Here is a 114503-nt window from a genome sequence, read left to right as displayed (position 1 = left end):
GTGTGGCCGAGTTGACTTCCAGCCACCTCGGCCGCAGCGTTGCGGCCCTGTCAGGGAGGCACCACCAGAATGAACGCGACGATGCGCAGAATCGTGATCGGTACCACGGCTGTTTCCATGGCTTTCGCCGTGGCCGCCTGTGGCAAGGCCGGCGACGACGACTCCGACAGCGGCAGCGGCGGCTCGGACAAGTCGATCGGCCTGCTCCTGCCCGACAGTGTCACCACCCGCTACGCCAAGTTCGACAAGCCGTACTTCGACGCGAAGGTCAAGGAGCTCTGCGCCGACTGCAAGTTGGAGTACGCCAACGCGGCGGGCAGCGCGGCCACGCAGGCCCAGCAGGTCAGCAGCATGATCACCAAGGGCGTCAAGGTCATCGCGATCAGCGCCGTGGACTCCGCCGCCATCAAGTCCTCCATCCAGGCCGCGGTCGACAAGGGCATCAAGGTCGTCGCGTACGACCGTCTCGCCCAGGGCCCGGTCTCCGCGTACATCTCCTTCGACAACGAGAAGGTCGGCCAGCTCCAGGGCCAGTCCCTGCTCGACGCGATGGGCGACAAGGCCACCCCGAAGGCCAAGGTCGTCATGATCAACGGCCTGGCCTCGGACCCGAACGCCGCGCTGTTCAAGAAGGGCGCCCACAGCGTCCTCGACGGCAAGGTCGACATCGCCTACGAGCAGGCCGGCGACTGGGACGACAAGGTCGCCGCCCAGAAGATGTCCGCCGCCATCACCCAGCTGGGCGCCAAGAACATCGCGGGCGTCTACTCGGCCAACGACGGCATGGCCGGCGGCATCGCCACCGTCCTCAAGGGCGCGGGCATCAGCACCGTTCCGCTGACCGGTCAGGACGCCGAGCTCAGCAGCATCCAGCGGATCCTCGCCGGCACGCAGGCCAGCACGATCTACAAGGCGTACAAGCCCGAGGCCGATGGCGCCGCCGAGCTGGCCGTCGCCCTGCTGGACGGCAAGAGCATCGACTCGCTGGCCGCCACGAAGCTGACCAGCGGTTCCGGTGACGAGGTGCCCTCGAACCTGCTGACCCCGGTCACGCTGAACAAGGACAACATCGAGGACACCGTGATCAAGGACAAGCTGTACACGGTCGCCGAGATCTGCACCGGCGAGTTCGCCGCCGCCTGCAAGACCGCCGGTCTGCAGTAGGCACGCCAGTGCACAAAGGAGTCCGCCGGCACCGGGTGGGCGCTCTCACGGGCGCTCACCCGGACATGACCGCCCGGCGGTCCCGCGAGACCTGTCCGACGCCCGCCCCGGCCTTCATACCCCGCTGCCGGGACGGGCGTCGGACGGAACCGTTGCCATCGGCAGCGGGATCGCGCATGTTCACCTTGTAAACCAGTGCCTTGTGCACAACCCTCCGCGCCCTTTGACAGCGCGGCATCCCCGCCGGTCAGGCGGCGAAGGAGATGGTTCACGTGTCCGCTACGCCCGTGTTGGCGTTGCGCGGAGTCTCTAAGCGATTCGGTGCGGTGCAGGCCCTCACCGATGTCGAACTGGAGGTCCACGCCGGAGAAGTGGTCGCGCTCGTCGGCGACAACGGCGCAGGAAAGTCCACCCTGGTCAAGACGATCGCGGGTGTGCATCCCATCGATGACGGCGTCATCGAGTGGGAGGGCAGGCCGGTCAGCATCAACAGGCCGCACGACGCCCAGGGACTCGGCGTCGCGACGGTCTACCAGGACCTCGCGCTGTGCGACAACCTCGATGTGGTCGGCAACCTCTACCTCGGACGCGAGCTGCTGCGCCGCGGCGTCATCGACGAGGTCACGATGGAGAAGAACTCGCGTGAACTGCTGAGCACGCTCTCCATCCGTATCCCCAGCGTGCGCATCCCGATCGCGAGTCTCTCCGGCGGACAGCGCCAGGTCGTCGCCATCGCCCGCGCGCTGATCGGCGACCCCAAGGTCGTCATCCTCGACGAGCCCACCGCCGCCCTCGGCGTCGAGCAGACCGCACAGGTTCTCGACCTCGTCGAGCGGCTGCGCGAGCGCAACCTCGGCATCATCCTCATCAGCCACAACATGGCCGATGTCAAAGCGGTCGCCGACACGGTCGCCGTGCTGCGCCTGGGCAAGAACAACGGTTCCTTCTCCGTGAAGGACACCAGTCAGGAAGAGATCATCTCCGCCATCACCGGGGCCACGGAAAACGCCGTGACCCGTCGTGCGGGGCGTCGCAGCACGGAGGCCGCGAAGTGAGCGACACGTCGAAGTCAGTGAAGAAGGACGGCGTGGTCAAGACTCAGGCCACCGTGGCCCCCGCCGACGACCCCACGGCCGCGCCCGTGCAGGTCGTCGACCCGCGTCTGCTGGTCCGCGAAGAGGGCCTGAAGGGCTACTGGACCGAGTTCAAGCGCAAGGTGAAGGGCGGCGAGATCGGCTCCCTGCCGGTCGTCATCGGTCTGATCGTCATCTGGACCATCTTCCAGGTGAAGAACGACCGGTTCCTCAGTGCCGAGAACCTGTCCAACATCAGCTTCTACCTGTCGGCCACCGGCATGATCGCCATCGGCCTGGTGTTCGTGCTGCTGCTCGGCGAGATCGACCTGTCCGTCGCCTCCGTCAGCGGCCTGGCGTCCACGCTGTTCGCCGTGTTCGTGGTCAACCACGGGGTGAACGTCTGGCTCTCCCTGCTGCTGACCATTGCTGTCGGTGTCGGTATCGGCAGCCTGCACGGCTGGTTCTTCGCCAAACTCGGCGTACCGGCCTTCGTGGTCACCCTGGCCGGCTTCCTCGGCTGGAACGGCCTGATGCTGTGGCTGCTCGGCTCGACCGGCACCATCAACATCCCCGACACCGGCCCGGTGCACCTCCTCGGGCAGCGGTCCTTCTTCATGGACCAGGCCATCATCGGCGCCTATCTGCTGGCCGGCCTCGGGGTCGTCTCCCTGCTCGCCGGATCGATCATCGAGCAGCGCCGCCGCAAGGACGCGGGAGTGCCCTACCGGACCAACGCCGAGATCGCGCTGCGCGTCGGTGCGCTCGCGGTGGCCGCGTTCGTCTCGGCGTACGTGCTGAACTCCGCCTCCGGCGTGTCCAACGCGCTGGTGATCTTCCTCGCGTGCCTGGTGATCGTGGACTTCGTGCTGCGGCGTACGACGTTCGGCCGCAAGGTCTTCGCGGTCGGCGGCGGCATCGAGGCGGCGCGGCGTGCGGGTATCAACGTCCCGCTGATCCGGATCGCGGTCTTCGCGATCGCCGGTGGTTTCGCGGCGATCGGCGGCATGTTCTTCGCCGGTCAGACGCAGAGCGCTTCGCTGACGTCCGGTGGCGGCAACACGCTGATGCTGGCGATCGCGGCGGCGGTCATCGGTGGGACCAGCCTCTTCGGCGGGCGTGGCACGGTGTGGTCGGCGCTGCTGGGCATGCTGGTGATCCAGTCGATCCAGACGGGTCTGGATCTGCTGAACATGAACACGTCGATCCAGTACATGATCACTGGTGCGGTGCTGCTGGGTGCGGTTGTCATCGACTCGGTGTCCCGTAAGAGTCAGAAGGCGGCCGGTCGAGCTTGATGGCGCCGTAGGGGTGCGGGTGGGTTGTTTACTGCTGGCCCGCTGTGGCTGATCGCGCAGTTCCCCGCGCCCCTGAAGGGCGCTCCTGTGGCCCGGTATCGAACGTGATGCCGGGCCACAGGCGTGTCATAGAAGCGATGGTTGTTGGGTACGGCCGATCGCGTGACGTATCACGCAGAGGCCGGGCGTCGGTCGCAAAGGCGGAACACTAGACTCGACACGCCCGGCGAAAGCTCGATCAGCTCTACTGCAAGGAGGCACGGGTGCCGCTGCTGACCCGCATCAAGGGACCGCGCGATCTTGACCGGCTCAGCCTGGAGCAGCTGGACCAGCTGGCCGAGGAGATCCGGACCTTCCTCGTCGACGCGGTTTCCAAGACCGGCGGCCACCTCGGCCCCAACCTCGGTGTCGTCGAGCTCACCATCGCGCTGCATCGCGTCTTCGACTCGCCGAAGGACAAGGTGCTGTGGGACACGGGGCACCAGTCCTACGTCCACAAACTGCTCACCGGCCGCCAGGACTTCTCCAAGCTGAAGATGAAGGGCGGCCTGTCGGGCTACCCCTCGCAGGCCGAGTCCGAGCACGACGTCATCGAGAACTCGCACGCCTCGACGGTCCTGGGCTGGGCCGACGGCCTCGCGAAAGCCAACCAGGTCCACAAACGCGACGACCACCACGTGGTCGCCGTGATCGGCGACGGCGCGCTCACCGGCGGCATGGCCTGGGAGGCGCTGAACAACATCGCCGACGCCAAGGACCGCCCGCTGGTCATCGTCGTCAACGACAACGAGCGCTCGTACGCGCCCACCATCGGCGGGCTCGCCAACCACCTGGCCACCCTGCGCACGACCGACGGCTACGAGCGGTTCCTCGCCAGGGGCAAGGATCTGCTGGAGCGGACCCCGGTCGTCGGCAGGCCGCTGTACGAGACCCTGCACGGCGCCAAGAAGGGCCTCAAGGACTTCATCGCCCCGCAGGGCATGTTCGAGGACCTCGGGCTCAAGTACGTCGGCCCCATCGACGGCCACGACATCGAGGCACTGGAGTCCGCGCTGGCGCGGGCGAAGCGCTTCGGCGGGCCCGTCATCGTGCACTGCCTCACCGAGAAGGGCCGCGGCTACCAGCCCGCCCTCCAGGACGAGGCCGACCGCTTCCACGGCATCGGCCCCATCCACCCCGACACCGGCCTGCCGGTCAAGGCCTCCGGCGCCGACTGGACCTCCGTCTTCGGCGACGAGATGGTCAAGCTGGGCCACGAGCGACAGGACATCGTCGCCATCACGGCCGCGATGCTCCAGCCCGTCGGTCTGAAGAAGTTCGCGGACGCCTTCCCGGACCGTATCTACGACGTCGGCATCGCGGAGCAGCACGGCGCCGTCTCGGCGGCCGGACTCGCCACCGGGGGAGTGCACCCCGTCTTCGCGGTGTACGCCACCTTCCTGAACCGGGCCTTCGACCAGGTCCTCATGGACGTGGCGCTGCACAAGTGCGGCGTGACGTTCGTGCTCGACCGGGCCGGCGTCACCGGCACCGACGGCGCCTCCCACAACGGTATGTGGGACATGTCGATCCTCCAGGTCGTACCCGGCCTCAGACTTGCCGCTCCGCGCGACGCCGACCAGGTCCGCGCCCAGCTGCGCGAGGCCGTCCAGGTCGACGACGCGCCGACCGTCGTCCGCTTCTCGAAGGGCGCCGTCGGCCCCGCCGTACCCGCCGTGGGACGCGTCGGCGGCATGGACGTCCTGCGTGAACCCGGCACCGACACGCCGGATGTGCTCCTCGTCTCCGTGGGCGCGCTGGCCCCCATGTGCCTGGAGATCGCCGGGCTGCTCGACCAGCAGGGCATCTCCACGACCGTCGTCGACCCGCGCTGGGTCAAGCCGGTCGACGAGGCCATGGCGCCGCTCGCCGAACGGCACCGCGTCGTCGTCACCGTCGAGGACAACTCCCGGGTGGGCGGCGTCGGTTCGGCCGTCGCACAGGCACTGCGGGACGCCGGAGTCGACGTACCGCTGCGTGACTTCGGTATTCCGCCGCGCTTCCTCGACCACGCCTCCCGGGCCGAGGTCATGGCGGAGATCGGCCTGACCGCGCCGGACATCGCCCGCCAGGTCACCGGCCTGGTCTCGAAGATCGACGGCCGGTTCGAGCCGGCCGAGGTCGACTCGGTGGAGCCCGCCCGCGACTGAACCGCGGAATAGCCCCAATGGGCCGGTCTCCCCACCCTTTACGGTGGTGAGACCGGCCCATTAGCGTGAAATCCCTGGTGTCAGGGCATACGCACCACGCCCCCTCTCGATCATGTCCGGGACGACACAGCGTGGGAGGTACGTCCGTGAGCAGCACCCTCTTCAGGACGAAGAAGGTCGAGCAGTCCATCCTCGACACCGAGGAACCAGAGCACGCGCTCAAGAAATCCCTGTCGGCGCTGGACCTGACGGTCTTCGGCGTCGGCGTCATCATCGGCACCGGCATCTTCGTCCTCACCGGCACGGTCGCCAGGAACAACGCGGGCCCCTCCGTCGCCCTGGCCTTCGCGGTCGCCGGCGTCGTGTGCGCGCTCGCGGCGCTCTGCTACGCCGAGTTCGCGTCCACGGTGCCGGTGGCCGGATCCGCGTACACGTTCTCGTACGCCTCGCTCGGTGAGCTGCCCGCCTGGATCATCGGCTGGGACCTGGTGCTGGAGTTCGCGCTCGGCACGGCGGTGGTCGCCGTCGGCTGGTCCGGCTACATCGACTCGCTCCTCGACAACGCCGGCTGGCACCTGCCGGCGGCGCTCAGCGGCAGAGACGGGGCCGACGGCTTCGGCTTCGACATCCTCGCCGCCGCGCTGGTCCTGGTGCTGACCGGCATCCTCGTGCTCGGCACGAAGCTCTCGGCGCGCGTGACCTCGATCGTCGTCGCCATCAAGGTGACGGTCGTGCTGACCGTGATCATTGCGGGCGCCTTCTTCATCAAGAGCGACAACTACGACCCGTTCATCCCCAAGGCGCAGGAGGTGCCGGCCGGCGACAGCCTCCAATCGCCGCTGATCCAGCTGATGTTCGGCTGGGCACCCTCGAACTTCGGCGTGATGGGCATCTTCACGGCCGCCTCGGTCGTCTTCTTCGCCTTCATCGGCTTCGACGTCGTGGCCACGGCCGCCGAGGAGACGAGGAACCCGCAACGGGACATGCCCCGGGGCATCATCGGCTCACTCATCATCTGCACCACCCTCTACGTCCTGGTGTCGATCGTGGTGACCGGCATGCAGCACTACACCGAACTGTCCATCACCGCACCGCTCGCCGACGCCTTCAAGGCCACCGGGCATCCGTGGTTCGCGGGCTTCATCAGCTTCGGCGCCGCGGTAGGCCTGACAACGGTCTGCATGATCTTGTTGCTGGGCCAGACCCGGGTCTTCTTCGCGATGAGCCGCGACGGTCTGCTGCCCCGCTTCTTCTCCCACGTCCACCCGCGGTTCAAGACCCCGCACCGCCCGACGATCCTGCTGGGCGTGGTCATCGCGATCCTCGCCGGCTTCACCCCACTGAGCGAGCTCGCCGAACTCGTGAACATCGGCACGCTGTTCGCCTTCGTGGTCGTCGCGATCGGCGTGATCATCCTCCGTAGGTCCCGCCCCGACCTGCACCGGGCCTTCCGCACCCCGTGGGTGCCGTTCATCCCGGTCCTGTCGGTGCTCGCGTCGTTCTGGCTGATGCTGAACCTGCCCACCGAGACCTGGCTGCGGTTCGGAATCTGGATGGCGCTCGGCTTCCTCGTGTACTTCGTGTACGGCCGCTCCCACAGCCGTCTCGGCCGCGAGGAGGAGACGACGGTGGGCCAGGTGCTGAAGCCCCCGGCCAAGGGCAACTGAGCCGAGCGATCAGCCGAGTCGACCACCGGGCTGCGTGCGGTGCGCTAATTCCGTACCGTACGGGGCCCGGTGACCTCGGCGCCCAACTCCCCGACCCTGCGCCGCAGTTCCCGGTCAGCGGTGACGACGAGACACTCCCGCCCCCCGGCCTCGGCGACCAGCTCGACCATCCGGTCGTCCCCGCTGCCGGGAGCCGACTCGACCCGTACACCCGCAACCGAATCGACCCCGCGGGCCGCGCCCTCGACCACGAGGACGATCTCCAGGGGCCCCGGCCGCCCCGGCAACCCGCTCTCCGCGTACGCCGTCAGCCGGTCCCGGAGGCGTTCCGCCGCCCCGCGCCGGTCCCGCCACCAGCCGTCGGGTACCGAGCCGACGACATTCGCGGCGTCGACGATCACGAGCAGGGGGGCGTCCATGGGAATCAGGGTCGCACGCGGTGGCGGAATCACAGGTACCGGATGAGGGGCCGGGCGGCGCGGCCAAGGTAAGAGCACACTAAAGTGGTCCAGTGCCCATTGTTCCTCCTTCCGCGACCACGGCTGCGGAGCGTCCCGAGTCGGTCAACGGCGACTGGCTCATACGGGGCCGCGACGGCCGGCTGAGCACGTACGACGCCGTGGGAGACGCGATCGTCTGCCGCGCGGAGTCCTGGCCCGGCGGGCCCTGGCTCGCGCCCAGACACCTCGGCGGCGACCAGCGCGTGCACCCGATGCTCGGAGTCGGCCAAGGCGCCGACGAATACGCCCACTTGGCGGCCTGGCGGCCGACGGTCAAGGGTGAGGCCGGCCTCGTCCACACCACGCACTTCCGGCCCGCACTCGCCGCCCTCGACTGGACGCGCCTCGGCCACCCGAACCAGCAGGGCGACTGGACCGGCGTACCGGCGGTCGCTGTCGACGCCGAGGGCCGCGCGCATGTCTTCGTACGGAACGCGGTGGGCGGTGTCAGCATGCGCGGCCAGAAGGAGCGCGGCGGCTGGGGCCCCTGGCGCGACCTCAAGGGCCACGACATGGAAGAACAGTTGACGGCCGTCACGCGTACGTCCGGACGCGTCGAGCTGTACGGCAACTCGCCCCACGGCATCCTGCGCTGGACGCAGGGCGGCCCCGGCTGGATCCCGGAACTCGACGAGACCCCGCTGAAGGCGACGGCCCGTCCGGGCACTCTGCGGGCGCTGGTCACGTCCGACGAGCACGTGACGCTGTTCTACCTGGACGAGACGGACACGGTGTGCGCGTGGCGCCCGGGCAGTGAGCCGGTCGAGCTGCTCCCGGGCGCGGGTCCCGGCCCCGTCTCGGTCCTGAGGTGCACCCTGGACGAGGTCGACTGCACGCTGCTGGCCCAGCGGTCGTCGAGCGGGCGGGTGGCGTTCGCCGCGTATCCGACCGAGCAGGAGTCGGCGGGCGCGTGGTGGACCGAGTCGGGCCCCCAACTCCCCCTGAACGCAAGGGTGTCACTGGCCCAGGACGCGGACGGCGGGGTGGTCGCCGCGACGGCGATACCCGGCGGCGGAGAACTGAGGGTCACCCGCAGAAAACAGGAACCAGGCCTGGCCCTGGAGGCATGGCGGACGGTGTGACGGGGGGTTCTTTCGCCCCCGCCGCCCCTACCCGTCCCATCCTCGGGGGCTCCGCCCCCGAACCCCCGCTCCTCAAACGCCGGAGGGGCTGAAATGGGCCGGGCCGGACCGCGCCAGCTTCTTCCCCGCCCACCAGCCCCCGCCGCTTCTACTGCCCAGGCCCAGGCATCTCAGCCCGTCCGGCGTTTGAGGACAAGGCCCGTTCAGGGCCGAAGCAGGGGTCTGGGGGCGCAGCCCCCAGGGATGGGACGGGTAGGGGCGGCGGGGGCGAAACCAAATGCCCCGCACGCCACCAGGGCATGCAGGGCACTCGGCACCACCGACGAACCGTTACGCGGGGACGGAAGCCACCCCGGCCTCCAGGAACCGCTTCCCGTTCACCCGCTCGGAGACACCCTCACGGTCCAGGTAGGGCGTGATCCCACCCAGGTGGAAGGGCCACCCCGCGCCAGTGATCAGGCACAGGTCGATGTCCTGCGCCTCGGCCACGACACCCTCGTCGAGCATGAGCCCGATCTCCTGGGCGACCGCGTCGAGCACCCGGTCCCGTACCTGCTCCTCGGTCAGGGAGACATCCCCCTGCTTCAGCAGCGCGGCGACCTCGGGATCCAGCTCGGGCTTCCCACTGTCGTACACGTAGAAGCCACGCTTGCCGGCCTTGACGACGGCGGCGAGGTTCGGGGAGACCGTGAACCGGTCCGGGAACGCCCGGTTGAGGGTCTCGGACACATGCAGCCCGATCGCCGGACCGACCAGCTCCAGCAGCACCAGCGGAGACATCGGCAGCCCCAGCGGCTCCACCGCCTTCTCCGCGACCTCGACCGACGTACCCTCGTCGATCACGTTCTGGATCTCGCCCATGAAGCGCGTGAGGATCCGGTTGACGACGAACGCCGGGGCGTCCTTCACCAGCACCGCGGTCTTCTTCAGCTTCTTGGCGACACCGAACGCCGTGGCCAGCGAGGCGTCGTCCGTCTGCTCGCCGCGCACGATCTCCAGCAGCGGCAGGATCGCGACCGGGTTGAAGAAGTGGAAGCCCACGACCCGCTCGGGGTTCTTCAGCTTCGACGCCATCTCCGTCACCGACAGCGAAGACGTGTTCGTCGCGAGGATCGCGTGCGCCGGGGCGACCGCCTCGACCTCCGCGAACACCTGCTGCTTGACGCCGATCTCCTCGAAGACGGCCTCGATGATGAAGTCGGCGTCGGAGAAGCCCTCGGCCTTGTCCAGGACACCGGTGACCAGGGCCTTGAGGCGGTTGGCCTTGTCCTGGTTGACACGGCCCTTGCCGAGCAGCTTGTCGATCTCGGCGTGGACGTAGCCCACACCCTTGTCGACGCGCTCCTGGTCGATGTCGGTCAGCACGACCGGCACTTCAAGGCGGCGCAGGAAGAGCAGCGCGAGCTGCGAGGCCATCAGGCCGGCGCCCACGACACCGACCTTGGTGACCGGACGGGCCAGCGACTTGTCCGGCGCACCGGCGGGGCGCTTGCCGCGCTTCTGGACGAGGTTGAACGCGTAGATGCCGGACCGGAGTTCGCCGCCCATGATCAGGTCGGCGAGGGCTACGTCCTCGGCGTCGTATCCCTGCTGGAGGTCGCCGTTCTTGGCCGCGGCGATGATGTCCAGCGCGCGGTACGCGGCCGGAGCGGCGCCGTGCACCTTGCTGTCCGCGATGAAGCGGCCCTTCGCGACCGCCTGGTCCCAGGCGTCGCCGCGGTCGATGGCCGGACGTACGACCTCGATGTCACCCTTGAGGACGGAAGCCGTCCAGATCAGCGACTGCTCCAGGAAGTCCGCGCCCTCGAACAGCGCGTCGGCGATGCCCAGTTCGAGGACCTGCTGGCCCTTGAGCTGCTTGTTCTGGTTGAGCGAGTTCTCGATGATCACGCTCACCGCACGGTCCGCGCCGATGAGGTTCGGCAGGATCGTGCAGCCGCCCCAGCCCGGGACCAGGCCGAGGAAGACCTCGGGGAGCGAGAAGGCCGCGATGGCCTTCGAGACCGTACGGTACGCGCAGTGCAGACCGACCTCGACGCCACCGCCCATGGCGGCACCGTTGTAGTAGGCGAAGGTCGGGACGGCGATCCCGGACAGCCGCTTGAAGACCTCGTGGCCGCCCTTGCCGATGGCGAGCGCGTCGTCGTGGTTCTTCAGGAGCTCTACGCCCTTGAGGTCCGCGCCGACCGCGAAGATGAACGGCTTGCCGGTGACGCCGACACCGACGATCTCGCCGGCCGACGCCTCCTTCTCGACCTGGTCGATGGCGATGCTCAGGTTCGCCAGCGAGGCCGGACCGAAGGTGGTCGGCTTGGTGTGGTCGAAGCCGTTGTCGAGCGTGATCAGCGCGAAACGGCCGGCGCCGAACGGCAGGTCGAGGTGGCGTACGTGCGCGGACGTCACGACCTCGTCGGGGAACAGCTCGGCCGCGCCCTTCAACAGCTCAGTGGTGGTGCTCACTTGTCGCCTCCGGCGTCCTTGTGGTGCGGGTTCTCCCAGACGACCGTCGCGCCCATGCCGAAGCCGACGCACATCGTGGTCAGGCCGTAACGGACCTCCGGCTGCTCCTCGAACTGGCGGGCGAGCTGCGTCATCAGACGCACACCCGACGAGGCCAGCGGGTGACCGAAGGCGATGGCACCGCCGTACTGGTTCACGCGTGCGTCGTCGTCCGCGATGCCGTAGTGGTCGAGGAAGGCCAGGACCTGGACGGCGAAGGCCTCGTTGACCTCGAACAGACCGATGTCACCGATGCCGAGGCCCGCCTTGGCGAGCGCCTTCTCGGTCGCCGGGATCGGCCCGTAGCCCATGACCTCGGGCTCGACGCCGACGAAGGCGTACGAGACGAGGCGCATCTTGACGGGCAGGTTGTTCTCGCGCGCGAAGTCCTCGGACGCGATGATCGACGCGGTGGCGCCGTCGTTCAGACCGGCCGCGTTACCGGCGGTGACCCGCCCGTGCACCCGGAAGGGCGTCTTGAGCCCGCTCAGGTTCTCCAGGGTGGTCCCCGGCCGCATCGGCTCGTCGGCGGTCACCAGACCCCAGCCGGTCTCGCCGACCTGGTCGTTGGTGTTGCGCACCGAGATCGGCACCAGGTCCTGCTGGATCTTGCCGTTGGCGTACGCCTTGGCGGCCTTCTCCTGCGAGCGCACGGCGTACTCGTCGGCGCGCAGCTTGGTGATGTGCGGGTAACGGTCGTGCAGGTTCTCGGCGGTCATGCCCATGAACAGGGCCGACTCGTCGACGAGCTTCTCGCTCACGAACCGCGGGTTCGGGTCGACGCCCTCGCCCATGGGGTGGCGGCCCATGTGCTCCACGCCACCGGCGATGACGGCGTCGTAGGCACCGAAGGCGATCGAACCGGCGGTGGCGGTGACGGCGGTCAGCGCGCCCGCGCACATCCGGTCGATGGAGTAACCCGGGACCGACTGCGGCAGCCCGGCGAGAATGCCCGCGGTGCGCCCCAGGGTCAGACCCTGGTCGCCGATCTGCGTGGTCGCGGCGATGGCGACCTCGTCGATCTTCTTCGGGTCGAGCCCGGGGTTGCGGCGCAGCAGCTCCCGGATCGCCTTCACGACGAGGTCGTCGGCGCGGGTCTCGTGGTAGATGCCCTTCGGGCCCGCCTTGCCGAACGGGGTGCGGACGCCGTCGACGAAGACGACATCCCTGACGGTACGAGGCACGATGGCTCTCCTCCAGGGTGCGGGATGGCACTGCTGCGATGCGCTGAGCGAGGCTCCACTGAGCGCGCGCTCAGTCCCCATGCTACTTGCGGGTAACCGCGCTGCACACCCCTGAGCGGGTGAGCGGCGAAGGTCACACGGGATTCGCATGTTACCCCCGGTTACACACGTCCGCGCGGTCCGCCGGTAACAGCAGCTCTCATCCCCTGGGCGGAGCAGTAGACCCCCGGGGGGTAAGTACGGGCGTAGCCACCGGATGCGACCCGCCCCCACCCCCGGCGATCACCCCGAACAACGTCCGGGCGACGTCCGCCCCGAACCCGTGCACGTCATGGCTCATCGCCGACAGCGTGGGCCGCGTCAACCGGCACAGCTGGGAATCGTCCCAGGCCAGCAACGACACGTCCCCCGGGACATCGAGCCCCATCTCCGCGGCCACGGACAGGCTCGCCACGGCCATGATGTCGTTGTCGTACAGGATCGCCGTGGGCCGGTCCGCCGCCGAGGCGGACAGCAGCGACCGGGTGGCCCGGGCCCCCGCGTCGCCGGAGTAGTCGGTCGCCACCTGTGACGCTCCGGCCAGCTCCAGCCCCCGGGCCGCCTCGTCGAAGGCCGCCGTACGGATGGCCGTGTGCCCGAACGCCGCCGCGCCCCCCACTCGGGCGATCCGCCGGTGCCCGAGCGCCGCGAGATACCGCACCGCCTCCGTCACGGCCGTGGCGTCGTCGGTCCACACCGAGGTCAGCCCACCGGTGAGCGACGGATGCCCGACCGCGACCGCGGGCATCCCGAGCCGTTCGACGGCCGGGACCCGGGGGTCGTCGGCCCGGAGGTCCACCAGGATCGCCCCGCCGATGAGCCGCCCCTTCCACCAGGACTCCTGGAGCCCGACCTCCTCCTCCAGGGTCCGTACGAGCCTGAGCAGCAGCGAGCACGAATGCTCGGTCAGTACGCTCTCCACGCCCGAGATGAACTCCATGTAGAACGGTTCGAGCCCGAGCAGCCGGGCCGGCCGGCAGATCGCCAGCCCCACCACGTCCACCCGGGCCCCGGCCAGCATCCGGGCGGTGAGGTTCGGCTCCCAGCCCAGCTCACGGGCGGCGGTGAAGATCCGGTCCCGGGTCGCCTCGGCGAGCCCCGGTTTGTGGTTGAACGCGAGGGACACGGCCCCCTTGGACACACCGGCGCGCGCGGCGACATCCTTGATGGTGACTCGAGGGGTCGGCAATGCCGTCATCGTGCTGGCTCCACGCAGTACAGGGCCGATCGGGCGGTCTCGGCATCCGGAGTCTCCCAGCTACCCACCCCGATGGTCACCTGTTCCCCGGGCAAGAGGGTCACCAGTCCACGATCGGCCCGCGCCGCCGGGTCCAGCCGGTCCGCCTGCAACAGGAGATCCCGTACGAGGGTACGAGCCGTCACCGTGACCGCCCCTGGAGCAACACTCACGTCGAACTCTGGTGTGGGGTAGGGGATTTCACGGTCCGGCACCGGAAAATACAGGGCCCGCAGCCCCTCCGTACCGGCGTCCGAGCCCGCGTCCGCGACCAGGAACTCCTTCGCCCCCACCGGCTCCAGTTCCCGGGGTACGCGCACCTCGGCGACCGCCCGCCGCTCCGCCACGAACCCGACCCGCACCGACCCGACCGCACCCCCGTCCACCGACATCCGCCGCAGCTCCACCGTCCCCGACCACCGCTCCGCCGACTGATTGACGACGGCCAACACCAGCCCGGATCCCCGCACTTGAAGAGTGAGCAGCCGGTCCGCGTACAGCCGCCGCAGCTCGTGGTAGAGCGGCTTCTCGCGCCCGTCCCCGTCGATCGCCGCCCAGGACGTCACCGGCCAGCAGTCGTTGAGCTGCCACACGATCGTCCCGGCGCACACCGGCCAGTGCGAGCGCCAGTGCTCGATCCCGGCGGCCACGGCACGGGCCTGGTTGACCTGGGTGAGGTAGTGCCACCGGTCGAAGTCCCCCTCCGGCAAAGGGAAATGCCGGGCGAGCCCGCGCTCCAGCTTCCCGTTCCCGTCGTCGGCCTTCTGGTGGTGCAGCATGCCGGGGGAGTCGGCGGCGAGCCGCTCACCCGGCAGGGCGCGCCGCAGGGTGGCGTACGCGGGCGGTGCCTGCCATCCGAACTCGGCCACGAAGCGCGGGACTTCGAGCCGGTAGTCGGCATAGTCGTCCCGGTTCCACACCTCCCACGAGTGATGCGTACCGTGCGCCGGATCGTTCGGATGCCGCTCCCAGGACCCGGACCACGGACTGCCCGCCGAGTACGGCCGCGTCGGGTCCAACTCGGCCACCACACGCGGCAGTACGCCCAGGTAGTACCCCTCACCCCACGACTCCCCGGACAGCCGCTGCTCCCAGCCCCAGTCCTTGAAGCCCCACAGGTTCTCGTTGTTCCCGTTCCACAGCACGAGCGAGGGATGCGGCATCAGCCGTACGACGTTCTCCCGGGCCTCCGCCTCCACCTCACCCCGCAGCGGCTGCTCCTCGGGATAGGCGGCGCACGCGAACGGGAAGTCCTGCCAGACCAGCAGCCCCAACTCGTCGCAGGCGTCGTAGAAGTCCTCGCTCTCGTAGATCCCGCCGCCCCACACGCGCACGAGGTCCACACCGGCGCCGGCCGCCTGCGCGAGCCGCGCCCGGTACCGCTCCCGGGTGATCCGGGACGGGAACACGTCGTCCGGGATCCAGTTGACGCCCCGCGCGAACAGCCGCTCCCCGTTGACGACCAGGGTGAACCCGGTCCCGTGGGCGTCGGTGGACGTGTCCAGGAGAACGGTCCGGAACCCGACCCGCCGCCGCCAGCCGTCCAGCGGGACGTCACCATGACGGAGCGTCAACTCGGCGTCGTACAGCGGCTGTGCCCCGTACCCGCGCGGCCACCACAGTTCCACGTCCGGCACTTCCAGCCGTACGACACCACTGGTCCCGTCGACCGGGCCCCGCACCCGAACCTCACTGCCGTCACCGCCCCGGATCAGGGCCTCCAGCGTGAGCCCGGCCTCGACGCGGGTGCGCTCCACCTCGACTGCCAACCGGACGCGCCCCAAGCCGTGTTCGTCGACCGTCACCTCGGGCCGCACCTGCGCGATCCGGGCCGTCGACCAGTGCTCCAGACGCACCGGCCGCCAGATCCCGGCGGTGACCAGCGTGGGACCCCAGTCCCAGCCGAAGGAGCACGCCATCTTCCGGATGTACTGGTAGGGCTCGGCATAGGCGCCGGGCCGCTCGCCCAGCCGCTCGCGCACGGCCTCCGCCTCGGCGTAGGCGGACGCGAACCGCACGGACAGCCGCCCTGTCATGCCGGTCACGTCGAACCGGTACGAGCGGTGCATGTTCCGTACCCGGCCCAGGAGTTGACCGTCGAGCAGGATCTCGGCGGCTGTGTCGAGCCCGTCGAAGACCAGATCGGTCTGTTCCTGGACGGACCCGTTCGCCAGGCCGGTCAGATCAGTCTCGTACGTCCACTCCCGACGCCCCACCCACGCCACCGCGGCCTCGCTTTGGCCGATGAAGGGGTCCGGGACGACACCCGCCGCCAACAGGTCGGTGTGCACGCATCCTGGGACGGTGGCGGGAAGTTCGCTCCCCTCGTGCCGCACGGTCCAGCCCTCGGTGAGCGGTGTGGCCTCCAGCATGCGCACTCCCTAAACCGTTCCATTCCCGCGTGGGTCAAGCGCGGAAAACATGGTGGCACCCTTGGCGAAATAGGGACTTTACCGGTTCAGTAAGTGGTGTCAGAGTGCCGAATCAGCCATCCCTGTAGTGCTCGTCCGTCCCGAACGGAGCTGATGCACATGAACCGCCGTACGATTCCCGCACTCCTCACCGCCGGCCTGCTGCTCTCCGCGTGCACCGGAACCGGAGGAACCTCGAAGGGCGCTGACGCCAAGGCGGCTGACGATCCGTCAAAAGTGAGCGGAACCATCAAGGTCCTGACCGTACGGACCGACCTCGTGCAGGACGGCACGATGAAGAAGTACGCCGACGACTTCCGCAAGACGTATCCCAAGGTGAAGGTCGAGTTCGAGGCGCTCACCAACTACGAGGCCGAAGTCAAGATCCGTATGAACACGGAGAACTACGGCGATGTGCTGCTGATCCCCGCGGTGATCAAGAAGAGCGACTACCCGAAGTTCTTCGCCTCGCTCGGCACCGAGTCCGAGCGCGCCAAGAAGTACCGCTTCACCGACACCACCACGGTCGACGGCAAGGTCTACGGCCAGAGCCCGGTCGGCGTGACGCCCGGGTTCGTCTACAACAAGAAGACCTGGCAGGAGGCCGGGGTCACCGACTGGCCCACCACACCCGCCGAGTTCCTGACCGCTCTGAAGGCGATCAAGTCCAAGACGGACGCGGACCCGTACTACACCAACTTCGCCGCCCAGTGGCCGCTCACGTCATGGACGTACGTCAACGGCTCGGTCAACTGCGACACCGGGGCGACGACGAAACTGGTCGAGAGCGACCCGTGGGCGAAGGACGCCGACCTGCGCGTCGGCGACACGCTGCTTTACGACATCGTGCACGACGGGCTCGCCGAGAAGGACCCGACGACCACCAACTGGGAGGCGTCCAAGCCTCAGTTGGCCAAGGGGAAGATCGCCACCCAGTGGCTCGGCACCTGGGCGATCGTCCAGTTCCAGGACGCGGCCAAGAAGGCCGGCGTCGACCCCGCCGACATCGGGTTCATGCCGTTCCCGGCCCAGGTGGACGGCAAGTTCTGCGCGGTTGTCGGCCCCGACTACAACCAGGCCGTCAACGTCCACTCCGAGCACAAGGCGGCGGCCCGCGCCTGGATCGACTGGTTCACCGACAAGTCCGGTTACGCGGACGACAACCTGGCCATCTCCCCGCTCAAGGACGCCCCGCTGCCCGCCGTGATGCAGCCGTACGAGGACGCCGGGGTGAAGTTCATCGAGGTCGACGACGCCGACGGAGCCCGGCTCAAGCTCGTCGACACCGAGTCGGAGGTCGGCATCTACGGCCCCGACTACCGTCAGGATCTCGTCGACCTGGCCCGGGGCGCCCGCAAGGGCAGCCTCGACGACTTCCTCGGAGACCTCACCAAGCGCTGGACCGAGGCACAGCAGTCCGTGGGGTCGCAGTGACGGACACGACCGAGGCCGGTACGGCGGCGCGAACGTCGGCGCGGGCGAAGGGAGCGCCGCCCGCGCCGGCGGGCACCGAATCACTGCCACCTCGACGTCCGCGCAGGGCACGCCTGTTACGGGGCCTGACCCCCTGGCTGTTCCTGGTCGCCCCGCTCGCGCTTCTGCTGGTCTTCACCTACGCGCCGATCGTCAACATGGTCGCGTACAGCTTCACCGACTGGGACGGCGTCAGCCCCGAACTGCACTACACGGGCACCGAGAACTACACCGAACTCCTCACGCGCCCCGAGCTGTTCGAGGTGTTCTTCGTCAGCGGCTACTACCTGGCCGCCTCCGCGCTCCAGATCGCCGCCGCGCTCTACTTCGCGACGGTCCTGAGCTTCAACGTCCGCTTCCGGAACTTCTTCAAGGGCGTGCTGTTCTTCCCGTACCTGATCAACGGGGTCGCCATCGGCTTCGTGTTCCTCTACTTCTTCCAGGACGGCGGCACCCTCGACTCGGTGCTGGGCGTGTTCGGCGTCCACACGGACCACGCCTGGCTGGGCACGCCGGAGTCGGCGAACACCTCCCTCGCCGGCGTCTCCGTCTGGCGCTACACGGGCCTGAACTTCGTGCTGTTTCTGGGCGCGATCCAGTCCATCCCCGGGGAGTTGTACGAGGCCGCCGAACTCGACGGCGCGAACCGCTGGCACCAGTTCCGGTACATCATCGCGCCGGGCATCAAACCGGTGCTGAGTCTGAGCGTGATCCTGTCGATCTCGGGCTCGCTGGCTGTCTTCGAGATCCCGTACATCATGACCGGCGGGGCGACCGGCACCGAGACGTTCGTGATCCAGACGGTGAAGCTGGCGTTCCAGTTCAACAAGACGGGGCTGGCCTCGGCGGCGGCCGTCGTACTGCTGCTGATCGTGCTGGCCGTGACCTGGTTGCAGCGGCGGCTCGTTCCGGACGACAGGGTGGACCTCGTATGACGCGCCGAGCGGTTGCCCGTACGTTCGTGTACCTGTCCCTGATCCTCGCGACGGTGGTCGTCCTGCTGCCGCTGGGCGTGATCGTCCTGACCTCGCTCAAGTCCGAGCAGGAGATGGCGGACGACAGCGGGGCGCTCACACTGCCGGGCGACTTCCTGAACTTCGACAACTACGTGACGGCGTTCCAGGACGGCGAGATGCTGTCCGCGTTCGCCAACACGTCCTTCATCCTGCTGTTCGCGGTCACCGGAACCGTTCTCATCGGTTCGATGACGGCGTACGCGATCGACCGCTTCACCTTCCGCTTCCGGAAGCTGGTGATCGCCCTGTTCCTGGTCGCGACCCTGGTCCCCGGCGTCACGACCCAGGTGGCGACCTTCCAGATCGTCAACAGCTTCGGCATGTTCGACACCCTCTGGGCGCCGATCGCGCTCTACATGGGCACCGACATCGTGTCGATCTACATCTTCCTGCAGTTCGTCCGGTCGATCCCGATCTCCCTGGACGAGTCCGCACGCCTCGACGGAGCGAACGCCTTCACGATCTACCGGAAGATCATCTTCCCGCTCCTCAAACCGGCGATCGCGACCGTGGTGATCGTGAAGGGGATCACCGTCTACAACGACTTCTACATCCCCTTCCTGTACATGCCGTCCGAAGATCTTGGCGTGATTTCGACGTCCCTTTTCCGCTTCAAGGGCCCCTTCGCGGCCCACTGGGAGACGATCTCGGCAGGAGCGGTACTGGTCATCCTGCCGACACTGATCGCTTTCCTGTTCCTGCAGCGCTTCATCTACAACGGCTTCATGAAGGGCGCGACGAGGTGAGTTTTTAGGGGCGCGGGGCTGTATCAATGTGCGGCTCCGCCGCGTGGGCGCGATCAGCCACAGCGGACCCGCACCCGCCAACAGACCCCTACGCCACCTCGGCGGACAGCGCCTCCACCAGAACCGGCGTCACCTGCTCCACCTGCCAGGCCCGAGCCCCGTACCCCGCAAGGGCGGTAGCCACGGACTCCGCGTCCACCGGAACAGGCGGCTCCCAGCAGACCCTTCGCACCGTGTCCGGAGTGATCAGATTCTCCTGAGGCATGTTCAGCTGCTCGGCCAGCGCGGAAACCCCGGCCCGCGCGGCGGACAGCCGAGCCGCGGCCACCGGGTCCTTGTCGGCCCAGGCCCGCGGCGGCGGAGGCCCGATCACAGGCTGCCCCGGCTGGGGCAACTGTGCGTCGGTCAGCGTCTTCACGCGATCCACGGCAGCCTGCCACTGCTCCAGCTGACGCCGCCCCATCCGATGCCCGAAACCGGTCAGCCCGGCCAGCGCGTGCACGTTGGCCGGCACGGCGAGCGCGGCCTCGACGATGGCCGCGTCGGACAGGACCTTGCCCGGCGACACGTCCCGGCGCTGGGCGATCCCGTCCCGGGTCTCCCACAGCTCCCGTACGACGGCGAGTTGCCGGCGCCGACGCACCTTGTGCATGCCGGACGTACGGCGCCACGGGTCCTTGCGCGGCTCGGGCGGCGGGGCCGACGCGATCGCGTCGAACTCCTGCCGGGCCCAGTCCAGCTTGCCCTGCCGGTCAAGCTCCTTCTCCAGGGCGTCCCGCAGGTCGACCAGGAGTTCGACGTCAAGCGCCGCATACCGCAGCCAGGGCTCGGGCAGCGGCCGGGTCGACCAGTCGACCGCGGAGTGGCCCTTTTCGAGTACGAAGCCCAGGACGCCCTCGACCATCGCGCCCAGGCCGACGCGGGGGAACCCGGCCAGTCGTCCGGCCAGCTCGGTGTCGAACAGGTGGGCGGGGACCATACCTATTTCACGCAGACAAGGCAGGTCCTGCGTGGCGGCGTGCAGTACCCATTCCACGCCGCCGAGCGCCTCGCCGAGGCCCGACAGGTCGGGGCAGGCGACGGGGTCGATGAGTGCGGTGCCGGCGCCCTCGCGGCGCAGCTGCACCAGATAGGCGCGCTGTCCGTAGCGGTAACCGGACGCGCGTTCGGCGTCCACGGCGACAGGGCCGCTGCCCGCGGCGAACGCGGCGATCACTTCGGCGAGCGCGTTCTCGTCGGTGACGACAGGCGGAATTCCGTCACGGGGTTCGAGGAGTGGGATGGGCGCCGGAGCCTCAGAAGATCCGTTGTCGTCCGGAGGAGCGCCTCCGGTGGTTCGCAGTGAGCTGTCTGCTGCGGTCTCTTGGGCTTCGGTCACCTGTCAAGGGTATCTGTGTATGGAAGGCGCCCGCCGACGGAACGTTCCGTCGACGGGCGCCTTGGGGTCGTAAACCGGTCACGTGTCACACGTGTCAGTGAATTCGGTCGGTGATCTCGGCCAGAAGTGGTCGTCAGTGGTCAGTGGATGATCCCGGTCCGCAGGGCCACCGCCACCATCCCGGCGCGGTCGCCCGTGCCGAGCTTGCGGGCGATACGGGCGAGGTGGCTCTTGACGGTCAGTGCGGACAGGCCCATGGAGACGCCGATCGCCTTGTTCGACTGCCCCTCCGCGACCAGTCGCAGGACCTCGACCTCGCGGCCGGACAGCTCGCGGTAGCCGCCCGGGTGGCTCGGGGCACCCGGGGGGCGGCGGTGCATACGGGCGCCGGCACCGATGGGGGCGGCGCCCGGCCGGGTGGGAAGCCCGACGTTGTTGCGGGTGCCGGTGACGACGTAACCCTTCACACCGCCCGCGAGGGCGTTGCGTACGGCTCCGATGTCGTCGGCGGCGGACAGGGCCAGGCCGTTGGGCCAGCCCGCGGCGCGGGTCTCGGACAGCAGGGTGAGCCCGCTGCCGTCGGGCAGGTGGACGTCGGCGACGCAGATGTCGCGGGGGTTGCCGATGCGGGGACGAGCCTCCGCGATGGACGAGGCCTCGATCACATCGCGTACACCGAGCGCCCATAGATGGCGGGTGACGGTGGAGCGGACGCGCGGGTCGGCCACGACCACCATGGCGGTCGGCTTGTTCGGGCGGTAGGCGACCAGGCTTGCGGGCTGCTCAAGAAGAACGGACACCAGGCCTCCTGGAGTGCGGGACGGCTACCGGCTCTGGGGGTGAAGCCGGACCAACCGTGCTTTCAAGGTCACAGAGGTCTTCGGCATCAAACCTGTGCTCCTTTAGAGAAAGATCACGATCTGGTGAGTAACAATCCGTGCAATTCGGACACGCGATCGATCATCCGAAGATCGAACGGTTTCGCTCTGCGTCGATACGCGGCCGAAAGTGGCCGTATCGACAAAGAGCTACTAAAGACGGCGTGCCGATACCGGAAACGGAAACGGTGCGGTCCCCGTACGGGGACCGCACCGTGTGCGAGAGGAGGTGGCGGGAGTCAGCGGGACTGGGGTCCCCGCCGCTGCGGGAGCGTCACGATCGACGCGTCCCCGGGGCCGGCCGGCGGCAGGCCCGCGATCTGGGCGAGCAGGTCGCACCAGGAGGCGAGGTGGGACGCCGTGTCCGGGACGCCGCCGAGGCCCTCGCGGGGCGTCCAGGAGGCACGGATCTCGATCTGGGACGCGGCCGGCCGCTCCGACATCCCGCCGAAATAGTGCGAACTCGCGCGCGTGACGGTGCCGCTCGCCTCGCCGTACGACAGTCCGCGTGCCTGGAGCGCCCCGGTCAGCCAGGACCAGCACACGTCCGGCAGCAGCGGGTCGGCGGCCATCTCGGGCTCCAGCTCGGCGCGGACCAGCGTCACCAGCCGGAAGGAGCCCTGCCAGGCGTCGTGCCCGGCCGGGTCGTGCAGCAGGACGAGCCGGCCGTCGGCCAGATCCTCCTCGCCGTCGACGACCGCCGCCTCCAGGGCGTACGCGAACGGCGCCAGGCGCTGGGGCGCCCGCGTCGGCTCGATCTCGATCTGCGGCCTCAGCCGCGCGGACCGCAATGCGTCGACGGCAGCCCGGAAGGGCAACGGAGCCGCCTCCCCCGCATTCCGGTCCCCCTCCTTCGCGTCGTCCATTCCGCCAGCGCCGTCCGACAGTCGTCCCTGAGCCGCAGCCATGCCGGGAAGATTAAGGGGAACGGAGCCTTCGTGCGGGGAGGAACACCCGTGGGACGGACCACAGTCCCGGCCGCGGCCCTCAGTGGGGCTGTTCGCGGGAGTGTCAGCGGGGCGTGCGAGACTTTGGGTCGTGAGCGCGAACCAGAGCCCCGCAGGCGACCAGCAGTCAGCGACTACGCCCGACGCAGTGAAGGATTCCGCCTTCCTGAAGGCGTGCAGACGCGAGCCGGTGCCGCACACCCCCGTGTGGTTCATGCGGCAGGCCGGGCGCTCCCTGCCCGAGTACCGCAAGGTCCGCGCGGGCATCCCGATGCTCGAGTCCTGCACCCGGCCCGAGCTGGTCACCGAGATCACGCTCCAGCCGGTGCGCCGGCACAACGTGGACGCGGCGATCTACTTCAGCGACATCGTCGTCCCGCTCAAGGCCATCGGCGTCGACCTCGACATCAAGCCCGGCGTCGGCCCGGTCGTCGAGAAGCCGATCCGCACCCGCGCGGACCTCGCCCAGCTCCGCGACCTCACCCCCGAGGACGTCGGTTACGTCACCGAGGCCATCGGCCTGCTCACCCGCGAGCTCGGCTCGACCCCGCTCATCGGCTTCGCCGGCGCGCCCTTCACCCTCGCGAGCTACCTCGTCGAGGGCGGCCCGTCGCGGACGTACGAGAACGCCAAGGCGATCATGTACGGCGACCCGCAGCTCTGGGCCGACCTCCTCGACCGCCTCGCCGACATCACGGCCGCCTTCCTCAAGGTCCAGATCGAGGCGGGTGCCGCCGCCGTCCAGCTGTTCGACTCCTGGGCCGGCGCCCTCGCCCCGGCCGACTACCGCCGCTCGGTGCTCCCCGCCTCCCAGAAGGTCTTCAAGGCCGTCGAGGGGTACGGCGTGCCGCGCATCCACTTCGGCGTCGGCACCGGCGAACTGCTCGCCCCCATGAGCGAGGCCGGTGTGGACGTCATGGGCGTCGACTGGCGCGTCCCGCTCGACGAGGCCGCCCGTCGCGTCGGCCACGGCAAGGCACTCCAGGGCAACCTCGACCCGACGGTTCTGTTCGCCTCCACCGAGGCCGTCGAGGCCAAGACCCGGGAAGTCCTCGACTCGGCGAAGGGCCTGGAGGGCCACATCTTCAACCTCGGCCACGGCGTCATGCCGGACACACCCCCGGACGCCCTGACGCGGCTCGTGGAGTACGTCCACACGAACACCGCCCGCTGAGTCACGGGCCGGCGCCCGTCACCACGTATGCCGTGCCTGCCTGCCCCACAGCAGGCGGCCCGGCTCGGGCGGCGGCGGGGTGCCTGCCCTGAGCGGCCAGGCGAGCACCATGCCCGCGAGGAAGCCGACGATGTGCGCCGCGTACGCCACGGTGCCGGCCTCGGAGACGCCCTCGCCGGACGAGTACACCGCCTGCAGCACGAACCAGAAGCCCAGCACCAGCCAGGCCGGCAGCCGCAGCGGCAGGAAGACCAGGAACGGAACGAGGACCCACACCCTGGCCTTCGGGAACAGCACCAGATAGGCGCCCAGGACACCGGCGATCGCCCCCGAGGCGCCGATCAAGGGGTCGCCCGAGCCGGCGTTGAGAAGCGCGAAGCCGTACGACGCCGCGTAGCCGCAGACGACGTAGAAGAGCGCGTAGCGCACGTGACCGAGGCGGTCCTCGATGTTGTTGCCGAAGATCAGCAGGAACAGCATGTTGCCCAGCAGGTGCAGCCAGCCGCCGTGCAGGAACAACGCCGTGAACACGGACAGGGCGGGCGACTTGTCGTAGGCGGGCGGGCCGAGCACGCAGCCCGGTCCGCCGGAGCCGAGCCCGACGTCGCCTGTCGGCACCAGACGGGGCATCTGGTGGTGGATCAGTTCCTGGGGCACGGCGGCGTAGTGGTCCAGGAAGGCCTGGAGGTGGCACAGCTGTGCCAGACCGCTCTCGCCCGTCACCGAGCCCGTGGTGCCGGGCATGGAGAGGAACACGAGGACGTTGGCGGCGATCAGCGCGTACGTGACCCAAGGGGTGCGGCTTGCGGGGTTCACGTCATGGACGGGGATGACCACAAGGAAGTAGTGCCCCCGATGCGCCCCGTGAACCGGTGAACCGGTGAACGCGGCTGTGCGTGTGTCCGTATCTGTCCTCAACGTCCGTGGCACGGTGAAGGCGGGTCGCGGGGACGACGTGAGGAACAGGCGAATGAACGACCGAGTTACTCCTCCGATGCAGGCTCTGCCGAACGGAGAGGCCGAACTGGCCCTGGTGGTCCACCTGCCCTGGGAGGACGTGGCCCGGCTCGGCCAGGAGGCGGGGCGGCTGGCCACGCAGATGCAGCGGCCGGTGTCGCTCGACGAGGCGGTGAGTCATCGGTTGCGGTCGAGTGGGTTGGGTGCGCACGCGAAGCCGGCAGCGGCGCAGGCGCCGCCGTCTGTGGCGGCTTCGGCATCTGTGTCTTCGTTGCCTTCTCGGCCGCCGGGGGAGCAGGCTCGGCAGGCTATTGATCGGATCAATGGGACGGCGTAGCGCCATAGGGGGTGCGGTTGGTTGCCGGGTGCGGGCCGTGTGTGGCTTGTCGCGCAGTTCCCCGCGCCCCTGGGTGGGTGACCTGTGCGCCTCTTAGAAAGCTCCCTTGCGTACCGCCGTGGCTGCTTTTCTTGCCGCTACCAGTACTGGGTCCCAGACGGGGGAAAATGGTGGGGCATAGCCCAGGTCCAGGGCAGTCATCTGTTCCACCGTCATGCCTGCTGTGAGGGCTACTGCCGCGATGTCGACTCGTTTTGCCGCGCCCTCGCGGCCGACGATCTGGACGCCGAGGAGGCGGCCTGTGCGGTGTTCGGCGAGCATTTTGACCGTCATCAGGGCCGCGCCGGGGTAGTAGCCCGCGCGGCTCGTCGACTCGATGGTGACCGTTTCGAAGCGGAGGCCGGCGCGGTGGGCGTCCTTCTCGCGCAGGCCGGTGCGGGCGATCTCCAGGTCGCAGACCTTGCTCACGGCGGTGCCGACCACCCCGGGGAAGGTGGCGTAGTCGCCGCCGACGTTCGCGCCGATGACCTGGCCGTGCTTGTTGGCGTGCGTGCCCAGGGCGATGTGCCGTTCCCGGCCGGAGACGAGGTCCAGGACCTCGACACAGTCGCCGCCCGCCCAGATGGTCTCGTGGCCGCGCACCCGCATCGCCAGGTCGGTGAGGAGGCCGCCGTGGTCGCCCACGGGGAGCCCCGCCGTCCGTGCGAGCGTCGTCTCGGGGTGGACGCCGATGCCCAGCACGACCACGTCCGCCGGGTACTCGGCGTCCTCCGTGGCGATCGCGCGCACCCGGCCGTCGTCGCCCGTGAGGACCTTGGTGACCTCGGCGTCGTTCACCATGGTGATGCCCAGCCCCTCCATGGCCCGGTGCACCAGGCGGCCCATGTCCGGGTCGAGCGTGGACATCGGTTCCTGGCCGCGGTTGACGACCGTCACCTCGTAACCGCGGTTGATGAGCGCCTCGGCCATCTCCACACCGATGTAGCCCGCGCCGACCACCACCGCACGCCGGCCCTTGGTGCCGGCCAGGGTGTCCAGGAGCGCCTGGCCGTCGTCCAGGGTCTGCACGCCGTGCACCCCGGGAGCGTCCACACCCGGCAGCGGTGGGCGGATGGGGCGGGCACCCGTGGCGATCACCAGTTTGTCGTACGACGTCCATGACTCGGCGCCCGTCTCCAGGTCACGGGCGCGTACCCGGCCGCCTTGGACGTCGATCTCCGTGACCTCCGTACGCATCCGCAGGTCGATGTCGCGGGACCGGTGCTCCTCGGGCGTACGGGCGATGAGCTGGTCCCGTTCGGAGACGTCGCCGCCCACCCAGTAGGGGATGCCGCAAGCCGAGTACGAGGTGAAGTGCCCGCGTTCGAAGGCCACGATCTCCAGCTCGTCGGGGCCCTTGAGACGGCGCGCCTGCGACGCGGCGGACATGCCCGCCGCGTCGCCGCCGATCACGACCAGACGCTCGGTCCCACGGTTCGTGTCCCTCGTACGGCCATCGCTCATGCTCATACGAACACGCTACGGGGGCCCGGCATTTCAGTCCTGTTCCGGGCCCTTCGACTGCGCCGGGCGAACCGGCGGAAAGGAGGTCATCGGTTCCGGGCCCGTGACCGTCGCCGGGGCGTGGCCCGATCGGCGGTTGCGGGCGAGACGCAGCCAGACGAACACCAGCAGGGCCGCCAGCGCCGCGAACGGGAGTACCGCGGCGATCGCCACCAGGATCCAGTGCAGTGTCGCCACGAACGCGTTCCAGCCACCCGAGAGGGCGTCCAGGAAGCCCGGGTCGTCGTCCTCGCCGGACGCGTTCACCGGGTTCTCGGACAGGGAGAGGTTGATCGTGGCCAGGGTCGTGCGGTCCTTGAGGGAGGACTGACGGGCGAGCAGCGACTCCAGGTCGGCCTGACGGCTGCTCAACTCGCCCTCCAGGGTGACCACGTCGGAGAGTTTGGTGGCCTTGTCCATCAGCTCACGGATGCGGTTGACGCTGGCACGCTGTGTCGTGATGCGGCTCTCCACATCGACGACCTCTTCGGTGACGTCCTTCGCCTGCGCCTCCCGGTGCAGAAGCTTGCCCGTGCCCTCCAGGTCGGCGAGGACCTGTTCGTACTCGGCGACGGGCACGCGCAGGACGACGTCGGTGGTCTCGCTGCCCTCCTCCTCGCCCAGGGTCGTCGTCTCGCTGCCGACGAAACCGCCCGCGTTCTCCGTGGTGGTGCGGACCTTGGCCAGGGCCTTCCGTACGTCCTTGACCTGCACGGAGACGGAGACGGTGCGGATGATGTGTGGACCGGTGGCCGCCTGGGGCGCCTTACTCGCCTTGGCGCCCGGTTTACTCTCCGCCGCGGCCTGGTCCTCCAGGGCGCCCGGAGCGGCCTTCTCGGCAGAGCCGGCCGAGTCGCCGGCCGTGCTGGAGTCGCCGGCGCCCATGCTGCAGCCGGTGAGTGCGAGTGCCGCGGCGAGGAGCAGGCCCGACAGGGCCTGAACAGGTCGTACGGAGCGTGGTGCAGGGTGGGTACGGCGTGTGCGCAGGGTGTTCATCTGGCGGATTCCCCCCGAGGGCTGTCGCTGGGCCGTCCTCGTGGACGACTGACGCTCCTTCGACGCCCGAGGGGGCCAGGACGTTGGGCGGTTACGGTCCCGATGAGGTCACGGTCAGGACTCGCGCCGGACACCGCCCCCGTGCACAGGCGGTGCGGGGAGTGTCAGTGGGTTCTGAGAAGGTGGTGGCATGAGCGCAGTGGAGGCCCGTGCGGGGGCCGGACATGTCGTCGTCATCGGGGGCGGGATCGCGGGACTGGCCGCCGCCCACCGGTTGCTGGACCGGGGTGTGCGGGTCACGGTCCTGGAGGCCTCGGACCGCGTCGGCGGCAAGCTGCTGCCCGGCGAGATCGCGGGCGCGCGGGTCGACCTCGGCGCCGAGTCGATGCTCGCCCGCAGACCGGAAGCCGTCGCGCTCGCCCGCGAGGTGGGCCTCGACGACCGACTCCAGCCGCCCGCCACCTCGACGGCCTCGATCTGGACCCGGGGCGCGCTGCGCCCCTTTCCCAAGGGGCACGTCATGGGTGTCCCCGGCAGCGCCTCGGCGCTGGCCGGCGTCGTCTCGGACGAGGGGCTGGCCCGTATCGAGCGCGACGCCGACCTGCCGCGCACCGAGGTCGGGGACGACGTGGCGGTGGGGGAGTTCGTCGCCGCGCGCCTCGGCCGCGAGGTCGTCGACCGGCTGGTGGAGCCGCTGCTCGGCGGTGTGTACGCGGGCGACGCGTACCGCATCTCGATGCGCTCGGCCGTGCCCCAGCTCTTCGAGGTGGCCAAGAAGCACGCGTCACTGACGGAGGGCGTGCGGGGCATCCAGGCCCGGATGGCCGCCGCCCCCCAGCAGGGCGGCCCGGTCTTCATGGGCATCCGGGGTGGCGTGGGCCAACTGCCGCTCGCCGTCGCGGAGTCGGTGCGCGCGCGGGGCGGCGAGATCGTCACCGGGGCGCCCGTGACGGAGCTGCGCAGGGCGGCCGGGACATCGGCGGCGTGGCGGGTCGTCGCCGGGGAGCGGGTGCTCGACGCCGACGGGGTGGTCGTCGCCGTACCGACCCCGGTGGCCGCGGGCCTCCTCCGCGCCGAGGCACCGGCCGCCGCGGCCGAGCTCGCGGGCGTGGAGTACGCCTCGATGGCCCTGATCACCCTGGCCTACCGCCGCGCCGACGCCCGCCTGCCCGAGGGCAGCGGTTTCCTCGTCCCGCCGGTCGACGGACGCACCATCAAGGCGTCGACGTTCGCCTCCCAGAAGTGGGGCTGGATCGCCGACGAGAACCCGGACCTGCTGGTCCTGCGGACCTCCGTGGGGCGATACGCCGAGACAGAGATCCTCCAGCGCCCCGACGCGGACCTGGTCGACGTCTCGCGCCACGACCTCAAGGAGGCGACCGGACTGACGGCGGCCCCCGTCGAGACCCGCGTCACCCGCTGGGACGACGGCCTGCCCCAGTACCCCGTCGGCCATTACGCGCGCGTGGACCGCATCCGCGAGCACATCGCCAAGCTCCCGGGCCTCGCCGTGTGCGGCGCGGCGTACGACGGGGTCGGTATCCCGGCGTGCATCGCGAGCGCCTATGCCGCCGTCGACGCCCTGGAAGCCAACCCGGTGCCGAGCGCGCCCGACGGAGCGGGAGAATAGGCGCATGAGTGACGACGCCCCCACCACCGACGCGGCCCGCATCCCGAACAAGGGCAAGCTGGCCAAGGACCTCAACGAGGTCATCCGCTACACCCTGTGGTCCGTCTTCAAGCTGAAGGACGTCCTGCCCGAGGACCGCACGGGCTACGCCGACGAGGTCCAGGAGCTCTTCGACCAGCTCGCCGCGAAGGACGTCACCGTCCGCGGCACGTACGACGTGTCGGGGCTGCGCGCCGACGCCGACCTGATGGTCTGGTGGCACGCCGAGACCGCCGACCAGCTCCAGGAGGCGTACAACCTCTTCCGCCGCACGAAGCTGGGCCGCGCCCTGGAGCCGGTGTGGTCGAACATGGCGCTGCACCGCCCCGCCGAGTTCAACCGCTCGCACATCCCGGCGTTCCTGGCCGACGAGACGCCCCGGAACTACATCAGCGTCTACCCGTTCGTGCGCTCCTACGACTGGTACCTGCTGCCCGACGAGGACCGCCGCCGCATGCTCGCCGACCACGGCAAGATGGCCCGCGGTTTCCCGGACGTGCGCGCCAACACGGTCGCCTCGTTCTCCCTCGGCGACTACGAATGGCTGCTGGCCTTCGAGGCCGACGAGCTGTACCGCATCGTCGACCTCATGCGCCACCTGCGGGCCTCGGAGGCGCGCATGCACGTCCGCGAAGAGGTGCCGTTCTACACGGGGCGCCGGAAGACGGTGGCTGAGCTTGTCGAGGGTCTCGCCTGACCGGAGGCGGTGCTCTGTGGGCGGCCGGGGGTCCGGGGGTTGGCCCCCGGGAGATGCAGCACGGGGCGGCGTAGGGACATAGGTGAGCTGCTCGCCTGACGAGGGTCCCTTTCACGCGCCCTGGGCGGCCTTCTCCTTGTGTTCCTTCTGGGACCGGCCGGCCGGGGCCGTGGGCTGCGGCTCCGGATGCGGGGCGCACTCCGCGCTCCGCTCCGGCAGGCGGCCCGTCAGCAGATACGCGTCCAGGTGGCCGTTGACGCAACGGTTGGGGCCGCCGCCGATGCCGTGGGTGCCCGCGCCCCGCTCGGTCACCAGGGCGGAGCCGGGCAGTCGGCGCCGCAGTTCGAGCGCGCCGGCGTACGGCGTCGCCGCGTCCCGTTCGGCCGCCAGGATCAGCACCGGGGGAAGCTCACCGGGCCCGGTGCGTACGTCGAGGGGCGTCTGCCGGGGCGCCGGCCAGTAGGCGCACGGCAGGTTCATCCACACGTTGTCCCAGGTCTCGAAGGGCGCCGTGCGCGCGAGCCGCGTGTTGTCGCGGTCCCAGACGCGCCAACTCGTCGGCCAGGACGCGTCGTTGCATTCGACGGCCGTGTAGACCGCGTTGCCGTTCTCCGACTCGACCGCCGCCTCCGTCACCGGCGACGCCTGCTGGATCAGCGGCTGCGGATCGCCCTTGAGGTAGGCGGACAGCGCGTGCGCGCGGTGCGGCCAGTAGTCGTCGTAGTAGCCGGCCTGGAGGAACGCGCCCTGCAGCTGGCCCGGTCCCACCTCCCCGCCGGCCGGCTCGGCGGCGAGCTGTGCCGCGGCCTTGTCGTAGCTCCGTAGGACGGCCTCGGGCGTAGCACCCAGGTCGTACACGTCGTCGTGCCGTGCCACCCACGCCCGGAAGTCCGCCCAGCGGCGCTCGAACGCGGCCGACTGGTCGAGGTTGCTGCGGTACCAGATCCCGCCGGGGTCCGGGTTCACCGCCGAGTCGAACACCATCCGCCGCACATGGGAGGGGAACAGCGTCGCGTACAGCGCCCCGAAGTAGGTGCCGTACGACGCGCCCATGAAGGTCAGCCGGTCCTCGCCGAGCGCGGCGCGCAGGACGTCCAGATCACGGGCGTTGTTGAGGGAGTGGTAGTGGCGCAGGGCGCTGCCCGAGCGCTCGGCGCACCCGCGCGCGTACGCCTTCGCCTCGGCGACGCGCTCCCGCTTGTACGACTCCGAGGGGTGCGTCGGTGCCTGCGTCGGCCCCTTGAAGAACCGCTTCGGGTCCTTGCAGGACAGCGGCGCCGACCGGCCCACCCCGCGCGGGGCGTACCCGACCAGGTCGTACGCCCCCGCGATGCGCTTCCACTCCGGGAGGACGCCGATCAGCGGGAAGAACATGCCGGAGGCGCCGGGGCCGCCCGGGTTGTAGACGAGGGAGCCCTGGCGCGGCACCTTGTGCTTGGGGTTGCGCGGATCCTTGCCGGTCGCCTCCGCCCGGCTGACGGTGAGCTTGATCTGCTCGCCGTCGGGGCGCGCGTAGTCGAGCGGCACGGTGACGGTGCCGCAGCGCAGGCTGTCCGGCAGGTCCTCCTCCGCCGCGCACTCCCCGAAGCGGATTCCGGCCATCTCGGCCCGCGCGGCGGCCAGTACGGAGCCCCGGAACTCGGGCGAGCCGGGACCGCCCTGACGGTCGGGCAGGCCCGGGGCGCTGTCCGCCGGGGCGGCGGCCAGGGTGGTCAGCAGCAAGGACCCCGCAGCCGAGTAGAGGGCGGCAGCTCGCATGGCGTATCCCTTCGGTGGCAACAGAAGGGATGTTTCGGGCGGCCGCCGGCGAAGGCAAGCACCGGCCGCTCGGTGTCGCCCCGAACACTCCAGTGCGCCCCCGCGCAGGCCCCCTAGGACTCCCGGTGTGCGAAGGCCGCGCGGAGATCGGGCTCGTCCACCGCGCGGACGCCGAGTACGGCGACGGAGGTGAGGTAGGTGCGTTCGTCACCGGCGCCCCGGTGGCCGGCGGTTCTGGTGCGCCGGTTCAGGGCGGTGAGCAGCCGCTGACCGGCCGGTGACGCCCAGCGCGAGTACGGGTGGACCTCTATCCGGGCGACGGCGAGGCAGCTCAGGGTGAGGACGAGGGGCAGCGCGAACCAGAGGGCGACCAGGTCACGCGGTACGGCACCCCGCCCGGGCAGCAGCAGCGCCACCGATCCCAGCGCGAGGACGGCCAGCGCGGCGGCCTGCACCTGGCGCACCGCGAACGCGATCCCGCGCCGGGCGCCGTCGGGCACGGCCAGGCCCGCCGCGACAAGCCGGTCCGCGAGCCCGCGTACCGCCTCCGCACCCGCCGCGGCCGTCCGCACCGGAGCGATGCGTGACTGTCCTTCCGGGCCGATGGCCCCGATCACCGACCGTTCCATCTCGTCGCGCCCGCTGGGGTCCACGACGGTCGCCCAGCCGGTGTGGGCGAGCAGCAACCGCCGCTGACGGGCCATCGAGACCAGGGTGAGATCGGCGACGCGCGCCGGTCCGCCGGACAGGAACGCGGCCTCGTACAGCGTCAGAGCGCGTCCGCGCCCGCCGGGGCCCGCGTCCGGGTCGGCGGCGGCCGCGTGCACGGCGGCCAGACACAGCCGGGTGCACGCCGTACCGGCGGCGATCCAGGCCAGCAGCAGGAGGAAGGACCAGAACATGCCGTTGTTCTATGCGAAGGGTTCCCGAAACGCCATGGGCTTTCAGGATATGGACGAGGTATGGCCGGTACGCGACGTATGCGCGGTGGCCGGTTCAGGACTGTTCAGGGTGCTTCGGAAGGCTCCGGCGGCGGGCCGGTCGCGGGCGGCGGCAGCGGATAGGTCGCGACCGGCGAGGGCGTCACCGGTACGGCCGGGCCCGGGACGGCCGCCGGGCCGGGCGGGGCCGGGGAGTTGGTGAGCGGCGGGGTGCTCGCGGCGGCCATGTCCCGGGCCAGGGCGTCGAAGTCGACGTACCCCGTGGCCTCCAGGACCTGGATGTGGTCGAGCACGGTCGTGTTGGCGTCGTCGGCGAGGGCGCGGACCAGGGCGTTGCGGGTGCTCGCGCGGACCTGCGCGACGACGGAGAACACCTTGCCGTGCGCCATCCGCAGCAGGTTGGCGAACTCGCGGTCGAAGTCCTCGCCCTGGGCCGCGTCCATGGTGCTGAGCCACTCGCGCTGCTGCTCGCTGGGCTGGTTGGGCAGTTCGAGCCCGAGCCGGGAGGCGACGTCCCGGACCCGTTCGTCGAGAAACGTGTGCCCCTCGATCAGATGCCGGCCCGCGATCCGTACGGCCTCGGTGGTGCCGCGCTCCTGGGCCTGCTGGCCGGCCGGCAGCTCCCACAGCCCGGCCAGCCGGACCTTGGTGAGGAACTCGCGGTCGAGCGCCGACAACGGACCGAACCGGGTCGACACGGTCTGCGCGTTGAGCACGTCCACACCGGTCCCGGAACGGTCCTCGTACGACCAGACCGGGAAGATCAGCGCGACGAGGGTCGCCGCCAGTCCCGCGATGACGAGCCCGGTGCCGCCCAGACCGGAACGTTGGATGGATCGCATGGTGCCTTTGCCTCCTGTTGCGGCACCGCACGCTAATGCGCTTCGGGCACGGAGTCGACATCCTACTGCGGGTGCTACGTCAACTTCCGTACGAGGGGAGACGGCGACGGGGGAGGAGACGGACGCCGGATGCCGGAGCGCGCGTCCTGTGCATACCGCGCGAAATGCCAACAAGTCCGGCTCTTGGGCGGAATGGGCGGCCGGCGTTGTTAACCGCCGCACAGTTCGCGGCAGTTGAGGGCCGGAGCGCGCGTCAGCGGCGCAGAAGTACGCGGCGGGTGGCGCGGGCCAGCCTGGCCGTGGGGCGCTGGGAGCGCGGGGCCGGGCCCGACCGGTCCAGCCACCACTCGCGCAGGCGCCGCCGGGTCTCCGTATCCTCGGGCTGACCGCCGAGCAGCAGGTGAGCGGCGAAGTCCAGCGCGTCGTGCCGGTAGCCGTCGGACATGGGGTGCCCGTGCGCGTACGCGAGGAAGGCCGGCCGGTATCCGGTCCCCAGGATCTCGGGCAGCTCCGGCGCGACCTTCGCCACGACATCGGCCCGCTTCGCTCCGAGCGCCCGCGACTGCACCCCGAGCCGCACCCGGTCGAACCCCTCCGGCACCGGCGTCCCCGCGACGAGCGCGGAGAGCAGCGCGGCCTGCGCGAGGGCGAGGCGCTGGCGGGCGGGGGCGGGGGCGGAATCGGGGCCGGGGCTGTCGGGTGCCTCGTCGGCCGGCGTCCGGGGCGTGTCCGCCTCCGAAGCCTGTGCCTGCGGGGTCCCGGCCCGCTTCAGCGCCCCCCGGATCGCTTCGAGTTCCCCTGCCAGCTCGCCCGCCTCGGGGAAGTTGTCGTCCCGCTCCAGCAGTACCCCGGGCGGAGTGACCCGGGAGGCGAGGTCCGTGAGGATGTCGAGGACCGGGCGCGGGACCGGGTGGGCGTGGCTGTCGTGCCAGACGCCGTCCCGTTCGAAGCCGCCCGCGACATGGACGTACGCGATGGCCTCGACGGGCAGTTCGGCCAGGGCCTTCGCCGGGTCCTCGCCCCGGTTGACGTGGTTCGTGTGCAGGTTGGCGACGTCGATGAGGAGGCGTACGCCGGTGCGGTCGGCCAGTTCGTACAGGAACTGGCCCTCCGTCAGCTCCTCGCCCGGCCAGGCGATGAGCGCGGCGATGTTCTCCACCGCGAGCGGCACCGGCAGTGCCGCCTGCGCGATGCGGACGTTCTCGCACAGCACGTCGAGCGCGTCCCGGGTGCGCGGCACGGGCAGCAGGTGACCGGCCTCAAGCAGCGGGGACGCGGTCAGCGGGCCGCCCGCCCGGACGAACGCGATGTGCTCGGTGACCAGCGGCGACCCCAGCGTCTGGGCCCGCTCGGCGAGCGCGGTGAGCCGGTCCTCGGCCGGCCGGTCCGCCCCGCCCAGGCCCAGGGAGACGCCGTGCGGGACCACCGTCACACCGCGCTCGCGCAGCCGCAGCAGCGACTCGGGAAGATGTCCCGGGCAGAGGTTCTCGGCCACGGCCTCGACCCATTCGATGCCCGGCATGGCCTCCACGGCGTCCGCGATCTCCGGCCGCCACCCGATTCCCGTACCCAGTCGCTTCATCGTGTGTCTCCTTCTCGACCCTCCAGGCAGTGATGGCCCGTGTCCCAGGGGTCGAACCCCTCCAGGGGGACCTTCAGAGCAACATTTGAGCTTCGGCCCGCCTACTGGGTCCCCAGGATGTCGTTGGGATCCTTCGCCTCCGGCCGGTTGGTGTTGACCACGCCGGGTACCGTCGGTGACGGTATCGAGCGCACGTCGGGGTCGGTGCTGGGTTCCGCCGCCGGTGCGGCGGGAGGCACCACTCCGGGGGCCGGCGGCGGCGGACCGCTCGGACTGGCGCTGGGCCCGGCCGCGGCCTCGGCGATGGCTTCGAAGTCGACCTGGCCGGTCTTCTCCAGCACCGTGATGTGGTCGAGCACGGTCTGGTTGGCGTCCGAGGCCAGCTGGCGCACCAGCGAGTTGCGGGTGTTGTTCCGCACCGCCGCGATGACGGGGAAGATCTTGCCGTGCGCGGAGCGCAGAAGGTTCGCCCAGACCTTGTCGTACTCCGTGCCCTGGGCTGCCGTCATCTCGTCCAGCCAGCCCTGCTGCTGTGCGGTCGGCTGGTTGGGCAGCGGGACGTTGAGCTGCACCGACATGGTCCTCACCCGCCTGTCGAGGTCGTTGTGGCCCACGATCAGGTGGTTCGCGGCCTCCTTGACGGCGGCGCTGGGGGAGCGTTCCATGGCCTGCTGTCCCGCGGGGAGTTCCCACAGGCCGGCCAGCCGCACCTTCACGATCAGGTCGCGGTCGAGGGCGGTCAACGGACCCCACTGGGTGTTCACCGTCTCTCCGGTGGCGGCACTCGCCGTCGCCGCGTCATTACGGTGCGGGTACGAATAGAACACGGGGTACGCGATGGAGCCGATCGTGCCGGCGATTGCCAGGCCGACGAGGATCGAGCCGTTGATGCGCCGCAAAGGAGCCTCCCGGAGGAAACCAACTGGCCGCTGGGGACTGTCACTTGGCCAGTGGAAGAGAAACGTGAACAGGGGTCGGGACGTTCAGGCACGAGTCACACGGTGCCGTTGGCGATCCCGTCGAAGTCGACCTGACCGGTCTTCTCCAGGTACGTGATGTGGTCGAGCACGGTCTGGTTGGTGTCCGTGGCCAGCTGACGCACCAGCGTGTTGCGGGTGGCGTTCCGCACCGCCCCGATGACGGGGAAGATCTTGCCGTGCGCGGACCGCAGAAGGTTCGCCCAGGTCCGGTCGTAGGCCTCGCCCTGGGACGCGTCCATCTGCGCCAGCCAGCCCTGTTGCTGCGCGGTCGGCTGGTTGGGCAGTTCGACGCCGAGCTGGGCCGCGACGCTCCGCGCCCGCTTGTCCAGGTCGGCGTGGCCCACGATCAGGTGGTCCGCCGCCTCCTTGACCGCGGGGCTGGTGGAGCGCTTCATCGCCTGCTCCGCCGCGGGCAGTTCCCAGAGGCCGGCCAGTCGCACGCGCACGATCAGGTCGCGGTCGGTGGCGGTCAGCGGACCCCACTGGGTGTTCACCGTGCCTGCGGCCACGTTCGCTGCTCCGGTGCCGGAGCGGTCGGCATAGGACCACACAGGGAACGCGAGCGCGGCCATGGTGGTCGTCAGGGCAGCGATGACGAGGGCCGAGTGGTTGATGCGCGGCAATGGAGCCTCCCGGGGAAACCAACTGGTCGTTGGGCAGATGTTGCTTGGCCAGCGTCAGGAGGTACGTGGAGGAGGCCCGCGGTGTTCAACGAAGATGTTTGAATCCTGTGCGACCCAGGGGACGATGGTCCGCGACCACGGTCGCCGAACCCGGCGCGATCTCCGTGAACCCGGCATCCCGGACCAGCGGGAGTCCGCTCGCGGTGAGTTCACGCCAGCGGTCCGGGTCCGCGCTGCGGACGGCGAGCGGGTGACCGGCGTCCCGCCAGGCTGCGCGCGCCTCGTCCGACAGCTCCCACCACGCCAGCTGAGCACCGTGTCCCGCTTGGGCCATCGCCTTGCCGGCCGACATCTCCAGACCGGGATTCAGCCAGAGAACGGGAACGGCCGGGTCGGCGTCGAGCGGCGGCTCGGGGTCGTCCAGATCGGTGCCGGAGACCTGGAGGCGGGCCAGGTCCTTGGGCCAGCCGTCCAGCGGAACGGGCGGGAAGACCCGTACCTCGGCCGCCTTCCCGGTGACCGTGATGCCGGGCAGCGCCTCGGCCCGCCGCCACTCGGCCCCCCGCGCCCGCCGCACGACCTTGCGGATCCGCGCGTCCTGCCAGTCCCGCATGACCTGCGCCCACTCGCCCTCCCCGGCGGACCGCTCGTCGCCGAGGATCGCGAGAACGGCCCGGGCGGCGGTCTCCAGCGCGTCGGTACGCGCCGGCGGCCCGCCCTTCTCGATCCGGGCGACGAGGGGGAGGACGAACTGGGGAGCGTGGTCGCGTGCGCTGGGCTCGGACCGAAAGGGACTGTCGTCAGGAGACGTCGGTTCACTGTTCACGTCGTCCAGTCTGCCAACCCAGGGGCGCGGGGCTGTGCTCGATATGCGACTCAGTCACGTCGGCCGCTCACCCTGAGCAGGCGTTGCGCTGTGCTTCCTGCCATTCGCAGACCGGGCAGAGCGTGATGCCCTTCTGCGACCGCGGGTACTCGGTCGGCTTCCGGCACAGCACGCACTCCGCATACGTCGGTTCGTCGTTGCCGCTGCCGGAGGCCTCGTCCGTGTCGCTCATGCCACCAGCGTAAGCCGGTCATCGCCGCCCGCCCGTGGCCCCGATCAGCTCGGACACCTTCACGAACCGGAAGCCGCGCTCGCGCAGCTCCGGCACGATCGTGCGGACGGCCCGTTCCGTGGCCGGGGCCGCACTGAGCGTGCAGTGCAGGACGACGACGGACCCGGGCCGTACGCCGTCCAGCACCTGCCGGGCCACGGCATCGGCGTCCGTCGCGAAGGCGTCCCCGCCGACCACGTCCCACTGCACGGCGGTGACCCCGGACGCGCTCAGCGCGCGCAGCGCCCGCCGGTCGTAACACCCGCCGGGAAAGCGGAAGTAGGGCATGGACCTCGGCACCCCGGCGGCCCGGAAGGCGGTGAACGCCCGCTCGACGTCCGCGCGCATCCGGTCGTCGGAACCGGAATCGGAGCCGGAGATCGTCGGCAGTCCGTAGCAGTCCTCGGTGAAGGCGTAGTGGCTGTACGAGTGGTTGGCGACCTCGAAGAGGGGGTCCCGTCCGATGGACCGGGCCTGGACCGGGTACTCCTCGGCCCACCGGCCGGTCATGAACACGGTCGCCGGCACCTTCAGCGTCCGCAGCGCGGCGACCAGCCGGGGATTGTCGAAGCGCTCACCGCCCGCCGCCCGGTCCCCCTGGCCGGCGGTCATATCGGCATCGAACGTGAGCGCGACCGTCTTGCCCTGCATGCGTGGGCCGTTCCGGAAGACGGGCATGAACCCGGCGGGCCCGGGGGCGAGAGTGGGCGGAAGGGTGGGAGCGGCGGACGGGGGTGCGGAAGGCCGCTCGGCGGGTGGGGTGTGAGCGGTGCCGCAGGCGGCGAGGGCGGTGAGCGTGGCGCCGAGGACGCAGCCGGTGACGACTCGTCGTACGGGAGTGATCATCGTACGAAGGTAGGAATGCCGGAGCTGCGCGGTGGGCCGCCGCGTGGGGTAGCCGCGCGGATGTCACCGGATGTCACCCGCCCGGCTGTGTCAGGTGGCGAGGAGGCGCCGCCTGTACTCCGCCACGTCGAAGTCCGCTTTCGGGTACTGCGGGTCCAGTGCCTCCAGGTGCTCCAGGAGGAGCCGGCTGACCGCCCAGTTGCGGTACCACTTGCGGTCCGCCGGGATCAGGTACCAGGGCGCGCCGACCGAACACCGCTCCAGGGCGATCTCGTACGCCTCCTGGTACGCGGGCCACAGGGCGCGCTCGTCGATGTCGCCGGCGTTGAACCTCCAGTGCTTGTCGGGGTTGTCGAGGCGTTCGAGGAGGCGGCGCCGCTGCTGGTCGTAGGAGATGTGCAGGAAGCACTTCACGACGGTCACGCCGTCGTCGGCGAGGGACTTCTCGAAGCCGTTGATCTGGTTGTAGCGGGCGGTGAGCTGGGCGCGGGAGACGAGCTCGTGGACCCGGGCGATCAGGATGTCCTCGATGGGGGTCCCCCCGGTCGAGCGAAGTCGAGAGTGGGGGAGCGAGCGGTCGAAGATGCCGATCTCGCCGGGCTGCGGAAGCGCGCGTTTGATCCGCCAGAGGAAGGAGTGGCTCAGTTCCTCGTGGGTGGGTGCCTTGAACGCCGTGATCCGGCAGCCTGACGGGTTGAACAGGCCGATGACGTGCTTGACGGTGCCGCCCTTGCCGCTGGTGTCCATGCCCTGGAGGACGAGCAGCAGCCGCCGCCGGTCACCGGCCGAGCCCGCCGCCCACAGGCGCTCCTGGAGGCTCGCGAGCTCTTCGCCCATCAGCGCGGTGGCGGCGAGCCCCGTGGCCTTGTCCCCGGGGCCGCCCGGGGTGCCCCCGGCGTCGTACGCGCCGAGGTCGACCGGTTCCCCGCCGGGGACGCGCAGCAGCTCACCCAGCGTGCCCTCCGTACCCTTCGTGGAGTCCTGTTTCGAGCCCTTCGTGGCCATGGGGCACCTCTTCCGGTCCGGTCCCTCGATCGTGCGACGCGGAAGCGGGGCGCGCCAGCCGTCGGGCAGACCCTAGGGCCGTGTGCAGCGCCCGGTGGGGGCGGTGGCGGGCGGGGCGCACTGGAGGGCGAAGTCGGCGGCACTGGCGCTCAGGTAGCGGCCCAGGCAGGTGCTCGCCGTCGTGAGACCGCGTTCGCGGCAGAAGGTCAGCGCGGCCCGGCCGTCGGTGAACGGGCCGGGGGCGTGGATCACCCAGTAGCCCGGGCGCAGGGACGCGTACGTGTCGCTCTGCAGGACTTCCGCCTCCGGCACGGACTCCCTGATCGCCGCGAGGCGTGCGTCCCGGGCGGCGGTTCCGGAGGCGACCGGTTCGGAGAAGAGCTGGGCGATCCAGCGGCCGGCCGCTGCGGGCGGGGTCGTCGAGGGGGCGGACGAGGTCGTCGTACCGGCTGCCTTGCCCGGGTCCCCGTCCGTCCCGTTCCCGTCGAGGAGGCGCAGGGTGAGGAACCCGGCACAGACGGCGACGAGGACCGCGAGCGCGGCGGACACGGCGGCCCGCTTGCGGCGGCGGAGGGCCGGAACGGTCGGCGCGGGTGCGGAGTGCGGTGATGTCCCACCGAGCTCCGGGGCACCGCCCATCGGTTGGGGCGCCGTCGCTCTCCGCCGCACTCGCCCGCCGGCCGTCACCTGCGCCAGCATCGACGCCAGCAGGGCCGCGTCCGGGCGGGCCGCCGGGTCGTGGACCAGCAGCGCTTCGAGTACGGGGGTCAGCGGGCCGGAGCGGGACGGCGGCGGGACCTCGGACTCCAGGACGGCGGCCAGCGTCGAGAGTGAGGTCTCGCGGCGCAGGGGGCTCTTGCCCTCCACGCACACGTACAGCACCACTCCCAGGGACCACAGGTCGGAGGCCGGGTCGTCGGAGGGGCCGCGGATGCGTTCCGGGGCGATGTACTCGGGGGAGCCGATGAGCTCGCCGGTCATCGTCAGGGCCGTCGCGCCCTGGAGAGCGGCGATCCCGAAGTCGGTGAGGACCGCGCTGCCGTCCGGCCGCAGGAGGATGTTCGGCGGTTTCACGTCCCGGTGCTGGACGCCCGCCGCGTGCGCGGCGCGCAGCGCGTCCAGTACCTGGCCGCCGATCCGCGCCGCCTCCACCGGCGTCAGCGGGCCCGACTCCAGGCGCTTGTCGAGCGCGACACCCGGCACCAGCTCCATGACGATCCAGGGATGCGGGTCGTCGTCGATGATCTGGTGGACCGTCACCACATGAGGGTGGCTGAGCCGGGCCAGCGCCTGGGCCTCGCGCAGCACCCGCTCCCGTACGGCGTCGGTCGCCGCCGCGTCGGGCCGTACCGCCTTGAGCGCGACCTGGCGGTGCAGTACGGCGTCCCGGGCCCGCCACACCGTTCCCATCCCACCGCTGCCGAGCCGCTCCAGCAGCTCGAACCGGCCGTCGATCACATCCCCCGGTACGTTCATGGCGGACAGGTTATGGGCCTGCCCGCCATGTTCCGTTCAGGGGGTGGGGCCCATCACCGCTTCCATGGTCCCCGCACCGCGAAGGTCGTCCCCGGCGCGTAGCAGTTGACGTACATCGTCCGGCCGTCGGGAGAGAAGGCGACGCCCGCGAACTCGCCCCACTCCGGGGCGCTTTCGGTGCCGATGTTCTGGGCGTTGCGGGCCATCGCGTACACCTCGCCCCGGCGCGTCACGCCGTACACGTGCTGGGCGCCCTCCCCGTCCTCGCACACCATCAGGCCGCCGCTGGGGGCGAGACAGATGTTGTCCGGTTCTTCGCCGGGCAGCTGGACGTCCGTGTCCGGGCCGAAGACGATGACGAGGGTGAGGCGGCGCGCGGCGGGGTCGTAGCGCCAGATCTGGCCGAAGTGGGTGGCCGCCGAGCCGTCGCTCGCCCGGGCGAACGACGACACGAAGTACACGCACCGCCCGCCCCAGTAGCAGCCCTCCAGCTTCTGCGCGTGCGTGATGCCCTTCGGGCCGAAGTCCTGGAGCCGGATGGGGGTCTGGGCCGCGAGCGGATCCGGTACGTCCACCCACTCGACGCCGTCGAAGGCGGCACCCGGCTCCTGGATCGAGGAGAGGTCGGGCACTCCGGGCACACGCATCGCCTGGAGCCGGCCGCCCGCGCGCAGCGAACCCACCCCGCCCAGGGGCTTCTTGGGCAGGAAGCGGTAGAAGAGGCCGAAGGGGCGGAGGAAGGCGTCCTCGGTCTCGTAGACGATGCCGTTCTTCGGGTCGACGGCGATCGCCTCGTGCTGGAAGCGGCCCATCGCGGTGAGCGGCACGGCGCCGGTGCGGTGCGGGTCGGCCCCGTCGACCTCGAAGATGAAACCGTGGTCCTTGGTGTAGCCGTTGGTGCCGGCCTTGTCCTCGGTCTCCTCGCAGGTGAGCCAGGTGGCCCAAGGCGTGGGCCCGCCCGCGCAGTTGACGGCCGTACCGGCGATGGCGACCCGTTCCGAGAGGACGTCCCCGTCCCGGTCGAGGGTGAGGGACGTACAGCCGCCCTTGCCCATCGGGTCGTAGGTGAGGCCCGCGACCGTCGGGACCGGGATTCTCGGGGTGTTGCGGTTCTCGTGGTTGCGGACCAGGTGGACGCGGCCGTGCCGGCCCGCGAAGGCGTCCATGCCGTCGTGGTTGGAGGGGACCGGGCCCTCGCCGGAGCGCAGCGGGTCGCCCTCGCGAGACAGGACCCGATAGCGGAAACCTTTCGGCAGGTCGAGCAGACGCTTCGGGTCGGGGATCAGGGGGCCGTAGCCGGAGTGCCCCAGTTCCTGGGCGGCGGCGGTACCGGCGAAGAGTTCGGAGAGGGCTCCGGTGAAGGCGATGCCGACACCCAGGGCGCCGGTACCGGCGAGAACCCGCCGTCGGGAGGCGGGGGAGCCGTCAACTGCCGTGGGGGGAGCGGGTGTTGCGGGGCCGTCGTTTTCGGGCGTGCCGAACGCGGACATGGGGGCAACCTTCCTGCTGGCGGACAGGACTGTGACCTTGCTGTGTGTATCACGCCGCACGGGCCTCGGGAACCACGCGCGTAGCGCGCCTCACCCGGGTGAACCGCCTGGGGGCGGCGGCTGCTGGGCCTGTGCCCGTTCCAGGAAGCGGAGCAGTTCCACCGGGAAGGGCAGGACGAGTGTCGAGTTCTTCTCGGCCGCGACCGCCACCACGGTCTGGAGCAGCCGGAGTTGGAGTGCGGCGGGCTGCTCGGACATCACCTCGGCGGCCTCCGCGAGCTTCTTCGAGGCCTGCAGCTCGGCGTCCGCGTTGATGATCCGGGCCCGGCGTTCACGGTCGGCCTCGGCCTGGCGGGCCATCGACCGCTTCATGGTCTCCGGCAGCGACACGTCCTTGATCTCGACCCGGTCGATCTGCACGCCCCAGCCGATCGCCGGACTGTCGATCATCAGCTCCAGGCCCTGGTTGAGCTTCTCCCGGTTGGAGAGGAGGTCGTCCAGGTCGCTCTTGCCGATGATCGAGCGCAGCGAGGTCTGGGCCATCTGGGAGACGGCGAACTTGTAGTCCTCGACCTCGATGAGTGCGTTCGCCGCGTCGATCACCTTGAAGTAGACGACCGCGTCCACGCGGACCGTCACGTTGTCGCGGGTGATGCCCTCCTGGGCCGGCACCGGCAGCGTGACGATCTGCATGTTGACCTTGTGCAGCCGGTCCACGAGCGGGACCACCAGGGTGAACCCGGGCGGTCGTACGTCGCCCGCGAGGCGGCCGAACCGGAGGACGACCCCGCGCTCGTACTGCTTGACGATCCGCGCCGCCGCTCCGATGTAGACGAGTCCGGCGGATGCGGCGGCGATGCCCGCGGTCAGCAGTTCCTCAAGCATGATGACGACCCCTCGCAGCCGTCCCCGTGCGTGCCGGTTGGCACCCTTAACAAACGATATGCCCGGTCCGGGGCTCGGGTCGAGCCTCGGACCGGGCAACCTCGCACACGAAGGCCGCAAAGGCCGTGACGTTCGCGGAGGCTACGGCGTCGTCATCATCTTGACCGGTTCCGTGCCGACCGCGCTGTGCCGCTCCGCCCAGCTCTCCAGGGCCGTGCGGCAGGCGTGGTCCAGGTGGTGCAGGCCCGACAGGTCCAGCTCGATCGGCCGGTCCTGGGGCAGCGCCTCCAGGCTGTCGAGGATCTTCGGCAGCCGCAGGAAGGTCGCGTTGCCCGACAGATACGCCTGGACGGGTCCGGCGCCCTTGTCTATGACGTCCAGCTTGAGATGCGAGGCCTCCCAGGCGGTCTTGCCCACCGACAGGGCCAGCCCGATCAGCACGCCCTCGAACATGTTCACGGACACGATCGCGACGGCCGTGATCACCAGGATCAGCGCCTCACCCCGGTGCTCGCGCCACAGCGAGGCGACCCCGCGCAGCGGAATGAGCTTCCAGCCCGCGTGGACGAGGATGCCGGCCAGCGCGGGCAGCGGGATGTACGCCAGCACGCCGGGCAGCAGCGCCGCGAACAGCAGCAGCCACACGCCGTGCAGGACCCGGGACGCCTTCGTCCGCGCTCCCGCCTGGAGGTTCGCCGAGCTGCGGACGATCACGGCGGTCATCGGCAGTGCGCCCAGCGCCCCGCACACGGTGTTGCCGACGCCCTGGGCCATCAGCTCCTTGTCGTACCGCGTGCGCGGGCCGTCGTGCAGCCGGTCCACCGCGGCGGCGCTGAACAGGCTCTCGGCGGACGCGATCAGCGTGAACGCCACGACCGTGCCGAGGACGCTCAGGCTCGCCAGTTCGCCGAAGGCGCCGAGCCCGGGCAGCTGGACGGCGTCCAGCAGGCCCTTCACCTCGACGGTTGCCACCGGCAGGCTGAAGACGAGGGTGACGACGGTCGCCAGGACCACCGCGGCGAGCGCGCCCGGCACCGCCCGCACCTTCTTCGGCAGCCGCTGCCACAGGACGATCACGGCTATCGTGCCCGCGCCGATGGCGAGGGAGGCCAGCGCGCTGCCGCTCCCCGCGGCCTCGACCGCCGCTCCGGGCAGCCCGGCGATCTTGTCGAGCCCGGCGGCCGGCGCCTTCAGCCCGGCCGCCGCATACAGCTGCCCGGCGATGATCACGAGCCCGATTCCGGCCAGCATGCCCTCGACGACGGACACCGAGATGGCCCGGAACCAGCGCCCCAGTTTCAGGGCGCCCATGGCGAGTTGGAGCAGCCCGGCGGTGAGCACGATCACGCCGAGCGCGGGCAGGCCGTGCTCCCGTACGGCCTCGAAGACCAGCACCGTGAGGCCGGCCGCGGGTCCGGACACCTGGAGGCTGCTGCCCGGCAGGAGTCCGGTGACGATACCGCCCACGATGCCGGTGACCAGGCCGAGTTCGGCCGGCACACCGGAGGCGACGGCGACGCCCACGCACAGCGGCAGGGCGACCAGGAACACGACGAGCGAGGCGGCGAAGTCCTGCCGCAGATGAGGAAACTTGGTCATGAGGTGAGGGTTTTTGGTCATGTCGGCGCTCACAGCGCTTCGAACGTGTCGGTGGCGGCGCGGTGTTCGCGCACGGACCCGGTGTGCACTTCGTAGTACCAGCCGCGCAACCGCAGTTGGCCCCTGGCCAGGCGTTGGTCCACGCACGGGTAGGAGCGCAGCCGCAGCAACTGGGCCAGGACGTGGTTCTGGACGCCCGAGGCGACCGTGGGGTCGTCGGTGTCGGACGGGGCCGTGGCTGTGGCCGTGGGGTCGTCGGCTGCGTGCGCGAGCCAGTCGCGTACGGCGGGAACGGCGGTGAGGTCGTCGCCGCGCACCAGGGCGCCGACGGCACCGCAGTGGGAATGGCCGCAGACCACGATGTCGCTGACGCCGAGAACCTCCACGGCGTACTCGATGGTGGCCGCCTCGCCGGTGGGGCGGCCTGAGGCGTACGGCGGGACGATGTTGCCTGCGGTGCGCAGCTCGAAGAGCTCGCCGGGCCTGGCACCTGTGATCAGGGCCGGTACGACCCTGGAATCGGAGCAGGTGATGAACAGGACCTGGGGGGACTGGCCTTCGGCGAGCTTGGCGAACTCCTCAGGGCGCTGACCGAAGGTGCGGGCGTTGTCGATGAGGGGCTGCATGTGGTGACTCCTCCTGGCGCGCCTCGATGGCGCGTCGGACGTACATGACAGTCGGACGTGAATGACGGAACGTGGGGGGACGGGCTCCGCTGTCAGCAGCGGAACACCTGTAGTGCGGCCTGGGTGTGCGCGGTCAGTGATCTGGGCGCCTGATGGCGGGAGCTGACGCGCGTTTCCGGTTCGTGCGGGGCCGTGGGGTCCGCGGTCAGGAGCGGGCGCTCGGGCGCCTCGGGACCCGAATCGACGATTCGATGCCGGTCGCGGATGTGCAGGGGCCGGCCGGGGTCGTTGGAGCGGCCGTCATTACCGCAGGTAACCCACTCGTCGCGCAGCGCTTCGGCCCGGGGTTTGTTTCTGGGCTCGGTCTTGGCCTCGGCCTGACGGACCGTGTGCGCGGATGCGAAGGATGCCGTGGGGGCGAAGAACTGGAGGGCCAGCAGGGCGGCGGCGAGGAGTGAAACCACGGTCCTGGCCGTCGTACCTCGGAACATGCGCCCCCCTCCAGGCAGGTGATGGTCGATCGCGGCGGATCGAGGTCTCTCGTATGCGTCAACGGTTGGTCAACGGCGGGTCAAGAAACACGTTAACCGTGCGAAGTTGTTTGCAGGGTTAACTTAGCGTTTCATGCTGAAGAGAGCCTGAAAGCATGGGTGGGATGACGTGAACTGGCCCTTGACCTGGGGAAGTTCATATGATGCCCGACTTGCTGACTAAGCAGGCTCTACGAGGCCCTTGGCGTCGCGGGCGAGAGCGGTCAGCCGGGAGATCGCGCGGAAGTACTTCTTGCGGTAGCCGCCGTTCAGCATCTCCTCGCTGAACAACTGGTCGAAGGGCATGCCGGAGGCGAGCACCGGCACCTCGCGGTCGTACAGCCGGTCGGCGAGCACGACCAGGCGCAACGCCGTCGACTGGTCCGGAACCGGCCGCACATCGGTGAGGCACACGGCCTTCAGGTCGTCCGTGAGGGCGCCGTACCGGCTGGGGTGCACGCGGGAGAGGTGGTCGAGCAGATGCGGGAAGTCGTCGAGCGACGCGCCCTGGGTGGCGTACGCCGCCTTGGTCACCTGCTCCTCGGAGTACGGCGCCGGGGCCTGGGGCAGCCCCCGGTGGCGGTAGTCCTCGCCGTCGATGCGCAGCGAGCGGAAGTGCGCGGACAGGCCCTGGATCTCGCGCAGGAAGTCGACCGACGCGAACCGGCCCTCGCCGAGCTTGCCCGGCAGGGTGTTCGAGGTGGCGGCTAGCGCGACGCCCGCGTCGACGAGCTTGCCGAGGAGGGTCGACACCAGGACGGTGTCGCCCGGGTCGTCCAGTTCGAACTCGTCGATGCAGAGGAGCCGGTGGCCGGAAAGGGTCTGGACGGTCTTCTGGAACCCGAGGGCGCCGACGAGGTTTGTCAGCTCCACGAAGGTGCCGAAGGCCTTGAGCGCGGGCTCGGCCGGGGTGGCGTGCCAGAGGGAGGCGAGGAGGTGCGTCTTGCCGACGCCGTAACCGCCGTCGAGGTAGACGCCGCGGGGGCCGGTCGGCACCTTGGACGCCTTGACCTTCCCGAACCCGAAGAACCCCCGTTTGCCGCCCCCCACGGCGTGCGCCCCGCCGAGCCCGCCGGCGAAGCCGTCGAGGACGCGGACGGCCTCGGTCTGGCTGGGCTGGTTGGGGTCCGGGATGTACGTACCGAAGCGCACCGAGTCGAACCGGGGCGGCGGCACCATCTCGGCGACCAGCCGGTCCGCGGGGACACGCGGCTCACGGACGCACAGGGACAGCGGGGCCGCGTCGGCTATCGGACCGTAACCGGGGACGGCGGGGGTGGTAGGCACGGTTCCCCATGGTAGGCGTCATGTAAGACTGCCTGGCATGCGACGCCTGTTCCCTGTGACCGAAGAGACAGTGGCCGGGACCTCGGGAGGGGCCCCGGGTGGCAGTGGTGCCGGTGGCTCGCCCGGGGGTTCCGGGGCGGTCGACCGCGAGTGGAGCCTCGACGAGCTGGCCGCCGCCTACGCGTACCCCGAGCGGGTGAACGGGCGCCCGGAAGCATGGCTGCGGGCCAACATGGTGTCCACGCTCGACGGCGCCGCCCAGCACGACGGCCGTTCCCAGCCGATCTCCTCCGCGACAGACATGCGCGTCTTCGGCACCCTGAGGGCGCTGGCCGACGTGGTGCTCGTCGGTGCGGAAACGGTACGCCAGGAGGGTTATCGGCCGGCACGCGCGCGTGCGGAGTTCGCCGCGGCCCGGGCGGCGGCAGGGCAGGCGGAGGCGGCGGCGGTCGCCATCGTCAGCGCGAGCCTGGAGCTCGACTTCTCGCTCCCGTTGTTCACCTCGCCCCTGGTGCCCACCCTGATCCTCACCGGCGCCGCCGCAGCTCCCGACCGTGTCGCCGCGGCCGAGAAGGCGGGCGCCCAGGTGGTCGTCGCCGGCGACGGCATGGGCGTGGACCCGGCGCGCGCCGTACAGGCCCTCGTCGGCCTCGGTCACACGCGGCTGCTCTCCGAGGGCGGGCCGCGGCTGCTGGGTCAGCTGGTGGCGGCCGGTGTGCTCGACGAGCTGTGTCTGACGATCTCCCCGATGCTCACGGTGGGGGACGCCCAGCGGATCTCCGGCGGGCCCTCGGTGCAGGTCCCCCGGCGCTTCGAACTGGTGTCCTTGCTGGAGGAGGCCGGGTTCCTGTTCAGCAGGTATTGCCGCTCGTGACGTGCGAGGTCCCGTTCGGGTGTCACTCGTCCCGACACGATATGGAATCTGTCGTTCCGTTTAGCTTTCGCTGGGCACACTAAATTTCGCAGCCCCCGTGCGATCACGGGGCAGGATGGTTTCCGCAGGGGCCTACGGACGGCCCACGGAGCAGAAGGGCGCCTGTCGTGTTCACAAGCGTACTGATGATCGAGAAGGCCCTGACGTCCGCCGACGTGGAGTTCGTCACCACCTTGCACGGAGACGAGGACGTCGCCTTCCACGTACTGCTCCAACCCCGCGGCGACCAGGCCGACCGCCTGCTGCGGGCCATCGACGACATTGCCCTCGGCGAGCTGGACGAGGCGGCACACGAACGGGAGACGCCCGAGGGCAAGGACGCGGTTGCTCTGGGGGAGCAGGCACTGGAGGTGTCTCTGACGGCGCTGCGGAGTTCTGGCCATGAGGCGGAGGGGCGGATCGTCGAGGACCATCCGCTCGATGCGTTGAGGGGGTTGGTGGACGAGATCGAGGCGGATGAGGTGATCGTGCTGACCGATCCCCACTACGTGGAGGAGTTCTTCCACCGGGACTGGGCTTCTCGGGCTCGGCACAAGGTGGGGGTGCCGGTGTTGAAGTTGTTCTCGCACAGCAAGGTGTAGTTCTTCGGGTGCGGGTGAGTGGGGGCTGGTCGCGCAGTTCCCCGCGCCCCTACGTACGCCTCCGCGGCGTCCCTTGTTAAGTGCCGTCGGTCTGGCTAATAGGCTGGGGGCTCAGCTTCGTACCGCATCTGGGGAGAAACGCACATGGCACCCGGCCTTCCTTCCGCCATGGACCGACCGCACTTCATCGGCATCGGGGGCGCCGGGATGTCGGGGATCGCGAAGATTCTTGCGCAGCGCGGGGCCGCGGTGGCCGGGAGTGATGCCAAGGAGTCGGAGACCGCTGCGGCGCTGCGGGCGCTGGGGGCGACCGTGCACATCGGGCATGCGGCCGGGCATCTCGCCGACGACGCCACGTGTGTCGTCGTCTCCTCCGCGATCCGCGCGGACAACCCGGAGCTGGCGCGGGCGGCGGAGCTGGGGATTCCGGTGGTCCACCGTTCGGACGCGCTCGCCCGGCTGATGGACGGTCTGCGGCCGATCGCGGTCGCGGGCACGCACGGCAAGACGACGACCACGTCGATGCTGGCGGTGTCGCTGAGCGCGCTGGGGCGCAGCCCCTCGTACGCGATCGGCGGCGACCTGGACGCGCCCGGCTCGAACGCCCTGCACGGCGACGGCGAGATCTTCGTGGCCGAGGCGGACGAATCGGACCGCAGCTTCCACAAGTACGCGCCCGAGGTCGCGATCGTCCTCAACGTCGAACTCGACCACCACGCCAACTACGCCTCCATGGACGAGATCTACGAGTCGTTCGAGACGTTCGCGGGCCGCATCGTGCCCGGCGGCACGCTGGTGATCTCCGCCGACCACGAGGGCGCCCGCGAGCTGACGCGGCGCCTGCCGGACTCCGTGCGGGTGGTGACGTACGGGGAGTCGGCGGACGCGGATGTGCGGGTGCTGTCCGTCGTGCCCCAGGGGCTGAAGAGCGAGGTGACCGTCGAGCTGGACGGGGATCGGATCACTTTCACCGTGTCCGTTCCCGGCCGGCACTACGCGCACAACGCGGTGGCCGCGCTGGCGGCGGGCGTCGCGCTGGGTGTGCCCGCCGGTGAGCTGGCGGCCGCCCTGGCGGCGTACACGGGGGTGAAGCGGCGGCTCCAGCTGAAGGGCGAGGCGGCGGGCGTCCAGGTCATCGACTCGTACGCGCACCACCCGACCGAGATGACGGCGGACCTGGAGGCGATGCGGGCGGCGGTCGGTGACGCACGCATCCTGGTCGTCTTCCAGCCACACCTCTTCTCCCGCACCCAGGAGCTGGGCAAGGAGATGGGCGGGTCGCTGGCGCTGGCGGACGCGTCGGTCGTCCTCGACATCTACCCGGCCCGCGAGGACCCGATCCCGGGCGTCACGAGCACGCTGATCATCGATGCCGCGCGGGCCGCGGGCGCGGATGTGACGGCCGTGTCCGACAAGGCCGAGGTGCCCGAGATCGTCGCGGGAATGGCGAAGCCCGGTGATCTCGTTCTCACCATGGGCGCGGGTGATGTGACCGACCTGGGTCCGCGGATCCTGGACCGCCTGTCACGGTGACTTTCGCAGTAAGGGGCTGAGCTTCATGTCGTACGACGTCGAAAAGCCGGACGAGGAATGGCGCGCGGAGCTGACGCCGGCCGAGTACACGGTCCTGCGTCGGGCCGGCACGGAGCCCGCCTTCGTGGGTGAGTACACCGACACCAAGACGAAGGGCGTCTACTCCTGCCGGGCCTGTAGTGCCGAACTCTTCACCTCGGACACGAAGTTCGAGTCGCACTGCGGCTGGCCGTCCTTCTTCGACCCGAAGGACACGGACGCGGTGGAGCTGATCTCGGACCGCTCGCTCGGGATGGTGCGCACCGAGGTGCGGTGTGCGCGGTGCGGGTCGCATCTCGGTCATGTGTTCGAGGGGGAGGGGTATCCGACTCCGACCGATCAGCGGTACTGCATCAACAGCATCTCGCTGCGGTTGACGCCGGACGAGGGCTGACACGCGTTTCTCCGGCTGAGCCGGTCATCCCGTCTCACGCAGCAGAAGGGCCGGAACACGGTCAACCCGCTGTGCGGGGCGGGATACTTGGTCTTCTCACGACGTGGCGACCAAGGGAGCGGATCGGTGAACTCTGCCGTAGGTACGGGCCGTTGGGGCGAGAGCGGGGGCGGGCGGCATGCCGTCGTCGTGGGCGGGAGCCTCGCGGGGCTCCTCGCGGCGCACGTCCTGGCCGGATACGCCGATCGGGTGACCGTCGTCGAGCGCGACCGGTTCCCGGACGGCACCGGGTCACGGCCCGGCGTACCGCAGGGACGGCATCCGCATGTCCTGCTGAAGGGCGGGCAGTTGGCCCTGGAGTCGTTGCTGCCGGGCTTCCTGGAAGAGCTACGGGCGGCGGGTGCGCCGCGGGTGGGCATGCCGTCGGACATGGTGATGTGGCAGAACGGCCGCTGGTTCCGCCGGCTGCCCGCGTCGACGCACATCTACACCGGTTCCCGCGCGCAGTTGGAGGGGCTGGTGCGGCGGCGGGTTCTCGCCGACCCGGTGATCAGCGTGGTGGAGGGGACCGATGCCGTCGGGCTTCTCGGTGACTCCTCGCGTGTGCGGGGCGTACTGCTGCGGGACCGCTCCGGCGGAGCCGGCGCGGAGCACCGGGCCCTGGAGGCCGATCTGGTCGTCGACGCCTCCGGCAGCGGCACCAAGGCACCGCAGTGGCTCGCGGCGATCGGCGCCGAGACTGCGCCCGAGGAGACCATCGACACCGGGCTCGCCTACGCCTCCCGCATCTACCGCGGCAGGAACGGCGCCCTCGGCGGCGAGACCCTCGGCTACTACGTCTACGCCGGCCCCGACCAACCCCACGGCGGCGGTGCGCTGCCGCTGGAGGACGGCAGCCATCTGGTCATCGTCTCGGGGCTGCGCGGCGACGAACCGCCCACGGACGACGACGAGTTCGAGGCGTACACCAAGCGGCTGGGGCATCCGCTCCTGGACCGGTGGCTGGACGACGCCGAACCGCTCACGCCGGCGTTCGGCAACCGGCGGACCTCGAACATCCGTCGCCGCTACGACCTGCCCGGCCGCCGTCCGGCCGGATTCCTCGCCACCGGCGACGCCCTGTGCACCTTCAATCCGATCTACGGGCAGGGCATGGCCATCGCCGCGATGAGCGCGGTCGCCCTGCGGGACGCGCTCGCGGACCGGCGCCGGACGCCCACCACGCGGCGCGTGCAGCAGGTGCTCCTCGCGGCGTCCCGGCAGGCGTGGGACATCTCCGCCGGAGCGGACCGTACGATGCCGGGCGCGGTCGGCACCGCCGTCGCGGGCGGGCCCGCGGACCGCGTCGCGGGCTGGTACCTGAGCCGGGTCACGGAGCGGGCCCCCGGTGACCCCGTCGTGGGGCGCGCCTTCCGCTCCGTGCTGACCCTCTCCGAGCCCGTCACCGCCCTGTTCGCGCCACCCGTGGCCCGGGCCGTGCTCTTCCGCCCGCCCGCGCCGACACCCACCGAGCCGCCGGCGACACCGGAGGAACCAGGGGAACCGGGGAAACCGCAGGACTGAGCGAGGCCGGCTCCGACGACGGCTTCCGCTTGGTCGGGCCGGGTCTCGTCACGAGGTGCAGACGTCCTTGAGTTTGTCGGCGGCGGCGTCGATCCTGCTGGAGTCCGGGGTCGTGTCGCCGTTCAGGATGGACTTGTTGTAGTCGTCGATGGCCTTGCCGAGGTCGTCGGCGGCCTTGTCGACCTCGTTGTCGTCCGTCTCCTTGTTGATCTTGTCCAGGTTCTTGTCGATGGTGTCGATGGAGTCGTCTGTCTTCGACGGATCCTTCACCGCGTCCCAGCCGGCTTCGTTGATCGCCTTGATGCTGTCCGAGATCGAGTCGGCGTTGCTGAGGCAGCCCAGGGAGTTGTCGAGGTCCTCGCAGCCGGTGAGGAGTCCGGCGGTCAGCGTGACGGCGGCAACGGTGGTGGCGATGGCGGCGGTACGACGTCCACGACGGCGGTTCGAGGGCATGGAGTGGGTCCCTTCACATCATTGGCTCGCGGTGCGATCTCTGACGACTACGATCCCGTCGCCGGCCCGCCACCACGAGGGACCGTTCTCCCGGATGCTTGGTGTAGCCCGCTACACCGTCCGACCGTCACCCCGCCCCGCGCATCGGGAGCGAAGAGGGGCCTGTTGACGTCGTACGACGCCAACAGGCCCCTCTTTCACGCCAGTTGACGTTCCCGCGCCTCAGGCCTCCGTGCTGAACACCCGGACGTCCCAGGCGCCGAGGTCCAGCTCGGTGCCCGTCGGGATCCCGGCGCCGCCGTCCAGTACGTCCGTCAGGTCGGCCGGGGCCGTGACGCGCACGGGCTCCCAGCTCCAGTTGTGGACGATGTGCACGCGCCGCCCGTCCTCGGAGGTGCCGGTGGTCGCCGTGACCGAGGCCGGGAGGTCACCCCAGGTGCTGCGGGCGCTGGGGGCCAGCCAGGTCGCCAGTTCCCGGGCGAGGTCGCGGCCCGGCACCGTGCCGACGTACGTCACCTGGCCCGCGCCGTGGCGGCGGGTGGTGACCGCGGGCCAGCGGCCGAAGTGCGGGTGGTCGTACGTGACCAGCGGCTCGGCGTCGGCGACGGTGAGACTGTCGGCCCAGTGCGTCGCCGTCGCGCCGTCCGGCAGTCGGAGCGGGCCGCCGGGCACGCCACGCACCGGGATCGCCTGCGCCAGGTTGCTGAACTCGTCGTAGCTGACGCCCGCCGCGTCCACCAGGCGCCCGGGGGCGAGTTCGTGGCGGGCCCGCGCCTCGTGGTCCGCGTACGCCGAGCGCGGGCCGAGGACCAGGTGGCCGCCCGCGTGGGCGTACGCGGCGAGCCAGTCGAGGGTCGTGTCGTCGACGACGTACAGCGCCGGGACGACCAGGACCGGGTGCCGGACCACCGCCTCCTCGGGGGTGAGGCCCTCCCGTTCGCCGCGCGGGTCGTGGAGCTGGCGGGCGTGGACGATCCGGACCTGGCGGCCGGCGTCGAAGGCGCCCCGGTAGAACGGGTCGAAGATGCGGTGGTAGGCGGTGGGGTCCGGGTCGCCGTCGGCGGTCGCGAGCGGCGGGTGCTTCTGCATCAGCCACTTGCTGGGCATCGAGTACACCATCGTGATGTCGGCGTCCGGCTCCAGCCCTGCGACGAGCGGGCCGGCGGCGTCGAACTCCGCGCCGAGGCGGGCGATCTCGGCATAGGTACGGCCGGGCCGGCCGCTGTGCGGCAGGACGCCGCCCCAGTAGGTCTCCGCGCCGAAGCGCAGGGTCTGCCACTGCCAGTACTCGATCATGCGGGCCCCGCGGCCGACGTGCGCCCAGGCGGCCTGGCGCCACTGGCCGTCGTAGCCGGGCCGGTTGTCCCACGCCATACCGATGCTCTGGGCGTTGGTCTCGGTGACCAGGAACGGCTCCTGACGCGAGGAGAACATCCAGTCGGCGGTCTGGTACATCGACCACACGCCGGTCGTCTTCCACTTCTGCTCGTGGTCGTCGGGCGTGGGGTCCGGCAGCAGCAGGCCGTCCTGCATGTCGTAGTACGGGTTGCCGGTGGCGATGTCGAGGCGGTCGGTGAGCTCGTCGTCCTCGATGGCGGAGCGGGTGTAGGAGATGCAGGTGGTGACGAACTGCCCGGGGCGGGCGTACTCGCGGACGATGTCGGCCTGCCAGCCGATGAACTCGGTGCACTGGCGGGCCTGGAACTCCCGCCAGGCGACGTCGTACTGCGGCTGCTCGTTGCCGTCCGGCGTCCACAGGTCGGCCCACGTGGACAGGCGGTGCGACCAGTAGACCAGGCCCCACTCGCGGTTGAGGGTCTCGACGTCCCCGTACTTCTCCCGCAGGTGGTCCACGAAGCGCTCGAAGACACCGCGGTTGTGGAGTTGGTGCAGGCCCGGCTCGTTGTCCACCTGGAAGCCGATGACCGCGGGGTGGTCGGCGTACCGCGCGACCATCTTGCGGATCACCCGCTCGGCGTGGAAGCGGAAGGCCGGGTGGGTGAAGTCGATCTCCTGGCGGGCGCCCCAGCCGAGGCGCTGCCCGGTGGCGTGCTCGGCGGTGATCTCCGGGTACTGGCGGGCCAGCCACGGCGGCGCCGCGTACGTCGGCGTGCCGAGGATGACGGAGATGCCGCGCTCGTGGGCGCCGTCGAGCACCGGCTGGAGCCAGTCCAGGTCGAAGCGGCCGTTCTCCGGCTCCCAGGTCGACCAGACCGACTCGCCGACCCGGATGACGGTGAAATGCGCGTCGGCCATCAGGTCCAGGTCGGTCTTGAGCCGCTCGTCGGGCTGGGGACGGTCGCCGTAGGCGGGCGTGTACTCGTGGTAGTACGCGGCGCCGAAGAGGACACGGGCAGGCAGAGCCGCCATGAAAGGGAACCTCCGAGGAAACGGTGAACAACGGTATGCGAAATGCGCGCGCTACTGCTTGACTCCGCCGGTGGCCAGACCGCTCTGCCAGTACCGCTGGAGCAGCACGAACGCCACGACCAGCGGGACCACCGAGATCATCGAGCCGGTCACGACGAGCGCGAGCATGTCGCTGCTGGCGCCCGCCCCGCCGTTCTGCGCCTGGGCGGCCCAGGCGGAGAGCCCGAGCGTGATCGGGTACAGATCCGAGTCGTTGAGCATGATCAGCGGCAGGAAGTAGTTGTTCCAGGTCGCCACCAGCGTGAACAGCAGCACGGTCACCAGACCCGGCGACAGCAGCCGCAGCACGATCAGGAAGAAGATCCGGAACTCGCCGGCCCCGTCCATCCGGGCCGCTTCGAGGATGCTGTCGGGCACGGCGTCCTGCGCGTACACCCGCATGAGATAGAGGCCGAAGGGACTCACCAGCGAGGGCAGGATGATCGCCCACGGCGTGTTCACCAGCCCCACCTTGGCGAACAGCAGGTACGTCGGAATGGCCAGCGCGGTCGTCGGCACCATGACCGCGCCGAGTACGAGGTTGAAGGCGGCGCCGTTCCCGCGGAACCGGAACTTGGCGAACCCGTACCCCGCCGCGGCCGCCAGCAGCGCGGCACCGACGGCGCTGACACCGGCGTACACGAAGGTGTTGATCAGCCAGCGCAGGAAGACGCCGTCGTCCTGGCTGAACGTCGCGCGGATGTTCGTCAGCAGTTGCGGGGCCTCGGAGAACCACAGGCCGAAGGTGTTGATCAGATCCCGGGTGCTCTTCGTCGAGGCGATCAGCAGCCAGACGAGGGGGAGGAGGAAGTAGGCGAGCACCGCCAGCATGGCGATCGTGAGGGGTGTGCTGCGGCGGCCGGACGGTTGCCGGCGCCGCCGCCGCTCGGCGGATGCGGATGCCTTGTCCGCCGTACGGACCACAGTGGTCGCAGGGGGAGTTGTGGTGGTCACGCGGGCCTCCTGCGGTTCGCGGTGAGCAGGAAGGCGTACGAGATGATCACGATGACCAGGCCGAGGAGGAAGGAGACGGCAGCCGCGTAGTTGATCTGCTGGCTGGTGAAGGCGAGCGTGTAGGCGTAGAGGTTGGCGGTGTACGAGCTGTCGATGACGTCCGGGACGATCTTCATCAGCAGGTTGGGCTCGTTGAAGAGCTGGAAGCTGCCGATCACCGAGAACAGCACGGTGAGGGTCAACGCGGGCCGCAGCGCCGGGAGTTTGATGGACCAGGCGACCCGCCAGGCCCCCGCGCCGTCCAGTGCGGCGGCCTCGTACAGGTCCGACGGAATGGTCCGCAGGGCCGCGTACAGGATGATCATGTTGTAGCCGACGAACTCCCAGGTCACGATGTTCGCCAGGCTGCCGAGCATCCAGCTGTCGGTCAGGAAGTGCGGGGCCGGCAGCCCCAGTTTGTCGCTGAGCTGGGCGAACGGGCCGAAGTCCGGGCCGTAGAGGTAGCCCCACATCAGGGTGGCGACCACGCTCGGGACGGCGTACGGCACGAAGATGCCCAGCCGGATCACCCGGGCCAGGCGCAGCAGGCCGCTGTCCAGCGCGAGCGCGAAGAGCAGGGCCAGCAGCAGCATCACCGGGACCTGGATCACGAAGAAGGTCGCCACCCGGACGACACCCTCGCGAAGCTCCGGGTCCTGGACCGCGGTGACGTAGTTCTGCAGGCCGACGAACGAGGTGCCGCCGATCAGCTTCTCCTCGAACAGGCTGAGGTAGGCGGCGTAGCCGAGCGGGGCGAGGAAGAGGAGGAGGAAGAGGACCATGAAGGGCGCGATGAACAGCGGGCCCGCCGCCCCGGGGCGCAGGCCGCCCCGGGAGCGGCGGCGCGCCGGGGCAGCGGACGCGGGCGACGCGGCCGGTGCTGTCGACGTCGTGGACATCAGGGGGCCGCCTTCACGGTGAAGCCCTGGCCCTTGGCGTAGGTGGTGATCCGGGACTGCCAGCCGCCGAGCGCGGCGACCGTGTCGGTCTTCCGGGCCAGGGACAGGCCGACGGTCTCCGTCCAGTCCGTGGCCACCTGGTCGAGGAACGGCGGCCACTGGAAGGCCGGGTCGACCTGGTCGCTGATGCCGGCGAAGACCTCGTTGACCTTCTGGCCGCCGTAGAAGGCGGGCGTGTCGCCGATGTAACTCGCGTCCGCCAGCAGGGCCTTGGTGGCCGGGAAGAAGAACTGCTTCGTCGCGAACATCTTCGCGCTCTCGGGGTCGGTGTTGAGGAACTTCGCGAACTCCGCCGCCGCGATGGGGTTCTTGGTCGACCGGATGACCGCGGTCGTCGAACCGCCCCAGTTGCCCGCGCTCGGCGCGGACGCGTCCCACTGCGGCATGGGCGCCGCCCGCCACTTGCCGGAGGTGTCCTTGGCCGAACCGGAGAGGAAGGCCGGGCCCCAGGCGCCGACGATCCAGGTGGCGTACTTGCCCTTGTTGAGCGCGGCGTACCAGGAGTCGGTGAAGTCGGGCTCGACCCCGATGACACCCTCCTGGGCCAGCCCGCCCCAGAACGCGCCGAGCTTCTTGGAGACCGCGTCGTCGACACTGATGGTGATGTCGCTCTTGCCGGAGGTGACGTACGGCTTGGCGCCCGCCTGCCACAACAGGCCGTGCCAGGCGGCCACTTGGTTCGCGGCGAGGTTGGTCAGATAGACGTCCGGGTCGGCCTTGTGCAGCTTGCGCGCGGCCTCGGCGAACTCGTCCCAGGTCTTGGGGACGTCGATGCCGTGCTTGTCGAAGATGTCCTGCCGGTACAGCATGCCCATCGGGCCGGTGTCCTGCGGGACCGCCCACACCTCGCCGCCGCTGCCGCTGACCTGGCCCCAGGTCCAGTCGACGAACGACGACTTGAGCTCCGAGGCGCCGTACGGCCGCAGGTCGAGCAGACTGTCGGTGATCGTGAAGGTCGGGATGGCCTGGTACTCGATCTGCACCATGTCCGGGGCACCGCTGCCGGCCTTGAGGGCCGTACGCAGCTTCGTGTACTGCGGGACGCCCTGACCGGCGTTGACGGCCTTGACCTTGATCGCCGGGTACTTCTTCTCGAACAGCGCGATCTCCTGCGCGATGTCCGGGACCCACGTCCAGAACGTCAGCTCGGTCGGTGTCTGCATGGCCTTGTCGATGTCGGCCTGGCTGACCGGCTCCGACGAGGTGGAGCCGCCGGACCCGCCCCCGCCACAGGCGGTCAGGGCCGCACCGAGCGAGGCGGCACCGGCCGCGGTGAGGAGGAGACGGCGGCTGATGGCAGAGGGAGAGGCGATGGTTTTGCGCATGGTGAACTCCGGCCGGGGGCGAAGGGAGAGAGGTGAGGAAAGGGGAGGCGACAGCCGGGAGGGCTGGTGTGTACCTGTGGGTCGGTACACGGCCTCTTGTCGGTGGGGCTGCGGGTGGAGCTACCGGTGGGGCGGGGGTGCGGTGGAGGACCGTACGACGAGGTCGACCGGTGGGTCGCTCGGCGGCAGGGGATCCGCGTCCGGGTTCTCGATGGCGTGCAGGAGCCGCTTGAGGCCTTCCTGCGCCACGGCGTCGAACGGCTGGCGGACCGTGGTCAGGGGCGGGGTGACGTACGCGGCGACCGGGATGTCGTCGAACCCGACCACGCTCACGTCGTCCGGCACACGCCGGCCGGCCTCCGTCAGCGCCCGGATCAGCCCGATCGCCATGTCGTCGTTGGCGGCGAACACGGCGGTCACCGACGGATCGGCCGCGAGTGCACGGCCCGCTGTGTATCCGGAGGCGGCCGACCAGTCGCCCACGACGACGGGCGGCTCGGGCGCGCCGTGGGCGGCGAGCGCCGCCCGCCAGGCGGCGAGCCGGTCCCTGGCCGCGTACCAGCGTGGCGGCCCGGAGAGATGATGGACCGTCAGATGTCCGAGATCCAGCAGGTGTTGGGTGGCGGCTCGAGTGAGGAGGTCCGCGCCGCCGCCCGAGGTGACCGGGCGGGGAGTGGCGAAGGGGGAGGGCGCACCGATGACCAGGACGGGTACGTCGACGTCGATGGAGATGTTCCCGCCGCCCGTTTCCTCGCCCTCGTCGATGGGCTCGGAGACGACGATGCCGTCCACTCCCTGTTCGAGGAGTGAGCGGACGGCGCCGGCGACGCCCGCGGGGTCGCCCTCCATCGTGTTGACGACCCGCAGCGCGTACCCGGTGTCCCGGACGGCGCGCTCGATGCCCATCAGCAGTGACGCGGGCCCGTACAGGGCGGTGCCCAGTGTCACCACCCCGATGGACCTCGTCCGCCCGGAGGCGAGGGCCCGGGCGGCGTTGTTCATCCGGTAGCCGAGGTCCTCGGCGGCCTGGAGAACACGGCGGCGCACGTCGTCGGAGACGTACCGCTCACCGTTGAGAACCCGGGACACGGTCTTCTGGGAGACCCCCGCGTGCCGCGCCACGTCGACGCTGCGCGGCGTCGACGAAGTGGCGCCCCGTCCTGTCTGTCGTGTCACGGTGACTCCCGGTTGCCGGTGCCCCACGGTAGCCGGAGGGTGGCTCGGGCTGCCGTGGGCTGAGTGGAACTGCGCTGGACTGACCTGTGACGGCGCTCGACCGAGTTTCTGACTGCGCTGTCATGACTGCGCAGTCATATCTACGCACTCGGAGCGGGCGCGTCAAGGGGTCACGCAATCCCGGCGTAACTTTCGGCGTCGGGTTTCTTGGGTAGTTACCGGCTTTCCCCTGCCTTTTCTTCCTGTGTACGAGGAGAGCCGCCCGTGCCGTTGCGCGACATCGAGTCCCTTGCCCGCACCGCCCTGCCCGAGATGACCGACGACCTGCGGACACTGGTCGCATACGAAACCCCCAGTGACGACAAAGAACTGCTGACCGCCGGACTCGCCGCCATCGAAACCTGGGCGCACCGGCGTCTCGGCCCGCCCGACGAGGCGCTGCGCCACGACGGCGGCGCGTACGGAGACGTACTGGAGCTCCTCTACCGGGGCACCTCGCAGACGACGGTGCTGCTGCTCGCCCACTACGACACCGTGTGGCCGGCCGGCACTCTCGCCGAGTGGCCGTTCACGGTGACGGACGACGGCCGGGTGAGCGCGCCGGGCGCCTTCGACATGAAGTGCGGACTGGTGCAGGCGGTCTGGGCGCTGCGCCTGCTGCGGGAACGGAACCTGCCGCGTCCCACGGTGCGGCTGCTCCTCAACGGCGACGAGGAGATCGGCAGCCCGTTCTCCCGCCCCCACATCGAACGGCTCAGCGAGCATGTGGCGGCCACGCTGGTGTGCGAGCCGGCGGCGGGGGAGGAGGGCGACCTGAAGACGGCCCGCAAGGGCGTCGGCCTCTTCGAGGTGGCCGTGGAGGGGGTGGAGGCACACGCGGGCCTCGACCCGTACGGCGGCGCGAGCGCGGTGCACGCCCTTGCCGAACTGGTCACGCGCATCGCCGGGTTGGGCTCGCGCGAACACGGCACCACGGTCAACGTCGGTGTGATCAGCGGCGGTACGGGACGCAACGTCATCGCCGGACACGCCCGCTGCGGTGTCGACGTGCGCATCGCCGACCCCGCCGAGGCGACCCGGATCGACAGCGAACTGGCCGCCCTCACGGCCTCCGACCCCCGGGTGCGGGTGTCCGTCACCGGCGACTGGAACCGTCCGGCGATGGTGCCGACGCCGGCCTCCCAACTCCTCTTCAAACAGGCCGAGTCGGTGGCGGTCGAGCTTGGACTGGCGATCCGTCAGACAGCTGTGGGCGGGGCGAGCGACGGCAACTTCGTCTCCGCGTTGCGACGCCCGGTCCTGGACGGCCTGGGCCCGGTGGGCGGAGGCGCCCATGCCCGCGACGAACACGTGGTGCTGGCCCATGTCCCGGCCCGCGTCGCGCTGCTCGCGGGCCTGTTGACGGCTCACGCGGAATAGGAGTCCGTCCGGGGCCCTCACGTACGCTGGAGGAACAGTCGGCTCAGCGGAACGGGGATGTGGGATGACGTACGACGTGAAGACCACGGAGACTGTCGAGGCGGCGCGGCAGGCCCGGTTCGGGCAGTTGCCGGAGCGGATACGGGTGGAGGACATGGTCGCCGGGCAGCCGGCCTCGGTGCCGGATCCGGCGAGGGACGCGTACAACGAGGACGAGTGGCTGGTCCGGTACTGCCTGTGAGGAAGGGCGGGCCGCCGGACAGTGTCCGAGGGCCCGCCCTGCAGGGAGATGCGGGTCGGTCAGCTGACGTCGGTGGCGTCCAGGCGGTACAGGCCGCTGCTGGTCGACGTGGACGTGGTGGACGTGGACGTCGTTGTCGGCGAACTGGTGCTGTACGCCGATGAGTTGACCGCCGTGCCGTTCTCCTTCACCCAGGTGGCGATCTCCGCGTCGGTGCCCTGGCCGCCGTCGCTGCTGACGATGATGTAGTGCAACTTCCCGGACTTCACGAGGCTCTTGAGCTTGGCCAGGGTCATCGCGTTGTCGCTGCCCGACCAGCCGCCCATGGAGATCACGGGCTGACCCGACTCCAGGATGATCGAGGACGCCGTCTGGTCGGTGGCCACCGCCAGCAGCCAGGTGGCCCCGTCCTGGTGCTTCTTGAGGTACGTGATCATGTCGGACGACACTTGGGTGCCGCCGCCCATGCCGCCACCGCCGCCGTCACCGCTCGGACGCGTGCCGGACGACGAGGAGTTGCCGGACGGGGGCGTCCCCATGGACTGGCTGCCGCTGTTGCTCGTACCGCTGCTGCCGCTCGTACCCGTGGAGCCCTGCGGAGCACCGCCATCGCCGCCACCCATACCGCCGCCCATGCCGCCGCCCGTGCTGGGGCCGGCCGTCGGGTTCGTGCCGTTGGTGGAGCTGGTGGCCGCCGAGAGGGAGTAGGCCGCGGGGCCCGCCAGGAGGGCGACGACCGCTGCCAGGGCCGCGATGCCCAGCAGGCGCCGGCGCCGCATGAAGCGGCCGGCCAGCAGGCCGAGGACCGAGACCGTGGCCGCCACGGCCACCACGATCTCCGCGACCGTGTACAGCGTGCCGGAGCCGGACACCCGCTGGAGCAGGACGACCGCCCAGACCGCGCTCGCCGCGACCGCCACCGGGAGAACCCACGCCCACTTGGCCGCCGCACCCTCCCGGAAGGCCCGGTAGAGCATGACGCCGCCGGCGCCGGCCAGGGCCGCGATACCCGGGGCCATGGCGGTGACGTAGTACGGGTGGAAGGTGCCCTCCGCGAGGGCGAAGGTCAGGTAGTGCACGACGAACCAGCCGCCCCACAGCATCAGCGCCGCGCGCTTGGCGTCGGTGCGGGGGGCTCGGCCGCGTAGGACCAGGCCGGCCACGAGGGCGATCAGGGCGAAGGGGATCAGCCAGGAGATCTGGCCGCCCATGATCTCGTTGAACATCCGGTAGATGCCCGAACTGCCCCCGAAGCTCGCGCCGTTGCCCGCCGAACCAGCCGACGAACTCGCCCCGAAGATACGGCCGAAGCCGTTGTAGCCGATCACCAGGTCCCAGACCGTGTTGTCGGTCGAACCGCCGATGTACGGGCGGGAGGAGGCCGGGATCAGGTCGACGACCACCATCCACCAGGCGGAGGAGACGACCAGTGCCACCGTGGCCACCGCCAGGTTGCGGATGCGCCTGCCGAGGCCCGCGTTCGCCGCCCAGAGGTAGACCAGGAAGAAGACCGGCAGGACGACGTACGCCTGCATCATCTTGGTGTTGAAGGCGAAGCCGATCGCCACCGCCGACCACACCAGCGGCATCAGCCGGCCGGTGCGCACGGACTTCATCAGGGCCGCCGCGCCCAGCAGCATCAGGAAGACCAGGATCGGGTCCGGGTTGGTGTCCCGGGTGATCGCCACCGTGATGGGGGTGAGGGCGAGCGCGAGAGCCGCGACCGTCGCCGCCACCGGGCCGAAGTCACGCTTGACCATGCGGTGCAGCAACGCCACCGAGCCGGTGCCCACCGCGACCATCGGCAGCATCAACTGCCAGGTGCCGTAACCGAATACGCGGGCCGACAGGCCCATCACCCAGAGGGCGAAGGGGGGTTTGTCGACGGTGATGAAGCTGCCCGAGTCCAACGCCCCGAAGAAGAACGCCTTCCAGCTCTTCGTGCCGCTGTACACGGCCGCGTTGTAGAAGGTGTTGCCGGTGATGGAGGGCAGGTTCCAGGCGTACAGGGCCGTGGCCAGCAGCAGGATGACCCAGAGGGCGGGGCGGGTCCAGCGCGGGTCCTCGGGGGCGCCGGTGAACAGGCGTTTGGCGCGGGCCGCGAGGCCTCCGCCGCCGGTCGGGGGTTCGGCCCGGCGGCTGGGGTGCGGCGGCGCGCTGTTCCGGGTCGGCGGCGGGGCGAGGGTCGTCATGACGCGTACTCCAAGCTGGGGGCGGGGCTGCTGGTGTGCTGAGGCGCGCCGGTCGGACTCTGGCTGCTCTGTGCGGGCCTGCGGTGCGGTACGGGGATCCGGGCGCGGCCGGTGAGACTGCCGCGCAGCATCCGGCGTATGCCTCTGAGGTCGTCGAGGGCGGTGCGGACGATGTCCACGCGGCTGTCGGGGTCGTCGACCCGGTCGACCGGCACTTCGTGGATGCGCAGGCGGTTGGGCTGGGCCAGGACCAGCAACTCGTGCTTCGGGCCGCGCACCACGTCGGACTGGCGGTGCAGCCGGCTGCCGATGGCCACGGCGCTGTGGAGATCCATCAGAAGCGCCCTAGGCCCGTGGACAGGCCGACGTCCATGTACGCGACCACGTCGGCCGTCGAGCGGCTCCACACGTGCTTCAGGGCGCGCCCACGGCCCTTGGCGTCCAGATGGACGGCGTGGACGTGGGGGAGGCGGAGCGTCAGGTCGGTCGCCGCCTGCCAGGTGGCGTCCGTACTGGCGTTGTCAGCAACCGTGATCCGGAACGGGAACGGGAAGGAGGCTTCGGGGTAGGCGTGGAGACGGCCGATGCTCCCGGCGAGTACGTGCGCCTCGTTGTACACCGGCACCACGGTCTCGACCGAACGCTGCCGGACGCCTCTCGCGTTCGTTTCGTTCATGCCAGTGACGATCGGGGCCGTATCTGGGGCGACCCTGAGGCGATCCTGAGCGAGGTATGAGAATCAGCGAACTCACAGGCTGCCCACAGGGACCAGGTCGTCCTGGCACCTGCTTACACGTGACTTCAGGCCGTGTGCGCGTTTCCGCCGCCCGGGGCCGCCGACGCTATCAACTGGTCGATCAGCGCGATCAGCACGTCCCGGCACGACTCCCGGTCCCGTGCGTCGCACAGGAGGACCGGAGTGTGCTCCGGCAGTGCCAGCGCCTCCCGGATCTCGTCCGGCTCGTACGGATGCTCACCGTGGAAGCCGTTCACCCCGACGACGAACGGGATGTCCCGGCGCTCGAAGAAGTCGATCGCCGCGAAGCTGGACTCCGGCCGGCGCACGTCGATGAGGACCACGGCCCCCAGCGCGCCGATCGACAGGTCGTTCCACATGAACCAGAACCGCTGCTGTCCCGGCGTACCGAAGAGGTACAGGATCAGTTCCTGGCTGAGGGTGATGCGGCCGAAGTCGAGGGCCACGGTGGTGGCCTTCTTCTCCTCGATGCCGTCGAGATCGTCGATGCCGAGGCCGGCCGTGGTCAGGGGTTCCTCGGTGCGCAGGGGCACGATCTCGCTGACCGCGCCGACCATCGTCGTCTTGCCCACGCCGAAGCCGCCGGCGATGAGGATCTTGACCGTGTCGGGCGCCGAGGTCCCGTTCGCGGTCGGGTCAGAGCCGGCCAAGGCCGTCCCTCACTTTCTGGAGCAGGTCCATGTCCGTGGTGCGCGAGATCTGGCGCGGGGACCGGGCGGTGATCCGGCCGGCCTCCAGCAGGTCGCAGAGCATGATGCAGACCACGCTGACCGGCAGGTCCAGATGTGCGGCGAGTTCCGCCACCACGATCGGGCGTGCGCACAGCCGCAGGATCCGAGCGTGCTCGGGCTGCGGCCGGGTACCCCCGTCGGGCTGCGGATCCACCGCCGTGACCGAGGTGATCAGCGTGAAGTCCGCGCGGCTGGGCTTGGTGCGCCCGCCGGTGAGTGCGAACGGCCGTACGAGTCGGCCGGCCGCGTCCCCCCCTCCGCTCACCTCACTCGCCGGCCGCGCCGGAGACCCCGGCGCGCGGGGCCGCGCTGAGGTGCTCACCTATCTTCTTCACCAGCATGTTCATCTGGTACGCCACCACACCGACGTCCGCGCCCTGGCTGGTCAGCACCGCGAGATGGGCCCCGGGGCCGGCCGCGGTGAGGATCAGGTAGCCGTTGCGCATCTCGATCAGCGCCTGGCGCACCGGGCCGCCGCGGAAGTCCATGCTGACGCCCTTGCTGAGGCTCATCAGCCCGGACGCGGTCGCCGCGAGGCGCTCGGCGTCGTCGCGCAGGAACGCCGTCGACCTGCTGACGACCAGTCCGTCCTCGGAGAGCACCACGGCGTGGTTCACCTCGGCTACCCGGTCCACGAGTCCGGTGAGCAATTGGTCGAGCTCGGTGTGCGTGGCGGGGGTGGGGCGTGTCATTTCTCTGTCCTTCATCAGCGGTCTGCGGGCGGCGTCGAGGTGACTGGAGTGCCTGCGGCGGGGAGCTGTGCACCAGGTTCCTGAAGCGCGGTGTCCTCCCCATGGTCGTACTGCTCTTCGGCGTCGTCGTCACGGGCCTGGAGGGTGCCGCGCTGGAAACCGGACAGCGAGTTGGCGGCGCGCTCCGCCGAGAACTCGTCGAACCCGTCCTCGGACGTACCGTCGCCCTCGGTGTCCTCCAGCAGTTCGGCGGCCAGGCTGGTCTGCGGCACCCGGCGCGGCAACGGGGTGAGCCCGCCCTTGCGGGTGCCGCCGCCGCCCGCTTCGGCTTTCCGGTCGGTGCCCTGATCAGCGCCCCGCCCGGCGCTCCGGGCCGCCCCGGCCAGGGCGGCGGGGCGGGGAGCGGAAACGGCGTCGGCCGTCCGGGTCCGGGTCACGACGGGCACCGTCTCCCGGATGCGCTCGTGCGACAGACGCTCCGACGCGAGGGGTGCGGGCGCCTCGCCGGACGCGTCCATCGCGGCCGGGCACTTCCCGTCCGGCGCGGTGAGTTCACGTACGACGACATCGTGCGGGATCAGTACGATCGCCGTCGTACCGCCGTAGGGCGAGGAGCGCAGCGTGACGTGGATGCCGTGCCGGACGGCGAGGCGCGCGATCACGAACATGCCGAGCCGCAGGTCGTCGGCGAGCGCCACCACGTCGAACTGCGGGGCCTGGGCCAGGTGTTCGTTGAAGGACGCGTAGTCCTCCTCGGACATCCCCAGGCCGCGGTCCTCGATCTCGATGGCCAGCCCCTTGGCGACCATCGCGGCCCGTACGCCCACCGGGCTGGGCGCGGGGGAGTAGGCGGTCGCGTTGTCGATCAGCTCGGCCAGCAGGTGGATGACGTCGGCCACCGCGGGCGGCGCGAGGTACACCTCCTCCTCGGTCTGCACCTCGACGCGCTGGTACTCGGCGACCTCGCCGACGGCGCTGCGCAGGATGTCGATCAGCGCGACCGGTTCGGTCCAGCTGCGGCCGGGCCGCTCGCCGCTGATGATGACGAGGTTCTCCTCGTAGCGGCGCAACTGGCTGGCCGTGGAGTCGAGTTCGTACAGCCCCTTGAGAATTTCCGGGTCCTGGTGGGCGCGTTCCAGCGCGTCCAGCTTGGTGAGCTGGAGGTTGACCAGGTTCTGGCTCTGCCGGGCGATGCCCAGGATGACCTTCTGGAAGCCCCGCCGGGTGTCGGCGAGTTCGACCGCGGTGTGTACGGCGGTGCGCTGCGCGGCGTTGAACGCGTGGGCCACCTGGCCGAGTTCGTCGTGGCCGTAGTCCAGCGGCGGGGTCGCCGACTCGACGTCGACCTTCTCGCCCCGGTTGAGCCGCGCGACCACGTCCGGCAGCCGTTCCTCGGCCAGGCCCAGGGTGGCCATGCGCAGTCCGCGCAGCCGACGGGACAGGGACCGGGTGATGCGCCAGGACAGGACGATGCACAGCAGCAGCGCGACGAATCCGCCGGCGCTCAGCGAGGCGGCCTTGATCAGCAGCGACCGCGCTTCGTCGGCGCTGCGGCTGAGCAGCCCCCTGGTCTCGTCGTGGATGAGAGAGCCGTACTGGACGCTCAGTTCGTCCATCGCGGCGGACCACTGCTTCTGCTTGTCGGGCAGGGTGATCTTCTGGTCGGTGCCGCCGCCGGGCGTACCCGACGCGAGCACCTGGTCCTCGATGGAGGTCAGGGTCCGCCAGGCGGACCCCTGCAGGATCGATTCGGTACGGGTCTTCGCCGTGCCGCTCAGCGACTGGATCAGCTGGTCCTCGACGACCCAGCGCCGGGCGCTGACCAGCCGGACGTACGCCTCCCACTGCTTCTGGTCGAACCGGCCCGAGGGCCAGGACAGGGCGAGCTGCGAGTCCTCCTGGGCGACCAGTTCGGCCGCCTGCTCCAGCGAGACGAGCGGGCCGGCCTGCGAGGTGAGGTCGCCGTCGTCGACCTGGGAGAGCTCCTGGAAGGCCTGGATCTGGTTGCGGATGATCGACGAGTACTGGTCCACCACCTGTTGGGCGGAGATGTCGGTGAGGTGGTCGACCTGGCCGCGGTAGTACTCCAGGCTGCCCGTCGCCGCGATGACCGAGTACATCCGCTCCCCGATACGGTCGGGGGCCTCCTGGATCGCCTTGGTCTGACCGACCAGTTTCGCGACCGCCGCGTTCGTCTCTTGGCGCTGCGCGTCCAGGGCGGTGCGGTCGCCCTTGGGCGAGGACAGCCACTGGGCCGACAGCGTGCGTTCCCTCTGCAGCGCCAGCGTGGCATCGGTGCCCATGGCACCCGTCGCCTTGCTGAGCCCCGTCTGGTCCCGCAGGGCCAGCCCCTCGGAGAACATCTGAATCGTCGTCACGCCCCACATGGCGGCGAGGGTGACGCTGGGGACCAGCGCGAGCAGGATCAGCGAGAGACGTATGGAGCCGAGACGGCGCCGGGCACCTTTGCGTGGAGGCATCGTCGTCCTAGGGCGATCAGCGATGGGCGGAAGGGACAGAAGAATGGTGAAAGCGGAGCAGAAGCGGAACACGGCAGGGTCCGCAGGATGCTATCCGTACAAGTGAACGTACGCACCGTGAGCCCCCAAACCTTGGCGCAGCCGTTGTACGGCCATTGCTGCGCAGATGGGTTCGGGAGCGGGGCGGAGGGGAAGCGGAGGGAGGTTGTGGCAGGGATCCGCGGGCGCGTCCAAGGGCGGTGTCAGCGGGTGCCGTTGGCCGAGAACGCGGCGACGTCGGCGATGTTCTGCTTGGTCACGAAGGCGGGCCCGGTGAGCACGGGAGCGGATCCGCCGCCGCTGAAGTTGCCGTTGGACTTGTACAGCCAGATCGAGTCGACGGCGAGATATCCCTGCAGGTAGGGCTGCTGGTCCACGGCGAACTGCACGTCACCGCTCTTGACGGCGTTCACGATGTCGTCGTTGAGGTCGAAGGTGGCGATCTTCGCCTTGCTGCCCGACTCGTCGACCGACTTCACCGCGGCGAGCGCGAACTGCGCGCCCAGCGTGACGACTTCGTCGATGGTCGGGTCCTGGTTCAGCCGGGCCGCGACGATGGCGGTCACCGTGTCCATGTCGGTGCCGTTCACGTACAGGTTCTCGGTCTCGCCGGCGAACGTCTTCTTCACGCCGGCACAGCGCGCCTCCAGGGCGACGTTCCCCTGCTCATGGATGACGCAGAGGGTGTGCTTGACCTTGAGCGTGTCCAGTTTGTCGCCGAGCGCGCGGCCCGCGGTGCTCTCGTCCTGGCCGAAGAACTCCAGCAACCCCGCGGAACGCCAGGCGTCGATACCGGAGTTCAGGCCGACGACGGGTATCCCCGCCGCCTTCGCCTGCGAGACCGCGGCCTTCATGGCCTCCGGCTTGGCGAGGGTCACGGCGATACCGTCGACCTTGTTCTTGACCGCGTCCTGCACCAGGTCGGCCTGGGCGGCGGCATCGGGGTCGCTGGCGTACGTCAGCTCGATGTTGTCCTTGGCCGCGGCGGCCTGCGCGCCCTTCTGGACGCGCTCCCAGAAGGCGTCGCCCTTGGCTCCGTGGGTGATCAGGGCGACCTTGAGCCGGGGGGTGCCGGCGACGCCGGTGCCCTTGGCGGAGTCCGAACCGCCGGAGCCGGAGCCCGAGCAGCCGGCCGCGAGAAGACATGCGGCGGCCACGCCGGCGGCAACAGCCGTGGCGCGGGCGGATCGTGCGGAACCGGAAGAGGCGGGGGGTGTGTTCATGAGGGTGCGGCACCTCGCTGCGCGGCCGAGGAGGAGAGGGACGAGACGGGGAATGGGTACGGCGAAATCTGCGCGATCGTCGGCCGACGTGCACTGACTGTCCGACTTTCGCTGGGGCGGAGCCAATCGGATGTGACGCCTGGTAGTCAAGTGAGCAACCAGGTGGAAGCAGTGGGCGGATGGGTGGGTAGTGTCAGAAGGATTGCCCGTGTGGAGGGCGAAGGGAAGGGGAAAAGGCACCTCCGGTTCCCGTTTCGGACCCGGGAGCCGGCCGATCCATCTGCCCATCTCCCCGCCTCTCCCTGGCGGTCAGGCTGCCCCGCCCGTCCTGCACCGAGGAGTGTGACGTGAACGAGTGGCTGATCCGCCGAGGCACAGGACAGCCGCACGACGGGGTCGACCGGCTCCCGGCCCTGCCCGCTGCTCGTCACCGGCGAACCGGGCAGCGGCAAGAGCACACTCGCCCACGCCGTGGCACACGAACTGGGCCTGGGCCGCGTACTGCACTGGCCCATCGTCAGCCGCACCCAACTGGCCGACGGGCTCTCCACATACGACGCCCTGGGCCGCCTCCAGGACCTCCAGATCACCCGCCCGCGCCGACAGTCGCAGGACACGGAGACAGCTGGGCCCTCTGAACAACAGCCGCCGGGAGACGCCGGGTTACTCGCCCACGGCATCGGCTGCTACCTCCAACCAGGCCCGCTGGGCACCGCGTTGCTGCCCACCGCACGACCCCGGGTGCTGCTCGTCGACGAACTCGACAAGAGCGACATCGACCTGCCCAACGAGTTCCTCAGCGCCTTGGAGGAGGGCGAGTTCGGTATCCCCGAACTGGAGAGGATCGCCGAACACAGCCCGTCGGTACGGATCCGCGACACGACGGCCGCCCCGTGGAGGTCCATGAAGGCCGCGTCCGCTGCCACGCCTTCCCCTTCATCGTCCTCACCAGCAACGGCGAACGCGACGTCCCGGTACCGCTGTTGCGGCGCTGCGTCCACCTCCACCTGGAACCCCCGGACGGGGACCGGCTCGCCGCGATGGTCCGCGCCCACTTCGGCGAGGACGCGGCCGAGCAGCACGCCGACGTCATCGCCCGGCTCCTGGACCGCAGGCCTGGGCGAACAACGGGCGGCCGACCAGCTCCTCAACGCCGTCTACCTCTCCCGCCAGGCCCAGGACGAGGAACCGGGCACCCGGGCCCACCTCGCCGACTGACTCATACGCCCACTGAACCGGACGACGAGGTGAGGGGCGATGGCGTTGAGGGCACCCAGTCGTACGACGCGCCGGGCGCCGAGATCCTCGTACCGATGGCGTCCGCCTTTCCGGACCGGCTGTCCCTCGGGCACGCACTGCGCCCCCTCCAGGGTTGGCTGCCGCCGGCCCCGCGACGACGGCCCGCTCGACGAGTCCCGCACCGCCCAGGCGAGCGCCGTCGAGGACTGTGCCCTGCCGGTCCTCCGGGCCGACCGGCGCCGGCAGGCCCGGATGCAGCTGCTCGTCGACGACTCACCGTCCATGGGCGGGCGCCTGGGAACGCACCCTGGAGAACTGCGCCTCGCCTGCGAACTGTCCGGCGCCTTCCGGCCGGTGACCGTCCACCGGCTGCGTCCGCACCCCGACGGCGGAGCCGCAGTGCTGTGCCGGGCGGGAGCGAGTGGCTCGCCCCGGCGGACGGTCTGCGCGACCCGGGCGGCCGGACCGTCACCCTGTTGCTCAGCGACTGCTCGGGCCCACTGTGGCGACACGGCGTCGCCCAGCGGCTGCTCCGCCGCGGACTGCGCACGGGCCCGCTGGCCGTCGTACAGCCGCTGCCCGCCCGCCTGTGGCCGCAGACCCTGCTGCCCACCGAACCCGGCACCCTGCGGCGCACGGCGGGACCCGGCGGGAGTCTCGGTTTCCGGCCGTTCCGCGACCCGGCTCCCGGAGCCGGAGAGGCTCTGCCGGTCCTTGTCCTCCCGCCGGCCTCCGCCGCGCTCAGCGACTGGGAACGTTTGCTGTCGGAACGATCCGGGGACGCGCTGACGGCCTCCGTGGCCCGGGTCGGGCCCGCGGACGAGGGAACGGCACCCCGTCCCCGCCCCGACCGAACCCCGGAACAGCTGGTCGAGGACTTCCGCACCGCCGCCTCCCGCCGCCTCGCGGTCTGCCTCTCGGCAGCCCCGCTGTCGTACCCCGTGATGCAGCTCGTCCAGCGCGCCCTGCTGCCCGGCACCAGCCCGGCCGAACTGGCCGAGGTGCTGTTCAGCGACCTGCTGGTGACGTTGGAGGCCGAGCGTGACGGTCACGGCCCCTGGTGCGAATTCATCCCCGGTGTACGGGATTTGCTGCTGCGTCGACTCGAGCTCGACGAGGCCCGCGCGGTATTGGAGCAGAGCTCGCGCTATCTGGAACGGGTATGGGGACGACGCGCCCAGAACTTCCCGGCGGTGCTGGCCGGCCACATCTTCGGCGCGGCGGTCCGGCCCGCCGAAACCGACAGGGAGGACATGGGGGACATCGACGACGGGGCGGACGGGGAGGACGAGGCCGGCATCGCCGCGGAAACGCCGTCCGTCCGACGGTTGCCGCAGCCCTTCGCCGACGTACCCCGCAGGGTGCTGCGCCGGTTCCAGCCCGGTGACATCGACGGTGTCGAGATGATCACACAAGCAAACGATCTAGTCTCCGAGGTGGCTCGGGTGTCGGCGGTGGCCCGCGCGCGGCTGGCACGTTTCGAACGGGAGGGCGGTATCCGGGACCTCTGGGACGCCGTACGGGCTCTGCGCGCCGTACCCCTCAATCCGGAGACGGCCCCGCTGCTCGCCGAGTGCCTGTTGTCCCTGTGGGACATCCACCGGGGTGCCCAGGAGGTGATCACCGCGCTCGGGCAGGCCCTCCGGGCGGCGGGAGGGATGGGCGAGCTGCGGCCGCGCGCCCTCTGGCGGCCGGCCGAGGCCCACACCGCCCGCTGGACCCGCACCGCCGCCGGACGAGGCCCTGCGTATCGCCGAGCGTGCCCTGCGCGGGATGACCGCGGCGATGGGAGCCGACCACCCCTGGACCCTGGGCTGCGCCTTGAACGTCGCCGGTGCCCGCAGCCTCGTCGGGGACTCGGAGGGCGCCGCGGGCTACAGCCGGGACTGCATGGAGCGGTCGGCCCGGGCGGTGGGCAGCGCGCACCCGCTGACCCTGATGGGCAAGGCGGCGCTCGCGGCCCATCTGCGCTCGCTCCGTCAGATCGATGCCGCCGAGCGGCTGGAACAGGAAACCTTGGGGCAACTGGTCGAGAGCCTGGGTGCCGACAGCCCCTTCACCCTCGCCGTACGGCGCGGGGAGCGGCCGTACTGGGACTTCGAACCCCAGCCCGAATGACCGGCGGCCCTTCCCTCCGGAGCCGGAGGGAAGGGCCGCCAGGGCCGCAGGTGCTGCCCGGGGTTACGGCTTCCGGGCCACCGCCCCGTACATGGCGATGTCCTCGTCCCTGATCCCCTCGCCGCTGTCCGCGTCCGGCAGCCACTTGTGGACCTGGACGATGCCCGGCTCGATCAGGTCGAGGCCCTCGAAGAACTCCTCCGCCTCCGTGAACGTGCGCAGGCGCATCGGCATGTTGCGGGCCTTGTACTCGCGGGCGACCCGGCCCACCTCCTCCGGGGCGAACTCGGCGGTGCCGATGGACATCGCCAGGTAGCTGCCCGAGGGAAGGGGGTCGAGGAGCCGGCGGACGATGCCCACCGCGTCGTCCTCGTCCAGGACGAAGTGGACGATCGCGATCACCGTGAGGGCGACCGGCTTGTCCAGGTCGAGGGTCTCGCGGAACTCGGGGGAGTCGAGAATGGCCTCCGGGTGCTGGAAGTCGGCCTCGATGTACGCCGTCCGGCCCTCGGGTGTGCTGGCCAGCAGGCCCTGGGAGAGGGTGAGGACGATCGGGTCGTTGTCGACGTAGACCACCCGGGACTCGGGGGCCACCGACTGGGCGATCTCGTGCAGGTTCGGGGAGGTCGGGATGCCGGTGCCGATGTCGAGGAACTGGCGTATCCCGGCCTCCTTGGCCAGGTAGGCCACCGCGCGGTTCATCCAGTCGCGGTTGGCCTTCATGTGGATCGGCAGGGCGGGCCACTCGTGCGACATGGCGTCGCCCGCTTCCTTGTCGGCGGGGTAGTAGTCCTTACCGCCGAGGATGTAGTCGTAGATCCGAGCGGAGTGTGCGTTCTCCGTGTCGATCCGGTCGGCCGGCCATCCGTTCTCGGGCACGCCGCCCCTCCCATTCACGTGGTGAGTCTGAGTGTGAGTCTGTGTCAGGTCTCAGTAGAAACAAGGCAGTTCGGTTGATCAGAGCAGGAAGTCTGCTGCACCCGCCTTCACGCCGGCCAGGAAACTCGTCATCTCGTGCGGGGTGAAGACCAGCGCGGGGCTGTCGGGATCGGTCGACTGGCGGACGGCGACCCGGCCGTCGGCGAGCCTCTTCACTTCGACGCAGGCGCCGCCCGCGTCGTCGCTCCATGGCTTGGACCAGCCCCGTGAACCGAGTTCACGGGCGGGCATGCCGTTGCGTATGGAGTGGCTGTGTACCGGGTGATGGGGGTGTGTGGGGTGGTGCATGTCAGAGCTCCTTGCGAATCGCACCGAGGAGGGCCTCGGTCTTTCTGGCGGGCGCCGACTGCGCGCCCAACCGGTCCAGAGCCTCGCGATAGACGACGACGTCGTCGCCCTTGTCGAGATACACCGCGCCGACCAGACCGCTCAGGTAGACGATGTCCGGCAGCTCGGGTGCCCTGAACCGGAAGAGATGGAACGCTCCGGCCCGCATCGCCGGATGCGGACCGTTGCCGAACGGCATGATCTGCAAGGTCACATGAGGAAGCGCGTTCATCGCGATCAGATGGTCGATCTGCGCGCGCATCACCTCCGGACCGCCGACCGGCCACCGCAGCACGGTCTCGTCCATCACGATCCACACCCGCGGCGGCGCCGGGCGGGTCAGCAGCTCCTGGCGCCGCAGGCGCAGCGCCACCCGCCGGTCCGTCGCCTCGGACGAGCCGTGCGGATTGCCGGCCCCCAGCAGTGCACGCGCGTAGTCCGCCGTCTGGAACAGACCCGGCACGAACTGCGCCTCGTACGCACGGATCTGCAACGCCGCCTGTTCCAGGCTCAGATATGCGGCGAACCAGTCCGGCAGTACGTCCCGGTAGTTGTGCCACCAGCCGCGTTTGTTGGCCTCGCGGACCGACTTCAGAAAGGTGTCGATCTCCTGCTGGTCCGTCACCCCGTACGTCTGGAGCAGCTTCTCGACGTCCGGCAGACGCAGCCGCGCCACCTTGGCGGACTCCATCCGGCGGATCGTGGAGTGGCTGACACCGATCGCCGCGCCCGCGTCCTCGTACGTGAGACCGGCGCGCGTGCGCAGCTCTTCCAACTGCCTGCCGAGGATCATGCGCAGGACGGAGGGGGCGCCGCCCCAGTCGGTCTCCGCGGTCACACCTACCCCCTCACACCGGGCTCAGGGTCGCAGTCTGTCACGATCATCTTTCGACCGGAGCAGCATGCACCGCACAAATTGCAAATTTCAACTTGCTGGTTGCGAGGCGTTGTTGTCAGGTGTCACAGTGTTCGTACCGTCCCGAAAACGGTGAACGACGAGACTGAACGGCCCAGTTGGGGGAGAAGGGGTCGCAACCTGTGCTGCTGTGAGGCGGGTTGACCTGCTCGTTGATCACTTCGGGCGGCGTCGCACCGGCCAGGGTGCGCAGGCAGACGAAAGGCGAACGGCGATGGCTCCGCCCTCCCTCCCCCAGCCACTCGGCCGACTGCCCCGGGGCAGGATCGGCGGCCACGCCGACTACTCTCCGCAGTCGGACGTGTTCGTGAAGTCGGGCATGTTCGGTCTGCCTGCGACTCCCGCCTCCGTGGGCGCCGCCCGCCGCAGAGTGCGCGAACTGCTCGACGCATGGGGTGTCGGCGCCGACACCTCGGACAACGCCCTCCTGGTGACCTCCGAGCTCGTCACCAACGCCCTCACCCACACCGCCAGCGAGCAGATCGTGTGCCGGCTGCGCCTGACCGCCGGGCGGCTGCACATAGAGGTCGAGGACGAGAACCGCGGCGGGACCCTGCCGGCCCAGCGGGTGCCCGGCCCCGACGAACAGTGCGGACGCGGACTCCTGCTGGTCGGCATGGTGAGCAGCGACTGGGGCGTCAGGGACGCCCCGCAGGGGTCCGGGCGCGTCGTCTGGGCCGAACTTCCCGACGAGCGGGACGAACCGACGGAGGTCGGCGGGCCGACGGCGCCGGTCGAGGTCGCGGTGCAGGTCGAGACCACGGTGCCGGTCGGGACGACAGCAGCTCCCGCCGGGACGACAGCTCCTGCCGGGAGTGCCCCCGCCGTGCCTGACATAACCGGCGCACCTGCCGCGCCCGACGCACCGGCCCCGGTCAGACCCGCGGCCGCCTTACCTCCGGCTCCGCCCGCCGACCGCACCCCCAAGGCCGCCGCACCCGCCACCTGGCCCGCGTCGGCCCCGCACCACACCCGGCCCGTCCCCCACTCGGCCGAAGGAACCGCCTCACATGGACCGTATGGAACAACCGCGCCGCACTATCCGTACTCCCGCTTCTGACCAGCGCCCGCACAGCCCGCACAGCCCGGTCACCTGTTCGCCCCAGTCGCCCCACGCGCCCTGCCCGCTCCACTCCGCAACCCACGTCCCTCCCCGCCCGCTCCACGCACTCTCCTCCACCAGGCTCCCGCGCGAGCGCCCCGGCCGCCTCGTCCTGCCCGCGCGGCTGACCGCCGGCCTGGGCTGTGACGCCGTGAGTACGCCCCGGGAACACGGGCAGCGGATCATGGACAGCCTGCCCCGCGTCGGCTGTGTCTTCGCCGACGACCAGCGCTGGTGGTGGATCGTCCCGTCCGGCTCCCATCTCGGTGTCACCTGGCCGCCGAGCACCCGATACGCGGTCGGCGCCCAGTTGGCCGACCCGTCCTGGACGCGCACCCGGCCGGCGTCCCCGTCCGCCCGGCCCCGGCTGATCCACAGCCCCGAGGACGATTCCCCGTACACCCCGCCGATACCGCTGTACTTCCTCGCCTGTCGACTGGCCGGCAGTGTTCCCACCTGGTCGCTCGGCGCGGGCGGCTGATCCCGCCGACTCCCTTGCGCATCCCCCGGGGCGAAAGGCCTCGGGGGATCTTGACGGCTCTTATGTTACCGGTAACATGGAAGCCGTCCTCGCACCGGAGCGGGGACGAGTCAGCCACGTACCGAAGGGGAGCCCCCGCATGCCCGCTCTGACGACGAGGTCCGACGGTTTCCTGCTGCACGGCGAACCGTTCCGGATCATCTCCGGCGCGATGCACTACTTCCGCATCCATCCCGACCAGTGGGCCGACCGGCTGCGCAAGGCCCGGCTGATGGGCCTCAACACCGTGGAGACGTACGTCCCCTGGAACCTCCACCAGCCCGAGCCCGGCACCCTCGCTCTCGACGGCATCCTCGATCTGCCGCGCTATCTGAGGCTGGCCAAGGCGGAGGGGCTGCACGTGCTGCTGCGGCCCGGCCCGTTCATCTGCGCCGAGTGGGACGGCGGCGGGCTGCCCTCCTGGCTCACCACCGACCCCGACATCCGGCTGCGCTCCAGCGACCCCCGCTTCACGGGCGCCATCGACCGCTATCTGGATCTGTTGCTGCCGCCGCTGCTGCCTTACCTCGCCGAGTCGGGCGGTCCCGTCATCGCCGTCCAGGTGGAGAACGAGTACGGGGCGTACGGCGACGACCGCGCGTATCTCGAACACCTCGCGGAGGCTCTGCGCTCGCGCGGGATCGGGGAGTTGCTCTTCACCTGCGACCAGGCCAACCCCGAGCACCTGGCGGCGGGCAGCCTCCCCGGAGTGCTCACCACCGGCACCTTCGGCAGCAAAGTCGGCGCGTCACTGGAGCAGTTGAGGGCACATCAGCCCGAAGGGCCCCTGATGTGCGCGGAGTTCTGGATCGGCTGGTTCGACCACTGGGGCGAGGAGCACCACACCCGGGACGCGGCCGACGCCGCCGCCGACCTGGACCGGCTGCTCTCGGCGGGTGCGTCCGTCAACATCTACATGTTCCACGGCGGCACCAACTTCGCCTTCACCAACGGCGCCAACCACGACCACGCCTACCAGCCCATGGTCACGTCCTACGACTACGACGCCGCCCTCAACGAGAACGGCGACCCCGGACCGAAGTACCACGCCTTCCGCGAGGTCATCGCGCGGCACGCACCCGTCCCCGACGAGCCGGTTCCCGCGCCGAGCGTCAAACTCCCGCCTACCGGCGTCGAGTTGGGGCAGTGTGCGCCTCTGCTGCCGAACGTGGGGCTCCTCGCCAAGTCCGTCCGTACCGAGGCCCCGCTGACGATGGACGAGCTGGGACTGCGCGCCGGGTACGTGCTCTACCGCACCACCGCTCCCGCAGCGGGCGACGGGCTGCTGCACTTCGCCGGCGGCGTGGGCGACCGGGCGCAGGTGTTCGTCGACGGCGCCCCAGTCGGCGTACTCGAACGTGAGCGGCACGACGAGACGCTGCCCGTGCGGATTCCCTTCGCCGGGGCGGCCGTCGACGTGCTCGTGGAGAACATGGGCGGGGTCAACTACGGGCCGCGCATCGGCTCGCCCAAGGGGCTCCTCGGGCCGGTCACCTTCAACGGCACCGCCCTGCACGGCTGGGACAGCCACCCCCTCACCCTCGACGACCTCAGCGCGCTGCCCTTCGCCCCCGCCGACGTGGCCCCGGCTGCCCAACCCGCCTTCTACCAGGGCACGTTCGAGGTCCGGACGCCTGCCGACACCTTCCTGTCGCTGCCCGGCTGGACCAAGGGCCAGGCCTGGATCAACGGCTTCCACCTCGGCCGCTACTGGAACCGCGGACCGCAGCGCACCCTGTACGTGCCCGCGCCCGTACTGCGCCCGGGCACCAACGAGTTGCTGCTCCTCGAACTGAACGCCACCACGTCCGTACAGGCCCTGCTCACCGACACCCCCGACCTCGGACCGGTGAAGCCGTGACCCACCACTCCCTCCGGGTCCCCACGCCCGCCGGGCCCCCGCTCACCGGGCACCTCCCCTTCACCGACGCACCGGGAGTCGCCGACCCGATCGACGTGACCAGCCGCTGGTTCACGCGCGGCGGACGCCCCTGGTTCCCGGTCTCCGGCGAGTTCCACTACAGCCGCTACCCGGCCCGGGAGTGGGAGGAGGAGCTGCTGAAGATGAAAGCGGCCGGGGTGACGGCCGTCGCCAGCTACCTCATCTGGATCCACCACGAGGAGACCGAGGGCCGGATCCGCTTCGACGGCGACCGCGACCTGCGCCGCTTCGCCGAACTCTGCGCCCGCCACGGCCTCGACTTCATCCCGCGCATCGGGCCCTGGAGCCACGCCGAAGTGCGCAACGGCGGCCTCCCCGACTGGCTGCTCGCCCGTACCGACGCGCCCCGCACCGACGACCCCGCCTACCTGGAACCCGTACGCGGCTGGTTCGCGGCCGTCGCCGGGCAGTTGAAGGGGCTCGACCGGGCACATGGCGGCCCGATCGTCGCCATCCAGATCGAGAACGAGCTGTACGACCAGCCACATCACCTCCTCACCCTCAAGCTGATGGCGCAGGAGGCCGGGCTGAGCGCCCCGCTCTGGACCTCGACCGCCTGGGGCGGGGTCCAACTCCCGCCCGACGAACTGCTTCCGCTGTACGGCGGCTACACCGAGACCTTCTGGACCGAGTGGGACGGCGGCTGGCCCGACACCTGCCGCAAGCACTTCTTCTTCACCCACCAGCGCGACGACGAGGGCATCGGCGCCGATCTGCGGCCGACGCACGTGCGCGGCGGAGAACCGGCGCCGACCGACCGATTCCCCTGGGCCACCTGCGAGTTGGGCGGCGGGATGGCCGTGGCCTACCACCGCCGGCCGGGGGTCGACGCCGCCGACATCGGCGCGCTCGGGCTCACGAAGATCGGCTGCGGCTCGGTCTGGCAGGGCTATTACATGTTCCACGGCGGCACGAACCCGGCGGGCGAGTTCACCACCCTCCAGGAGTCCCACGCCACCGGCTACCCGAACGACCTCCCCGTCCTGACGTACGACTTCCAGGCGCCGCTCGGCGAGTACGGCCAGTACCGGCCCTCGTACGACGAACTGCGCCTCCAGCACCTGCTGTTGGCCGACTTCGGCGAGCGCATCGCACCCATGGAGTCCGTGCTGCCCGAGCGGCAGCCCGCCGGGCAGGGCGACCGGGAGACACTGCGGTGGGCCGTGCGCGGGGACGGGGACTCGGGTCTCCTCTTCGTCAACAACCATCAGCCGCACGAGCCGTTGCCGGATCATCCGGACACGTCGTTCACCGTACGGTTCCCGGACGGGCCCGAACTGACGCTGCCCAGCGCGCCGGTGACGGTTCCTCAGGGTGCCTATTTCTGCTGGCCGTTACGGCTCGACGTGGCCGGGCTCCGGCTCGACTGGGCCACCGCCCAGCCGGTGTGCACGGTCGACGTCGGCGGACGTACCGTCCTGGTGCTGGCCGCCACCGACGGTATTCCCGTCGAACTGGCCCTGGACATCGGCACGTTGAGGTATGTGCACACCCCCATGGGACAGGTCGTGTCCGCCGACGGACGCTTCCTCGTCACCGGGCTGCGGCCCGGCACCGACGCTCTCGTCGAGGTCGGCACGGTGGACGGCGGACAGGTCGGCCTGCTGGTGCTGGACGCGGCGACGGCCCGTACCGCCTACCGGGGCGTGGCATGGGGAGCCGAACGGCTGATCCTGTGCGGCGACGCGGACGGGATCGTCTTCGACGAGCCGGCCGGGGAGGTACGGGTGCACAGCTCGGCGGCTCAGACGTCGTTCGCCGTGCTGCCCGCACCCGATCGGGCACCCGGGGAGAACGTGGGAGTCGCCGCCGACGGGGTGTTCACCCGATACACGCTCCCTACGAGCGACGACCGCGGCTCCGGCATCCTCGGGGTCTCCCTCGTCCGGGCCGCCGGACCCGCCCCCGGCACCGTCACCGGGGTGCTGGACCGGGCCAGTGCGCCCGCCGACAAGGACTTCGAGGACGTGGCCGCCGAGTACCTCATCGACGTACCGGACGACCTCCCGCGCGCCGGAACGCTGTTGCGGATCCACTGGACCGGCGACGTGGCCCGCGCGTACGTCGGGGACACGCTGGTCGCCGACCAGTTCTTCGCGGGGCGGGTCTGGGACATCGGCCTCGACCGGCTGCCGGACGAGGCCCTGCGTGCCGCCGGCGGGCTGCGGGTGAGGGTGCTGCCGTTCGGCGCTGACGCGCCCGTGTACCTGCCCGTGCCCGTGCCGGCGGGCGAGGCCGGGATCGCGCGTGTCGAGTGGGTCACCGTCCGGACTCAAGTGATCACCGTGTAGCTCCCCGGCCGGTGGTGTCGTCCGCCCGGCGGCCTATCCTGTGGGCCAGCCGGGCGGGGCACGACCGCCACGGGACGAGGCAGAAGGAAGCACCCCCAAAATGACCCGAAGTGCCAGTGGCGGCGCCGTTCCCAAGGGACGCAGCCGACGCAACTTCGCGGGAACGCGCCCGGTGATGGACGACGTGGCGCGGCTGGCCGGTGTCTCCAAGCAGACCGTCTCGCGCGTGCTCAACGACAACCCGGCGGTGCGCGCCGAGACCCGGGAAGCGGTGCTGGAGGCCATGCGGTCGCTCGGCTACCGCCCGAGCCGCAGTGCGCGCTCCCTGGCCAGCGGCCGGACCCGGATGCTCGGGGTGATCTCCTTCGACGCGGCCCGCTACGGGCCCGCCTCCACCCTCACCGCGATCAACACCGCCGCCCAGGCCGCGGGCTACCTGATCAGTTCCATCGCCCTCGACACCGCCGACCGGGACACCGTCGTCCAGGCCGTGGACCGGCTGTCGGCGGAGGGCGCCGACGGGGTCATCGCCATCGCCCCGCAGCGACGGGTCGGCAAGGCGCTCGCCGAGGCCCACCTCGACACCCCCCTCGTCGTGATGGACAACGCCCTCGGGGACGACACCCCGATGGTCACCGCCGACTCCCGGGGCGGCGCACGCGCGGCCACCGAACACCTGCTGGCCCTGGGCCACCGCACGGTCCGGCACATCGCGGGACCGGCCGGCTGGACCTCCGCCGAACGCCGGGCCGCGAGCTGGCGCGCGACGCTTCAGGAGGCCGGCGCGGAGGTTCCCGAGCCGTTCGTCGGCGACTGGAGTGCCGACTCCGGGTACGAACTGGGCCGGCGGCTCGCCCGCGACCCGGACGTCACCGCCGTCTTCGCCTCCAACGACCAGATGGCGCTCGGCGCGCTGCGGGCCTTCCACGAGGCCGGCCGCCGGGTCCCCGACGACGTCAGCGTCGTCGGCTACGACGACATCCCGGAGGCCGCCCATCTGCTGCCGCCGCTCACCACGATCCGTACCGACTTCCAGGAGATCGGCACGTGTTCGCTGCGGCTGCTCCTCGCGCGGATCGACGGCCGGGCGGAGCCGGGCACGGACTCCGGCGCCCTGGTCACCGTCATCCCCGCCCACCTCATCGTGCGGCGCAGCACGGGGCCCGCACCGGCCTAAACTGGGCCGGTGGTGAGAGGCGGAACAGGTGCAGGCAGCTCTGGTTGCGACGATCCGTCCGCCGAGGTGCTGGCGGAGGCCGCCGGGGCGTTCGGGCTGCTCGCCTCGCCCGCCCGGCTGCACATCGTGTGGGTGCTGGCGCAGGGCGAGAGCGATGTGACCGGGCTCGCCGAGCGGGTCGGCGGGGCGCTGCCCGCCGTGAGCCAGCACCTCACCAAACTGAAACTTGCCGGTCTCGTCGGGTCGCGGCGCGAAGGGCGCCGGCAGGTGTACTTCGTCGACGACCCGGACATCGTCACCGTCGTACGGCTACTGGTCGGACGGCTGACCGACCGCACCGAGGCTCAGCCGTAGCTGAGGTTCGAGCAGGGGTTGTCGTCCGCCGAGCGGGCTCCCTCGGCGACCTCCTTCGGGAGCGCGGTGGGCTGCGGTGAGGCTGTGGAGCCGCCCTTGTACGACTCGCCGACGACCACGTTGACGGCCGCCCCCGGCACCGGCTGGAGGGCCGCGCCCGGGAAGACGCGGGCCACCGTCCGGGCCTCGGACTTGTGGTCGGGGCCGTACTCGATGACCGTGGTCGCGTGGTCCTGGCTGCTCGCGGTCGCCGTGCCGGTGACCGTGAAACCGCTGCGGGTCAGTTGGGCGGCGGCCGTCGCGGCCAGGCCGGTGACGGTGGTGCCGTTGTAGACGGTGACGGTGATCCCCTTGCCGGACACGGGAGTCGGGGTGGCCGTGGGGAGGGCGCTCGGCGAGGCCTTCTTCTTGCCGCTCGCGTCCTTGCCGTCCAGGGTGCGGTCGGCCTTGAGGGCGGCCCAGAGGTCAGTGGCGTCCGGCTCGACGATCGCGACGCGTGAACCCTCGTACCGCCAGGGGACGGTGACGAACTTGGTGTTGTGCAGGTCGATGTTCTTCAGCGACATCGCGAAGGAGATCAGCTTGTCGGCGGAGCCGAGACCGGCGTCCACGGTCAGGGACTTGGTGGCCGCGTCGGCGAGGGGGAGCAGCTTGGTCGGGGTGAGACCGTTGCTCTTCACCTCTTTCATCAGGCTTGCCACGAAGGCCTGTTGGCGCTTGATCCGGCCTATGTCGGAGCTGTCGCCGATGCCGTGCCGGATCCGGACGTAGTCCAGCGCCTTCTGCCCCGAGACCTCCTGCTCGCCCTTGTCGAAGAGCAGCTTGCCGCGCGTGGGGAGTTTGGGCTTGAGGTCACGCTCGTACAGCTTCTGGGGGAGGCAGACCTTCACCCCGCCCACCACGTCGGTCAGCGCGGCGAAGCCCTTGAAGTCGACGACGACGGTGTGGTCGACGCGCAGACCGGTGATGCTCTCGACCGTGTTCTGGGTGCAGGCGGGGTTGCCCTTGGCGGTCTCGCCGACCGAGAAGGCCGAGTTGAACATGTCCCGCCGCGCGGTCGTCCACTGGCCGTCGGGCAGCTTGCAGGGCGGGATGGTGACCAGAGTGTCGCGGGGTATGGAGACCGCGACGGCGTTCTTGTGGTCGGCGTAGACGTGCAGCAGGAACGCGGTGTCCGACCGGCCGATGTCGTTCACGTCGCCGCCGCCCAGCGCGGCGTTGCCGTCGTTGCGCGCGTCCGAGCCGATGACCAGGACGTTCTCACCCTTCGACGAGCCCGCCGGCGGGCGGTCGTTCGACAGGCCGCCCGAGTCGAAGGTCTTGATGTCACCGTCCAGCTTCAGATAGACCCAGCCGGCGCCGGCCGCGGCGAGCAGCAGGAGCGAGAGGACAATCGCCAGTGCCAGCCGACCACGGCGACCCGGCTTGCGCCGCCGGGTGCCCGCGGCGGACCGGTGTCGCGGGGGTACGGTCCGCCCGCGGGTGCTGGTGGTCATCGGTGCCCTTCTCACGTGTTGCCCTGGTCACACAGTTGCGCAAAGTGGCAACTGTTATGTGTGACGAAGGAAAGGGCTGTGAGGTTGTGCTCCAAAACGGACCGGAACCTGGCACCTTCTGATCGCGGCGGTCGTGTTCACGGTCGCCCCACGGGAGCCCGTCGCCGATCGGTAAGATCATCTGCGTGGCCGCTTCCGAACCGACGATCCTGGCGACCTCCGGCGGACACCGCACCGGGGGCCGGACCATGGTGTCCTTCGATGCCCTCGTGCATCACGCCGTCGACCTCTCCGGCGCCCACGGCCGCCGACCGCGCGTCATGTACGTCGGTACGGCCATCGGGGACGCCGAGCACTTCACGGCTCGTATGGGCGAGGCCGCCCGGGTCGCGGGCTTCGACCTCACGCCCTTGCAGCTCTTCCCCATGCCCAACTTCGACGACGTCGAGGGCACGGTGCTCGAACAGGACGTCGTCTGGGTCATGGGCGGCTCGGTGGCGAACCTGCTGGCGGTGTGGCGGGTGCACGGCATCGACCGGATCATGCGGCGTGCCTGGGAGGCCGGTGTGGTGCTCAGCGGCGTGAGCGCGGGCTCCCTCTGCTGGTTCAGCGGCGGCGCGACCGACTCCTTCGGCCTCGAACTCCGGCCGCTCACCGACGCGTTGGGCTTCCTGCCGTACGGCAACGGGGTGCACTACGACAGTGACGCGGGCCGCCGCCCGCTGATCCACCGGCTGGTTGCCGACGGCACCCTGCCCACCGCGCACTGCACCGACGACGGGGTCGGTCTCGTCTACCGAGGGACCGAACTCGTCGAGGCAGTAGCGGAGTTGCCGGGCAGGGGTGCCTATGTCGTCAGGTGTGAGGGGGATTCGGCGGTGGAGGAGCGCATCGAGCCGCGCAGGCTGCCGTCGGTGCCTTCCTGACCGCCGTCCGCTGCTGTGCTCTGCGTGGATTCCGTGGCGTTCGGGTCCGCCATGGCGGCCTTGGCCTGTCGCCTGTTCTTACGCCGCTGCCGGCGGCTGACACGCGGTTCCTGGTCCGGTAGCCAGCCGAAGACCATGCAGCTGCCCACGATTCCCAGGATGAGGCCCACGAAGAAGCCACCGAGGTTCGAGGTGACCCAGGTGCCCAGCGTCAGCATGATGCCGACGATCGAGTAGAACAGGCGTTGCGCGGGGTTGAAAAGGATCAACAGACCGCACACCACCATCAGCGCCGGCAGCAGATAGCCTGCCAGGCCCTGCATACCCAGGTGCACGACGAGCTTCAGCGAGATCTTCACGGTGAGCAGGATCTCCACCCCGCCCAGGGTGAGCAGCAGCCCGCCCAGGAACGGACGGTGGGCCCGCCAGGTTCTGAAGGCGGGCCCCACCCCCTCTTGCTTGATGCCGGACATCAGCAACCCGTCTGGCTGAAGCTGAGCTTCAGCCCGGGCAGCTTGAACACGGCTGCCGTGGTGGCGTAGTTGGTCGACCGCAGGTTGGCGATGCGGATGGTGTCCGCCTGCTGGCTGAAGACGCCGGCCGGACCCTTGACGCCCGCCTTGGTGAGCGTGCTGGCGTCGTTGCCGATCTCGATGTTGCTGAAGGACGCGTCGCCCGACTGCTCGGTGCCGTCGAGCGTCAGGTCGGTCGCGGACACCGGAGTGCCGTTGCCGCCCGCCTTGATCAGCAGGTTGATGCCGCCCAGGTCGACGCTCTGGCACAGCTTGGTGATCGTCGCGTTCTTGATCGCGGTGGTGATGACCAGGACCTGGCCGCCGGTGTCGCCCTCGTTCGGGCTGTTCTCGATCATGTGGTCGAGGCCGCCGAACTGCTCGAAACCGGTGCCGTTCATCTCGGTGGCGGTGACCGTGAACGGCATGCCGGAGATGGCGAACTGGACACCCAGGGCGCCCTCCGCGGTCAGGACCGCGAGGGTGGCGGCGACCAGGGTGGCCGGCACCGCCATGATGGCGGCGCGGCGGCCACGGACCCGGCCGCGTCGCTCGGCGCCCTTGCCGGCGCCTTCGAAGAACGGGGACACGTTGGAGGATCCCGCACCCCCGGAGCCCCCGGAAGCGTTACCGCTTCCCGGCTGCTCAGGGTTGGATCCGGCGGACGACGAGACGTCCGAGGACGAGGCCATGGCTGCTCCCAAGTGCATAGTCAATGCGTCAATGCTGGTCGGGCTTCAGTGGCGCGTTGTCCTGGCGCGGACAGCGGCTGGGGCGTAGGCCTCCTCGCAACTCCCGGCAGTTGCAAGGGCTTTCACGGTTACGCACCAGTAGCCGCCGAGGAAGTTACCCGTGGTTACTTTGGAGGGTCAAGGGAGTTGTGGAAAAAGGGTGCGGATTATGCGCCACCTGTGACTTCACGGGGTGATCGAGGGCTGTTCGGGGGTGTCCGAGGGCCGTTCGCGGGCCCTCTCGCGGGTTCTCCGAGGGTCGGTGCCGGCGCCGGTGTCAGGATCGAGAGGCGCACGGAGATTTCACTCGGGCGCATCAACTTCCGTTCCATGCCTTGACGTTGACGGTCCCTCAGGTTTACAACTCTCGTGGTTTCCCCGGATCCGTGGCGCCGGATCCGCAGCGGTGCGAGCCGCTCTTCCCGGACTCATCTCTCATTCCGAAGTCCGCCTCCGAGGCACCGGCACGGCCACTTCCCCCCTGGGCCATCGCCGGGTCGCCCTGTCCCGCCCGGTCCGGCAGGAAGCCTCCCTCCAAGCCTTCCTGCCGGTCACCGGCCGGTTGTCGTTGCCGGTCCGTCACGTACGGAGAAGGCGTTACGGGCCGGCGACGCCGTCTTCCCGCGCCCTTCATGTGTCCGGAAACGCGTACTTCCGCGTGCCCTGACCTCTTCGGCACCACCCCCTGCATCACCCCCCAATCCCACCCCCCCCAATCCCACCCCCGACCCCCCCCAGCTCCAGAAAGAGGCACCCGCATCATGCGTACCCGTACCCGCACCGCCCTCGCCCTCGCCGCTGCCGTCGCCGGGCTCTCGGTCGCCGCGGTCACCCCCGCGTCCGCCGCCGACACCGTGCTCACCGTCAACAGCGCGGCCGGCGACGCCGTCGCCGTGGGCGACGTCCTCAGCGCCTCCCTCGCCACCGGCACCGTGGCCACGCTCTACTCCAGCGCGACCGGGACGAGCGGCGTCTCGTGCGCCGCGTCGACCTTCACCGCGTCGGTCGAGGACAACCCGGCCGCGCCCGGCACCGCCACCGAGTCGGTCTCCGCGCACACCTTCGGCACTTGCACCAGCAACGTCCTCGGAGTGCTCGGGGTGACCAGCGTGACCGTCAACAACCTGCCGTACACCAGTGCGGTGGGCTCCGACGGCACCGTCGTCATCACCCCGGCCGAGGGCTCCACCATCCAGACGACCGTCGTGCTGCGCACCCTGCTGGGCAGCATCAACTGTGTCTACCAGGCGCCCAGTCTGTCCGGTACCACCGGCGCCGACGACAACAGCATCAACTTCGCCAGCCAGCCGTTCACCAAGTTCTCCGGCTCGTCGCTGTGCTTCAGCAGCGGCTACTTCACGGCCAAGTACGCCCCGGTGCAGGACGTGACGCAGGGCGGCGCCACGGTCTTCGTGAATTGACGCTGCGTCAATAAACGTCTGTGCAACCGGTGTTCACCGGCGGCGCAGTCGCAGGGCGAGGGCGGCGACCACGGCGAGCAGCACTGCCGCGGCGCCGCTCGCGATCAGGGGCCGCTGTGAGTCGGAGTCGCCGGAGGTGGAAGCCACCGGGGCGCCGGCCACAGTGCTCGCGGCCTCAGGGGCGGCGGAGTCGGCGGACTCCGCCGCCTGTCCCGTCTTCGCGGCCCGGGCCGGCTGCTCGCTCGGCTCGGGCTCCTTTGTGGGGGAGGCACTCGTACGTTCCCGAGCGGGCGTCGGGGAGACGGCAGCGGCCGGGGCGGACGCGTCGGTGTCACCCGTACTGCTCTTCGCTTCCGGGAACACCACATCCGAGCACGAGTAGTACGTGTCCGGCGAACCGGAGTTCTGCCAGATCGTGTACAGCACATGGCGTCCGGTCCGGTCCGACGGCAGCGTCATCCCGATGCGGTACGCGTCGCCCGTCATCGCGGGGTCCTTGACCTCGGCGAACGGCCGTTCCGGCAGATCGGACCACGTCAGCGGCCCGGCCGGGTCGTACCCGGGCTTCGTCAGGAACATCTTGAACGTGCCGGCGTGCGGGATCGTCGAGCGGTACGTCATCGTCAGCCGGGCACCCGCCGTCAAAGTGGTCGAGGGCCAGTCGGCGCGAGCGAGGTCGAGCCCCCGGTAGTCGGACAGCCCGCCGCTGCACAGCCGGCCGTCGGGGATCACCGCACGGTCCCGGCCGCCCACGTTCGGGACCCGCAGGTTGTCCCAGAAGGTGAAGGGCGCCCCGCCGTTCGCGGAGACCGCCGCCCGGCAGGCCGCCGTACCGGCCAGGCTGCCGCCGTCCGGGGAGCAGGCGAAGACACGGCTGACCGGCGTGGTGGGCGCACCATGGGCCTGAACAGGGCCCGCCGCCCACAGGGTGAGCAGCAGCGGCGCCGCGAAGGCGGCGGTGCCGGTGAGTGCGGCGGTCGAGAGAGTGCGGCGCTGGGCGGTCATTCGGGACGTCTCCTCGACCGAGGGGGAACAGCTCTGCTGCGCGCGGACCCGGGAACAGGCCTGCTCTCGGGCAGTACGGGCAGCGGGCGGGCCGCGTTCAATCGCGGCGGGAACCTGACCAGCGCGGCATCGCGTCGTCCATCCGGCCAAGACGAGCCGGAACATGAGCCGGTATTCCCGGGCAACCCACCCAACCCGGTCAACTGGCCGTCGTTCAGGGGCGGTTTCCGGTGTCCGAGGGTGGGGATCCGGACTGATCGAGGGTTTCCCCTGTATCCGGATGACCTTCCCTTTGCCTAATGTTCCACCACAGCCGCCCCATAGGTAACCCCGAAACGGGCCGCTCGCGCTTGGCCGGCCACCGCGCCGCTTTTCGAACCGCACCCCCCGCCGCTTCGACGACGAAGCGATTCGCCCGCTACTCCCCGCTGCCCGCGCGGCCCGGAGTACGGCCACGAAAGGCAAAGCCCTTGCGTACCTCACCCACCCGTGTCACGGGGCGGAAGCTGATATCCGTCGCCGCGGTCTCCGCCGCGCTGGTCGCCGCGGCCACCACCTCGGTCGCCTTCGCCCAGACGCCCGCCGCTCCCGCCGCCCCGGAAGCCGCCGCGCAGGCGGTCGCCGCCCCGGCCGAGCGACTCATCGTCGGCTACAAGGCCGGCGCCGCCGAGGCCAAGTCGAACCAGGCCGCCGACGCCGACGCCGCCGCCAAGGGCAAGGAGACCGGCGAGAGCCTGGACTTCCAGCGTCGTCTGGGCACCGGTGCCGCCCTCGTCGACCTGGGCGAGCAGCTCACCAAGACGGACGTCGCCGACGTCATCGCCGAGTACCAGGCCGACCCGCAGGTCGCCTACGTCGTGCCGGACCGCCTCAACACGCCGCAGGCCGACCCGAACGACACCGAGTACAGCAAGCAGTGGGACCTCTTCGAGACCACCGCGGGCATGCGCGTCCCCGGCGCCTGGGACACCGCGACCGGCACCGGCGTGACCGTCGCCGTCATCGACACCGGCTACGTCACCCACTCCGACCTGGCCGCCAACATCGTCGCGGGCTACGACTTCATCTCCGACACCGCGGTCTCGGTGGACGGCAACGGCCGTGACAGCAACCCGGCCGACCCGGGCGACTACTACGCCGCCAACGAGTGCGGTGCGGGCATCCCGGCCAGCACCTCCTCCTGGCACGGAACCCACGTCGCGGGCACCATCGCCGCCGCCACCAACAACAGCAAGGGTGTCGCGGGCATCGCGTACAACGCGAAGATCTCCCCGCTGCGCGTCCTCGGCAAGTGCGGCGGCTACGACTCCGACATCATCGACGCCATCACCTGGGCGTCGGGCGGCACCGTCTCCGGTGTTCCGGCCAACGCCAACGTCGCCAAGGTCATCAACATGAGCCTGGGCGGTGGCGGTGCCTGCACCTCCGCCACCCAGACCGCGATCACCAACGCCGTCAACCGTGGCACCACGGTCGTCGTCGCGGCGGGCAACAGCAACGCGAACGCCTCCGGCTACTCCCCGGCGAGCTGCGCCAACGTCATCTCGGTCGCCGCGCTGAGCCGGACCGGAGCCAAGGCCTCGTACTCCAACTTCGGTTCGCTCGTCGACATCGCGGCCCCGGGCGGCCAGACCAGCACCGGCACCGCCAACGGCATCCTGTCGACGCTGAACTCCGGTACGCAGGGCCCGTCCACCGAGTCCTACGCCTACTACCAGGGCACCAGCATGGCCGCCCCGCACATCGCGGGCCTCGCCGCGCTGATGAAGTCGGCCAGCTCCTCGCTGACGCCGGCCCAGATCGAGTCCGCGATCAAGACCAACTCCCGTGCCCTGCCCGGCGCCTGCTCCGGCGGCTGCGGCGCAGGTCTGGCCGACGCCACCAAGACCGTGCAGGCTGTGACCGGCACCGGCGGCGGTACGACGGGGACCGTCTTCTCCTCCACCACCGCGGTCTCGGTCCCGGACAACGGCTCCGCCGTCGAGTCCTCGATCGCCGTCACCGGCCGCACCGGCAACGCCCCCTCGGCCCTCGCGGTCGGCGTCGACATCACCCACACCTACCGCGGTGACCTGGTCGTCACCCTGGTGGCGCCCGACGGCACGACCTACGCGCTGAAGGCGTCCAGCACCTCGGACTCCGCGGACAACGTCAGCGCCACGTACACGGTGGACGCCTCCAGCGAGGTCGCCAACGGCACCTGGAAGCTCCGAGTCCAGGACGTGGCCGCGCAGGACACCGGCACGCTCAACAACTGGAAGCTCACCTTCTGAACGAACCACCCGTCAGCGCAGGCAAATTGACGGTGTGACAGAAACGGGCGGGTCGGCCGGCGTGGATGGACGCCGACCGACCCGCCGCTGCATGCGCCCCTATGGGGGGCGCAGCCCATCCCATAGGGGCGCGGGGCTGTATCGATCTGCGGCTCCGCCGCGGGGCGCGACAAGCCCCCACCGGCCCGCGGTGAACGATCCGCCCGTCCCGCGGAGCGATCAGCTGAACTCCGCCACGTGCTCCGCCGCCCACTCCCGATACGAGCGCCCCGCCCGACCGAGCAACTCCGCGACGTCCGGCTCCACTTGCCCCTTCGCCCCGTCCCGCCCCCGCGCGGCACTCTCCGCCAGAGCGTGGGCCACCGCCTCCGGATAGCGAGCGAGCAGTCCCCGCAGAACCTGATCCTCCGTCAGTTCGACGAACTTCAGCGGCCGTCGCAGCAACTCACCCAGGATCTCCGTCTGTTCGACCGGGGTGACCCCCGCAGGCCCGGTCAGCGCGTACGCCCGCCCCGAGTGCCCCTCCGGGGAAACCAGCGCCCGTACCGCCACATCCGCGATGTCCCGCGGGTCGATCGCCGCGGTCGCCACCGCGCCGCCGGCGCCCCGCACCACGCCCTCCGCCCGGATCGAGCGGGCCCAGCCCAGCGTGTTGGACATGAAGGCGCGCGGTCGCAGCAGGGTCCACGACAGGCCCGAGGCGCGCAGCAACCGCTCGTTCTCCCGCTGCCACTCCGTGACGAGGTCGGTCGCGTCGGGCTCGGTCACCGAGAGGGTCGTCAGCTTCACGATGTGCCGAACTCCCGCCGCCCGGGCGGCCGTCAGGAAGTTCTCGTCGTGCGCGTGCGTCAGCGGGTTCGCGGTGACGAGCAGCGCCGACCGTACGCCGGTCAGCGCCCCGCGCAGACCGGCGGGGTCCTCGAAGTCGCCGCGCACCACCTCCGCGTGCGGGCCCGCGAGGGCGGCGGCGCGGGCGGGGGCGCGGGCCAGCAGCCGTACCGGCTCGGCGGCGGGGAGGCGCCGGGCCACCAGGCGGCCGACGGTGCCGGTCGCGCCGGTCAGCAGGATCACGACGCCTTCAGGACGGGCGACTCCAGGGAGGAGAGGACCCGGGCACCCCGGTCGGCCCTGCTGTCGAGGCCGAGCAGCAGCCCCGGCACCGCGATGCTCGGCAGGATGTGCGCCCACAGCACGGACAACCGGTGACCGAGATCCGCCCGGTTGGTCATCGCCCGCGACATCACCTGGATGCCGGTGAAACCACCGACCAGCAGGTCGACCGTCTCCGGCGGATCCACCGTGGGCAGCAGCTCGCCCTGCTCACGAGCCTGTTCCATGAGGAACGTCAGCCGCTCCGACCACTGCCGGAAGGGCTCGGAGTGATCGACGTGGTTCGGCGTCTCCTGGTCCACTGCCAGCCGCACACTGCCGCGCAGCAGGGAGTTGGTCAGCAGCCGCTGACCGACCACGAACGTCATGTCGATGATCTCCTGCAACTTGCAGGGCTGCGGCGGCACAGTGCCGAACGGCACCTGCTCGTCGAGTACCGCCTGCGCGAGCGATTCCTTGGAAGGGAAGTGGAAGTACAGGGCGCCCTTGGTGACCTCGGCACGCTCCAGCACCATCGCGATGGTCGTGGAGGTGTAGCCGTGCTCGTCGAAAACCGCGCCCGCGGCTTCCAGGATCGCCCTGCGCGTCCTGATGGCGCGCTCCTGTTTCGCCATAAGAGCCCCTCCCTGGCGCCCAGTTGGCCGATGTCCGTTTCGCTGCCGTATTGGCGCTGTGCTGGTGCGTGACGGCGCGTGGGTCAGGTGCGCCGGAACCGCCGATCATAGGGCCGGACCGGCTGATCTCGTTGAAAACAAACCGGTCGCCTCGTACTCTATCGCTCACCTATGCGGGCGCCTTTCCGTCTGCCATGCCCATACGGGGGACCGAGGGAGAGACATTGCTTCCAGTGCAGCAGTCTGCCGAAATCCCGACCATGACGGCGGGTGTTCCGCGCCAACTCGTGCATCGTGCGGCGATCGCGGAGACGTTCCCCACCGGCTGGTCCCGAGCGGAGGCCGACCGGTTCAGCGTCTCCGCGCAGTGGCCGCGCGTCCACTGTTTACACGTGTCGCCCGACCGCACGACGTACGATCCGCTGCTCGTCGTGGAGACCGTGCGCCAGGCCGGGACCCTGCTCAACCACACCGAGTACCAGGTGCCCCTGGACCACCAGTTCGTGCTCCAGGAGTTCCGGATCACCACGTTCCCCGAGTACCTGGGCGTCGGTCCGAGCCCGGCCGAACCCACCGTCGACATCAGCTTCTCCGACATCCGCTACCGCGGCAAGCGTCTGGTTTCGGCCCGCTACGAGGCCGACGTACGGCTGGACGGTGAGCGGGTCGCGCATGCCGATGTCGCCTTCACCTGCACCAGCGGTGCCGTCTTCAGCAGGCTGCGCGGCGGTCGTACGGCCGCAGGAGTCACCGCGCTGCCGGTCCCGCCGGGCCTGCCGGCCGCCGATGTGGGCCGGGATTCGACGGCGGATGTGGTCCTGGCACTGCCTGAAGGGGCTGACGGTCACTGGCAGTTGCGAGTTGATACCGGTCATGCTGTTTTCTTCGATCATCCACTCGACCACATACCGGGCATGTTGCTGCTGGAGTCCGCCCGCCAGGCCGCTCTGGCACGGACCGGCCCCGACTCCGGCCTGATACCCGTTTCCTTCGACACCACCTTCCACCAGTTCGCCGAACTGGACCTGCCCACCTGGATCGAGGCCACGGACGAAGGTGACGGGACCCTGAAGGTGCTGGGAACACAGGAGGGACGCACGGTTTTCGAGTGTGTGGTGGGCACCGCTGAACGGTCGGCTATCTTGTACAGGGAGTAAGAAACAAACGGCATATCCCGTTTTTCTTACGGGAGTTCAGGAGCACGGGGACGGTTGGGAGAGGTGGCGCCAGTGCCGAGGCAGTTACGCGCCGAGCAGACCCGCGCGACGATCATCACGGCCGCGGCCGATCTGTTCGACCGGCACGGCTACGAGTCGACGAGCCTGAGCGACATAGTCGAGCACGCCCATGTCACCAAGGGCGCTCTCTACTTCCACTTCGCGGCGAAGGAGGATCTGGCCCAGGCCATCCTGGAGATCCAGTCCAGGACCTCCCGGCGGATGGCCAGGGACATCGACGGCCGCGGCTACTCCTCGCTCGAAGCGCTGATCCGCGTCACGTTCGGGATCACGAGGATGGCCGTCGAGGGCCCGATAGCCCGGGCGGGTCTTCGACTCGCCGCGGGAGATGTCGTCGTACGGCCGCCGCTGCGGCACCCGTTCCGTGAGTGGTCGGAGATGGCGTCCGGCAGACTCCTCGGCGCGGTCAAGGAGTCCGATGTCCATCCGGACGTCGACGTCGACGCGATGGCCCACTCCCTCGTCAGCTTCTTCGTCGGAAGCCGTGTGGTCAGCCGCGCGGTGGAGCCCTTGGGGCGCCAGCCCCGCCGGACGGCGGACATGTGGCGGCTCACCATCCGGGCACTGGTGCCCACGCCGAGGCGGGCGCGGTATCTGAGCCTGGTGGCGCAACTGGAGCGGGAGATAAGGGTGGTGGCGTGAGACGGGCGGGGCGGGCGGCGGCGGGTGGCCTGATCCGGTGTGCGGGGCAGTGACTTGACCGGTGTGCATGGCCCGCGACTTGGCTGGCATGCGGGGGCCCGCGACCTGAACCGATGGCTCGGGCGACGTGAACCCAGTAGGGCGAGTGGGGCGAGTCGCTCTGTCGGGTTCGGGTGGCCGGCCTTCGCGCGGTGGGGTCCCTGGGTCGGACGGCTTTCGCGCGGTGAGCTCCCCGGGCCGCGTGTTTCGCGGACGGTACGGTGAGGCGCATGCCTGCCTCCGACTCCGTGTCCCCGCCCGTGATCCTCGGCAACGAGCCGGGCTCGTTCCCCTGGAGCGTGCTGGCCGAACGGCATCCCGCGCTCATCCAGAAGGTGCGGGACGCCTTTCCGTACGGCCCCGAGCAGCACCGCGCGCTCGACGCGCTCCTCAAGAACTGCACCGAGGGTGTCGTCGAACCCCTCCCCGCCGGAGCCGAGGACCGGGGGCAGTGGGAGGAGTGGGGGACCCTGGAGTACGCGGGCCGGTCCTGGTTCGATGTGCCGTGGCTGTGGGCGGAGGGCTACTTCTACCGCCAACTCCTCGAAGCGGTCGGGTACTTCGGAGGCAGCCGGAGTGATGCTGCCTGGCGTGGCATCGACCCCTTCCGGCCCTTCAAACTCGCCGAACTCGACGCTCCCGAGACCGGCGAGGAGCTGGCCGCGCTCGACGATCTGGTGGGCCGGCCGGCGGAGGAGCAGACGCGCGCCCTGCTCCACGGCTCGTTGTGGGGCAACCGCGCCGACCTCGGTTTCCGGCTGTCCGGTGCGGACGAGGGAGGGGAGGCGGCCGGACTGGTCGCCGACGACAGCGAGGCCCTCTGGTCACTGCTCCCGCCCGCCCGGCGTACCGCCGGCACGGTGTGCCTGGTCGCGGACAACGCGGGCCGCGAACTCGTCCCCGACCTGCTGCTCCTGGACCACCTGCTGACCCGGCGGCATGTCGAACGGGCTGTCCTGCACGTGAAACCGCACCCGTTCTTCGTCTCCGACGCGACCACCGCCGATGTGGTCGACGCGCTGCACCGGCTGACCCGGGCGCCCGGGGAGGCCGCCGCGTACGGCCGCCGTCTCTGGTCGGCGATGGCCGACGGCCGCCTCGTCGTACGCGCCCACCCCTTCTCCTGCGCCCCGCTTCCGTACGCCGCGATGCCCGACGACCTGCGTGAGGAGTTCGCCTCGGCCACGGTCACCCTGATGAAGGGCGACCTGAACTACCGCCGCCTGGTCGGTGACCGACTCCGGCCCCCGACCACGCCGTTCGCGGACGTCACCGCGTACTTCCCCGGCCCGGTGGCGGCCCTGCGCACCCTGAAGTCCGATGTGATCGTCGGCCTCGACGCCCGTACCGAGTCGGCGCTCGTCACCGCGGAGGGGCAGCGCTGGCGAACGAGCGGCACGCGCGCGGTGATCCAGGTGTCGTCGCACGTGTCGCGGTCGTAGCGACTGGCCGCCGGTCCCACCGGATCCAGCCAGACCGACTCATCGTCCTGTGGTGATCATGTCAAATCTTTGATAGGCATGCGCGCATGGCGTTACGTCCATTGCGCTCGGGAAGTGGAAAGCTCGCGGCGGTACTGGCCGCCCTGACTCTGGCCGTCGCGGCCTGCAGCGGCGACAGCTCGGACTCGTCCTCCTCTAACGGCGGCAGGGAGCGGATCAACGTGGCCGCCCTGCCGCTGATCGACTGCGCCGCGCTCTACATCGCGCGTGACCGCGGTCTGTTCGAGAAGGAGGGTCTCGACGTCCGTGTCCAGCAGGTCCAAACGAGCCTCCAGGCGCTGCCCGCACTGGCGAAGGGGCAGGTCGACGTGGTCGCGAGCGCGAACTACGTCACCTACTTCCAGGCCCATGAGAAGGGCACCCTCGACGTCCGCATCGTCGCCGAGTCGATCAGAGCCGCGCCGCACATGATGGACGTCCTGGTGCCGAAGGACTCGGACATCAGGACGGTCGCCGACCTCAAGGGCCAAAAGCTCGCCGTCAACGTCCTCAACAACGTCCAGTCGCTGACCTTCAACGAGGTTCTGGAGACGGCGGGCGCCGGTCGCCCCGACTACCGGCAGGTCGCGTTCCCGCAGATGGGAGCCGCCCTGGAGAAGGGGCAGGTCGACGCCGTGCACGTCGTGGAGCCCTTCGACAGCGTCATCCAGGACGAGTTGGAGGTGCGGGTGCTGATCGACGGCGCGTCCCCGCCCGTCGAGTCGATCCCGCTCAGCGGCTACCTCACCTCGAAAAAGTACGCCACGGAGAACCCGGAGACCCTCGTCGCCTTCCAGCGGGCCATCAAGGCCGCCGCGCAGATCGCCGCCGAGGACCCGTCGGCCGTACGGGCCGTGGTGCCGACGTACACGAAGGTGACGGCGGACCAGGCGAAGTCGGTCGATCTGCCGTCCTTTCCGCCGGTCATGGACGCCACGCAGATCGCCCGGCTGACCGAACTGATGCAGAAACAGGGGCTGTTGAAGAAGGCGATCGATCCGGCGACGCTGCTGGTCAAGTGAAGTGGAGTGGAAACGGCGGCGGTTGAGGGTTCGCATACGTCAGGAGCTGGGGCTCGGTGTGCTCGGCGTGCTCCTCGCCTTCGGTGTGTGCGAGGCGGTGAGCCGGGCCGGGATCGTGCGGCGCAACTATCTGCCGCCCGCGTCCGAAGTGCTGGCCCGGGCAGTGGAGTTGGCGGGCGACCCGGCCTTCCTGGACGGCCTCGGGGCGACCATGCGCGCGTGGGTCCTCGGGCTGGGCCTGGCCTGTGCGATAGCGGTCCCGCTGGGGCTGCTGCTCGGGAGCGTGCCCGTCGTCGACGCCGCCGTACGCGCGATCGTCGAGTTCCTGCGCCCGCTGCCGTCCGTGGCACTGATCCCGCTGGTCTCCCTGCTGCTCGGCTCGGGCACCGAGACCAAGGTCGCGCTGATCACGTACGCCTCGGTCTGGCCGATCCTCTTCAACACCGTCTACGGCCTCGGTGAGACCGACCCCCTCGCCAAAGAGACCCTGCGCGCCTTCGGCTTCGGCCGCGTATCCGTACTGCTGCACGTCGAACTCCCCGGCACCGCACCCTTCATCGCGGCCGGCATCCGCATCTCGGCCGCGATCGCCCTCATCCTCGCCGTCGCCACGGAGATCCTCGCCGGCTTCGGCGAGGGCCTCGGCATCTTCATCGCCCAGGCAGGCGTGGCCACGGACGGCACACGGGACGTGCTGGCCGGCGTGGTGTGGGCCGGGACGCTGGGCCTGGTCATCAACGGGGCGCTCGTGCGGTGCGAGCGAAGGGCGTTTCCGTGGACGCCGGAACACCGCACCCGCGATGCCTCCGCGCCGGGACGTCGCCCATGAGCAGCCGCCCCGGACCCACGGCCGGAAAGCCCCCGCGTACGAGCACCACCACGAGATCCGGTCCCGACAACGGCACCGGATCTACGGCCACCGCATCCACCGCCGCCGCCCGTGTGGGAGCCCTCGCCCGCAGCGCGCTCCTCCGCTGGCTCGTGCTCGCCCTCGCCGTGGGCGTCTGGGAGCTCGCCACCCGTGCGCACGGCAGCGTCTACTTCCCGCCCCCCGGCCGCATCGCACACCACGCCTACGACCTGTGGTTCTCGGGCCCCGTCCGGCATCTCTTCCTCACCGACGCCGCCGTCGACAACATCCTGCCGAGCCTCGCCCGGATGGCCGCCGGTTTCGCGCTCGCCGCCGTCACGGGGGTGGCACTCGGTCTCGCGGTCGGGCGGTCGCGCCCGGCGTACGCCCTGTGCAACCCGGTGCTCCAGTTCGCACGCGCCGTCCCGCCCCCGGCCCTCGTGCCCGTCTTCGTCGTCGTGCTCGACTTCGGTACGCAGATGCAGGTCGCGTCGATCGCCTTCAGCGCCGTATGGCCCGTGTTGATCAACACCGCGGAGGGCGCACGCAATCTCGACCCGCTGCGGCTCGAAGTCGCCGCCGTGCTGCGCCTGACCGCACGCGAACGGCTCTGGTTGCTGCTCCTGCCCTCCGCGCTGCCACGCATCTTCGCGGGGCTGCGGCTGAGCCTCTCGCTCTCCCTCATTCTCATGGTGTTCTCGGAACTGCTGCCGGGCACCGCCAACGGCATCGGCTTCACCCTCACCGACGCCCAGTCACGCTCCGACCTGCTGACCGTCTGGGCGGCCCTGGTCCTGCTCGGCGCCCTCGGGTACCTGCTCAACACCGCCCTGCTGGCGGTCGAGAAGCGCCTGATCGGCAGCGGGCGACCCGGATGACCCGCGAGGAACCTTTCCAGGCCGCCGACCACGCGTCGTACGAAAGCGCGCAGCCCCCACACCCTCAGGACAGGTGACCGATCCGGATGCTCAGCCTCGACTCCCTCGGCCAGCACTACGGCGACCACCACGTCCTGCGGGACATCAACCTCACCGTGCCCGACGGTCAACTCCTGTGCGTCGTCGGACCGTCCGGCTGCGGCAAGTCCACCCTGCTGCGGACCATCGCCGGACTGCTGCCCGCCCACGAGGGCACGGTCACCGTCGACGACACGCCCGTATCCGGTGTGCCCGACCGCCTCGCCGTCGTCTTCCAGGACTACGGCCGCTCCCTGTTCCCCTGGCTCACCGTCCGCGAGAACGTCGCACTGCCGCTGCGCCGCCGGGGACTCGGCCGGGCCGAACGGCGGGCCGAGGCGGACCGCATCCTGGAACGCGTGGGTCTCCTGGGCGCCGGCCGCCGCCACCCCTGGCAGCTCTCCGGCGGTATGCAGCAGCGCGTCGCCATCGCCCGCGCACTCGTCTGCCGCCCCTCCCTGCTGCTCATGGACGAGCCCTTCGGCTCCCTGGACGCCCAGACCCGCGAGGACCTGGAGGACCTGCTGCTGGAGGTCCACCGCACGGACGGCGCGACGATCGTCGTCGTCACGCACGACATCGACGAGAGCGTGTACGTCGGCGACCGCGTCGTCGTGCTGTCCCCGGGCCCCGGCTCCCGGGTCCTGCTCGACCTCCCGGTCGAACTCCCGGGCCCACGCGACCAGATCAGGACGCGGGGCCTGCCCGAGTTCGTGGCGCTGCGGGCGGAGGTGGGGCGGGCGGTGCGGGGGCGGGGGACGGGTGAGATCTCGGAGAGCGCGCATGTCGAGTGAACTCACAACGCCCGTCCGTAATCCCGGAATCGGCCACGATTCACGCGATGGTGTGATCATGTCCCCCTCCATGGATGGCACCTCCGGGGCAGGGGTAGGGCCCCCGCCATGACACAGCCGTTCGTACTCCCGCACTTCTACATGCCGTATCCCGCGCGGCTGAACCCGCATCTCGACGAGGCGCGTGCCCATTCGACCGTCTGGGCGCGGGAGATGGGAATGCTGGAGGGTTCCGGCGTCTGGGAGCAGTCCGATCTCGACGCGCACGACTACGGGTTGTTGTGCGCGTACACGCACCCCGACTGTGACGGGCCGGCCCTCTCGCTCATCACCGACTGGTACGTGTGGGTGTTCTTCTTCGACGACCACTTCCTGGAGGTCTTCAAGCGCAGCCAGGACCGCGACGGCGGCAAGGCCTATCTGGACCGGCTGCCTCTTTTCATGCCGCTCGACCTCTCGACTCCCGTACCGAAGCCGCAGAATCCGGTGGAGGCGGGCCTCGCCGACCTGTGGGCCCGCACCGTGCCGTCGATGTCCGTCGACTGGCGCGGGCGGTTCGCGGTCGCGACCGAGCATCTGCTGAACGAGTCGATGTGGGAACTGTCCAACATCAACGAGGGGCGGATCTCCAACCCCGTCGAGTACATCGAGATGCGCCGCAAGGTCGGCGGCGCGCCCTGGTCGGCGGGGCTCGTGGAGTACGCGACCGCCGAAGTACCCGCGCTCGTCGCGAAGTCGAGGCCGCTCAGGGTGCTGATGGAGACCTTCTCGGACGGCGTCCACCTGCGCAACGACCTGTTCTCCTACCAGCGGGAGGTCGAGGACGAGGGCGAACTCAGCAACGGCGTGCTCGTCCTGGAGACCTTCTTCGGCTGTACGACCCAGGAGGCCGCCGACACCGTCAACGACATCCTCACCTCACGGCTGCACCAGTTCGAGCACACCGCGCTCACCGAGGTGCCCGGGCTGGCCCTGGAGAAGGGCCTCACGCCGGACCAGGTCGCCGCGGTGGCCGCGTACACGCGCGGGCTGCAGGACTGGCAGTCCGGCGGCCACGAGTGGCACCTGCGCTCCAGCCGGTACATGAACGAAGGAGCACTGGAGGAGTCGCGGCCCTTCGGAGTGGGCGGTTTCGGCACCTCCGCCGCCAACATCGGAGCGCTTCTGTCCTCGGCCGGCGTCGAACGCCTGCGTGCCTACACGCATGTGCCCTACCAGAAGGTCGGCCCGTCCCGACTCCCGGACTTCTACATGCCGTTCGGGCTCACCCTCAGCCCGCACCTGGACGGCGCCAGGTCCCGTCTCGTCGACTGGACGCACAGTATGGGCATGCTCCAGGAGGGGGTCTGGGACGAGGACAAGCTCGCCGCGGCCGACCTGCCGCTGTGCGCGGCCGGCATCCACCCGGACGCGACGGCCGAGGCCCTCGACCTCAGTTCGGGCTGGCTGGCCTGGGGCACCTACGGCGACGACTACTACCCCCTCGTCTTCGGCCACCGCCGCGACCTGGCCGCGGCCCGCCTGTGCACCGAGCGCCTGTCCGCCTGCATGCCCGTCGAGGGCGACGAGATCCCGGTTCCGGTCAACGGCATGGAACGCGGCCTCATCGACCTGTGGCGGCGTACGACGGTCGGGATGACGCCCGACCAGCGGCGCGCGTTCCGCGCCTCGGTGAACGTGATGACCGAGAGCTGGGTGTGGGAACTGCTCAACCAGACCCAGAACCGTATCCCCGACCCGGTCGACTACCTGGAGATGCGCCGCGCCACCTTCGGCTCGGACCTCACGATGAGCCTGTGCCGCATCGGCCACGGCCGGACGGTCCCGCCGGAGGTCTACCGCAGCGGCCCCGTCCAGTCGCTGGAGAACGCGGCCGCCGACTACGCGATGCTCATCAACGACGTCTTCTCGTACCAGAAGGAGATCGAGTACGAGGGTGAGGTCCACAACGGCATCCTCGTCGTCCAGAACTTCTTCGGCTGCGACTACCCGACCGCGCTCGGCATCATCCACGACCTGATGACCCAGCGCATGCAGCAGTTCGAGCATGTCGCCGCCCATGAGTTCCCGGTCCTGTACGAGGACTTCAAGCTCACGGACGAGGCCCGCGAGATCATGGACGGCTATGTGGCCGAGCTGCGGAACTGGCTGGCCGGCATCCTGAACTGGCACCAGGAGGTCTCCCGCTACAAGTCCGACTACCTGGCCAGCAGGTCCCACGGCTTCCTGCCGGACCGCGGCTCGGCACTGCCGGTCGGCTGACGGTCGCGGGATCGCGTCGGCGGAGCCGGCAGGGCGCGGGCCTCCTCGGGAGGTCCGCGTCGGCCGGAGCGTGTGCCGACCTTGCGGAATCGTTTCTGACGCTTATGGCTGCCCATGTCCGCCCCTGTGTCAGTCTCACTCGTTCGTGGCTCGTTCTGTACGGGTGCACCGGGTAGAGCACCTGCCGGAGGCGATCCATGGAACAGACTGCGCTGCGTCCCAAGCCGATGCCCGGCCAGGAGCCGGGCGGCGGCCGCACCACATCCCGTCCGGCCCGGCGCCCGCATGCCGCGCGACGGCGCGGCCGACGGCTGACGACCCTTCTGTTCGGCCTGTTGGTCGGGGCGGTCCTGGTTCTCGCAGGCGTCGGTCTGGGCACGGTGAGCGCCACGGTGATCGGCATGAGCAAGCTCGCGGACCTGCAACGGGATACGGGGAAGGGGGACCGGACGGTGCCCGCGTCGGCCCAGCCCGGTTCCCAGTCTTCCGGGGCCGGCCGCTCCCAGCCGCCCTCGGACAGTGCGAGCCCGGCCTCCTCACCGCCGGCCGTGAGTGCCACGCTCGGCATCGAGGCCGTGGACGCGGAGACGTCGGGAGCCCTGGTCGTCGGCGTGCACGTACCCGGCCCCGGCTACAGCGCGGGCCTGGTGCGCGGTGACGTACTCCTCGCGTTCGGCAGCACCCGGGTCGACTCGGCGGCCGATCTCGCCCGCGCGGTCGCCCGCGCCCGCCCCGGCACGGAGGTCGCTCTCACGGTCCGTCATCGCAGCGGCGGCTTTCAGCAGCTGATCGCGGTCCCGGGCGTCGTCACCTGAGCGCGTCCAGCACAGGGAAGACGCCTTTGAGCATGGCCTTCCGCCTTGGTCGACCGCTCGGACAGATTTGCGCATTCAGGCTCACCAGTCGGATTAGCGATCCGTAGTGATCTCGTGGCAAAGTGTTACGCACACGCCCGGCGCCCAGGCGACGTCGGGCACCCTCCTCGGTGAGGTCGCGAGACCTCACCGACCAGCGTCCGGAGGGGCGTGCCACGAGGGCTGACGGCTTCCGCTGTTCAGCACCAGGGCACGAATGCGATGGGTCACATCCCTGAGCAACAAATGGGGATCGCTAAGCCAATCAGAGACGCTAATGGTTGATCGGCTCCCCTCCGTCGGGCGAGCCCGACGCGGGAATCAGCGCCGTCAACCGGCTCGCGCGGCCCGGCGCATCCGGGCAGGATGCTGCCGTACCCCTCGCCCTTCCACGGAGGCCCGGATGACCGGCAGCAGCCCCGCGCCCTTCACCGTCGACGACTACCGGGCCCGGATGCGGCGCGCCGCGCGGGCGGCCACCGACGCGGGGCTCGCCGGGCTCCTGGTGGCCCCGGGCCCCGACCTCGTCTGGCTCACCGGCTACGCGCCTCCCGCGGTCACCGAACGCCTCACCCTGCTGGTGCTGGCCGCCGGACAGGACCCGGTCCTCGTGGTCCCCGCGCTGGAGGCCCCGGATGCCGTACGGGCGGCCGGCGCGCCCGCGCTGACCCTGCGCGACTGGACCGACGCCAAGGACCCGTACGCGGCCACCGCCTCGCTCCTCGACGGGGCGGGCCGCTTCGGGGTCAGTGACAACACCTGGGCCCTGCACCTGCTGGCACTCCAGAGGGCGTTGCCCGGCACCTCGTACGTCTCCCTCACCGAGGGCCTGCCGATGCTGCGCGCGGTGAAGGACGCGGCGGAACTGGCCCGCCTGGCAGCCGCGGGCGCGGCTGCCGACGCAACGTACGAGGAGATCCGGAAGGTTCCCTTCGGCGGGCGTCGGGAGAGCGAGGTCGCCGGTGATCTGGCCGACCTGCTGCGGCGGTTCGGGCACTCCGAGATCGACTTCACCATCGTCGCCTCCGGCCCCAACGGCGCCAACCCGCACCACGAGGCAGGCGACCGCGTCATCGAGCACGGCGACATGGTCGTCCTCGACTTCGGCGGCCTCATGGACGGCTACGGCTCCGACACCTCCCGCACGGTCCACGTCGGCGAACCGGACGCCGAGCAGCGCCGGGTCCACGACATCGTGCGCGAGGCCCAGGAAGCGGGCTTTTGCGCCGTGCGGCCCGGCGCCGCCTGCCAGGACGTCGACCGGGCGGCCCGCGCGGTCATCGCCGAGGCCGGGTACGGCGAGTACTTCATCCACCGCACCGGCCACGGCATCGGCGTCACCACGCATGAGCCGCCGTACATGATCGAGGGCGAGGAACGGCCTCTCGTCCCGGGCATGTGCTTCTCCGTGGAGCCCGGCATCTACCTGCCCGGACGCTTCGGCGTACGCATCGAGGACATCGTCACGGTGACCGAGGACGGTGGCCGGCGCCTCAACAACACGCCCCGGGAGATGGCGATAGTGGACTGACCGCCCACCAGGAGCCCCGCCCTCGACAACACCCCCGAACGGCAACGGCGCGACCATGACTCAGGCACCGACACCCACCGCGGACACGGTCCGCCGACTGGTCCGTTCCCTTGTGGAGGACGGCACCACCGGACCCGATGTCCGGCCGGTCCGCGCTGGCGGCGAGCACTCCACCTGGTGGGTCGGCTCCCGGCATGTGCTGCGGCTGGCCCCCGATCGCGAGGCGTCCACGCGACTGCGCCGCGAACTGCGCCTGCGTGACCTCGTACGCCCGCACATCGGCGTCGCCGTCCCCAGCGGTGTGGCGCAGGGCGAATGGGCGGGCGGACTGGCCTACACGCTGGACACCAGGGTGCCCGGCGGCTCCGCCGAGGAGCACGACGTCTCCGCGGTCGGCGAGACCGACCTGGCCGCGCTGCTCACGGGGTTGCGCGAGGTCCCCGTACGACAGGCCGAGACGCTCGGTGTGCCGCGGGTCGCGCCACGCTCCCTGGAGGCGCTGCGCCGGGCCGCCGCGAGCGCGGCCGAACGCCTCGCCGCGGCCGACGAGTTCGACCCCGCGCGGCTCCACCAGCTGACCCCGTCCGCCACCACACAGCTCGCCGCGCAGGCCGGTAGCGCGGTCCTCGTCCACCACGACCTCAGGGGTGAGCACCTCGTGGTGAGCGCCGACGGGCGGGTGCGCGGTGTCCTCGACTGGACCGACGCGGTCGTCGGCGACCCGGCCGAGGACATCGCCGGCCTCGCCCTCGCGGTCGGCTCACCCGCCGCCGTACGCGCCGCCACCCTCGCCGGCTACGCGGCCCGCCCCTGTCTGCGCGGCCTCTGGCTCGCCCGCTGCGACTCGGTCGTCCGGCTGGCCGGGAGCCTCGCAGGACGCGACGCGGGCCCGCTGTCGCTGCGACGGGTCCAACTGCGGCGCGCGTGGGAGGCGATCCTGCTGGAGCGGGTGACGGAACTGCGGGAGGAGGGCGAGGAGGAGGGGGAGGTCCCGTAGGTCCCACCCCGTGCTCAGCCTTGCTCCAGCACCACGCAGGACTCGCCGGGAACGTGCAACAACCCGTCCGCGCCCGGCAGTTCGACCGGTTCCCAGGCGGCCAGCACCCGCACCCGGCGCGGGCCCAGGGGAATCGCCGCGGACTTCGTGGAGAGGTTCACCACCACCCGTACGTCGCCGCGCCGGAAGGCGAGCCAGCCGGCCTCCTCGTCGTAGGCGACCTTCATGTCCGAGAGATCCGGGTCCGTGAGGTCGGGCTGGGCGTGGCGCAGGGCGATCAGCTCCCGGTACCAGGACAGCACGCGCGCGTGGGGCTCGCGTCCGGGCTCGGACCAGTCGAGGCAGGAGCGGTCGCGGGTCGCCGGGTCCTGGGGGTCCGGGACGTCCTCCTCAGCCCAGCCGTGCGCCGTGAACTCCCGCCGCCTGCCCTGCCGTACGGCCTCCGCGAGGTCCGGGTCCGTGTGGTCGGTGAAGAACTGCCACGGGGTGCCCGCCGCCCACTCCTCGCCCATGAACAGCATCGGCGTGAACGGTCCGGTGAGCATCAGGGCGGCGGCGCAGGCGAGCAGACCGGGGGAGAGGGAGGCCGAAAGGCGGTCCCCCTGGGCGCGGTTGCCGATCTGGTCATGGGTCTGGGTGAAGCCGACCAGCCGGTGCGCGGCGACGCGGACGCGGTCGAGCGGGCGGCCGTGCAGACGGCCCCGGAAGCTCGAGTACGTGCCGTCGTGAAAGTAGCCGCCCGTGAGCGTCTTGGCGAGCGCCGGGAGCGGGGCCCGCGCGAAGTCCTCGTAGTAGCCCTGCGACTCACCGGTCAGTGCCGCGTGCAGGGCATGGTGGAAGTCGTCGCTCCACTGCGCGTGCAGTCCGAGGCCGCCTCCCGCGCGCGGGGTGACAAGCCGCGGGTCGTTGAGGTCGGACTCGGCGATCAGGGACAGCGGCCGGCCCAGATCGGCGGCGAGGGTGTCCACGGCCGTCGACAGCTCCTCCAGGAAGTGGCACGCGCGCGTGTCCCGCAGCGCGTGCACCGCGTCCAGCCGCAGCCCGTCGATCCGGTAGTCGCGCAGCCAGGCCAGCGCGCTGCCGAGCAGATACGCGCGCACCTCGTCCGAACCGGGCGCGTCCAGGTTCACGGCGGAGCCCCAGGGCGTCTGATGGGTCTCCGTAAGGTACGGGCCGAAGGCCGGCAGATAGTTGCCGGACGGCCCGAAGTGATTGTGCACGACGTCCAGGACCACACCGAGGCCGAGCGAGTGTGCTCGGTCGACAAAGCGTTTCAGCGCCTCGGGGCCGCCGTACGGCTCGTGCACGGCCCACAGCGAGACCCCCTCGTACCCCCAGCCGTGCCGCCCCGGGAACGGGCACAGCGGCATCAACTCGACGTGGGTGACGCCCAGTTCCACGAGGTGGCCGAGCCGCTCGGCCGCCGAGTCCAGCGTGCCCCCGGGCGTGTACGTGCCCACGTGCAGCTCATACAGCACCGCACCCGGCAGCGCGCGGCCCGCCCACTCGGTCTGCCAGACGTGGCGCCCGTGGTCGACGACCGCGCTCAGCCCGTCGGGGCCGTCCGGCTGGCGGCGCGAGCGCGGGTCGGGAAGCACAGGGCCGTCGTCCACGGCGAAGCCGTAACGCGACCCGTCCCGGGCCTCGGCCTCGCCGGACCACCAGCCCGTGCGCTCAGGATCGCGCTCCAACGCGCGCGTGCCTCCATCGCACTGGAGCGTCACACGACTGGCCTGCGGTGCCCACACCTCGAAGCGCACGGACGGTTCCCCTTCGTCTGCCGGGCAGTGCCCACCGGGAGGTAGCCCCGTCCATGGTGCTTCAAACATCGGCGGTCCGCGCTTGAATCTTCACGTTTGCCCGAGGTGTCGTCAGATCGGCCCAACAGGCCGCCGTTTCCGCGTTTTCTGGACACCCCGCGCGCACTGCCCGACAATCACGAACGTGACGTCGTCTTTCGAGTTCCACACGTACCCCGCGCGTCTCTCCGACGCGGAGCGCGACCGGGCGTTGAAGGCGCTCCGTGACGGCGTAGCCCTGGGGAGGCTTTCGCACGACACGTTCATCCGGCGCATGGAACTGGCGCTCGCCGCCCGCCGGTCCGACGAACTGGCCGTACTCACCGCCGACCTGCCCACCGAGAAACGCTTCTCCCGCCTGGTGTTCGGGACGGTCGAAGCGGTCTCCGGCTTCACGGTACGGCTGCGCAGGGCCTGGCAGGCCGAGCGGCTCCCCAAGCTGCTGCTGCCCCATCCCGGCAACAGCCACCCGCTGCGCATAGGCCGCGACCCCGCCAACGGCCTGCGGCTCACCCACGAGACGGTCTCCCGCGTCCACGCCGAACTCCGGCAGCAGGGCGGCCTGTGGGTGCTGCGCGACCTCGGCTCGACCAACGGCACGACGGTGAACGGGCGACGCGTGATCGGCGCGGCCGTCGTCCGCGACGGCGACCAGATCAGCTTCGGGCACATGGCGTTCCGGCTCGCGGCGGAGTGAGCCGGCGTTCGTGGGAGACGCCACCCAGAAGTCGCCCCCGTGGGAGCAAGTCACTTTGCCTGCCCTGGTGTTGACGTACCCCGTCAGTCGTGACTGACTGTGCGTGCACCATGTACACCAGGTGAACCGACCGCCCCGTGACGTGGAGGTGTGCCCTGTCGCCGCTCCTCCGCTACCCGACCGTGGACGAGCTGGCCGACCGGGCCGCCGCACTCGTCGCCCGTCATCCCGCGGACGCCCGGCTGCGCACCGTCGGCACCTCCCGCGACGGCACGCCCCTGTGGCTGCTCTCCGTGGGGCACGGCGACCGCCAGGCCCTCGTTGTCGCCGGACCGCACGCCAACGAGCCCGTGGGCGGCGCGACCGCCCTCCGGCTGGCCGAACGGGCCCTCGCCGACCCCGGACCGACGCTCCGAGCGGACGCCACCTGGAACCTGCTGCTGTGCCTCGATCCCGACGGCTCCCGCCGGAACGAGGGCTGGCTCGGGGGTCCGTACATGCTCGGCCACTACTTCCGGAACTTCTTCCGGCCCGGCTTCCTGGAACAGCCCGAGTGGCTGCCCGACGGCGCGGCCGGGGCCGCCCTGCCGGAGACCCGTGCGCTGCTCGCCCTCCAGGACGAACTGCGGCCGTTCTTCCAGTGCTCCCTGCACGGGGTCGACGTCGGCGGCGGCTTCGTGGAGCTCACCCGCGAGCTGCCGGGCCTCCCGCAGCGTGTCGCCGAGACCGCGGCCCGGCTGGGCATCCCGCGCGAACTCGGCCCGTACGACACCCTGTACTGGCCCCGACTGGGACCCGCCGTCCACCGGATACCGCCGCCGAGACCCGGCGACCTGGCCGCCGCGATCACGGAGGCCGCCGTCGAGTCGACCTGGTTCCACCCGCACCGGCACGGCACCGTGACGGCGATCGTCGAGGCGCCCATGTGGGGCGTGGCCGCCGTGGAGGACGACTCCCCGCCCGATGACACCGACACTGTGCTGCGCACCGTCAGCCATACCCTGCGGCACGACACGCGGTACCTGGAGACGGTCCTCGGACGGCTGCGGCCCCACCTCGCGCGCGTGCCTGACGCGGATCGCCTCCTCGCCCCGGTGAGCGACTACCTGCTGGTCTGCCCCGGTCTCGCCGACGCCTGGGACCCCGACACGGACGACGGCACCGAGCGCCCGCTGCCACCGCTCACCACCGCCCACCTCGTGACCCTGCGCATCGCGGGGCGGCGGCTGGCGCTGCGTACGGCGGGACTGCTCCACCAGCTGGCGTCCCGGGCCGGCCCGGGGGCGGCCGACGTCCTGTGCGCGCTCGACCGGATCGTCGACGAGTGGTGCGCCGACTACCGCGACGGCTGCGGGGCGCGCTGGATACCGGTCGCCCGTCAGGTGGAGTACCAGTCGCGGGTGGTGCTCGCCGCGTTCGAACTGGCCGGCCGGTACGCGCGCGTGGGCTCCCGTTCGGGTGAGTCGGGGTGGGGTGCGGAGGCCGCGGTGCCGATGCACAGGGAATGACCCACACGATCAACCCCGGCGACACGATCAACCCCGTCCACCCCGTCAGGACCGTGCGAGGGGTACGCGGTGCCCTGCTGGCCGTCGGTCTCCTCCTCGCGGGCTCCGCCCCCGCCCAGGCGGTCCCCCAGGAGAGCGCCCCGGCCAACTGGCTCTATGTCACCGTCGCACGGGGCGACTCCGACACCCGCGGCACGCTGGTGCTGTGCGACCCGCCCCAGGGGCACGCCCAGGCGGCCCGGGCCTGCGCGGAGCTCGCCGCGGTGGACGGTGACATCGGCGGCATCCCGCCGAAGAAGATCCTCTGCCCGATGCTCTACGCCCCCGTCACCGTGCACGCGCACGGCGAGTGGAACGGTCGCCCCCGGGAGTACGACCGGACCTTCTCCAACGGGTGCGAGCTGGGGGCACGGACAGGGGCGGTGTTCGCGCTGTAGCGGGGGGACCAATGGTGCCGTGGGTTCGTAGGCCGTTGGCGAGGTGAACGGTTTCGTCTAAGCAGTCCTGGTGAAGTCGGGTGCGCAACCCGCGCCCCAAAGGGGCGCGGGGCTGTATCGACTGCGGCTCCGCCGCGGGGCGCGACCAGCCCCCACCGGCCCGCGGCCAACGAACCGCATATCCCGCGGAGCGCCTAGCTCCTCCGTGCGGCGCCCTCGCGCGCGTGCCGTGCCGCCGCCACGACCGTGCGGGCCTGGTGCTCGACCTGGTGCTCCAGCGGCACCCAGCGGGCGCGGAACCGGTCCATGAAGGCGTCGCTCCAGGTGGCGACCAGGTGTTCGAGACACGGCGCCGCGCGGTCGTCGGTCTCCCGCAGGACCCGCAGCAGCATCGCGGCGGCCCGCAGCGGCAGCCGGCGGCCGAACGCGTCCACGCTGCCGACGTACGCCATCGTCGTGTCGGCGGGCGGTGTGTGTGTCCAGTCGGCGGCCAGCCCCGGTACGAGTTCCAGCGCCCACCGGGCGGCCCGCAGCAGTGGCCCCTCGGCGCCCTGCAACCGGGGCAGCGCGTCGGTGAGCACCCGCTCGACCTCCTGCCCGTCCCGCAGCAGCCGGCACGCGAGCCGCCGTATCGCCGCGGCCGGGGCGGGATGCGTGGCGGGGTCGTCGACCAGGTCGCTCGCCCACATCGGCACCTCGACGACCGCGGTCAGACCGCCGTACCGGTGGGCGTGGTACCAGGTGCTGTGCCGGGCGTCGTCCGGCATGCTCGGGTACGCCACGTCCGAGCCCGGCGCCGGCATCACATGCACTCCGGGCCCCGACGCGGGCCAGCCCGCCGCGTCCGAGGCACCCGTCTCCACCGGGATGTGCAGCTCCGCCGCCGACTTGGCGAACGGCTCGGCCAGCCCGGGGACGTCCTTCGTCAGCTGCACCCAGCTGCCGCCCACGTCGGTGCCGTGCAGGGTGACCTGGAGGTAGGGCCGCACCTCGTCGATGACACGGGTCAGGGCGCGGGTCTCCGGCGGCAGCCGGTCGGGCGGGAGGACGGACGGCGACCACTCGGGCTGCTCGGGTCCGGCGGGCCGGTAGAAGCCGAGGTGGTAGTCGAGCAGGCTGCGCGGTGCCGGCGTGACATGCAGGCTGGCGCCGTCCGGGTCCGCGCACAGCAGGAAGTGCCAGGAGGTGCCCGCCCGCAACTCGCGGTCGCACAGGGCCCGTTCGGCAAGTGCGAGGAGCGTGGAGCCGCCCGTGGGTTCGTTGGCGTGGGCACCCGCGACGACGAGTACGGCGCGTCGTGCGTGGCCCACGGACAGCAGGTACAGGGGCCGTCCCGCACGCGATGAGCCCACTTGCCTGAAGGTGCACAGGCCGGGCCGGTGAGCCGACAGTGCCCGGGCGGACGAGACGAGTTCGTTCACACTGGGGTAGCGCAGCTCCGGCAGGAGACTCACCCCCGTCTGGTCCACCCGGCGTCGCAATCCGCAGTACCCCATGGCGTCCAGGAACTGTCAAGGAGGTGACGGGGCGGCTCCAGGGGGCGTGAAGAAGCACTTGCTGCCGGGGTGAAGGCGGTTGCAGCCGACCGGAACGGCAGGCTGGAACATCCGCCCCGCGTGCCGTGCCACGCGGCGGACGCCCCCACCGGGTACGAGGGGGGCGACGCCGTTCGCCACCACGCGCCGTACGTCCCGTGCGGGCTCCGGGAGCGTGCGCGGCCGTGCGCCGGGCACCAGGGCGATGCCACGGCGCACGGCGACACCGCCCGCGCCGGTCTCACTCCTCGCCGACACGCTCCAGCAGCGCCACCGGCAGCCGCCCGAAAAGCTCCGCCACGCGCGCGTGGCCCGTGAACTCCCGCTCCGGAGCCAGCAGATCGGCCCACCGGCCCGGCGGCAGCGGCAGCCGCGTGTCGTGCCAGCCGCCCGTGTCCGCGAGCCGCAGGGACAGCCGGGTGACCGCGGTGATCACCTCCCCGGAGCGCGCGAACGCCACACAGTGCGCCGCCGCCGGACCCTGCGCGACGAGCGGCGTGTACGTCGCCGTGTCGCCGAACACCGCCGGGCGCCGCGCACGCAGCCGCAGCGCCGCCGCGGTCAGCCCGGCCTTCTCGCCGGGGGCCTCCGGAGGGAAGTGGGCCGGGCGCCGGTTGTCCGGGTCCACGAGGGCCCGGTACTCGGTCTCCGTGCCCTGATAGAGGTCCGGTACGCCCGGCATCGTCAGGTGGACCAGGGCCGCGCCCAGGACGTTCGCCCGGACATACGGCTCCAGGGCACTCCGCAGCGCGGCCACGGCCTCGCCCGGCGCGCCGCACGGGCCCGCCGCGACGAACGCCGCCACCGCCTCCTCGTACACGGGCTCCTGCTCCGTCCACGCCGTGAACAGGCCCGCCTCCCGGACGTGCTTCAGGAGGGCGCCCTGGATCCGCTCCCCGGCCGCCGGGCCCAGACCGAAGACCGTCTGCCAGGCCGCCCACGCCAGCTGGGCGTCGGGCACGCCCTCACCGGTGCGGGTCACCTCCGCCAGGACGTCGGCCCAGCGCTGCGGGCACTCGGTGAGCACGGCCAGCGCCGCGCGTACGTCGGCGCTGCGCTTCGTGTCGTGCGTCGTCAGCACCGTCCCCGTGGCGGGCCAGTCGCGCTGCACGCGCGCGCAGTAGGCGTGGAAGTCCTCCGGGGACACCGCGGGGCTGCCCGGACTGCCGCCCACCTCGGTCGCCGACAGCAGCGGCACATAGCGGTAGAACGCCGTGTCCTCCACGGACTTGGCCCGCAACGCCGACGCGGTCTGCGCGAACCGGGCCCGGAACTCGGCATGCCCGGCACCGGCGCCGTCGTCGGACTGCCCGAGCAGCAGATTCCGTACGACGTCCACGGCCCCGCCCTCCTCCGGGACGACGAACGCGGACCGGGCCTCCGCGGCGGCCTCCTCGGTGACCACGGACGCCGTGTCCCCGGGGGTGTAGGGGCGGTAGACCTCCAGGCGGACCAGCAGCTCGCGCAGCGCGGCACGCAGGGCCCAGGGGGCGCGGTCGCGCAGCGCGGGGTCCGGGGAGGCGGCGCAGAGACGGTTCGCCACGCGGGTCAGCCGGTCCACCTCGGTGGCCAGCTCGTGCGTCACCACCTTGTACGCGGCCCGCCGTACCGTCGCCTCCCAGTACCCGCCCCGGTCGGCCTGGGGGACCGCGAAACGCCGGTACTGGCCGAGGAGTTCACCCACGCCCGCCGGGTCCGTGAACAGGCCGTCCAGGTGCCGCAGGGCGTCGTAGCCGGTGGTCCCCGCGACCGGCCAGGAAGCCGGCAGATGCTCCCCGTCCGCGAGGATCTTCTCGACCACCGTCCAGCGGCCCCCGCTCGCCTCGTGCAGGCGGCGCAGATACGAGCCCGGGTCCGCGAGACCGTCCGGGTGGTCGACCCGCAGGCCCTCCAGCACTCCGTCGGCGAGCAGCTCCAGCAGTTTCCCGTGCGTCGCCGCGAACACCTCGGGGTCCTCGACCCGCACCCCGATCAGCTCCGAGATGCTGAAGAAGCGCCGGTAGTTGAGCTCCGTACGGGCCAGCCGCCACCACACCGGGCGGTACCACTGCGCGTCGACGAGCTGCGGCAGCGGCAGCTTCTCGGTGCCCTCGCGCAGCGGGAGGACGTGGTCGTAGTAGCGCAGGACAGGGCCGTCGTACCGCAGATGCGCGTCCTGCCGGTGCTCGACCGTCAGCTGGTCCATGACCGCGCCGAGCGGCTGCCCGAGCACCGGCAGGAGCAGCTGACCGCCCTGCGCGTCCCAGTCGATGTCGAACCACCGCGCGTACGGCGACCCGGGACCCTCCCGGAGCACCTCCCACAGGGGGCGGTTGTGGCGCGGGGACATGGCCATGTGGTTCGGCACGATGTCCGCGACCAGACCGAGACCGTGCTCCCGCGCGGTGCGGGCCAGCGCGCGCAGGCCCTCCTCGCCGCCGAGTTCACCCCGCACGCGCGTGTGGTCCACGATGTCGTAGCCGTGCGTCGACCCCGGGACGGACTCCAGGAACGGCGACAGATGCAGATGCGAGACGCCGAGCGAGGCCAGGTACGGCACGGCCGCCGCCGCGGCACCGAACGGGAACTCGGGCTGGAGTTGCAGCCGGTACGTGGCCGTGGGCACGACCGGGTCAGGGCGCTCAGGTGTCATGGGAACCTACGTACCCGCCTCACGGGCTTTCGTGTCATCGGCTCCTGCACTCGGCGTCCTGGATCGGCTACAGAGCGGTGGTTAGGCGGGGCGCTGCAGCACCGTCAGACTGTGGTCGACCAGGGTCAGGCGGTCGCCCGCCTTCACCTTCGCGCCCGTGCCCGGTGTCACGCCCTCCGGGCGGGCCGTGTCGATCACGACCTGCCACTGCCGGCCGTGGTTGACGGGCACCACGAACTCCAGTGTCTTCGGCGAGGCGTTGAACATCAGCAGGAACGAGTCGTCGGCGATGCGCTCCCCACGCGAACCGGGCTCCGAGATCGCGTTGCCGTTGAGGAACACACTCATCGCCCCCGCCTGCGC

At 70.7% G+C, this 114503-nt stretch carries 100 protein-coding genes and 2 pseudogenes (1 of these 102 running past the window's edge); 46 read left to right on the top strand and 56 right to left on the bottom strand.

Translation table 11 applies throughout. The annotated features are described in order from the left end of the window. The first annotated feature begins 69 nt into the window (after positions 1 to 69). The 5 genes from ACH4TV_RS24545 to ACH4TV_RS24525 all read left to right on the top strand — a co-directional run bounded on the left by ACH4TV_RS24545 (position 70) and on the right by ACH4TV_RS24525 (position 7391). Positions 70 to 1164, top strand: coding sequence for a sugar ABC transporter substrate-binding protein (locus ACH4TV_RS24545; RefSeq protein WP_398401503.1), 1095 nt, complete (start codon positions 70 to 72; stop codon positions 1162 to 1164). A gap of 263 nt (positions 1165 to 1427) precedes the next feature. Beyond that, complete coding sequence (locus tag ACH4TV_RS24540) at positions 1428 to 2219, top strand: ATP-binding cassette domain-containing protein (protein ID WP_398401501.1); 792 nt, start codon at positions 1428 to 1430, stop codon at positions 2217 to 2219. Continuing rightward, positions 2216 to 3535 carry a sugar ABC transporter permease gene (locus ACH4TV_RS24535; protein WP_398401499.1) on the top strand — a complete coding sequence of 440 codons (1320 nt, stop codon included), beginning with the start codon at positions 2216 to 2218 and terminating at the stop codon, positions 3533 to 3535. Before ACH4TV_RS24540 ends, ACH4TV_RS24535 begins: the two co-directional genes overlap by 4 nt. A gap of 263 nt (positions 3536 to 3798) precedes the next feature. Continuing rightward, positions 3799 to 5724 (top strand): 1-deoxy-D-xylulose-5-phosphate synthase, encoded by a 1926-nt coding sequence (gene dxs / locus ACH4TV_RS24530; protein ID WP_398401497.1) that lies wholly within the window; start codon positions 3799 to 3801, stop codon positions 5722 to 5724. Positions 5725 to 5870: 146 nt separating this feature from the next. Further along, positions 5871 to 7391 (top strand): amino acid permease, encoded by a 1521-nt coding sequence (locus ACH4TV_RS24525; RefSeq protein WP_398401495.1) that lies wholly within the window; start codon positions 5871 to 5873, stop codon positions 7389 to 7391. Between the two features lie 44 nt (positions 7392 to 7435). On the opposite strand, the gene ACH4TV_RS24520 is transcribed toward ACH4TV_RS24525, so the two are convergent. Beyond that, the gene (locus ACH4TV_RS24520) at positions 7436 to 7810 is read right to left on the bottom strand and encodes an NTP pyrophosphohydrolase (protein ID WP_398401493.1); all 375 of its coding nucleotides are present in this window, start codon (positions 7808 to 7810) and stop codon (positions 7436 to 7438) included. 92 nt (positions 7811 to 7902) lie between these two features. Between ACH4TV_RS24520 and ACH4TV_RS24515 the strand changes: the two genes are divergently transcribed. Further along, positions 7903 to 8973: a hypothetical protein gene (locus ACH4TV_RS24515; RefSeq protein WP_398401491.1), complete on the top strand. Its 1071-nt coding sequence runs from the start codon at positions 7903 to 7905 to the stop codon at positions 8971 to 8973. Positions 8974 to 9303: 330 nt separating this feature from the next. Here the strand turns inward: ACH4TV_RS24515 and ACH4TV_RS24510 are convergent, their stop codons facing one another. The 4 genes from ACH4TV_RS24510 to ACH4TV_RS24495 all read right to left on the bottom strand — a co-directional run bounded on the left by ACH4TV_RS24510 (position 9304) and on the right by ACH4TV_RS24495 (position 16304). Then, positions 9304 to 11433, bottom strand: a complete 2130-nt coding sequence (locus tag ACH4TV_RS24510; RefSeq protein WP_398401489.1) for a 3-hydroxyacyl-CoA dehydrogenase NAD-binding domain-containing protein — start codon at positions 11431 to 11433, stop codon at positions 9304 to 9306. Continuing rightward, on the bottom strand, positions 11430 to 12656 hold the full coding sequence (locus tag ACH4TV_RS24505; RefSeq protein WP_398401487.1) for a thiolase family protein: 1227 nt from the start codon (positions 12654 to 12656) through the stop codon (positions 11430 to 11432). The genes ACH4TV_RS24510 and ACH4TV_RS24505 overlap by 4 nt, the downstream gene beginning before the upstream one ends. A gap of 199 nt (positions 12657 to 12855) precedes the next feature. Continuing rightward, the gene (locus ACH4TV_RS24500; protein ID WP_398401485.1) at positions 12856 to 13893 is read right to left on the bottom strand and encodes a LacI family DNA-binding transcriptional regulator; all 1038 of its coding nucleotides are present in this window, start codon (positions 13891 to 13893) and stop codon (positions 12856 to 12858) included. After that, complete coding sequence (locus ACH4TV_RS24495) at positions 13890 to 16304, bottom strand: glycoside hydrolase family 2 protein (protein ID WP_398401482.1); 2415 nt, start codon at positions 16302 to 16304, stop codon at positions 13890 to 13892. Before ACH4TV_RS24495 ends, ACH4TV_RS24500 begins: the two co-directional genes overlap by 4 nt. A 159-nt stretch (positions 16305 to 16463) precedes the next feature. On the opposite strand from ACH4TV_RS24495, the gene ACH4TV_RS24490 reads away from it, so the two are divergent. From ACH4TV_RS24490 to ACH4TV_RS24480, 3 genes are read left to right on the top strand one after another with little or no spacing between them, the layout of a single operon-like run. Then, positions 16464 to 17777 carry an extracellular solute-binding protein gene (locus ACH4TV_RS24490; protein ID WP_398401479.1) on the top strand — a complete coding sequence of 438 codons (1314 nt, stop codon included), beginning with the start codon at positions 16464 to 16466 and terminating at the stop codon, positions 17775 to 17777. Then, positions 17774 to 18751 (top strand): carbohydrate ABC transporter permease, encoded by a 978-nt coding sequence (locus ACH4TV_RS24485; RefSeq protein ID WP_398401477.1) that lies wholly within the window; start codon positions 17774 to 17776, stop codon positions 18749 to 18751. The genes ACH4TV_RS24490 and ACH4TV_RS24485 overlap by 4 nt, the downstream gene beginning before the upstream one ends. Further along, positions 18748 to 19578, top strand: a complete 831-nt coding sequence (locus ACH4TV_RS24480) for a carbohydrate ABC transporter permease (RefSeq protein WP_398401475.1) — start codon at positions 18748 to 18750, stop codon at positions 19576 to 19578. Before ACH4TV_RS24485 ends, ACH4TV_RS24480 begins: the two co-directional genes overlap by 4 nt. Positions 19579 to 19666: 88 nt before the next feature. Here the strand turns inward: ACH4TV_RS24480 and ACH4TV_RS24475 are convergent, their stop codons facing one another. From ACH4TV_RS24475 to ACH4TV_RS24465, 3 genes are all read right to left on the bottom strand, one after another. Continuing rightward, positions 19667 to 20956, bottom strand: a complete 1290-nt coding sequence (locus ACH4TV_RS24475; RefSeq protein ID WP_398401473.1) for a ribonuclease D — start codon at positions 20954 to 20956, stop codon at positions 19667 to 19669. A gap of 140 nt (positions 20957 to 21096) precedes the next feature. Then, entirely contained in the window at positions 21097 to 21756 is a 660-nt protein-coding gene (locus ACH4TV_RS24470; protein WP_398401471.1) for a LuxR C-terminal-related transcriptional regulator, read from the bottom strand. Positions 21757 to 22073: 317 nt separating this feature from the next. Beyond that, positions 22074 to 22742, bottom strand: coding sequence for a DUF3000 domain-containing protein (locus ACH4TV_RS24465; protein ID WP_398401469.1), 669 nt, complete (start codon positions 22740 to 22742; stop codon positions 22074 to 22076). Positions 22743 to 22872: 130 nt separating this feature from the next. Between ACH4TV_RS24465 and hemE the strand changes: the two genes are divergently transcribed. Then, positions 22873 to 23955, top strand: coding sequence for a uroporphyrinogen decarboxylase (gene hemE, locus ACH4TV_RS24460; protein ID WP_398401467.1), 1083 nt, complete (start codon positions 22873 to 22875; stop codon positions 23953 to 23955). A gap of 18 nt (positions 23956 to 23973) precedes the next feature. Here hemE and ACH4TV_RS24455 read toward each other — a convergent pair whose 3' ends face one another. Beyond that, complete coding sequence (locus tag ACH4TV_RS24455) at positions 23974 to 24792, bottom strand: rhomboid family intramembrane serine protease (protein WP_398401465.1); 819 nt, start codon at positions 24790 to 24792, stop codon at positions 23974 to 23976. A gap of 133 nt (positions 24793 to 24925) precedes the next feature. Between ACH4TV_RS24455 and ACH4TV_RS24450 the strand changes: the two genes are divergently transcribed. Continuing rightward, complete coding sequence (locus ACH4TV_RS24450; RefSeq protein ID WP_398401463.1) at positions 24926 to 25249, top strand: hypothetical protein; 324 nt, start codon at positions 24926 to 24928, stop codon at positions 25247 to 25249. Positions 25250 to 25342: 93 nt separating this feature from the next. On the opposite strand, the gene ACH4TV_RS24445 is transcribed toward ACH4TV_RS24450, so the two are convergent. Beyond that, complete coding sequence (locus ACH4TV_RS24445; RefSeq protein ID WP_398401461.1) at positions 25343 to 26758, bottom strand: FAD-dependent oxidoreductase; 1416 nt, start codon at positions 26756 to 26758, stop codon at positions 25343 to 25345. A 27-nt stretch (positions 26759 to 26785) separates the two neighbouring features. Continuing rightward, positions 26786 to 27787: a DUF4349 domain-containing protein gene (locus tag ACH4TV_RS24440; protein ID WP_398401459.1), complete on the bottom strand. Its 1002-nt coding sequence runs from the start codon at positions 27785 to 27787 to the stop codon at positions 26786 to 26788. 190 nt (positions 27788 to 27977) lie between these two features. Here ACH4TV_RS24440 and hemG point away from each other — a divergent pair, with 190 nt between their 5' ends. Both hemG and hemQ read left to right on the top strand, forming a co-directional pair. Beyond that, positions 27978 to 29417 (top strand): protoporphyrinogen oxidase, encoded by a 1440-nt coding sequence (gene hemG / locus ACH4TV_RS24435; RefSeq protein ID WP_398401457.1) that lies wholly within the window; start codon positions 27978 to 27980, stop codon positions 29415 to 29417. A gap of 4 nt (positions 29418 to 29421) precedes the next feature. Beyond that, complete coding sequence (gene hemQ / locus ACH4TV_RS24430) at positions 29422 to 30153, top strand: hydrogen peroxide-dependent heme synthase (protein ID WP_398401455.1); 732 nt, start codon at positions 29422 to 29424, stop codon at positions 30151 to 30153. Positions 30154 to 30264: 111 nt separating this feature from the next. Here hemQ and ACH4TV_RS24425 read toward each other — a convergent pair whose 3' ends face one another. The 17 genes from ACH4TV_RS24425 to zapE form a co-directional block, all read right to left on the bottom strand. After that, positions 30265 to 31911: an alpha/beta hydrolase gene (locus ACH4TV_RS24425; protein ID WP_398401453.1), complete on the bottom strand. Its 1647-nt coding sequence runs from the start codon at positions 31909 to 31911 to the stop codon at positions 30265 to 30267. A gap of 113 nt (positions 31912 to 32024) precedes the next feature. Further along, entirely contained in the window at positions 32025 to 32813 is a 789-nt protein-coding gene (locus tag ACH4TV_RS24420; protein WP_398401451.1) for a TIGR04222 domain-containing membrane protein, read from the bottom strand. 104 nt (positions 32814 to 32917) lie between these two features. After that, entirely contained in the window at positions 32918 to 33694 is a 777-nt protein-coding gene (locus ACH4TV_RS24415; RefSeq protein ID WP_398401449.1) for a DUF4142 domain-containing protein, read from the bottom strand. Positions 33695 to 33947: 253 nt separating this feature from the next. Beyond that, on the bottom strand, positions 33948 to 35276 hold the full coding sequence (locus tag ACH4TV_RS24410; RefSeq protein ID WP_398401447.1) for a DUF692 domain-containing protein: 1329 nt from the start codon (positions 35274 to 35276) through the stop codon (positions 33948 to 33950). A 101-nt stretch (positions 35277 to 35377) separates the two neighbouring features. Continuing rightward, the gene (locus ACH4TV_RS24405) at positions 35378 to 36175 is read right to left on the bottom strand and encodes a DUF4142 domain-containing protein (RefSeq protein WP_398401445.1); all 798 of its coding nucleotides are present in this window, start codon (positions 36173 to 36175) and stop codon (positions 35378 to 35380) included. Positions 36176 to 36270: 95 nt separating this feature from the next. After that, positions 36271 to 36879: a DUF4142 domain-containing protein gene (locus ACH4TV_RS24400; RefSeq protein ID WP_398401443.1), complete on the bottom strand. Its 609-nt coding sequence runs from the start codon at positions 36877 to 36879 to the stop codon at positions 36271 to 36273. Positions 36880 to 36964: 85 nt separating this feature from the next. Continuing rightward, a complete protein-coding gene (locus ACH4TV_RS24395) occupies positions 36965 to 37705 on the bottom strand; it encodes a peptidyl-tRNA hydrolase (protein ID WP_398401440.1) in 741 nt (246 codons plus the stop codon). A 67-nt stretch (positions 37706 to 37772) separates the two neighbouring features. Then, on the bottom strand, positions 37773 to 37937 hold the full coding sequence (locus tag ACH4TV_RS24390; protein ID WP_398401438.1) for a hypothetical protein: 165 nt from the start codon (positions 37935 to 37937) through the stop codon (positions 37773 to 37775). An 18-nt stretch (positions 37938 to 37955) separates the two neighbouring features. Next, the gene (locus ACH4TV_RS24385; protein ID WP_398401436.1) at positions 37956 to 38822 is read right to left on the bottom strand and encodes a polysaccharide deacetylase family protein; all 867 of its coding nucleotides are present in this window, start codon (positions 38820 to 38822) and stop codon (positions 37956 to 37958) included. A gap of 90 nt (positions 38823 to 38912) precedes the next feature. Beyond that, on the bottom strand, positions 38913 to 39827 hold the full coding sequence (locus tag ACH4TV_RS24380; RefSeq protein ID WP_398401434.1) for a PPK2 family polyphosphate kinase: 915 nt from the start codon (positions 39825 to 39827) through the stop codon (positions 38913 to 38915). A gap of 72 nt (positions 39828 to 39899) precedes the next feature. Next, positions 39900 to 41303, bottom strand: coding sequence for a serine/threonine-protein kinase (locus ACH4TV_RS24375; RefSeq protein WP_398401431.1), 1404 nt, complete (start codon positions 41301 to 41303; stop codon positions 39900 to 39902). Positions 41304 to 41356: 53 nt separating this feature from the next. Next, positions 41357 to 42793 (bottom strand): alkaline phosphatase PhoX, encoded by a 1437-nt coding sequence (locus ACH4TV_RS24370; protein WP_398401429.1) that lies wholly within the window; start codon positions 42791 to 42793, stop codon positions 41357 to 41359. A 90-nt stretch (positions 42794 to 42883) separates the two neighbouring features. Then, on the bottom strand, positions 42884 to 43678 hold the full coding sequence (locus ACH4TV_RS24365) for a slipin family protein (protein WP_398401427.1): 795 nt from the start codon (positions 43676 to 43678) through the stop codon (positions 42884 to 42886). Positions 43679 to 43819: 141 nt separating this feature from the next. Then, positions 43820 to 45298, bottom strand: coding sequence for a SulP family inorganic anion transporter (locus ACH4TV_RS24360; protein WP_398401425.1), 1479 nt, complete (start codon positions 45296 to 45298; stop codon positions 43820 to 43822). An 8-nt stretch (positions 45299 to 45306) separates the two neighbouring features. Further along, positions 45307 to 45903 carry a carbonic anhydrase gene (locus ACH4TV_RS24355; RefSeq protein WP_398401422.1) on the bottom strand — a complete coding sequence of 199 codons (597 nt, stop codon included), beginning with the start codon at positions 45901 to 45903 and terminating at the stop codon, positions 45307 to 45309. A 92-nt stretch (positions 45904 to 45995) separates the two neighbouring features. Next, the gene (locus tag ACH4TV_RS24350; RefSeq protein ID WP_398401420.1) at positions 45996 to 46394 is read right to left on the bottom strand and encodes a hypothetical protein; all 399 of its coding nucleotides are present in this window, start codon (positions 46392 to 46394) and stop codon (positions 45996 to 45998) included. A 219-nt stretch (positions 46395 to 46613) separates the two neighbouring features. Further along, positions 46614 to 47720: a cell division protein ZapE gene (gene zapE / locus ACH4TV_RS24345; RefSeq protein ID WP_398401417.1), complete on the bottom strand. Its 1107-nt coding sequence runs from the start codon at positions 47718 to 47720 to the stop codon at positions 46614 to 46616. Between the two features lie 37 nt (positions 47721 to 47757). Between zapE and ACH4TV_RS24340 the strand changes: the two genes are divergently transcribed. The 5 genes from ACH4TV_RS24340 (at position 47758) to ACH4TV_RS24320 (ending at position 52764) form a co-directional block, all read left to right on the top strand. Next, positions 47758 to 48594, top strand: coding sequence for a pyrimidine reductase family protein (locus ACH4TV_RS24340; RefSeq protein WP_398401415.1), 837 nt, complete (start codon positions 47758 to 47760; stop codon positions 48592 to 48594). Positions 48595 to 48761: 167 nt separating this feature from the next. Next, the gene (locus tag ACH4TV_RS24335) at positions 48762 to 49235 is read left to right on the top strand and encodes an indole-3-glycerol phosphate synthase (protein WP_398401413.1); all 474 of its coding nucleotides are present in this window, start codon (positions 48762 to 48764) and stop codon (positions 49233 to 49235) included. 144 nt (positions 49236 to 49379) lie between these two features. After that, on the top strand, positions 49380 to 50768 hold the full coding sequence (gene murC, locus ACH4TV_RS24330; RefSeq protein ID WP_398401411.1) for a UDP-N-acetylmuramate--L-alanine ligase: 1389 nt from the start codon (positions 49380 to 49382) through the stop codon (positions 50766 to 50768). Positions 50769 to 50793: 25 nt separating this feature from the next. Beyond that, the gene (msrB, locus tag ACH4TV_RS24325) at positions 50794 to 51201 is read left to right on the top strand and encodes a peptide-methionine (R)-S-oxide reductase MsrB (protein ID WP_398401409.1); all 408 of its coding nucleotides are present in this window, start codon (positions 50794 to 50796) and stop codon (positions 51199 to 51201) included. A gap of 189 nt (positions 51202 to 51390) precedes the next feature. Next, positions 51391 to 52764 (top strand): NAD(P)/FAD-dependent oxidoreductase, encoded by a 1374-nt coding sequence (locus ACH4TV_RS24320; protein WP_398401637.1) that lies wholly within the window; start codon positions 51391 to 51393, stop codon positions 52762 to 52764. A gap of 48 nt (positions 52765 to 52812) precedes the next feature. Here ACH4TV_RS24320 and ACH4TV_RS24315 read toward each other — a convergent pair whose 3' ends face one another. The 6 genes from ACH4TV_RS24315 to ACH4TV_RS24290 form a co-directional block, all read right to left on the bottom strand. Continuing rightward, complete coding sequence (locus tag ACH4TV_RS24315; protein WP_398401407.1) at positions 52813 to 53217, bottom strand: hypothetical protein; 405 nt, start codon at positions 53215 to 53217, stop codon at positions 52813 to 52815. A gap of 222 nt (positions 53218 to 53439) precedes the next feature. Next, entirely contained in the window at positions 53440 to 55587 is a 2148-nt protein-coding gene (locus ACH4TV_RS24310; protein ID WP_398401405.1) for a beta-galactosidase, read from the bottom strand. A 51-nt stretch (positions 55588 to 55638) separates the two neighbouring features. After that, on the bottom strand, positions 55639 to 56580 hold the full coding sequence (locus tag ACH4TV_RS24305) for a carbohydrate ABC transporter permease (RefSeq protein WP_398401403.1): 942 nt from the start codon (positions 56578 to 56580) through the stop codon (positions 55639 to 55641). Then, complete coding sequence (locus tag ACH4TV_RS24300) at positions 56577 to 57518, bottom strand: carbohydrate ABC transporter permease (protein ID WP_398401401.1); 942 nt, start codon at positions 57516 to 57518, stop codon at positions 56577 to 56579. Before ACH4TV_RS24300 ends, ACH4TV_RS24305 begins: the two co-directional genes overlap by 4 nt. Beyond that, positions 57518 to 58903: an ABC transporter substrate-binding protein gene (locus ACH4TV_RS24295; protein ID WP_398401399.1), complete on the bottom strand. Its 1386-nt coding sequence runs from the start codon at positions 58901 to 58903 to the stop codon at positions 57518 to 57520. The genes ACH4TV_RS24300 and ACH4TV_RS24295 overlap by 1 nt, the downstream gene beginning before the upstream one ends. Positions 58904 to 59023: 120 nt before the next feature. Then, positions 59024 to 60079 carry a LacI family DNA-binding transcriptional regulator gene (locus tag ACH4TV_RS24290; RefSeq protein WP_398401397.1) on the bottom strand — a complete coding sequence of 352 codons (1056 nt, stop codon included), beginning with the start codon at positions 60077 to 60079 and terminating at the stop codon, positions 59024 to 59026. A gap of 264 nt (positions 60080 to 60343) precedes the next feature. On the opposite strand from ACH4TV_RS24290, the gene ACH4TV_RS24285 reads away from it, so the two are divergent. Together ACH4TV_RS24285 and ACH4TV_RS24280 are read left to right on the top strand one after the other, a co-directional pair. Next, complete coding sequence (locus ACH4TV_RS24285; protein ID WP_398401396.1) at positions 60344 to 61498, top strand: M20 family metallopeptidase; 1155 nt, start codon at positions 60344 to 60346, stop codon at positions 61496 to 61498. A gap of 64 nt (positions 61499 to 61562) precedes the next feature. Next, complete coding sequence (locus ACH4TV_RS24280; protein ID WP_398401395.1) at positions 61563 to 61739, top strand: hypothetical protein; 177 nt, start codon at positions 61563 to 61565, stop codon at positions 61737 to 61739. Positions 61740 to 61798: 59 nt separating this feature from the next. On the opposite strand, the gene ACH4TV_RS24275 is transcribed toward ACH4TV_RS24280, so the two are convergent. The 8 genes from ACH4TV_RS24275 to ACH4TV_RS24240 form a co-directional block, all read right to left on the bottom strand. Next, on the bottom strand, positions 61799 to 63931 hold the full coding sequence (locus ACH4TV_RS24275) for an ArnT family glycosyltransferase (RefSeq protein WP_398401394.1): 2133 nt from the start codon (positions 63929 to 63931) through the stop codon (positions 61799 to 61801). After that, positions 63928 to 64266: a hypothetical protein gene (locus ACH4TV_RS24270; protein ID WP_398401392.1), complete on the bottom strand. Its 339-nt coding sequence runs from the start codon at positions 64264 to 64266 to the stop codon at positions 63928 to 63930. Before ACH4TV_RS24270 ends, ACH4TV_RS24275 begins: the two co-directional genes overlap by 4 nt. Then, a complete protein-coding gene (locus ACH4TV_RS24265; RefSeq protein ID WP_398401390.1) occupies positions 64266 to 64607 on the bottom strand; it encodes a glycosyltransferase in 342 nt (113 codons plus the stop codon). Before ACH4TV_RS24265 ends, ACH4TV_RS24270 begins: the two co-directional genes overlap by 1 nt. A 125-nt stretch (positions 64608 to 64732) precedes the next feature. After that, positions 64733 to 65338, bottom strand: a complete 606-nt coding sequence (locus tag ACH4TV_RS24260; protein WP_398401388.1) for a GTP-binding protein — start codon at positions 65336 to 65338, stop codon at positions 64733 to 64735. Beyond that, entirely contained in the window at positions 65325 to 65684 is a 360-nt protein-coding gene (locus tag ACH4TV_RS24255) for a DUF742 domain-containing protein (protein ID WP_398401386.1), read from the bottom strand. The genes ACH4TV_RS24260 and ACH4TV_RS24255 overlap by 14 nt, the downstream gene beginning before the upstream one ends. A 1-nt stretch (position 65685) precedes the next feature. Then, positions 65686 to 66111 (bottom strand): roadblock/LC7 domain-containing protein, encoded by a 426-nt coding sequence (locus ACH4TV_RS24250; protein ID WP_398401384.1) that lies wholly within the window; start codon positions 66109 to 66111, stop codon positions 65686 to 65688. A gap of 14 nt (positions 66112 to 66125) precedes the next feature. Continuing rightward, the gene (locus tag ACH4TV_RS24245; RefSeq protein WP_398401382.1) at positions 66126 to 68591 is read right to left on the bottom strand and encodes a nitrate- and nitrite sensing domain-containing protein; all 2466 of its coding nucleotides are present in this window, start codon (positions 68589 to 68591) and stop codon (positions 66126 to 66128) included. 242 nt (positions 68592 to 68833) lie between these two features. After that, positions 68834 to 69853, bottom strand: coding sequence for a substrate-binding domain-containing protein (locus ACH4TV_RS24240; protein WP_398401380.1), 1020 nt, complete (start codon positions 69851 to 69853; stop codon positions 68834 to 68836). 359 nt (positions 69854 to 70212) lie between these two features. On the opposite strand from ACH4TV_RS24240, the pseudogene ACH4TV_RS24235 reads away from it, so the two are divergent. The 3 genes and pseudogenes from ACH4TV_RS24235 (at position 70213) to ACH4TV_RS24225 (ending at position 73210) form a co-directional block, all read left to right on the top strand. Continuing rightward, positions 70213 to 71071, top strand: a pseudogene (locus ACH4TV_RS24235) (AAA family ATPase). 95 nt (positions 71072 to 71166) lie between these two features. Continuing rightward, positions 71167 to 72249 (top strand): annotated as a pseudogene (locus tag ACH4TV_RS24230) (SAV_2336 N-terminal domain-related protein); the annotation flags it as partial. Positions 72250 to 72865: 616 nt separating this feature from the next. Further along, complete coding sequence (locus ACH4TV_RS24225) at positions 72866 to 73210, top strand: hypothetical protein (protein ID WP_398401651.1); 345 nt, start codon at positions 72866 to 72868, stop codon at positions 73208 to 73210. A 63-nt stretch (positions 73211 to 73273) separates the two neighbouring features. On the opposite strand, the gene ACH4TV_RS24220 is transcribed toward ACH4TV_RS24225, so the two are convergent. From ACH4TV_RS24220 to ACH4TV_RS24210, 3 genes are all read right to left on the bottom strand, one after another. Next, a complete protein-coding gene (locus ACH4TV_RS24220) occupies positions 73274 to 74089 on the bottom strand; it encodes an SAM-dependent methyltransferase (protein WP_398401379.1) in 816 nt (271 codons plus the stop codon). A gap of 78 nt (positions 74090 to 74167) precedes the next feature. After that, positions 74168 to 74437 (bottom strand): DUF397 domain-containing protein, encoded by a 270-nt coding sequence (locus ACH4TV_RS24215; protein WP_398401377.1) that lies wholly within the window; start codon positions 74435 to 74437, stop codon positions 74168 to 74170. Between the two features lies 1 nt (position 74438). Further along, positions 74439 to 75314: a helix-turn-helix domain-containing protein gene (locus ACH4TV_RS24210; protein ID WP_398401375.1), complete on the bottom strand. Its 876-nt coding sequence runs from the start codon at positions 75312 to 75314 to the stop codon at positions 74439 to 74441. 292 nt (positions 75315 to 75606) lie between these two features. Here ACH4TV_RS24210 and ACH4TV_RS24205 point away from each other — a divergent pair, with 292 nt between their 5' ends. The 6 genes from ACH4TV_RS24205 (at position 75607) to ACH4TV_RS24180 (ending at position 82778) form a co-directional block, all read left to right on the top strand. Then, complete coding sequence (locus tag ACH4TV_RS24205) at positions 75607 to 76452, top strand: ATP-binding protein (RefSeq protein WP_398401373.1); 846 nt, start codon at positions 75607 to 75609, stop codon at positions 76450 to 76452. Between the two features lie 193 nt (positions 76453 to 76645). Continuing rightward, a complete protein-coding gene (locus tag ACH4TV_RS24200) occupies positions 76646 to 76975 on the top strand; it encodes a hypothetical protein (protein WP_398401371.1) in 330 nt (109 codons plus the stop codon). 139 nt (positions 76976 to 77114) lie between these two features. Continuing rightward, positions 77115 to 78875 carry a beta-galactosidase family protein gene (locus ACH4TV_RS24195; RefSeq protein ID WP_398401369.1) on the top strand — a complete coding sequence of 587 codons (1761 nt, stop codon included), beginning with the start codon at positions 77115 to 77117 and terminating at the stop codon, positions 78873 to 78875. Next, positions 78872 to 81247, top strand: a complete 2376-nt coding sequence (locus ACH4TV_RS24190) for a beta-galactosidase (protein WP_398401367.1) — start codon at positions 78872 to 78874, stop codon at positions 81245 to 81247. Before ACH4TV_RS24195 ends, ACH4TV_RS24190 begins: the two co-directional genes overlap by 4 nt. A gap of 100 nt (positions 81248 to 81347) precedes the next feature. Then, positions 81348 to 82424 (top strand): LacI family DNA-binding transcriptional regulator, encoded by a 1077-nt coding sequence (locus ACH4TV_RS24185; protein WP_398401365.1) that lies wholly within the window; start codon positions 81348 to 81350, stop codon positions 82422 to 82424. Positions 82425 to 82436: 12 nt separating this feature from the next. Beyond that, the gene (locus tag ACH4TV_RS24180; RefSeq protein ID WP_398401635.1) at positions 82437 to 82778 is read left to right on the top strand and encodes an ArsR/SmtB family transcription factor; all 342 of its coding nucleotides are present in this window, start codon (positions 82437 to 82439) and stop codon (positions 82776 to 82778) included. On the opposite strand, the gene ACH4TV_RS24175 is transcribed toward ACH4TV_RS24180, so the two are convergent. Further along, entirely contained in the window at positions 82769 to 84274 is a 1506-nt protein-coding gene (locus tag ACH4TV_RS24175) for an LCP family protein (RefSeq protein ID WP_398401363.1), read from the bottom strand. The two genes, ACH4TV_RS24180 and ACH4TV_RS24175, sit on opposite strands and share 10 nt — an antisense overlap. A gap of 185 nt (positions 84275 to 84459) precedes the next feature. Here ACH4TV_RS24175 and ACH4TV_RS24170 point away from each other — a divergent pair, with 185 nt between their 5' ends. Beyond that, positions 84460 to 85200, top strand: coding sequence for a Type 1 glutamine amidotransferase-like domain-containing protein (locus tag ACH4TV_RS24170; protein ID WP_398401361.1), 741 nt, complete (start codon positions 84460 to 84462; stop codon positions 85198 to 85200). Here ACH4TV_RS24170 and ACH4TV_RS24165 read toward each other — a convergent pair. Both ACH4TV_RS24165 and ACH4TV_RS24160 read right to left on the bottom strand, forming a co-directional pair. After that, positions 85122 to 85673 (bottom strand): DUF6114 domain-containing protein, encoded by a 552-nt coding sequence (locus tag ACH4TV_RS24165; protein ID WP_398401633.1) that lies wholly within the window; start codon positions 85671 to 85673, stop codon positions 85122 to 85124. The genes ACH4TV_RS24170 and ACH4TV_RS24165 overlap by 79 nt on opposite strands. Then, on the bottom strand, positions 85673 to 86404 hold the full coding sequence (locus ACH4TV_RS24160) for a DUF6230 family protein (protein WP_398401359.1): 732 nt from the start codon (positions 86402 to 86404) through the stop codon (positions 85673 to 85675). The genes ACH4TV_RS24165 and ACH4TV_RS24160 overlap by 1 nt, the downstream gene beginning before the upstream one ends. 800 nt (positions 86405 to 87204) lie before the next feature. Here ACH4TV_RS24160 and ACH4TV_RS24155 point away from each other — a divergent pair. Then, complete coding sequence (locus ACH4TV_RS24155; protein WP_398401357.1) at positions 87205 to 87864, top strand: Tat pathway signal sequence domain protein; 660 nt, start codon at positions 87205 to 87207, stop codon at positions 87862 to 87864. Positions 87865 to 87897: 33 nt separating this feature from the next. Here the strand turns inward: ACH4TV_RS24155 and ACH4TV_RS24150 are convergent, their stop codons facing one another. Continuing rightward, a complete protein-coding gene (locus ACH4TV_RS24150) occupies positions 87898 to 88869 on the bottom strand; it encodes a lytic polysaccharide monooxygenase (RefSeq protein ID WP_398401355.1) in 972 nt (323 codons plus the stop codon). 470 nt (positions 88870 to 89339) lie between these two features. Here ACH4TV_RS24150 and ACH4TV_RS24145 point away from each other — a divergent pair, with 470 nt between their 5' ends. Next, positions 89340 to 91142 carry a S8 family peptidase gene (locus tag ACH4TV_RS24145; RefSeq protein WP_398401353.1) on the top strand — a complete coding sequence of 601 codons (1803 nt, stop codon included), beginning with the start codon at positions 89340 to 89342 and terminating at the stop codon, positions 91140 to 91142. 219 nt (positions 91143 to 91361) lie between these two features. Here the strand turns inward: ACH4TV_RS24145 and ACH4TV_RS24140 are convergent, their stop codons facing one another. Continuing rightward, positions 91362 to 92213 (bottom strand): NAD(P)H-binding protein, encoded by an 852-nt coding sequence (locus tag ACH4TV_RS24140; RefSeq protein ID WP_398401351.1) that lies wholly within the window; start codon positions 92211 to 92213, stop codon positions 91362 to 91364. Further along, positions 92210 to 92866 carry a ScbR family autoregulator-binding transcription factor gene (locus ACH4TV_RS24135; RefSeq protein WP_398401349.1) on the bottom strand — a complete coding sequence of 219 codons (657 nt, stop codon included), beginning with the start codon at positions 92864 to 92866 and terminating at the stop codon, positions 92210 to 92212. The genes ACH4TV_RS24140 and ACH4TV_RS24135 overlap by 4 nt, the downstream gene beginning before the upstream one ends. 233 nt (positions 92867 to 93099) lie before the next feature. Between ACH4TV_RS24135 and ACH4TV_RS24130 the strand changes: the two genes are divergently transcribed. The 11 genes from ACH4TV_RS24130 to ACH4TV_RS24080 all read left to right on the top strand — a co-directional run bounded on the left by ACH4TV_RS24130 (position 93100) and on the right by ACH4TV_RS24080 (position 105532). Continuing rightward, on the top strand, positions 93100 to 94023 hold the full coding sequence (locus ACH4TV_RS24130) for a ScbA/BarX family gamma-butyrolactone biosynthesis protein (protein WP_398401347.1): 924 nt from the start codon (positions 93100 to 93102) through the stop codon (positions 94021 to 94023). A 72-nt stretch (positions 94024 to 94095) separates the two neighbouring features. Then, the gene (locus tag ACH4TV_RS24125) at positions 94096 to 94746 is read left to right on the top strand and encodes a ScbR family autoregulator-binding transcription factor (protein ID WP_398401345.1); all 651 of its coding nucleotides are present in this window, start codon (positions 94096 to 94098) and stop codon (positions 94744 to 94746) included. A gap of 269 nt (positions 94747 to 95015) precedes the next feature. Further along, positions 95016 to 96227 carry a damage-control phosphatase ARMT1 family protein gene (locus ACH4TV_RS24120; protein WP_398401343.1) on the top strand — a complete coding sequence of 404 codons (1212 nt, stop codon included), beginning with the start codon at positions 95016 to 95018 and terminating at the stop codon, positions 96225 to 96227. 86 nt (positions 96228 to 96313) lie between these two features. After that, the gene (locus ACH4TV_RS24115) at positions 96314 to 97288 is read left to right on the top strand and encodes an ABC transporter substrate-binding protein (RefSeq protein ID WP_398401341.1); all 975 of its coding nucleotides are present in this window, start codon (positions 96314 to 96316) and stop codon (positions 97286 to 97288) included. A 22-nt stretch (positions 97289 to 97310) separates the two neighbouring features. Beyond that, positions 97311 to 98117: an ABC transporter permease gene (locus ACH4TV_RS24110; RefSeq protein WP_398401339.1), complete on the top strand. Its 807-nt coding sequence runs from the start codon at positions 97311 to 97313 to the stop codon at positions 98115 to 98117. Then, positions 98114 to 99016: an ABC transporter permease gene (locus ACH4TV_RS24105; protein ID WP_398401337.1), complete on the top strand. Its 903-nt coding sequence runs from the start codon at positions 98114 to 98116 to the stop codon at positions 99014 to 99016. Before ACH4TV_RS24110 ends, ACH4TV_RS24105 begins: the two co-directional genes overlap by 4 nt. A gap of 86 nt (positions 99017 to 99102) precedes the next feature. Continuing rightward, positions 99103 to 99888: an ABC transporter ATP-binding protein gene (locus ACH4TV_RS24100; protein WP_398401334.1), complete on the top strand. Its 786-nt coding sequence runs from the start codon at positions 99103 to 99105 to the stop codon at positions 99886 to 99888. Between the two features lie 108 nt (positions 99889 to 99996). After that, a complete protein-coding gene (cyc2, locus tag ACH4TV_RS24095) occupies positions 99997 to 102150 on the top strand; it encodes a germacradienol/geosmin synthase Cyc2 (RefSeq protein WP_398401332.1) in 2154 nt (717 codons plus the stop codon). Between the two features lie 197 nt (positions 102151 to 102347). Next, positions 102348 to 102965: a PDZ domain-containing protein gene (locus ACH4TV_RS24090; protein ID WP_398401330.1), complete on the top strand. Its 618-nt coding sequence runs from the start codon at positions 102348 to 102350 to the stop codon at positions 102963 to 102965. 442 nt (positions 102966 to 103407) lie between these two features. Further along, positions 103408 to 104535: an aminopeptidase P family protein gene (locus ACH4TV_RS24085; protein ID WP_398401328.1), complete on the top strand. Its 1128-nt coding sequence runs from the start codon at positions 103408 to 103410 to the stop codon at positions 104533 to 104535. Positions 104536 to 104590: 55 nt separating this feature from the next. Beyond that, positions 104591 to 105532 carry an aminoglycoside phosphotransferase family protein gene (locus tag ACH4TV_RS24080; protein ID WP_398401326.1) on the top strand — a complete coding sequence of 314 codons (942 nt, stop codon included), beginning with the start codon at positions 104591 to 104593 and terminating at the stop codon, positions 105530 to 105532. A 14-nt stretch (positions 105533 to 105546) separates the two neighbouring features. Here the strand turns inward: ACH4TV_RS24080 and treZ are convergent, their stop codons facing one another. Then, entirely contained in the window at positions 105547 to 107292 is a 1746-nt protein-coding gene (treZ, locus tag ACH4TV_RS24075; protein ID WP_398401324.1) for a malto-oligosyltrehalose trehalohydrolase, read from the bottom strand. A gap of 184 nt (positions 107293 to 107476) precedes the next feature. Between treZ and ACH4TV_RS24070 the strand changes: the two genes are divergently transcribed. From ACH4TV_RS24070 to ACH4TV_RS24060, 3 genes are all read left to right on the top strand, one after another. Beyond that, positions 107477 to 108028, top strand: coding sequence for an FHA domain-containing protein (locus ACH4TV_RS24070; RefSeq protein WP_398401322.1), 552 nt, complete (start codon positions 107477 to 107479; stop codon positions 108026 to 108028). A gap of 137 nt (positions 108029 to 108165) precedes the next feature. Then, the gene (locus ACH4TV_RS24065) at positions 108166 to 109536 is read left to right on the top strand and encodes a M14 family zinc carboxypeptidase (protein WP_398401320.1); all 1371 of its coding nucleotides are present in this window, start codon (positions 108166 to 108168) and stop codon (positions 109534 to 109536) included. Next, positions 109533 to 109973 (top strand): SSI family serine proteinase inhibitor, encoded by a 441-nt coding sequence (locus tag ACH4TV_RS24060; RefSeq protein ID WP_398401318.1) that lies wholly within the window; start codon positions 109533 to 109535, stop codon positions 109971 to 109973. Before ACH4TV_RS24065 ends, ACH4TV_RS24060 begins: the two co-directional genes overlap by 4 nt. Positions 109974 to 110167: 194 nt before the next feature. On the opposite strand, the gene ACH4TV_RS24055 is transcribed toward ACH4TV_RS24060, so the two are convergent. The 4 genes from ACH4TV_RS24055 to glgX form a co-directional block, all read right to left on the bottom strand. After that, positions 110168 to 111427, bottom strand: a complete 1260-nt coding sequence (locus ACH4TV_RS24055; RefSeq protein WP_398401316.1) for a M14 family zinc carboxypeptidase — start codon at positions 111425 to 111427, stop codon at positions 110168 to 110170. A 57-nt stretch (positions 111428 to 111484) separates the two neighbouring features. Further along, complete coding sequence (locus ACH4TV_RS24050; RefSeq protein ID WP_398401314.1) at positions 111485 to 111766, bottom strand: hypothetical protein; 282 nt, start codon at positions 111764 to 111766, stop codon at positions 111485 to 111487. Further along, a complete protein-coding gene (treY, locus tag ACH4TV_RS24045) occupies positions 111750 to 114140 on the bottom strand; it encodes a malto-oligosyltrehalose synthase (RefSeq protein WP_398401312.1) in 2391 nt (796 codons plus the stop codon). Before treY ends, ACH4TV_RS24050 begins: the two co-directional genes overlap by 17 nt. An 81-nt stretch (positions 114141 to 114221) precedes the next feature. Further along, on the bottom strand, positions 114222 to 114503 hold the end of the coding sequence (glgX, locus tag ACH4TV_RS24040) for a glycogen debranching protein GlgX (RefSeq protein WP_398401310.1). It continues 1860 nt past the right edge of the window; only the last 282 of its 2142 coding nucleotides appear in the window; the start codon falls outside the window, past its right edge; it ends in the stop codon at positions 114222 to 114224.

Source organism: Streptomyces sp. NPDC020898 (genome assembly GCF_044333925.1).
GTDB lineage: Bacteria > Actinomycetota > Actinomycetes > Streptomycetales > Streptomycetaceae > Streptomyces.
This window is presented reverse-complemented; position numbering and strand designations above follow the sequence as displayed.

Bases quoted from the DNA above. Each gene is read 5' to 3' on its own strand.
- hemG (WP_398401457.1), top strand. From the start codon at position 27,978: ATGAGCGCAGTGGAGGCCCGTGCGGGGGCCGGACATGTCGTCGTCATC.
- ACH4TV_RS24120 (WP_398401343.1), top strand. From the start codon at position 95,016: ATGCCTGCCTCCGACTCCGTGTCCCCGCCCGTGATCCTCGGCAACGAG.
- ACH4TV_RS24375 (WP_398401431.1), bottom strand. From the start codon at position 41,303: ATGAACGTACCGGGGGATGTGATCGACGGCCGGTTCGAGCTGCTGGAG.
- ACH4TV_RS24185 (WP_398401365.1), top strand. From the start codon at position 81,348: ATGACCCGAAGTGCCAGTGGCGGCGCCGTTCCCAAGGGACGCAGCCGA.
- ACH4TV_RS24115 (WP_398401341.1), top strand. From the start codon at position 96,314: ATGGCGTTACGTCCATTGCGCTCGGGAAGTGGAAAGCTCGCGGCGGTA.
- ACH4TV_RS24445 (WP_398401461.1), bottom strand. From the start codon at position 26,758: ATGAGCATGAGCGATGGCCGTACGAGGGACACGAACCGTGGGACCGAG.
- ACH4TV_RS24270 (WP_398401392.1), bottom strand. From the start codon at position 64,266: ATGGATCTCCACAGCGCCGTGGCCATCGGCAGCCGGCTGCACCGCCAG.
- ACH4TV_RS24370 (WP_398401429.1), bottom strand. From the start codon at position 42,793: ATGTCCGCGTTCGGCACGCCCGAAAACGACGGCCCCGCAACACCCGCT.
- ACH4TV_RS24350 (WP_398401420.1), bottom strand. From the start codon at position 46,394: ATGTTCCGAGGTACGACGGCCAGGACCGTGGTTTCACTCCTCGCCGCC.
- ACH4TV_RS24380 (WP_398401434.1), bottom strand. From the start codon at position 39,827: ATGGCCACGAAGGGCTCGAAACAGGACTCCACGAAGGGTACGGAGGGC.
- ACH4TV_RS24465 (WP_398401469.1), bottom strand. From the start codon at position 22,742: ATGGCTGCGGCTCAGGGACGACTGTCGGACGGCGCTGGCGGAATGGAC.
- ACH4TV_RS24480 (WP_398401475.1), top strand. From the start codon at position 18,748: ATGACGCGCCGAGCGGTTGCCCGTACGTTCGTGTACCTGTCCCTGATC.
- ACH4TV_RS24160 (WP_398401359.1), bottom strand. From the start codon at position 86,404: ATGGCCTCGTCCTCGGACGTCTCGTCGTCCGCCGGATCCAACCCTGAG.
- ACH4TV_RS24540 (WP_398401501.1), top strand. From the start codon at position 1,428: ATGGTTCACGTGTCCGCTACGCCCGTGTTGGCGTTGCGCGGAGTCTCT.
- ACH4TV_RS24500 (WP_398401485.1), bottom strand. From the start codon at position 13,893: ATGACGGCATTGCCGACCCCTCGAGTCACCATCAAGGATGTCGCCGCG.
- treY (WP_398401312.1), bottom strand. From the start codon at position 114,140: ATGACACCTGAGCGCCCTGACCCGGTCGTGCCCACGGCCACGTACCGG.
- msrB (WP_398401409.1), top strand. From the start codon at position 50,794: ATGTCGTACGACGTCGAAAAGCCGGACGAGGAATGGCGCGCGGAGCTG.
- ACH4TV_RS24425 (WP_398401453.1), bottom strand. From the start codon at position 31,911: ATGCGAGCTGCCGCCCTCTACTCGGCTGCGGGGTCCTTGCTGCTGACC.
- ACH4TV_RS24265 (WP_398401390.1), bottom strand. From the start codon at position 64,607: ATGAACGAAACGAACGCGAGAGGCGTCCGGCAGCGTTCGGTCGAGACC.
- ACH4TV_RS24390 (WP_398401438.1), bottom strand. From the start codon at position 37,937: ATGAGCGACACGGACGAGGCCTCCGGCAGCGGCAACGACGAACCGACG.
- ACH4TV_RS24085 (WP_398401328.1), top strand. From the start codon at position 103,408: ATGACCGGCAGCAGCCCCGCGCCCTTCACCGTCGACGACTACCGGGCC.
- ACH4TV_RS24420 (WP_398401451.1), bottom strand. From the start codon at position 32,813: ATGTTCTGGTCCTTCCTCCTGCTGCTGGCCTGGATCGCCGCCGGTACG.
- ACH4TV_RS24195 (WP_398401369.1), top strand. From the start codon at position 77,115: ATGCCCGCTCTGACGACGAGGTCCGACGGTTTCCTGCTGCACGGCGAA.
- ACH4TV_RS24060 (WP_398401318.1), top strand. From the start codon at position 109,533: ATGACCCACACGATCAACCCCGGCGACACGATCAACCCCGTCCACCCC.
- cyc2 (WP_398401332.1), top strand. From the start codon at position 99,997: ATGACACAGCCGTTCGTACTCCCGCACTTCTACATGCCGTATCCCGCG.
- ACH4TV_RS24360 (WP_398401425.1), bottom strand. From the start codon at position 45,298: ATGACCAAAAACCCTCACCTCATGACCAAGTTTCCTCATCTGCGGCAG.
- ACH4TV_RS24165 (WP_398401633.1), bottom strand. From the start codon at position 85,673: ATGTCCGGCATCAAGCAAGAGGGGGTGGGGCCCGCCTTCAGAACCTGG.
- ACH4TV_RS24275 (WP_398401394.1), bottom strand. From the start codon at position 63,931: ATGACGACCCTCGCCCCGCCGCCGACCCGGAACAGCGCGCCGCCGCAC.
- ACH4TV_RS24355 (WP_398401422.1), bottom strand. From the start codon at position 45,903: ATGCAGCCCCTCATCGACAACGCCCGCACCTTCGGTCAGCGCCCTGAG.
- ACH4TV_RS24135 (WP_398401349.1), bottom strand. From the start codon at position 92,866: ATGGCGAAACAGGAGCGCGCCATCAGGACGCGCAGGGCGATCCTGGAA.
- ACH4TV_RS24300 (WP_398401401.1), bottom strand. From the start codon at position 57,518: ATGTCCACGACGTCGACAGCACCGGCCGCGTCGCCCGCGTCCGCTGCC.
- ACH4TV_RS24440 (WP_398401459.1), bottom strand. From the start codon at position 27,787: ATGAACACCCTGCGCACACGCCGTACCCACCCTGCACCACGCTCCGTA.
- ACH4TV_RS24250 (WP_398401384.1), bottom strand. From the start codon at position 66,111: ATGACACGCCCCACCCCCGCCACGCACACCGAGCTCGACCAATTGCTC.
- ACH4TV_RS24240 (WP_398401380.1), bottom strand. From the start codon at position 69,853: ATGAACACACCCCCCGCCTCTTCCGGTTCCGCACGATCCGCCCGCGCC.
- ACH4TV_RS24495 (WP_398401482.1), bottom strand. From the start codon at position 16,304: ATGCTGGAGGCCACACCGCTCACCGAGGGCTGGACCGTGCGGCACGAG.
- ACH4TV_RS24340 (WP_398401415.1), top strand. From the start codon at position 47,758: ATGCGACGCCTGTTCCCTGTGACCGAAGAGACAGTGGCCGGGACCTCG.
- ACH4TV_RS24155 (WP_398401357.1), top strand. From the start codon at position 87,205: ATGCGTACCCGTACCCGCACCGCCCTCGCCCTCGCCGCTGCCGTCGCC.
- ACH4TV_RS24105 (WP_398401337.1), top strand. From the start codon at position 98,114: ATGAGCAGCCGCCCCGGACCCACGGCCGGAAAGCCCCCGCGTACGAGC.
- ACH4TV_RS24520 (WP_398401493.1), bottom strand. From the start codon at position 7,810: ATGGACGCCCCCCTGCTCGTGATCGTCGACGCCGCGAATGTCGTCGGC.
- ACH4TV_RS24310 (WP_398401405.1), bottom strand. From the start codon at position 55,587: ATGGCGGCTCTGCCTGCCCGTGTCCTCTTCGGCGCCGCGTACTACCAC.
- ACH4TV_RS24245 (WP_398401382.1), bottom strand. From the start codon at position 68,591: ATGCCTCCACGCAAAGGTGCCCGGCGCCGTCTCGGCTCCATACGTCTC.
- ACH4TV_RS24100 (WP_398401334.1), top strand. From the start codon at position 99,103: ATGCTCAGCCTCGACTCCCTCGGCCAGCACTACGGCGACCACCACGTC.
- ACH4TV_RS24365 (WP_398401427.1), bottom strand. From the start codon at position 43,678: ATGCTTGAGGAACTGCTGACCGCGGGCATCGCCGCCGCATCCGCCGGA.
- ACH4TV_RS24150 (WP_398401355.1), bottom strand. From the start codon at position 88,869: ATGACCGCCCAGCGCCGCACTCTCTCGACCGCCGCACTCACCGGCACC.
- ACH4TV_RS24280 (WP_398401395.1), top strand. From the start codon at position 61,563: ATGACGTACGACGTGAAGACCACGGAGACTGTCGAGGCGGCGCGGCAG.
- hemQ (WP_398401455.1), top strand. From the start codon at position 29,422: ATGAGTGACGACGCCCCCACCACCGACGCGGCCCGCATCCCGAACAAG.
- ACH4TV_RS24315 (WP_398401407.1), bottom strand. From the start codon at position 53,217: ATGCCCTCGAACCGCCGTCGTGGACGTCGTACCGCCGCCATCGCCACC.
- ACH4TV_RS24215 (WP_398401377.1), bottom strand. From the start codon at position 74,437: ATGCACCACCCCACACACCCCCATCACCCGGTACACAGCCACTCCATA.
- ACH4TV_RS24080 (WP_398401326.1), top strand. From the start codon at position 104,591: ATGACTCAGGCACCGACACCCACCGCGGACACGGTCCGCCGACTGGTC.
- ACH4TV_RS24225 (WP_398401651.1), top strand. From the start codon at position 72,866: ATGACCGCGGCGATGGGAGCCGACCACCCCTGGACCCTGGGCTGCGCC.
- ACH4TV_RS24415 (WP_398401449.1), bottom strand. From the start codon at position 33,694: ATGCGATCCATCCAACGTTCCGGTCTGGGCGGCACCGGGCTCGTCATC.
- ACH4TV_RS24410 (WP_398401447.1), bottom strand. From the start codon at position 35,276: ATGAAGCGACTGGGTACGGGAATCGGGTGGCGGCCGGAGATCGCGGAC.
- ACH4TV_RS24385 (WP_398401436.1), bottom strand. From the start codon at position 38,822: ATGATCACTCCCGTACGACGAGTCGTCACCGGCTGCGTCCTCGGCGCC.
- ACH4TV_RS24450 (WP_398401463.1), top strand. From the start codon at position 24,926: ATGAACGACCGAGTTACTCCTCCGATGCAGGCTCTGCCGAACGGAGAG.
- ACH4TV_RS24205 (WP_398401373.1), top strand. From the start codon at position 75,607: ATGGCTCCGCCCTCCCTCCCCCAGCCACTCGGCCGACTGCCCCGGGGC.
- ACH4TV_RS24175 (WP_398401363.1), bottom strand. From the start codon at position 84,274: ATGACCACCAGCACCCGCGGGCGGACCGTACCCCCGCGACACCGGTCC.
- murC (WP_398401411.1), top strand. From the start codon at position 49,380: ATGGCACCCGGCCTTCCTTCCGCCATGGACCGACCGCACTTCATCGGC.
- ACH4TV_RS24090 (WP_398401330.1), top strand. From the start codon at position 102,348: ATGGAACAGACTGCGCTGCGTCCCAAGCCGATGCCCGGCCAGGAGCCG.
- ACH4TV_RS24545 (WP_398401503.1), top strand. From the start codon at position 70: ATGAACGCGACGATGCGCAGAATCGTGATCGGTACCACGGCTGTTTCC.
- ACH4TV_RS24295 (WP_398401399.1), bottom strand. From the start codon at position 58,903: ATGCGCAAAACCATCGCCTCTCCCTCTGCCATCAGCCGCCGTCTCCTC.
- ACH4TV_RS24490 (WP_398401479.1), top strand. From the start codon at position 16,464: ATGAACCGCCGTACGATTCCCGCACTCCTCACCGCCGGCCTGCTGCTC.